Origin of the sequence: Paraburkholderia sp. HD33-4 (assembly GCF_021390635.1) — a bacterium.
Taxonomy (GTDB): domain Bacteria; phylum Pseudomonadota; class Gammaproteobacteria; order Burkholderiales; family Burkholderiaceae; genus Paraburkholderia.
The window spans coordinates 1,036,570-1,151,912 of the sequence record NZ_JAJEJS010000003.1 but is presented as its reverse complement, the minus strand read 5'-3'; the positions used below and the strand labels follow the sequence as shown (position 1 = coordinate 1,151,912).

102 protein-coding genes and 1 pseudogene (1 of these 103 running past the window's edge) are annotated in these 115,343 nt (G+C 63.5%); 50 read left to right on the top strand and 53 right to left on the bottom strand.

Features of this window, described 5'->3' with window-relative positions:
• From madL to mdcH, 3 genes are all read left to right on the top strand, one after another.
• Nucleotides 1–138 carry the 3' end of a malonate transporter subunit MadL gene (gene madL, locus L0U84_RS39765; protein ID WP_129958490.1) on the top strand. Its footprint begins 258 nt before the window's first position, so only the last 138 of its 396 coding nucleotides appear in the window; the start codon falls outside the window, past its left edge; the stop codon is at nt 136–138.
• Between the two features lie 14 nt (nt 139–152).
• Nucleotides 153–920: a malonate transporter subunit MadM gene (madM, locus tag L0U84_RS39760; protein WP_233859132.1), complete on the top strand. Its 768-nt coding sequence runs from the start codon at nt 153–155 to the stop codon at nt 918–920.
• Between the two features lie 103 nt (nt 921–1,023).
• Nucleotides 1,024–1,956 carry a malonate decarboxylase subunit epsilon gene (gene mdcH / locus L0U84_RS39755; RefSeq protein ID WP_233859131.1) on the top strand — a complete coding sequence of 311 codons (933 nt, stop codon included), beginning with the start codon at nt 1,024–1,026 and terminating at the stop codon, nt 1,954–1,956.
• A 21-nt stretch (nt 1,957–1,977) separates the two neighbouring features.
• On the opposite strand, the gene L0U84_RS39750 is transcribed toward mdcH, so the two are convergent.
• From L0U84_RS39750 to L0U84_RS39740, 3 genes are all read right to left on the bottom strand, one after another.
• Complete coding sequence (locus L0U84_RS39750; protein ID WP_233859130.1) at nt 1,978–2,892, bottom strand: LysR family transcriptional regulator; 915 nt, start codon at nt 2,890–2,892, stop codon at nt 1,978–1,980.
• 515 nt (nt 2,893–3,407) lie between these two features.
• Nucleotides 3,408–4,181 (bottom strand): SDR family oxidoreductase, encoded by a 774-nt coding sequence (locus L0U84_RS39745; RefSeq protein ID WP_233859129.1) that lies wholly within the window; start codon nt 4,179–4,181, stop codon nt 3,408–3,410.
• A 37-nt stretch (nt 4,182–4,218) separates the two neighbouring features.
• A complete protein-coding gene (locus L0U84_RS39740; protein WP_233859126.1) occupies nt 4,219–4,632 on the bottom strand; it encodes an acyl-CoA thioesterase in 414 nt (137 codons plus the stop codon).
• Between the two features lie 113 nt (nt 4,633–4,745).
• Here L0U84_RS39740 and L0U84_RS39735 point away from each other — a divergent pair, with 113 nt between their 5' ends.
• The 14 genes and pseudogenes from L0U84_RS39735 to aroE all read left to right on the top strand — a co-directional run bounded on the left by L0U84_RS39735 (nt 4,746) and on the right by aroE (nt 21,035).
• Nucleotides 4,746–5,450 (top strand): Crp/Fnr family transcriptional regulator, encoded by a 705-nt coding sequence (locus L0U84_RS39735; protein ID WP_233859124.1) that lies wholly within the window; start codon nt 4,746–4,748, stop codon nt 5,448–5,450.
• A 142-nt stretch (nt 5,451–5,592) separates the two neighbouring features.
• Entirely contained in the window at nt 5,593–6,960 is a 1,368-nt protein-coding gene (locus L0U84_RS39730; protein WP_233859122.1) for an MFS transporter, read from the top strand.
• Nucleotides 6,961–7,019: 59 nt separating this feature from the next.
• Complete coding sequence (locus L0U84_RS39725) at nt 7,020–7,940, top strand: 3-keto-5-aminohexanoate cleavage protein (protein ID WP_233859120.1); 921 nt, start codon at nt 7,020–7,022, stop codon at nt 7,938–7,940.
• A 3-nt stretch (nt 7,941–7,943) separates the two neighbouring features.
• Nucleotides 7,944–8,885 carry a 3-hydroxyacyl-CoA dehydrogenase NAD-binding domain-containing protein gene (locus tag L0U84_RS39720; protein ID WP_233859119.1) on the top strand — a complete coding sequence of 314 codons (942 nt, stop codon included), beginning with the start codon at nt 7,944–7,946 and terminating at the stop codon, nt 8,883–8,885.
• Between the two features lie 517 nt (nt 8,886–9,402).
• Nucleotides 9,403–9,591, top strand: a complete 189-nt coding sequence (locus tag L0U84_RS39715; RefSeq protein ID WP_233859118.1) for a hypothetical protein — start codon at nt 9,403–9,405, stop codon at nt 9,589–9,591.
• A 19-nt stretch (nt 9,592–9,610) separates the two neighbouring features.
• Nucleotides 9,611–10,549 (top strand): carbohydrate kinase family protein, encoded by a 939-nt coding sequence (locus L0U84_RS39710; RefSeq protein ID WP_233859117.1) that lies wholly within the window; start codon nt 9,611–9,613, stop codon nt 10,547–10,549.
• Between the two features lie 5 nt (nt 10,550–10,554).
• Entirely contained in the window at nt 10,555–12,036 is a 1,482-nt protein-coding gene (gene zwf, locus L0U84_RS39705) for a glucose-6-phosphate dehydrogenase (RefSeq protein WP_233859116.1), read from the top strand.
• Between the two features lie 49 nt (nt 12,037–12,085).
• On the top strand, nt 12,086–13,114 hold the full coding sequence (locus L0U84_RS39700) for a hypothetical protein (protein WP_233859115.1): 1,029 nt from the start codon (nt 12,086–12,088) through the stop codon (nt 13,112–13,114).
• Between the two features lie 305 nt (nt 13,115–13,419).
• Nucleotides 13,420–14,670: an ROK family transcriptional regulator gene (locus L0U84_RS39695; protein WP_233859113.1), complete on the top strand. Its 1,251-nt coding sequence runs from the start codon at nt 13,420–13,422 to the stop codon at nt 14,668–14,670.
• Nucleotides 14,657–16,210, top strand: a complete 1,554-nt coding sequence (locus tag L0U84_RS39690) for a sugar ABC transporter ATP-binding protein (protein WP_233859112.1) — start codon at nt 14,657–14,659, stop codon at nt 16,208–16,210. The genes L0U84_RS39695 and L0U84_RS39690 overlap by 14 nt, the downstream gene beginning before the upstream one ends.
• Before the next feature lie 129 nt (nt 16,211–16,339).
• Nucleotides 16,340–17,299 (top strand): annotated as a pseudogene (locus L0U84_RS39685) (ABC transporter permease subunit); the annotation flags it as partial.
• 116 nt (nt 17,300–17,415) lie between these two features.
• On the top strand, nt 17,416–18,369 hold the full coding sequence (locus L0U84_RS39680; RefSeq protein WP_233859109.1) for an ABC transporter substrate-binding protein: 954 nt from the start codon (nt 17,416–17,418) through the stop codon (nt 18,367–18,369).
• 137 nt (nt 18,370–18,506) lie between these two features.
• Nucleotides 18,507–20,144 (top strand): NADP-dependent glyceraldehyde-3-phosphate dehydrogenase, encoded by a 1,638-nt coding sequence (locus L0U84_RS39675; RefSeq protein WP_233859108.1) that lies wholly within the window; start codon nt 18,507–18,509, stop codon nt 20,142–20,144.
• Nucleotides 20,145–20,186: 42 nt separating this feature from the next.
• Entirely contained in the window at nt 20,187–21,035 is an 849-nt protein-coding gene (aroE, locus tag L0U84_RS39670; protein WP_233859106.1) for a shikimate dehydrogenase, read from the top strand.
• Nucleotides 21,036–21,110: 75 nt separating this feature from the next.
• Here the strand turns inward: aroE and L0U84_RS39665 are convergent, their stop codons facing one another.
• The 3 genes from L0U84_RS39665 to L0U84_RS39655 form a co-directional block, all read right to left on the bottom strand.
• Entirely contained in the window at nt 21,111–22,472 is a 1,362-nt protein-coding gene (locus L0U84_RS39665; protein ID WP_233859104.1) for a sigma-54-dependent transcriptional regulator, read from the bottom strand.
• Nucleotides 22,462–24,345 carry a sensor histidine kinase gene (locus tag L0U84_RS39660; RefSeq protein ID WP_233859098.1) on the bottom strand — a complete coding sequence of 628 codons (1,884 nt, stop codon included), beginning with the start codon at nt 24,343–24,345 and terminating at the stop codon, nt 22,462–22,464. Before L0U84_RS39660 ends, L0U84_RS39665 begins: the two co-directional genes overlap by 11 nt.
• 101 nt (nt 24,346–24,446) lie before the next feature.
• Nucleotides 24,447–25,820, bottom strand: a complete 1,374-nt coding sequence (locus L0U84_RS39655) for a 2-hydroxycarboxylate transporter family protein (RefSeq protein ID WP_442794110.1) — start codon at nt 25,818–25,820, stop codon at nt 24,447–24,449.
• Between the two features lie 371 nt (nt 25,821–26,191).
• On the opposite strand from L0U84_RS39655, the gene L0U84_RS39650 reads away from it, so the two are divergent.
• Nucleotides 26,192–26,491, top strand: coding sequence for a hypothetical protein (locus L0U84_RS39650; protein WP_233859092.1), 300 nt, complete (start codon nt 26,192–26,194; stop codon nt 26,489–26,491).
• Nucleotides 26,492–26,602: 111 nt separating this feature from the next.
• Here L0U84_RS39650 and L0U84_RS39645 read toward each other — a convergent pair whose 3' ends face one another.
• Complete coding sequence (locus tag L0U84_RS39645) at nt 26,603–26,944, bottom strand: type II toxin-antitoxin system RelE/ParE family toxin (protein ID WP_233859090.1); 342 nt, start codon at nt 26,942–26,944, stop codon at nt 26,603–26,605.
• Entirely contained in the window at nt 26,944–27,228 is a 285-nt protein-coding gene (locus tag L0U84_RS39640; protein WP_233859088.1) for a type II toxin-antitoxin system Phd/YefM family antitoxin, read from the bottom strand. The genes L0U84_RS39645 and L0U84_RS39640 overlap by 1 nt, the downstream gene beginning before the upstream one ends.
• 214 nt (nt 27,229–27,442) lie before the next feature.
• Here L0U84_RS39640 and L0U84_RS39635 point away from each other — a divergent pair, with 214 nt between their 5' ends.
• Nucleotides 27,443–29,224 (top strand): Rieske (2Fe-2S) protein, encoded by a 1,782-nt coding sequence (locus tag L0U84_RS39635; RefSeq protein ID WP_233859083.1) that lies wholly within the window; start codon nt 27,443–27,445, stop codon nt 29,222–29,224.
• A gap of 122 nt (nt 29,225–29,346) precedes the next feature.
• On the opposite strand, the gene hydA is transcribed toward L0U84_RS39635, so the two are convergent.
• The 5 genes from hydA to L0U84_RS39610 all read right to left on the bottom strand — a co-directional run bounded on the left by hydA (nt 29,347) and on the right by L0U84_RS39610 (nt 36,508).
• On the bottom strand, nt 29,347–30,804 hold the full coding sequence (hydA, locus tag L0U84_RS39630) for a dihydropyrimidinase (protein WP_233859082.1): 1,458 nt from the start codon (nt 30,802–30,804) through the stop codon (nt 29,347–29,349).
• Nucleotides 30,805–30,846: 42 nt separating this feature from the next.
• A complete protein-coding gene (locus L0U84_RS39625) occupies nt 30,847–32,349 on the bottom strand; it encodes an NCS1 family nucleobase:cation symporter-1 (protein WP_233859081.1) in 1,503 nt (500 codons plus the stop codon).
• Between the two features lie 54 nt (nt 32,350–32,403).
• Nucleotides 32,404–33,684 carry an NAD-dependent dihydropyrimidine dehydrogenase subunit PreA gene (preA, locus tag L0U84_RS39620; RefSeq protein WP_129958508.1) on the bottom strand — a complete coding sequence of 427 codons (1,281 nt, stop codon included), beginning with the start codon at nt 33,682–33,684 and terminating at the stop codon, nt 32,404–32,406.
• A gap of 46 nt (nt 33,685–33,730) precedes the next feature.
• Nucleotides 33,731–35,116, bottom strand: coding sequence for an NAD(P)-dependent oxidoreductase (locus tag L0U84_RS39615; RefSeq protein WP_233859080.1), 1,386 nt, complete (start codon nt 35,114–35,116; stop codon nt 33,731–33,733).
• 126 nt (nt 35,117–35,242) lie between these two features.
• Nucleotides 35,243–36,508: a Zn-dependent hydrolase gene (locus L0U84_RS39610; RefSeq protein WP_233859079.1), complete on the bottom strand. Its 1,266-nt coding sequence runs from the start codon at nt 36,506–36,508 to the stop codon at nt 35,243–35,245.
• Nucleotides 36,509–36,856: 348 nt separating this feature from the next.
• Here L0U84_RS39610 and L0U84_RS39605 point away from each other — a divergent pair, with 348 nt between their 5' ends.
• The gene (locus tag L0U84_RS39605) at nt 36,857–37,576 is read left to right on the top strand and encodes a TetR/AcrR family transcriptional regulator (RefSeq protein WP_233859077.1); all 720 of its coding nucleotides are present in this window, start codon (nt 36,857–36,859) and stop codon (nt 37,574–37,576) included.
• A gap of 69 nt (nt 37,577–37,645) precedes the next feature.
• Here L0U84_RS39605 and L0U84_RS39600 read toward each other — a convergent pair whose 3' ends face one another.
• Nucleotides 37,646–39,412 (bottom strand): MOSC and FAD-binding oxidoreductase domain-containing protein, encoded by a 1,767-nt coding sequence (locus tag L0U84_RS39600; protein WP_233859068.1) that lies wholly within the window; start codon nt 39,410–39,412, stop codon nt 37,646–37,648.
• 360 nt (nt 39,413–39,772) lie between these two features.
• Between L0U84_RS39600 and L0U84_RS39595 the strand changes: the two genes are divergently transcribed.
• Nucleotides 39,773–41,104: an MFS transporter gene (locus tag L0U84_RS39595; RefSeq protein ID WP_233859067.1), complete on the top strand. Its 1,332-nt coding sequence runs from the start codon at nt 39,773–39,775 to the stop codon at nt 41,102–41,104.
• A 964-nt stretch (nt 41,105–42,068) separates the two neighbouring features.
• Entirely contained in the window at nt 42,069–43,232 is a 1,164-nt protein-coding gene (locus L0U84_RS39590; protein ID WP_233859064.1) for a hypothetical protein, read from the top strand.
• Between the two features lie 730 nt (nt 43,233–43,962).
• Here L0U84_RS39590 and L0U84_RS39585 read toward each other — a convergent pair.
• The 3 genes from L0U84_RS39585 to L0U84_RS39575 all read right to left on the bottom strand — a co-directional run bounded on the left by L0U84_RS39585 (nt 43,963) and on the right by L0U84_RS39575 (nt 46,970).
• On the bottom strand, nt 43,963–44,838 hold the full coding sequence (locus L0U84_RS39585) for an amidohydrolase family protein (protein ID WP_233859063.1): 876 nt from the start codon (nt 44,836–44,838) through the stop codon (nt 43,963–43,965).
• A 51-nt stretch (nt 44,839–44,889) separates the two neighbouring features.
• Entirely contained in the window at nt 44,890–46,185 is a 1,296-nt protein-coding gene (locus tag L0U84_RS39580) for an MFS transporter (protein ID WP_233859062.1), read from the bottom strand.
• Between the two features lie 62 nt (nt 46,186–46,247).
• Nucleotides 46,248–46,970, bottom strand: a complete 723-nt coding sequence (locus L0U84_RS39575) for a GntR family transcriptional regulator (RefSeq protein WP_233859061.1) — start codon at nt 46,968–46,970, stop codon at nt 46,248–46,250.
• Nucleotides 46,971–47,192: 222 nt separating this feature from the next.
• Between L0U84_RS39575 and L0U84_RS39570 the strand changes: the two genes are divergently transcribed.
• The 4 genes from L0U84_RS39570 (at nt 47,193) to L0U84_RS39555 (ending at nt 51,432) form a co-directional block, all read left to right on the top strand.
• Complete coding sequence (locus L0U84_RS39570; RefSeq protein ID WP_267940201.1) at nt 47,193–48,440, top strand: MFS transporter; 1,248 nt, start codon at nt 47,193–47,195, stop codon at nt 48,438–48,440.
• A gap of 403 nt (nt 48,441–48,843) precedes the next feature.
• On the top strand, nt 48,844–49,452 hold the full coding sequence (locus L0U84_RS39565; RefSeq protein ID WP_233859059.1) for a TetR/AcrR family transcriptional regulator: 609 nt from the start codon (nt 48,844–48,846) through the stop codon (nt 49,450–49,452).
• 119 nt (nt 49,453–49,571) lie between these two features.
• Nucleotides 49,572–50,381, top strand: a complete 810-nt coding sequence (locus L0U84_RS39560; RefSeq protein ID WP_233859051.1) for an oxidoreductase — start codon at nt 49,572–49,574, stop codon at nt 50,379–50,381.
• A gap of 49 nt (nt 50,382–50,430) precedes the next feature.
• Nucleotides 50,431–51,432: an NADP-dependent oxidoreductase gene (locus tag L0U84_RS39555; protein WP_233859874.1), complete on the top strand. Its 1,002-nt coding sequence runs from the start codon at nt 50,431–50,433 to the stop codon at nt 51,430–51,432.
• Nucleotides 51,433–51,751: 319 nt separating this feature from the next.
• Here the strand turns inward: L0U84_RS39555 and L0U84_RS39550 are convergent, their stop codons facing one another.
• The 3 genes from L0U84_RS39550 to L0U84_RS39540 all read right to left on the bottom strand — a co-directional run bounded on the left by L0U84_RS39550 (nt 51,752) and on the right by L0U84_RS39540 (nt 54,575).
• Complete coding sequence (locus L0U84_RS39550) at nt 51,752–52,324, bottom strand: OsmC family protein (RefSeq protein WP_233859049.1); 573 nt, start codon at nt 52,322–52,324, stop codon at nt 51,752–51,754.
• Nucleotides 52,325–52,370: 46 nt separating this feature from the next.
• A complete protein-coding gene (locus L0U84_RS39545) occupies nt 52,371–53,303 on the bottom strand; it encodes a hypothetical protein (protein ID WP_233859047.1) in 933 nt (310 codons plus the stop codon).
• A gap of 228 nt (nt 53,304–53,531) precedes the next feature.
• A complete protein-coding gene (locus L0U84_RS39540) occupies nt 53,532–54,575 on the bottom strand; it encodes an AraC family transcriptional regulator (protein WP_233859046.1) in 1,044 nt (347 codons plus the stop codon).
• Nucleotides 54,576–54,983: 408 nt separating this feature from the next.
• Between L0U84_RS39540 and L0U84_RS39535 the strand changes: the two genes are divergently transcribed.
• The 6 genes from L0U84_RS39535 to L0U84_RS39510 all read left to right on the top strand — a co-directional run bounded on the left by L0U84_RS39535 (nt 54,984) and on the right by L0U84_RS39510 (nt 61,569).
• A complete protein-coding gene (locus L0U84_RS39535) occupies nt 54,984–55,148 on the top strand; it encodes a hypothetical protein (protein ID WP_233859045.1) in 165 nt (54 codons plus the stop codon).
• A gap of 237 nt (nt 55,149–55,385) precedes the next feature.
• Nucleotides 55,386–56,102, top strand: coding sequence for a transposase (locus L0U84_RS39530; protein ID WP_233859044.1), 717 nt, complete (start codon nt 55,386–55,388; stop codon nt 56,100–56,102).
• 244 nt (nt 56,103–56,346) lie between these two features.
• The gene (locus L0U84_RS39525; protein WP_233859873.1) at nt 56,347–57,294 is read left to right on the top strand and encodes a pseudouridine-5'-phosphate glycosidase; all 948 of its coding nucleotides are present in this window, start codon (nt 56,347–56,349) and stop codon (nt 57,292–57,294) included.
• A 205-nt stretch (nt 57,295–57,499) separates the two neighbouring features.
• Nucleotides 57,500–59,248 carry an ABC transporter ATP-binding protein/permease gene (locus L0U84_RS39520; RefSeq protein WP_233859043.1) on the top strand — a complete coding sequence of 583 codons (1,749 nt, stop codon included), beginning with the start codon at nt 57,500–57,502 and terminating at the stop codon, nt 59,246–59,248.
• 684 nt (nt 59,249–59,932) lie between these two features.
• Complete coding sequence (locus L0U84_RS39515) at nt 59,933–60,481, top strand: hypothetical protein (RefSeq protein ID WP_233859872.1); 549 nt, start codon at nt 59,933–59,935, stop codon at nt 60,479–60,481.
• A 74-nt stretch (nt 60,482–60,555) separates the two neighbouring features.
• Entirely contained in the window at nt 60,556–61,569 is a 1,014-nt protein-coding gene (locus L0U84_RS39510) for a hypothetical protein (RefSeq protein WP_233859042.1), read from the top strand.
• Nucleotides 61,570–61,604: 35 nt separating this feature from the next.
• Here the strand turns inward: L0U84_RS39510 and L0U84_RS39505 are convergent, their stop codons facing one another.
• Nucleotides 61,605–62,114, bottom strand: a complete 510-nt coding sequence (locus L0U84_RS39505) for a DUF1269 domain-containing protein (protein WP_233859040.1) — start codon at nt 62,112–62,114, stop codon at nt 61,605–61,607.
• On the bottom strand, nt 62,111–63,124 hold the full coding sequence (locus L0U84_RS39500) for a LysR family transcriptional regulator (RefSeq protein WP_233859038.1): 1,014 nt from the start codon (nt 63,122–63,124) through the stop codon (nt 62,111–62,113). The genes L0U84_RS39505 and L0U84_RS39500 overlap by 4 nt, the downstream gene beginning before the upstream one ends.
• Before the next feature lie 120 nt (nt 63,125–63,244).
• Between L0U84_RS39500 and L0U84_RS39495 the strand changes: the two genes are divergently transcribed.
• Both L0U84_RS39495 and L0U84_RS39490 read left to right on the top strand, forming a co-directional pair.
• Nucleotides 63,245–64,102, top strand: a complete 858-nt coding sequence (locus L0U84_RS39495; protein ID WP_233859036.1) for an oxidoreductase — start codon at nt 63,245–63,247, stop codon at nt 64,100–64,102.
• A 382-nt stretch (nt 64,103–64,484) separates the two neighbouring features.
• Nucleotides 64,485–65,810, top strand: a complete 1,326-nt coding sequence (locus L0U84_RS39490) for an epoxide hydrolase family protein (protein WP_233859035.1) — start codon at nt 64,485–64,487, stop codon at nt 65,808–65,810.
• A gap of 101 nt (nt 65,811–65,911) precedes the next feature.
• On the opposite strand, the gene L0U84_RS39485 is transcribed toward L0U84_RS39490, so the two are convergent.
• Both L0U84_RS39485 and L0U84_RS39480 read right to left on the bottom strand, forming a co-directional pair.
• The gene (locus tag L0U84_RS39485) at nt 65,912–66,511 is read right to left on the bottom strand and encodes an NADPH-dependent F420 reductase (RefSeq protein WP_233859034.1); all 600 of its coding nucleotides are present in this window, start codon (nt 66,509–66,511) and stop codon (nt 65,912–65,914) included.
• A 72-nt stretch (nt 66,512–66,583) separates the two neighbouring features.
• Nucleotides 66,584–67,318: an SDR family NAD(P)-dependent oxidoreductase gene (locus tag L0U84_RS39480; protein WP_233859033.1), complete on the bottom strand. Its 735-nt coding sequence runs from the start codon at nt 67,316–67,318 to the stop codon at nt 66,584–66,586.
• 107 nt (nt 67,319–67,425) lie between these two features.
• Here L0U84_RS39480 and L0U84_RS39475 point away from each other — a divergent pair, with 107 nt between their 5' ends.
• Entirely contained in the window at nt 67,426–68,391 is a 966-nt protein-coding gene (locus L0U84_RS39475) for a LysR family transcriptional regulator (RefSeq protein ID WP_233859032.1), read from the top strand.
• A gap of 301 nt (nt 68,392–68,692) precedes the next feature.
• On the opposite strand, the gene L0U84_RS39470 is transcribed toward L0U84_RS39475, so the two are convergent.
• Both L0U84_RS39470 and L0U84_RS39465 read right to left on the bottom strand, forming a co-directional pair.
• Nucleotides 68,693–69,154, bottom strand: coding sequence for a hypothetical protein (locus tag L0U84_RS39470; RefSeq protein ID WP_233859030.1), 462 nt, complete (start codon nt 69,152–69,154; stop codon nt 68,693–68,695).
• A 465-nt stretch (nt 69,155–69,619) separates the two neighbouring features.
• A complete protein-coding gene (locus L0U84_RS39465; RefSeq protein WP_233859027.1) occupies nt 69,620–70,420 on the bottom strand; it encodes a helix-turn-helix transcriptional regulator in 801 nt (266 codons plus the stop codon).
• A 158-nt stretch (nt 70,421–70,578) separates the two neighbouring features.
• On the opposite strand from L0U84_RS39465, the gene L0U84_RS43925 reads away from it, so the two are divergent.
• Nucleotides 70,579–70,710, top strand: coding sequence for a hypothetical protein (locus tag L0U84_RS43925; protein ID WP_267940138.1), 132 nt, complete (start codon nt 70,579–70,581; stop codon nt 70,708–70,710).
• A gap of 353 nt (nt 70,711–71,063) precedes the next feature.
• Here L0U84_RS43925 and L0U84_RS39460 read toward each other — a convergent pair whose 3' ends face one another.
• Nucleotides 71,064–71,978, bottom strand: a complete 915-nt coding sequence (locus L0U84_RS39460; protein ID WP_233859025.1) for an AraC family transcriptional regulator — start codon at nt 71,976–71,978, stop codon at nt 71,064–71,066.
• A gap of 99 nt (nt 71,979–72,077) precedes the next feature.
• Between L0U84_RS39460 and L0U84_RS39455 the strand changes: the two genes are divergently transcribed.
• The 3 genes from L0U84_RS39455 (at nt 72,078) to L0U84_RS39445 (ending at nt 75,999) form a co-directional block, all read left to right on the top strand.
• Nucleotides 72,078–72,827, top strand: a complete 750-nt coding sequence (locus L0U84_RS39455; RefSeq protein WP_233859023.1) for an SDR family oxidoreductase — start codon at nt 72,078–72,080, stop codon at nt 72,825–72,827.
• Nucleotides 72,828–73,155: 328 nt separating this feature from the next.
• Complete coding sequence (locus L0U84_RS39450) at nt 73,156–73,743, top strand: BPSL1445 family SYLF domain-containing lipoprotein (protein ID WP_267940137.1); 588 nt, start codon at nt 73,156–73,158, stop codon at nt 73,741–73,743.
• 159 nt (nt 73,744–73,902) lie between these two features.
• Entirely contained in the window at nt 73,903–75,999 is a 2,097-nt protein-coding gene (locus tag L0U84_RS39445) for a 2Fe-2S iron-sulfur cluster-binding protein (protein WP_233859021.1), read from the top strand.
• 102 nt (nt 76,000–76,101) lie between these two features.
• Here the strand turns inward: L0U84_RS39445 and L0U84_RS39440 are convergent, their stop codons facing one another.
• From L0U84_RS39440 to L0U84_RS39410, 7 genes are all read right to left on the bottom strand, one after another.
• Nucleotides 76,102–76,299 carry a hypothetical protein gene (locus tag L0U84_RS39440; RefSeq protein ID WP_233859014.1) on the bottom strand — a complete coding sequence of 66 codons (198 nt, stop codon included), beginning with the start codon at nt 76,297–76,299 and terminating at the stop codon, nt 76,102–76,104.
• Between the two features lie 110 nt (nt 76,300–76,409).
• Nucleotides 76,410–76,952 (bottom strand): phasin family protein, encoded by a 543-nt coding sequence (locus L0U84_RS39435; RefSeq protein ID WP_233859013.1) that lies wholly within the window; start codon nt 76,950–76,952, stop codon nt 76,410–76,412.
• 249 nt (nt 76,953–77,201) lie between these two features.
• Nucleotides 77,202–77,582: a helix-turn-helix domain-containing protein gene (locus tag L0U84_RS39430; RefSeq protein WP_233859012.1), complete on the bottom strand. Its 381-nt coding sequence runs from the start codon at nt 77,580–77,582 to the stop codon at nt 77,202–77,204.
• 66 nt (nt 77,583–77,648) lie between these two features.
• Nucleotides 77,649–79,607 (bottom strand): ABC transporter ATP-binding protein, encoded by a 1,959-nt coding sequence (locus L0U84_RS39425; protein ID WP_233859011.1) that lies wholly within the window; start codon nt 79,605–79,607, stop codon nt 77,649–77,651.
• The gene (locus L0U84_RS39420; protein ID WP_233859010.1) at nt 79,607–80,599 is read right to left on the bottom strand and encodes an ABC transporter permease; all 993 of its coding nucleotides are present in this window, start codon (nt 80,597–80,599) and stop codon (nt 79,607–79,609) included. Before L0U84_RS39420 ends, L0U84_RS39425 begins: the two co-directional genes overlap by 1 nt.
• Nucleotides 80,596–81,549, bottom strand: coding sequence for an ABC transporter permease (locus L0U84_RS39415; RefSeq protein WP_233859009.1), 954 nt, complete (start codon nt 81,547–81,549; stop codon nt 80,596–80,598). The genes L0U84_RS39420 and L0U84_RS39415 overlap by 4 nt, the downstream gene beginning before the upstream one ends.
• Nucleotides 81,550–81,695: 146 nt before the next feature.
• Nucleotides 81,696–83,276: an ABC transporter substrate-binding protein gene (locus tag L0U84_RS39410; RefSeq protein WP_233859007.1), complete on the bottom strand. Its 1,581-nt coding sequence runs from the start codon at nt 83,274–83,276 to the stop codon at nt 81,696–81,698.
• A 495-nt stretch (nt 83,277–83,771) separates the two neighbouring features.
• On the opposite strand from L0U84_RS39410, the gene L0U84_RS39405 reads away from it, so the two are divergent.
• The 3 genes from L0U84_RS39405 to L0U84_RS39395 all read left to right on the top strand — a co-directional run bounded on the left by L0U84_RS39405 (nt 83,772) and on the right by L0U84_RS39395 (nt 86,891).
• Entirely contained in the window at nt 83,772–84,662 is an 891-nt protein-coding gene (locus tag L0U84_RS39405; RefSeq protein ID WP_233859005.1) for a GNAT family N-acetyltransferase, read from the top strand.
• 236 nt (nt 84,663–84,898) lie between these two features.
• Nucleotides 84,899–86,299, top strand: coding sequence for an aspartate aminotransferase family protein (locus L0U84_RS39400; protein WP_233859000.1), 1,401 nt, complete (start codon nt 84,899–84,901; stop codon nt 86,297–86,299).
• Between the two features lie 88 nt (nt 86,300–86,387).
• Nucleotides 86,388–86,891, top strand: a complete 504-nt coding sequence (locus L0U84_RS39395; RefSeq protein WP_090811115.1) for an Lrp/AsnC family transcriptional regulator — start codon at nt 86,388–86,390, stop codon at nt 86,889–86,891.
• A 35-nt stretch (nt 86,892–86,926) separates the two neighbouring features.
• Here L0U84_RS39395 and L0U84_RS39390 read toward each other — a convergent pair whose 3' ends face one another.
• From L0U84_RS39390 to L0U84_RS39340, 11 genes are all read right to left on the bottom strand, one after another.
• Entirely contained in the window at nt 86,927–87,328 is a 402-nt protein-coding gene (locus tag L0U84_RS39390; RefSeq protein WP_233858999.1) for a helix-turn-helix domain-containing protein, read from the bottom strand.
• Between the two features lie 11 nt (nt 87,329–87,339).
• On the bottom strand, nt 87,340–88,512 hold the full coding sequence (locus tag L0U84_RS39385) for an NAD(P)/FAD-dependent oxidoreductase (protein WP_233858998.1): 1,173 nt from the start codon (nt 88,510–88,512) through the stop codon (nt 87,340–87,342).
• Nucleotides 88,509–89,885, bottom strand: coding sequence for an FAD/NAD(P)-dependent oxidoreductase (locus L0U84_RS39380; protein ID WP_233858997.1), 1,377 nt, complete (start codon nt 89,883–89,885; stop codon nt 88,509–88,511). Before L0U84_RS39380 ends, L0U84_RS39385 begins: the two co-directional genes overlap by 4 nt.
• Nucleotides 89,864–90,175 (bottom strand): (2Fe-2S)-binding protein, encoded by a 312-nt coding sequence (locus tag L0U84_RS39375; protein ID WP_233858995.1) that lies wholly within the window; start codon nt 90,173–90,175, stop codon nt 89,864–89,866. Before L0U84_RS39375 ends, L0U84_RS39380 begins: the two co-directional genes overlap by 22 nt.
• Nucleotides 90,172–90,948 carry an amino acid ABC transporter ATP-binding protein gene (locus tag L0U84_RS39370; RefSeq protein WP_233858993.1) on the bottom strand — a complete coding sequence of 259 codons (777 nt, stop codon included), beginning with the start codon at nt 90,946–90,948 and terminating at the stop codon, nt 90,172–90,174. The genes L0U84_RS39375 and L0U84_RS39370 overlap by 4 nt, the downstream gene beginning before the upstream one ends.
• 18 nt (nt 90,949–90,966) lie before the next feature.
• A complete protein-coding gene (locus L0U84_RS39365) occupies nt 90,967–91,623 on the bottom strand; it encodes an amino acid ABC transporter permease (RefSeq protein WP_129958560.1) in 657 nt (218 codons plus the stop codon).
• Between the two features lie 114 nt (nt 91,624–91,737).
• On the bottom strand, nt 91,738–92,550 hold the full coding sequence (locus L0U84_RS39360; RefSeq protein WP_233858991.1) for an ABC transporter substrate-binding protein: 813 nt from the start codon (nt 92,548–92,550) through the stop codon (nt 91,738–91,740).
• A 77-nt stretch (nt 92,551–92,627) separates the two neighbouring features.
• Nucleotides 92,628–93,905 carry an NAD(P)/FAD-dependent oxidoreductase gene (locus tag L0U84_RS39355; protein ID WP_233858990.1) on the bottom strand — a complete coding sequence of 426 codons (1,278 nt, stop codon included), beginning with the start codon at nt 93,903–93,905 and terminating at the stop codon, nt 92,628–92,630.
• Between the two features lie 81 nt (nt 93,906–93,986).
• Nucleotides 93,987–94,655 carry a haloacid dehalogenase type II gene (locus L0U84_RS39350; protein WP_233858989.1) on the bottom strand — a complete coding sequence of 223 codons (669 nt, stop codon included), beginning with the start codon at nt 94,653–94,655 and terminating at the stop codon, nt 93,987–93,989.
• A gap of 106 nt (nt 94,656–94,761) precedes the next feature.
• Nucleotides 94,762–96,255 (bottom strand): aldehyde dehydrogenase family protein, encoded by a 1,494-nt coding sequence (locus L0U84_RS39345; protein ID WP_233858985.1) that lies wholly within the window; start codon nt 96,253–96,255, stop codon nt 94,762–94,764.
• Between the two features lie 461 nt (nt 96,256–96,716).
• Entirely contained in the window at nt 96,717–97,331 is a 615-nt protein-coding gene (locus L0U84_RS39340) for a helix-turn-helix domain-containing protein (protein WP_233858983.1), read from the bottom strand.
• A gap of 291 nt (nt 97,332–97,622) precedes the next feature.
• Here L0U84_RS39340 and L0U84_RS39335 point away from each other — a divergent pair, with 291 nt between their 5' ends.
• The 7 genes from L0U84_RS39335 (at nt 97,623) to L0U84_RS39305 (ending at nt 104,913) form a co-directional block, all read left to right on the top strand.
• Complete coding sequence (locus tag L0U84_RS39335) at nt 97,623–98,507, top strand: GNAT family N-acetyltransferase (protein ID WP_233858981.1); 885 nt, start codon at nt 97,623–97,625, stop codon at nt 98,505–98,507.
• A 6-nt stretch (nt 98,508–98,513) separates the two neighbouring features.
• Nucleotides 98,514–99,437, top strand: coding sequence for a 2-hydroxyacid dehydrogenase (locus tag L0U84_RS39330; protein WP_233858979.1), 924 nt, complete (start codon nt 98,514–98,516; stop codon nt 99,435–99,437).
• A 94-nt stretch (nt 99,438–99,531) separates the two neighbouring features.
• Nucleotides 99,532–100,626, top strand: coding sequence for a tartrate dehydrogenase (locus L0U84_RS39325; protein ID WP_233858977.1), 1,095 nt, complete (start codon nt 99,532–99,534; stop codon nt 100,624–100,626).
• Nucleotides 100,627–100,715: 89 nt separating this feature from the next.
• Nucleotides 100,716–102,194: an NAD-dependent succinate-semialdehyde dehydrogenase gene (locus tag L0U84_RS39320; protein WP_233858975.1), complete on the top strand. Its 1,479-nt coding sequence runs from the start codon at nt 100,716–100,718 to the stop codon at nt 102,192–102,194.
• A 2-nt stretch (nt 102,195–102,196) separates the two neighbouring features.
• Complete coding sequence (locus tag L0U84_RS39315) at nt 102,197–103,189, top strand: M14 family metallopeptidase (protein WP_233858973.1); 993 nt, start codon at nt 102,197–102,199, stop codon at nt 103,187–103,189.
• The gene (locus L0U84_RS39310) at nt 103,186–103,530 is read left to right on the top strand and encodes a cupin domain-containing protein (RefSeq protein WP_233858971.1); all 345 of its coding nucleotides are present in this window, start codon (nt 103,186–103,188) and stop codon (nt 103,528–103,530) included. The genes L0U84_RS39315 and L0U84_RS39310 overlap by 4 nt, the downstream gene beginning before the upstream one ends.
• Nucleotides 103,531–103,584: 54 nt before the next feature.
• On the top strand, nt 103,585–104,913 hold the full coding sequence (locus tag L0U84_RS39305) for an NAD(P)/FAD-dependent oxidoreductase (RefSeq protein WP_233858968.1): 1,329 nt from the start codon (nt 103,585–103,587) through the stop codon (nt 104,911–104,913).
• A 48-nt stretch (nt 104,914–104,961) separates the two neighbouring features.
• On the opposite strand, the gene L0U84_RS39300 is transcribed toward L0U84_RS39305, so the two are convergent.
• The 6 genes from L0U84_RS39300 to L0U84_RS39275 all read right to left on the bottom strand — a co-directional run bounded on the left by L0U84_RS39300 (nt 104,962) and on the right by L0U84_RS39275 (nt 112,108).
• Nucleotides 104,962–106,383: an MFS transporter gene (locus L0U84_RS39300; RefSeq protein ID WP_233858966.1), complete on the bottom strand. Its 1,422-nt coding sequence runs from the start codon at nt 106,381–106,383 to the stop codon at nt 104,962–104,964.
• Nucleotides 106,368–107,210, bottom strand: coding sequence for an aldo/keto reductase (locus L0U84_RS39295; protein WP_233858964.1), 843 nt, complete (start codon nt 107,208–107,210; stop codon nt 106,368–106,370). The genes L0U84_RS39300 and L0U84_RS39295 overlap by 16 nt, the downstream gene beginning before the upstream one ends.
• 81 nt (nt 107,211–107,291) lie before the next feature.
• Nucleotides 107,292–108,671, bottom strand: a complete 1,380-nt coding sequence (locus tag L0U84_RS39290; RefSeq protein WP_233858962.1) for an aminotransferase — start codon at nt 108,669–108,671, stop codon at nt 107,292–107,294.
• Nucleotides 108,672–108,784: 113 nt separating this feature from the next.
• A complete protein-coding gene (locus tag L0U84_RS39285; protein WP_233858960.1) occupies nt 108,785–110,116 on the bottom strand; it encodes an NAD(P)/FAD-dependent oxidoreductase in 1,332 nt (443 codons plus the stop codon).
• Nucleotides 110,117–110,168: 52 nt separating this feature from the next.
• A complete protein-coding gene (locus L0U84_RS39280; RefSeq protein ID WP_233858958.1) occupies nt 110,169–111,443 on the bottom strand; it encodes an NAD(P)/FAD-dependent oxidoreductase in 1,275 nt (424 codons plus the stop codon).
• Nucleotides 111,440–112,108: a haloacid dehalogenase type II gene (locus L0U84_RS39275; protein WP_233858956.1), complete on the bottom strand. Its 669-nt coding sequence runs from the start codon at nt 112,106–112,108 to the stop codon at nt 111,440–111,442. Before L0U84_RS39275 ends, L0U84_RS39280 begins: the two co-directional genes overlap by 4 nt.
• Before the next feature lie 152 nt (nt 112,109–112,260).
• On the opposite strand from L0U84_RS39275, the gene L0U84_RS39270 reads away from it, so the two are divergent.
• Entirely contained in the window at nt 112,261–113,145 is an 885-nt protein-coding gene (locus L0U84_RS39270; RefSeq protein ID WP_233859868.1) for a LysR substrate-binding domain-containing protein, read from the top strand.
• Here L0U84_RS39270 and L0U84_RS39265 read toward each other — a convergent pair.
• Together L0U84_RS39265 and L0U84_RS39260 are read right to left on the bottom strand one after the other, a co-directional pair.
• Nucleotides 113,142–113,543: a DUF934 domain-containing protein gene (locus L0U84_RS39265; RefSeq protein WP_233858953.1), complete on the bottom strand. Its 402-nt coding sequence runs from the start codon at nt 113,541–113,543 to the stop codon at nt 113,142–113,144. The genes L0U84_RS39270 and L0U84_RS39265 overlap by 4 nt on opposite strands.
• Nucleotides 113,540–115,330 carry a nitrite/sulfite reductase gene (locus tag L0U84_RS39260; RefSeq protein ID WP_233858951.1) on the bottom strand — a complete coding sequence of 597 codons (1,791 nt, stop codon included), beginning with the start codon at nt 115,328–115,330 and terminating at the stop codon, nt 113,540–113,542. Before L0U84_RS39260 ends, L0U84_RS39265 begins: the two co-directional genes overlap by 4 nt.
• Nucleotides 115,331–115,343: the final 13 nt, after the last annotated feature.

Here is a 115,343-nt window from a genome sequence, read left to right as displayed (position 1 = left end):
GCGATCAAGGGAGGTCCCGTTGCGCTGCTTTCGGCACTCGGCGCCGCGGCGGTCTGCGCGTGCTGCATCGCCGTCCTTTCACGCACCGGTCGCGACAGCACTTCGCTCGTGAACGCGCCGCAGCTCGAAGAAATCTGAAGCCGGAGGTCATCATGTTGCATATGCTCGAAAAAGTGTTCGTTCAGAACGGCCTGGTTACGTCGTTCGCGCTGGTGGGGCTGATCATGTGGGTGTCGTCGGCGATCTCGCGCACGCTGACGCGCGGACGCGTGCACGGCTCGGCAATCGCGATCGTGATCGGTCTTGCGCTCGCGTATGTCGGCGGCGTATTCACGGGCGGACAGAAAGGTCTCGCCGATTTGCCGCTCTTCACGGGTGTCGGCCTGATGGGCGGCGCGATGCTGCGCGATTTCGCGATCGTCGCCACCGCCTTCGAAGTGCAGGCCAACGAGGCGCGCAAGGCCGGGCTCATCGGCGCGGTGTCGCTGCTGCTCGGCACGCTGTTGCCGTTCATCGTCGGCGCGAGCATCGCGCATGCGTTCGGCTACACCGACGCGGTCAGCATGACGACCATCGGTGCGGGCGCCGTCACTTACATCGTCGGGCCGGTGACGGGCGCGGCGATTGGCGCCAGCTCCGACGTAATCGCCCTCAGCATCGCCACCGGCCTGATCAAGGCGATCATCGTGATGATCGGCACGCCGATCGCGGCCAACTTCATGGGACTGAAGACGCCCCGCTCCGCGATGATCTTCGGCGGCCTCGCGGGCACCGTCAGCGGCGTCAGCGCGGGACTCGCCGCCACCGACCGGCGGCTCGTGCCGTATGGCGCATTGATCGCGACGTTTCATACGGGTGTGGGGTGCCTGCTCGGACCGTCGGTGCTGTTCTTCGCGACGAGAGCGCTGGTGGGCGCGTGAGCAATAGGCTCGATGCGCCCCATGCCCTTCGATCGGCATCGACGATGCCCGCGTGGGCTACGCGCGAATGGCTCACTCTCGCCCCGTCCTTATCGCAAACATCATGAGCACGGTTTTCACCTTCCCCGGCCAGGGCTCGCAAAAGAGCGGCATGCTGGCTACGCTGCCCGATCATGTCGAAGCGTGCCGCGCACTCGAGGAGGCGAGCGACACGCTCGGCTACGACGTCCGCTCGCTCGATGACGCCGCCTCGCTGCGCTCGACCATCGCCGTTCAGCTATGCCTGTTGATCGCGGGCGTCGCACAGGCGCGCGTGCTCAGTGCGTGCGGCTGCGAACCCGACATCGTCGCCGGTCTGTCGATCGGCGCCTATCCGGCCGCGGTGACGGCCGGCGCGCTGCGCTATGCGGATGCCGTCAGGCTCGTTGCACTGCGCGGCCACTTGATGGAACGCGCGTACCCGAGCGGTTATGGGATGACAGCGATCGTCGGCCTCAGACAGCGGCCGCTCGAAGCTCTGATCGCGCGGGTCAACCGCGCGGCCACGCCTGTCTTCCTGGCTAACCTGAATGCCGAAACACAGATGGTGATTGCCGGCAGCGACACCGCCATGCAAGAGCTGGTTGCGCTTGCGCTCGAGCAGGGCGCGCAACGCTGCGAGCGGCTCGACGTCGCGGTGCCATCCCATTGCGCGTTGCTCGACGAGCCAGCGGCCGCGCTCGCCGAAGCATTCGCGCAGGTCACCGTGCATGCGCCTCGCACGGTGTATCTGAGTAGCAGTGCGGCGCGGCCGCTCTTCGATGGTCGACGCATCTCGGCCGATCTTGCCGGCAACATGGCGCGGCAGGTGCGCTGGTACGACACGATGCGGCTCGCGTGGGAGCGCGGCGCCCGTCTCGCGATCGAGATGCCTTGCGGCAACGTATTGACCCGCATGACCCGCACGACCTTCGATGATGGCATCGCGGCGAGCAGCAGCGAGACCGCGTTGCCGGACCTTTGCATGCTGATCGAGCGCGAACGCGCTCACGCGTGACGGCTGAACGACGCCAGGACTTCAGTCGGCGTTGCGGGTCCGCAGGCGGCAAACCGCCATCAGCGCAAGCAGATTCGGATCGCGCTCACGCGCGCGCAGATAGCTGACGCCGATGGTCTGGCGCATCAGGTATTGCGGTTTGAGCGGAATGAATTGCACCTTGTCGCCGAACACGCCGCGCACGCGGCCCGGCAACAGCGTGTAGCCAACCCCACCGCTCACCAGATTCATCAGCGAGAAGATATCGCCGACCTTCATCGTCACGTTCGGCGTGAAATCCGCCACACGAAACGCGTCCAGAAAGCCGTGATACGTGACGAAACCCTCGCCGAGCGACACGAATGTCTCGTCGCGGCAATCCCTCAGATCGATCGCTTGCTGATTCGCAAAGCGCGAGTTCGCTGGCGCTCCGAAAAAGATGTCGTCTTCGAAGAGCGGCAACGAATCGACTTCGGGCTCGCCCTCGGGCACGGCCATGAGCGCCGCGTCGACTGCGCCCTGTTTCAGCTTGTCGAGCAGCTCGGCATTCGAGCCGAGCGCGAGTTCGACCTGAAGGGCCGGCCGCCGCACCTTCAGATCGACGATGATGCCGGGCACGGTCTTGATGGTCAGCGAATACAGCGAGCCGATCTTCAGCCGGTCCGATGAATAGCCCGCGGCCTCTCGCGTTGCACGGATACCATCGGACATCAGCGTCAGCACTTCCTGTGCGACGTCGGCGAGCATTTGCGCCGCTTCCGTCGACTTCAGATTGCGGCCCTCATGCCGGAACAGCGCGCAGCGCACGCCCTGTTCGAGCGAGTGCAGCGCCCGATGCACGCTGACCGTGCTCACGTTCAAGGCCTCGGCCGCCTTCGACAGGTTCCCTGTCTCCATGAACGCGAGCAGGACTTCCAGCTTGCGGAACGTGATCTCGTCGTCGATTCGGTCGGGCATCTCGGGCTCTGGATTGGTCGGAATAACGCTCAGCGAAGCCCCATTCACCCGACCGGGCGCGGGCGCGCCGGGCTACGCGGCGACTGACGCTCCGCAGGCGTTTCGGCGAAGACTGTCAGGGACTTTCGCCTTGCGCCCGGACCCCGGCTGCAGTCGTCGTGTGCTATTGCCACTTCGCGTTCTTGTGACGAAGGCGGCCCACTACGTCCCACTGTTTTCTCGCTTCCTTTTGCGCGGACTTCCCGTGATCATCGTGGGGCTCTCCGCCGGCTGGCTGATCGACCTTGGCGCCCCGCCTCGAGCGCCTGAACATTTCGGCGAATCTCATCTCGACCTCCTTCTGCGGTAACGACGCCGCAAAAAACAGTGTACTCCGGCCGGCATGACGAAGGTCGCGATCCCGGATTCGGTTCGCCAGTTCTACCGCGGGCAAGCCAGCTTGCGCGCCGTGGGCCGACGCAAAAAATCTATCTGCTGCAGAACGCCTGCGGTATTCATGAATGATTGCCCCAATCTCAGGACGCGCTTTGCGAATCCCCGTCGACCGGGATCATTTGCCCGGAAATGGAACGTCCGGCATCGGATGCCAGAAAGACAGCGAGCGCCCCGATCTCCGCGGGATCCACGAAGTGCTTGATGGACTGATTGGCGAGCGCAGCCGCCTCCTCCTGCGCGACCGAGCGGCCGCTGGCCGATGCGCGGCCCGCCAGCACCTGCTGAATACGGGGTCCTTCCACCGCGCCTGGCAAAATCGCATTGACGCGTATGCCAAATTCGCCCAATTCGCGCGACAAGGTCTTGGTGAAACCAATGAGGCCCCACTTGGTCGTCGCATAGGGGCTGCGGTTCGGATAACCGAAGCGGCCGGCGAGCGACGACATGATCAGAATCACGCCCGCGCCCGATTGCTTCAGATGAGGGATTGCCTGTTGCGTGACGATGAACGTGCCGGTGAGGTTCAGCCGAAGCACGGCTTCCCACGCGTCCGGATCCATCTCCGCGACACTCGCGGTCGGTCCGGCGATGCCCGCGTTGTTGATCAGGACGTCCAGACCGCCGAGAGCGGCCGCGGCGTCCGCGACCATGCGCGAAGCCGCCGCGCGATCGGCGATGTCGCACACGGAAGTTTTCACTCCGGGCAAATGCGCTTGCATCTGTTCAAGCGCCGCTTCATCGATATCGCAGACAAACACGCTCGCGCCCGCAGCTACGAATGCTTCCGTGATGGCGCGCCCGATACCGCCTGCACCAGCGGTCACCAGCACGCGCAGGCCTTTTGATGTGGTCATGACACCCTCCCTTCTGACTGGCTCACGCGCTCGCCGCTCATTCGCACGCCGCACGGATGAATTCAGGCACACCGACGGCCTTCAGCCGTCCATCCTCCTGTTTGACGCACAGCGCGCGAGTCGCGCGGCCTTCGCAAATCAGCGTATCGTTGCGCATGATGCGATGGCTTTGAATAAACACTTTGCCTCGCCATTCCTCAGTGCGGGTATGCAACTCGAGACTTTCGCCGTAGGTCGCCGAGGTGTGAAAACGAGTGTGGATTTCCAACAGCGGCGCGCCGATGCAATTGGGCAGCCCTTGCATCTCCCGCCATGGCGGCAGACCGCACTGTATAAAATAATCATGCGAAGCGGCGTCCATCCAGCGCGAAAAGTTCGGGAAAAAGACGATTCCCGCCGGGTCGCAATCGCCGAATTGCACGTCGATACGATAGACAGTTTCTTTACTCACGGGTATATGCTCCACGTTCCAGTTCAGCCATTGTGCGTGCATTGCCCGCGCGACACTGTCAGTGCGGCGACATTTCGCAACGGCCTCCGTGCGAGCCGCCCGGAGGCACGGCGATGACGAGGCAAAAGCGGATGGTCACCGTGTCGCTTACGCTCGACGAACTGCTCGCTCAGTCGCCGTGGTTCGTTGGGCTGGACGAACCTGCGAAGTCGCGCGTGCGCGCCGATGCGTCGGAGCGCGCCGTCGCAGCCGGTCAGGCTCTGGGGCACCACGGCGAACGGCAACACGCCTGGTTCGGCGTTCTCGAAGGCCTCATCAAGTGGTCGATCACCGCCCGCGATGGACACACGGTGACTTTAGGCGGACAGTCGGTCGGCAGCTGGTTCGGGGAAGGCACGCTGATTCGCAACGCGCCGCGCGAGTCCGATCTCATCGCGTTGCGTGACAGCCGAGTCGCGCAGGTACCACGCGCAACGTTCAATTGGCTTCGCGAGCATCAGCCGTCGTTCAACGAATTTTTGCTGCTGCAGGTCAACGAACGTCTGCACTGGTTCATGGGCGCCGTCGCCGCGCACGGACTGCTCGACACCGACAGTCTCGTCGCGAGGGCGCTGGTGGGGATGGTGCAGCCGCTGTCCAATCCGGGCGGCGCGGGGCATCTGCTGCTGTCCCAGGAAGAGCTCGCCAACCTCGCCGCCGTGTCGCGTCAGACGTGCAATAAGGCAATGACCCGCTTCAAGAACGCAGGCCTCGTGCGCACCGAGTACGGTGGCATCGTCGTGCTGGATTTGCCCGGGCTTGACGCTTTGGCCCGATAGCGACGTATCTCGCGCTTCGCCATCGAGGCACCCGCGCTCCGGATGGTTTGGTGTTTACGCTGACCGTAACTGTCGCGCGATCGACAGTCGCGGGAGCGCTCGCCCGAAATAATGCGTGTCATACAAGATCAGGAGACACGCAATGAATCGCGCCCGTTCGCTGAACCCCGCAGCCGCGTTCGACGAGAACCCGGCCAACCAGACAGCGGAAGACGCCGTCTTCCGAAAGATCAGTTGGCGCGTGATGCCGCTGATTCTGATCGCCTATATCTGTGCGTTCCTCGACCGCATCAATATCGGCTACGCGCAGTTGCAGATGAAGCAGGACCTGGCTTTCTCCGATGCTGTCTATGGACTCGGCGCGGGTGTTTTCTTCGTCACCTATCTGCTGTTCGAAGTACCCAGCAATCTGCTGCTCGAAAAGATCGGCGCGCGACTCACCTTCCTGAGGATCATGGTGCTGTGGGGCCTGACGTCCGCGGCCACCGCGTTTGTCAGGGAGCCGTGGCAATTCTATGGAATCAGGCTGATGCTCGGTCTGTTCGAAGCAGGCTTCTTCCCCGGCATCATTCTTTATCTGACGTACTGGTACCCGAGCCAGCGACGCGGACGTGTGACCGGTCTGTTCCTGTTTGGCATGCCGATCACGGGCGTGCTGGGCAGCCCGCTGTCGGGAACGATCATGAGCGGTATGGAGGGGCTTGGCGGTATGCACGGCTGGCAATGGCTGTTCGTCGTCGAAGGCCTGCCGACCGTCCTGCTGGGGTTCCTGCTGTATTGCATGCTGCCGGACAAACCGGGCCGGGCGCCCTGGCTGAACGACGCCGAGAAAGTACTGGTGCAGTCGGTCCTGGATGCCGACCACCGAGGCGACGCAAAGGCCGGACATCATGGCAGGCTCACCGCGGCGCTGGCGGACCCGAAGACCTACGTGCTGGCCTTCGTCTACTTCTGCTGCGCCTGTGCCGTCTACACGCTTACGTTCTGGTTGCCGACCATGATCAAAGGACTCGGGATCGCCCCGATCGCCACGATCGGCTGGTACACGGCGGTGCCCTATATCTTCGGTGCGCTTGGCGTTCTCTTCATCAGCCGCAGTTCGGACCGTTTCAAGGAGCGTCGCTGGCATGTCGGAGGAACTTTGGTCCTGGGCGCGGTGGTCCTGGCCTCGACTTCCTTTGCCGGCACCGCTGTCGTCCCGGTGATGGTCCTGCTGTGCGTTGCGTCGTTCTTCATCTTTGGCGGCGGCTCGCTGTTCTGGTCGATTCCCCCCACCTATCTTGGCCGGGACGCGGCCGCAGCCGGCATCGCGGTAATCAGCTCGCTGGGCATCCTCGGCGGCTTCGTCAGCCCCACGTTGATCGGCTGGATCAAGAGCGCGACCGGAAGTATCCAGATGGGTCTGCTGGCCTTGACCGCGGTCGTCATCGGCGGCGGTCTGACGATCCTGCTGGGCTTGCCGAAGAGCGCAGTCCGGGTGGGCCCAAGCGATGGCGCGAACGCGCACTGATCGGCTCGTCGATGTCGACCCTATCCGTTAGACCCATTTCAACTCTGGAGTAGACCAGCATGAGCAAGCCCAAAGTCATCGTGACCGTCGCCCCGACCGGCGGCATGGCCACCAAGAAAATGAACCCGAACCTGCCGACACAGCCGCAGGAGATCGCCGATGACACCTACCGCTGCTACAACGCGGGTGCCAGTGTCGTCGCAGTGCATGCACGACGTCCCGACGACGAGGCCACCTGCGATCCTGCGATCTATAGCCACATCAACCGGCTGATTCGCGACAAATGCGACATCATCCTGAACAACTCCACCGGCGGCGGCATCAACGGCGACATGGTTCGCGAACTCGACAACGGTCTGTGGGAGATCCAGTGGGAGGAACGCCTGAAGGGTATGCAGGGTGACGGCGTCGAGATGTGCACGCTAGATGCACAGACCGTGATTGCAAGTTTTGGCGGTAAGGAGATTCTGGTGGCGACGCCGCCCTCGCGAATCCGGCAAATAGCGGAGATGATGAAACAACGAGGCATCAAGCCCGAATGGGAGGTGTTCGGCCTGGCCGACATCGTCCAGGATGTTCAGCGCGCCATCAACGAGGGACTCGACGAAGCGCCGCACTTCATCAATATCGTGATCGGCGCCAATGCGTTCCAGGGCGCGTTGCCCTATACGCCCCGGCTGTTGCAGACGATGGTCGACCACCTGCCCCGCAACACCGTCTTCAACGTCAGCGCCATTGGCGCGGCGCAGTTACCCGCAGCGATGAACTCGCTGTTGCTGGGAGGGCACGTGCGCGTCGGGCTCGAAGACAACCTCTACTACCGGCAAGGTCAGTTGGCCACCAATGTGCAACTGGTCGAGCGGCTTGTTCGCCTGGTCCGCGAGATGGGTTACGAGCCGGCGACGCCGGCTGAAGCACGGGAGATCATCGGACTGCGGCCGCTGCGCGAAACGATCGGCGCTGCGTGCCAGGAGGGTTAGGCAATGACGACGCGAGCGGTCAACGTCGCCGTCGTCGGCACGGGCGTCATTGGCGCAGGTTGGGCGACGCACTTTCTGGCTCATGGGTTCGAGGTGACGGCGACCGATCCCGGCCAGGGAGCCGAGTCGCGCCTGCGCAACTGGATCGACGATAGCTGGCCTGTAGTCGAGAGGCTCGGTCTGGCCGACGGCGCCTCGCGGGACAAGTTGACATTCACCACTGACGTGGGCGCGGCGGTGCGCAATGCCGATTTCATTCAGGAAAGCGGCCCCGAACGTCTGGATGTCAAACACGCGCTGATCCTGAGCATCGAATCGGCGGCAAGGTCGGACGCGATCATCGCGTCGTCGTCGTCGGGGCTGACGATCAGCGACATTCAGGCAGGCGCGAAGCACCCGGAACGAATCGTCCTCGGGCATCCATTCAATCCGTCGCACATCATGCCGTTGGTGGAGGTCGGTGGCGGCAGACTGACATCGCCCGAAAACATCGCGAAGACCATGGCGTTCTATTCTTCGACGGGCAAGAAGGTCATTCGGGTCGGTAAAGAAGTCAAAGGTCATATCGCCAACCGTCTGCAAGTGGCGATCTGGCAGGAAGCCATCAGTCTGGTACAGCGCGGCGTTGTCTCCGTGGAGGACGTCGATGCGGCGATCTCTTACGGCCCGGGACTGCGCTGGGCATTGCTCGGTCCGTTCCTCAACCTTCACGCTTCCGGAGGAGCCGGCGGTATCACGCATGTGCTGCAGCATCTTGGCGCGGCCCAGCGCGAGTGGGCCAGAGATCTGGGCAGGTATCCCGAGACAGACGACTACATCGAGTCGATTGCGAGCGGCGTCGATACGGAACTGCAGTCGTACGACTTTCCAGAAATGCTCCGCCAGCGGGATCAATTGCTGATTGAACTGCTGGAGGCTAAGCGAAATCTTTCTCAGATCCCGTAGGTGAACGGTATCTGCAGGTGAGCGGAGTTTGGATGCAGGTGTCGGGCTGAAGCGGCACCTGCTGAATCCGCGATTTGCAAGAGCTTCGCGCACGGAGAAACTGCAACCAGCAGGGATCCAGTCATGCGCAGCGCAGGTCCAACGTACGTCACCTTGACGCGGCCGAACCGGTCCACCACTCCCTCCGCCACTACGATGAGCGCGCCCGCAACGCTGTCAAGCTTGCGGCGATGTCGCTCATGCCATTGCCGATCCTCAGATTTGTCCTCATCGATGGCGACGCATTCGACGTCGTCCGGGTGCGGGATTTCCCTGGGCTGACACGCGTTCGATAGCAGGTTTAAATAAATCAAATGGATTTATTTAGTCGCTGCGATGGTTCGCGCGTTGGAAGCGGCCATTGCGTGCGCGGCACAAGCGGCAACGCGGGCAACCTCTGCGGGTTGCTGGCCTCGCCTGACCGTCTGGCGTCGGTAGCGAATCGATTTTCTTCACGACATTCAGGAAACCGTAAGACATGTCGACGCTTACCCAGTCACCTGCATGGCGCGCGCTCCCCGCGCATCACGCAAGCTTTGCGCACGGGTCGATCAGCGATCTGTTCGCCAACCGTCGTGATCGCGTTGCGCGCTTCTCGCTGGAAGCGGCCGGCCTGATCGACCGTTTCAGGCCGAAGCGCAAGCCGCAGCCTGCATCGCCAGATTGAAACGACGCACGGAGTGAGAATGACGATGAACCTCCCCAAACTGGTCGTGTTCGGTGAAGCACTGACCGACTTTATCCACGAAGATAACCAGCGCTGGCGTAGCGCGCCCGGCGGATCGTGCTGGAACGTCGCACGCGTGGGCGCGCGCCTGGGCGTACCCACCGGTTTCGCCGGCACCGTGAGCCGCGATGCCTTCGGCGATGAGCTGATACAGCACAGCCGGCAGGCGGGGCTCGACATGCGCTTCACCCGCCAGGTCGAGCGCGCGCCGTTTCTCGCCATGGTCGTCTCCAGGCATCCGCCGCAATATTTTTTTGTCGGCGAGAACAGCGCCGACCTTGCTTTTGACGTCGATGCGTTGCCCGCCGGCTGGATGGACGCGGCCCAGATCGTTCACTTCGGCTCGCTCAGTCTGGTCCGGCAGCCGTTGGCAGCCCACCTTCTGGAGATCGCGGAAGCCGCCCACGCGGCCGGCAAGCGGATCTCGTTCGATCCGAACTACCGCGATCTGATGGCTGGTCCCGCTTACCGAAGCACACTGCGCCGCATGGCCGAACTCGCCAGCTATATCAAGGTGTCGGACGAGGATCTTCGGGGCCTGTTCCCGGAACTGGACGAAGCCACCGCACTCGCTCAACTACGCGCGTGGGCTCCAACCGCGTCAATCCTGCTCACGCGCGGCGCTGAAGGCATGCGACTGTTCACGGCGCGGGAGGTGCTGTTCCAGCCGGCATTCGCGACACAGGTGATCGACACAGTCGGCTGCGGCGACGCCTGCTTCGGCGGATGGCTGGCGAGTCTGCTCGCGCGGCCAGACGCTTCGTTTGCCTCTCATCTGGAGTTCTCCGCCGCGTGTGCCGCGGTAACGTGCGCGCGGCAAGGAGCCTATGCCCCACTAATGGACGACGTTGCAGCGCTGGCTGGCGCTGAAAGTCCTTGCATCGACTTCCACCACTGAATGCCATGACGAAACGCTCTACTGCCGGGTCCGACCACTCCCCATTCGCCTTCGTCCTGTTCGGCGGCACAGGCGACCTTGCGATGCGCAAGATCTTGCCCGCCCTCTTCGCGGCGCACCGCGACGGCCTGCTCGCAGCCGATGGCCGGATTGTCGGCGTCGCGCAGACGGCGCTCGATACCAGCGGCTACCTGCAATGGGTTCGAGAGCACGTGAAACCCCACATCGCGGGAGCCTCGATCGACGATGCAACGTGGCGGAGCTTTCTTGAGCGCATCGCCTACGTCCAGCTCGACGCCAGTCAGCCGGAAACGTACTCCGCGCTGCGCGACGCGCTCGGTACGGCAAGCGGCCGGCGCATTTTCTATCTGGCGACGGGACCTGCGCTGTTCGTGCCGATCTGCGGCGCGCTGGCATCGGCCGGGCTCAGCGAAGGCTCCCGCATCGTGCTGGAAAAGCCGCTCGGATACGACCTGGAATCGTCCAATGCGATCAACGACGCGGTCGGCCAGATCTTCAACGAAGACCAGATCTACCGGATCGACCACTATCTCGGCAAGGAAGCGGTTCAGAACCTGCTCGCGCTGCGCTTTGGTAATTCGTTGTTCGAACCATTATGGCGCCGCGAGTGGGTCGAAAGCATTCAGATCACGGTGGCCGAAGAACTGGGCGTCGAAGGCCGCGGAAATTTCTACGATCAAACGGGTGCGTTGCGCGATATGGTGCAGAACCACCTGCTGCAGTTGCTTTCGATCATCGCGATGGAGCCACCGGGATCGATGGATGCCGACGCGGTGCGTGACGAAAAGCTGCGCGTGCTGCGCGCGCTCAAACCGCTGCCTGCCGATGAAATCCGCCGTAGCGTGGTGCGCGGTCAATATCACCCAGGCGCCATCAAGAACACGCCCGTATGCGCCTATCACGCGGAGGCTGGCGTGAGGCCAGGCAGTACGACTGAGACATTCGTTGCGTTGAAAGTCGAGGTGGAAAACTGGCGCTGGGCAGGTGTGCCGTTTTTTCTACGCACGGGCAAGCGACTCGCGGGGCGCGTGGCTGAAATCGTCGTCAATTTCCGGCCGGTGCCGCACTCCGCCTTGGGGCCGAGCGCCCTGCGCCCGGGTTCGAACCGGCTGACGATCCGTTTGCAGCCGAACGAGTCGATTCGCCTCAGCGCTCTGGCCAAGCAGCCTGGCATGGGCATGACCCTGCAAGGCGTACACCTGGATCTCGCCTTCGATGAATTCTTCCAGCAGGACCGTATGGAAGCTTACGAGCGCTTGCTGCTCGATGTGATAGGTGGGCGGCTTGCCCTCTTCGTGCGGCGCGACGAACAGGAGGCGGCATGGCGCTGGGTCGCGCCGATCATCGAAGACTGGGGCACCCAGGCAAGCCTGCCGAAACCCTACGCGTCCGGCACATGGGGCCCGGCGGCGTCCAGCGCCTTGCTCGCACGACACAACACCTGCTGGCCAGAAGAAGAAAACTAATCGCGCCGGCCGGTTACGACGCTCCCCTTTTCCTGTCACGACGACAAGCATGGACAAAATCTGGCACCTCGAATGGCCTCACGGCTCCTTTAACGTTCACGCCAAAGGCGGAATGCTCGGTCGTGTTTCGCTACGCAACGGCAACCAGCGCGTGGAGCCGTTTTACGAGGCCCCGTGGCTCGACGATGGCACACCTGAGCAGGCAGGACTGCTCGGCCAGCTCAGAAGCGAATTTCCATGTGTTCCGTTTGGGGTGCCATGGTCCCCCGAGAGCGTCACGACAAGCTGGCAGACAAGCCTTGCCGCGTCGGTCGACGAACACGATGCCCCGCTGGATTCGAGTGACGACCTGCTGCATGGCTACGTCTGCGTGGGTGAATGGACCCTCGTGCGACAAACGGACCTGTCGATCGAGATCGCGCTCGAGTATCCGGCCTCGTCGTCGATCGCCCGTGTCGTTCGCGTGATCCGCGCGGACCCCGATGCCCCGGCAATCGACTTCTCCGTGAGGGTCGAGGCTCGCCGCAAGACGCGACGGCCGCTTGGACTGCATCCGAATCTGGCGCTGCCATCGAACCCCGGCGCGCTGCGGATCCATCCGGGCAGGTTTCGTTTTGGCGTGGTGCATCCGGGCGCCCCTGAACCAGGCGTGTCTCATGCCGCTCCGGGCGCGGTTTTCGAGCAACTCGACAACGTCCCGCTGCGCACTGGAGGAACGGCGGCCTTCGACCGCCTGCCCTTCGCTCACGATACGGAAGAGATCATTCAGCTTTGCGGAGTCGATGGGGCGCTCACTCTGACGAACGAAGAGTCCCGCGTTGCGTATCGGCTAACGTGGGACGCTTCCATACTCCCATCGCTGCTGTTGTGGATCAGCAATCGCGGCCGCACTCACAGTCCCTGGAACGGCCGCAACCTGTGCCTGGGTGTCGAGCCAGTGGCAAGCGCGTTCGAGCTTGGCTGCCGTGCGGCGCTGGCGGCAAACCCGATCAATGCCAGAGGAATTTCGACCGCAGTCCCGCTCGAGCCGGGTCGGCCGGTTGAGATCGCTTATCGATTCGAGGTCGTGACGCCATGAAGGCAGGCGACGCCTGAGCAACGATTTCGCTTGTCCAGTTCGCGTGGGCCTTTCCGCTCGATTGCGGCCGAAAACGCGCAGAGCCTTTCCGCCAGACCCGCCATTTCATCGAACACCGATGAGCGCCCCGCACGCAGCGGCATGTAATGAAGTGCCTACTCCTGTGCAAATTGGTGCGTGCCCGCCCAATAACCGGGATTTCCCCAGGCTGACACAGGTCATTTTCCAGCATTAAATAAATCATCTTGATTTAATTAATGCGCCAGCGAGCCGACCCGGGCTGCCGGCATAACCGGAGGAGACACGTGAGAAGTCCGCATGTGGGCCAGGGCAGCAACTCGGCCAATGTCCGCCGCTTCAACGAGCGCCTGCTGCTGCAGGCGCTGCGGCGCGCCGGCGAGGCGTCGAAGGCCGATCTCGCCCGCCTTGCCAATCTCACCAGCACGGCCGTGGGCAGCATCATCACGTCGCTGACGGAAAGTGGCCTGATCGAGATGACCGGGCGGCGTCTGGAAGGCGGACGCGGACAGCCCGCCTCGCTGCTGCGTCTTTCGCCGCGTGGCGCGTTCGCGATTGGCGTGCGCCTCGACCGGACCAATATCGAAACCGTGCTGGTGGACTTCGCGGGCCACATGATCGAGCGCCGCTCGCACGACATGCTGCTGCCGCAGCCTGCCGTGGCGCAGGAAATCGTCCAGCAGGATATTCGCGAACTTTCTGGATTGCTGAGCAAAACCGAGCGCAGCCGTCTCGCGGGTATCGGCGTCGCACAACCGTACAACCTCGACAGCTGGCTAAGCGAGCTGGGCCTGCCGGCCGACACGTTTCGCGCGTGGAGCGACGTCGATTTCGGCGACGAACTGAGCCGCGCGCTCGGACTGCCCGTGTTCAGCGAGAACGACGGCAACGCCGCCGCAATCGCCGAAATTTTCTATGGCTGCGGGCGCCAGCGCGACGACTTCCTTTATCTCTTTCTCGGCGCGGCGATCGGCGGCGGCATCGCCATCGACGGCGACTGCGTGCGCGGCCTCACCGGCAACGCGGCCGACTTCGCGATGATGCCGGTACCGCCGAGCGTGCTGGCCTCGGCGCACAAGCCGTCGGCCAGGTGGGACATCCTGCTTTCGCGCGCCTCGCTGATCGCGCTGCGCCGACATCTTCAGTACCACGGCGAGAAGGCCGATAACCGCGCGGACATCGAAGCGTGCATCGCGCGCCGCCATCCGGCGGTCGACGAATGGCTCGACGACTGTATCGACGCGCTCGCGCCCGCGCTGCGCTCCTCGCTGTGCGTGCTCGACGTACCGGCCGTGGTGCTCGACGCCGACGTGGACGCGGGCCTCATCGGCACGCTCATGCAGCGCCTGCACGTGGCCGTTGCGGCCACCGCACCCGAGGCACGCGGCACCCCCACCCTCGTGCGCGGCACCTTCGGGCCCGATGCGGGCGCGCTTGGCGCCGCCACGCTTCCCATGTTTTTCAACTTTTCGCCACGTGCAGGCATCCTGGTGGGCGCCGGCGCACAAACGCAGGAGGTGAGCCATGTCGCGCTCTGAGTCGACGCCCCCGTTGCTGGAAATGCGGGGCATCAGCAAGACGTTCCCCGGTGTACGCGCACTCGACAAGGTGCGCCTGTCGGTCTGGCCCGGCGAGGTGCACTCGCTGATGGGCGAGAACGGCGCGGGCAAATCCACGCTCATGAAGATTCTGTCGGGCGCCTATCAGGCCGATCCCGGCGGTGAGATTCTCATCGACGGCAAGACGGTCGTGATCGACGGGCCGCTCGCCGCGCGCGAGCTAGGCGTGGCCGTCATCTACCAGGAGCTGAGCCTCGCGCCGAATCTATCGGTCGCCGAAAACATTCACGCGGGGCGCGAACTGCGCAAGGGCGGCGGCCGCTTCGGCATGGTCGACCGCGCCGCCATGGAGCGCGGCTGCGAAGACGTGCTCAAGCGTCTGGGCGCCAGCTTCGGGCCGACGACGCTGGTGGGCTCGCTGTCGATCGCCGAGCGCCAACTGGTAGAGATCGCACGCGCCGTGCACAGCGACGCACGCATCATCGTGATGGACGAACCCACCACGCCGCTCTCCTCGCGCGAGACCGAGCGCCTCTTCAAGCTGATCCGCCAGCTGCGCGAGGAAGGGCTCGCGATCATCTACATCAGCCACCGCATGGCCGAGATCTACGAGCTCTCCGACCGCGTTTCGGTACTGCGCGACGGCACCTACGTGGGTACGCTGATGCGCGACGAGCTCAGCGCCGAAAGCCTCGTGAGCATGATGGTGGGCCGCGATATTTCGGGCTTCTACAAGAAGCAGCACGCGCCCTACGACCCGGGCAAGGTGGTGCTCACCGTGCGCGACGTGGCCGACGGCAACCGCGTGCGCGGCTGCAGCCTCGACCTGCATTCGGGCGAAGTGCTCGGCATCGCGGGCCTGGTGGGCGCGGGCCGCACCGAACTCGCGCGCCTCATCTTCGGCGCCGAGCAGCGCGCGCGCGGCGAGATCGCCATCGACGGCCGCACGCTGCACGTACACGGACCGCGCGATGCCATCGACGCCGGCCTCGTCTATCTGACCGAAGACCGCAAACATCAGGGTCTGTTTCTCGACATGAGCGTGCGCGACAACATCAACGTCGCGGTGGCAGGACGCGACGCGCGCTTTGGTGTGCTCGACCTCGCACGCGGCTCGTCGCGCGCGAAGGACTCGATCAGCTCGCTGTCGATTCGTGTGCCGAGCCCCCGCGTGAACGTGGGCGCGCTGTCGGGCGGCAATCAGCAGAAGGTGTTGCTCTCACGTCTGCTGGAGACGAAGCCGCGCGTGCTGATTCTCGACGAACCGACCCGCGGCGTGGACATCGGCGCGAAGTCGGAGATCTACCGCATCATCAACGACCTCGCCAAAACCGGCGTGGGCATCATCGTGATTTCGAGCGAACTGCCCGAGGTCATTGGCGTGGCCGACCGCGTGCTCGTCATGCGCGAAGGCCTTTTCGCCGGAGAACTGGGCGGCTACACCGGCAAGCCCATCACCCAGGAAGCCATCATCGAACTCGCCACCGGCTCGCAAGCCGCGCTGGACGAGGCCGCCTGATTCTGTCGCATCCGTCGAAGAGATATTGAGGAGCACTACATCATGAAGAGCATTCTTCCCCGCCATGGCGCCGCGCCGTCGTCCGTCAATCCCGCACAACCCGTCCAGGCCACGCGTCCCAGCACGGCCGTCGACGGTCATCGCGCCCGCATGAAGTCCCTGATGCGCACGGCGGGCATGCTGCCCGTGCTGGTACTGCTGTGCATCGGCTTCGGATTGCTCAACGGCGGCTTCTTCACGCTCGAGAACCTGTCGATCGTCACGCAGCAGGCGTCCATCAACATCGTGCTCGCCGCCGGCATGACCTTCGTGATTCTGACGGGCGGCATCGACCTTTCGGTCGGCTCGATCCTCGCCGCATCGGCGGTCGTGGCCATGCTCTGCTCGACGATCCCCGGCTGGGGCTGGCTGGGTATTCCCGCCGCGCTCGCCGTGGGCATCGGCTTCGGCGTCGTCAACGGTGCGCTGATCTCGCTGCTGCGCCTGCCGCCCTTCATCGTCACGCTCGGCTCGCTCACGGCGGTGCGCGGCATCGCTCGCCTGATCGGCCACGACACCACCATCTTCAATCCGCAACTGTCGTTCGCCTTCATCGGTAACGGCACGGTGTTCGGTGTGCCCTGGCTCGTGATCATCGCGCTCGTGGTGGTGGGCGTCTCGTGGTTTGTGCTGCGTCGCACGGTGCTCGGCCTGCACATCTACTCCGTGGGCGGCAACCCCGAAGCGGCACGCCTGTCGGGCATCAAGGTCTGGGGCATCGAGATGTTCGTCTACGCGGTCTCGGGCCTGCTCGCCGGCCTCGGCGCGGTGATGTCGGCCGCCCGTCTGTACGCCGCGAACGGCCTGCAACTCGGCCAGTCGTACGAACTCGACGCGATCGCCGCGGTGATCCTGGGCGGCACGAGTTTCGTGGGCGGCGTCGGCTCGATCGTCGGCACGCTGATCGGCGCGCTGATCATCGCGGTGCTGTCGAACGGTCTGGTTCTGTTGGGCGTCTCCGACATCTGGCAATACATCATCAAGGGCCTCGTGATCGTGGGCGCCGTGGCGCTCGACCGCTATCGCCAGCGCGGCTCGGCGCGTACCTGAAGCGCCCTGCCGGCTAACGTTCCAAACCTCGAACTTCATACCCGAAAAGCGCGCACAGGCGGTCCTCCTGCACCCGCGCATTACACACATCAACTGGACCTTCTGGAGACATAGTCATGTTCAAGCAAACGACCGCCATCGCTATTCGCGCCGCTGCCGCCCTGGCACTCGGCTTTGCGCTGCAAGGCGCGCACGCCGCCGACAAGCAACTGAAGTCGATCGGCGTCACCGTAGGCTCGCTGGGCAATCCCTACTTCGTGACCATCGTTCAGGGCGCGGAAGCGAAGGCGAAGCAGATCAACCCGAATGCGAAAGTGACCGCCGTGTCCGCCGACTACGACCTGAACAAGCAGTTCACGCAGATCGACAACTTCATCTCGGCCCACGTCGACATGATCCTGCTCAATGCCTCGGATCCGAAGGCGATCGAGCCCGCCGTGCGCAAGGCCCGCGCGGCCGGCATCGTGGTGGTGGCGGTGGACGTGGCCGCGGCGGGCGCCAACGCCACCGTGCAGACCGACAACGTGAAGGCCGGCGAGATCTCGTGCGAGTATCTGGTGAAAAAGATAAATGGCAAGGGTAACGTGATCATCGAGAACGGACCGCAGGTCTCGGCCGTGATCGACCGCGTGACCGGCTGCAAGCAGGTGCTCGCGAAATCGCCGGGCGTCAAGGTCCTCTCCGACGACCAGGACGGCAAAGGTTCGCGCGAAGGCGGCATGAACACGATGCAGGGCTATCTGACGCGCTTCCCGCAACTCGCCGGCGTGTTCACCATCAACGATCCGCAGGCCGTGGGCAGCGATCTCGCCGCCAAGCAGCTGCATCGCAACAACATCGTGATCACGTCGGTGGACGGTGCACCCGATATCGAAGCGGCGCTGAAGACCGATACGCTGGTGCAGGCTTCCGCGAGCCAGGATCCGTGGAAGATGGCGCAAACTGCCGTGCAGACGGGCTACGACATCATGAACGGCAAGAATCCCGCCAATCCGATGATCCAGATGACGCCCCAGCTCATCACGCGCGATAACGTCAGCGGCTACAAGGGCTGGTCGTCGCAGCACTGAGCGGCTTTGAATGGCGTTGGACGGATGGATGCGCTGCACGCGCACCCATCTGTCCATTCGCGCGGTTTGTTCGACATTTTCTTCACCCCATTTGCACCCGAGCCTCAATGAACGTTCCCACCGCCTTCGGAGCTCTGATGACGACCGATCACAATGCGCGACTCGCTCAGCATTTCCCCACGCTCGACGAAATTCCGTCGGAACAACGGCTTGCCGCCCCCGTCCATCAGCGCGGCTTCCTGATTGGCGGGCAGATACTGACATGGGACGGCCCGTGCAAAACCGTGCTGTCACCGGTCTGCACACGCGACCCCGCCACCGGCGCAGTCGCCCAGGTCGAGATCGGCAGTTACCCGTTGATGGGCGAGGCGCAAAGCGATGCCGCGCTGGATGCCGCGGTCGCGGCCTACGACAACGGCCGCGGCCAATGGCCGACGATGACGGTCGCTGCCCGTATCGCCTGCATGCAGGCGTTCGTGAAAGGCATGGTCGAGCGCCGCCAGACGGTCGTCAACATGCTCATGTGGGAAATCGGCAAGAGCCTCGCCGACTCGCGCAAGGAGTTCGATCGCACCATCGAGTACATTCAGGCCACCATCGAGGCCCTGAAGGACGTGGAAAACGATCATTCGCGATTCATGGTCGTCGAGGGGACCATCGGCCAGGTCCGCCGCACGCCGCTAGGCGTGGTGCTGTGCATGGGGCCGTACAACTACCCGCTCAACGAGACGTTCTGCACGCTGATCCCGGCGTTGCTGATGGGCAATACGGTGGTCTTGAAGCCGCCTCAATACGGCACCCTTCTGTTCGAGCCGCTGCTCGAAGTCTTTCGCGATGCGTTTCCAGCCGGCGTGGTCAACACCATCTACGCACCGGGTCAGTTGGTCGTGCCACGCATGCTGGCCTCGGGCAAGATCAACGTGCTGGCATTGATTGGCTCGAGCCGCGTGGCGGACCACCTGAAAAAGCAGCACCCCAAATCGCACCGACTGCGCGCAGTGCTGGGCCTCGACGCGAAGAACGCGGCCATCGTGCTGCCCGACGCCGACCTGGATCTCGCAGTCAGGGAATGCCTGCTCGGCGCACTGTCATTCAACGGACAGCGCTGCACCGCCCTCAAGATGCTGATCGTGCACAGCAGTGTCGTCGATGCGTTTCTCGAACGCTTCACCGCTGAATTGGCGCGCCTCAAGATGGGCATGCCATGGGAAGCCGGCGTGCACATCACGCCCTTGCCAGGGCCGCACCGGACTGCCTACATGACAGAGGCGATCGAAGACGCCGTGGCAAAGGGCGCGCGCGTCGTCAACGAAGGGGGCGGCGCGTTTTGCAGCACGCTGTTCAACCCGGCAGTCGTCTATCCCGTGCGCGAAGGTATGAAGCTGTACCGGGAGGAGCAGTTCGGTCCGGTCGTCCCGGTGACGAACTTCGATTCGGTCGAGGAGGCGCTCGACTACGTGATCACGTCGGACCACGGTCAACAGGTGAGCATTTTCGGGACCGACACCGCGCAGATCGGTGCGCTGGTGGATCCGCTGGTCAACCAGGTCTGCCGCGTGAATATCAACTGCCAGTGTCAGCGCGGGCCGGATGTGTTCCCCTTCGCAGGGCGCAAGGATTCGGCGGAAGGCACGCTCTCCGTCAGCGACGCGCTGCGCGCGTTCTCGATTCGCTCGATGATCGCGGCCAAACTGACCGAGCCGAACAAGGTGCTGCTCAATACGATCGTGCGTGAGCATCAATCGAAGTTCATCAACACCGACTTCATCTTTTGAGCGGTGCAAGCATCTTTCATGGTTCACGCGAGGCTAACCACGATGACTCACGACTTCCTTCATCCGTTGACCGGCTCGTTCGCGATGCCGGCCGCGGAAAACCCCACCGTCGTCATGATCGAGGCGGCATATCGTCAGTTGGGTCTGAACTGGCGCTATCTGAACTGCGAGGTTCACCCGGATCGTCTGGGTGACGCCGTTCGAGGTGCACGCGCAATGGGTTGGCGCGGCTTCAATTGCTCGATCCCGCATAAGGTCGCGGTCATCGATCACCTCGACGAACTGGGCGAGTCGGCCCGGATCATCGGAGCCGTCAACACCGTGGTGTGCCGCGGCGACACGCTGATCGGCGAAAACACCGACGGCAAGGGATTCGTGACGGCACTGAACCAGGTCATCGACCCTGCCGGCAAGTCGGTTCTGATCTTCGGAGCGGGCGGCGCGGCACGTGCGGTCGCCGTCGAGTTGGCTCTCGCCGGCGTTTCTCGAATCCGCATCGTCAATCGTGGACGCGAGCGCGGCGAAGCGCTCGCCGGGATCCTGCAGCGCCAGACCCAGGCCGATGCAGCCTACGTACCGTGGCCCGAAAAGTTTCGAATTCCGGCCGACACCGACATCGTGATCAATGCGACGTCAGTGGGCCTGTATCCGAACGTCGATCAAACACTCGACATCGATCCCGATTCGCTGCGAGCCGACATGGTGGTCGCGGACGGGATCCACAATCCGCCTCTCACGCATCTTCTACGGTCGGCCAAGGCCCGCGGCTGCCGCGTCGTGGACGGGCAAGGCATGCTCGTCAACCAGGGCGTGATCGGAATCCGGTATTGGACCGGACTCGACGCGGATCCGCAGGTCATGCGCCAGGCACTCCTCGATCTCGAGCTCTGAATCATCTGCCCGGTCATTCGCTAGCGGACATCCTGATGGCCTCGGCTAAAGCGCGTCAAACCGCCGGTGGCGCGCTCACGCGTCCTTATCCTCGCCTTGTGAATCCCTGTCCGCGATCTTCAATTGACGCAGCTTGTGATAAAGCGTCTTCCTCGGCATCCCGAGTTCGCCGCTGGCGTCAGCCACGTTGCCGTGATGGCGCCGCAGCGCCTCTTCGATCAACAGCCGCTCGAAGTAGGCAAGCTGCTCTGCAAGCGTCCCGGCTCCCGTTACGCCGGTGCCCTCGGACAGCAGACTATCGCCGGTCAACCCGAGCACGAAGCGGTCCGCGACGTTCTGCAGCTCGCGCACATTGCCGGGCCACGAGTGCGTCATCAGATCGGACATCTGCGCAGCGGTGACATAGGGAGCCGGTGTGCCGAAGCGGCGCGCGGCCGCGAGCACGAAGTGCTCGAACAGCAGCGGCACGTCCTCACGCCGCTCGCGCAGCGGCGGCAGTTCGATCTGCGCGACGTTCAGCCGGTACAGCAGGTCCGAGCGAAATTGGCCGCCAGCCGCGAGCTCGGTCAGATCAGCCTTCGACGCGGCGACGATCCGGCAATCGACCGGTATCAGCTCGTTCGCGCCCAGCCGTTCGAGCACGCGCTCCTGCAGCACGCGCAGCATCTTGATCTGCAACGGCATCGACATCGTCTCGATCTCATCGAGGAAGAGCGTGCCGCCGTTCGCCCATTCGATCTTGCCCACGCGCTTCTTGATCGCGCCCGTGAAGGCACCCGCCTCGTGGCCGAACAGCTCGCTCTCGAACACCTGCTCCGGCAGGCCACCACAGTTCAGCGCGACGAAATGGGCGTCGCGGCGGGCGCTGAAATCGTGCAGGCTGCGCGCGATCAGTTCCTTGCCCGTGCCGGTTTCGCCGCTGATGAGCACCGACACCGACGTATCGGCGAGACGCAGAATCTTCCTGCGGACTTCCGCCATCGCCGGCGACTTGCCGAGCACCAGCGCCTCGATCCCCTGCCAGTTGCGCAGCGACGCGCGCAGCCCTTCGACCTCGAGCGTGAGCCGGCGTTTTTCGACCGCGCGGGCCACGCGGCCCGCGATCACGTCCGACGAGAACGGCTTCTCGATGAAATCGTATGCGCCGACATGCATCGCGCCGACCGCGGTCGAGATGTCCGCATGTCCGCTGATCAGCAGAACGGGAATCTGCGCGTCGATCGCCATCACGCGGTCGAGCAACTGCAACCCGTCGATGCCGGGCATCCGCACGTCCGACACGATCACGATCGGCGCGCCGGGGGCGACCTCGACGAGCGCGTCGGCCGCCGACGCGTACGCGCTCACCGCAAAGCCGGCAAGCGCAACGGCCTGCTCGACGCCGAGCCGGACGTTTTCATCGTCCTCGACGACCAACACCCGGATTTCACCTTCCATGCTCTGCCCTTTGCGGCTCGGCCGCCATGAATTCGATCGTGAAGCGCGCCCCGCCGTCGTCGCAATTCGCCGCGCTGATCCTGGCCCCGAACCCTTCGACGATGCGCGACGTGATCGCGAGCCCGAGCCCGAGGCCTTGCCCGCGCGGCTTCGTCGTGACGAACGGCTCGAACAGATGCGTGAGCACCTCAGGTGCAATGCCCGGGCCGCTATCGGTCATCGAGAAGCGCACGCGGCCGTGGGGATCGGGCCCGGCCGCCTCCATCGTAACGACCCGCGTGCTCGCGTCGCGAACGGCGTCGAGCGCGTTGCCAAGCAGATTGACGATTACCTGCTGCAGCTGGCTCGATTCCGCGTAGACGGTGGTGGCGGAGGGAATGCGCACATCGAGCCGAACCGCATTGTCGCGGATGCGCGACTCGTAGATGAGCCGCGCGTGCGCAACCGCCTCGACAAGCGACACCGCGACCCGCTCCACCTCCGGCTTGCGCGCGAACGCTTTCAGCTCGCCGGTCAACACCGCCATGCTGTCGACGAGACGGCCCACGCGTTCGAGATTGGAGACCGCCTGCGCGCTCTGATCGCGCTCGAGGAACGTGCGGGCGTTATCGCAAAGCGTACGGATCGCGACGAGCGGTTGATTCAGCTCGTGCGTGAGGCCAGCCGCCATCTGCCCGATCACCGCGAGCTTGCCGGCATGCACGACTTCCTGCTGCGTTGCGCGCAGGCGCTGCTCGGTGCGCTCGCGCTCGGCGATCTCCCGCTGCATCCGTTCGTTCGCCTCCGTCAGCGCCGCGGTCCGTTGCACGACGGTCGTTTCAAGCTGGTCGTTGGCGCGGCGCAGCGCCTGCTGCGCGTTGAGCTTCTCCGCGATCGTCCTGCGGCGCTGCAGCGCGTATAACGCATAGAGCACGGCGATCAGGAAGCCTCCCGTGACGAACGCGAACGCGATACGCTGCTGCCGCCGCGCGCCGACGGTGTCGAGCAGCACCATGATCGTGTCATGTCCCTGCGGGGCCGGACGCGCCATCACGAGATAGCGGGCGGTGCGGCCCGCACGACGCAAGTCCGGGAAGGTGCCGAACCACGCGGTCTCATTCCATTCGCCTACGCGCCGAAAAGGCAATGCCTCGACGACACGGCCCGCGTATTGCCGCGACGCCTGGATGTCGCGCTGCTGCCCGGCGGTCATCGCGCGCATGGCGGTGAATTTCCATGCGGGCTCGGTCGAGATCACGATCACCCCGTTGCCGTCGACGACGATCGCCGCTTCGCCCGGCGCGCGCCATGCGGACTCGAGCGCGTCGACGCTGACCTTGACGGCCGCGACGCCGATCACCTTGTCGCCTGCCGTGTCGCCCTGATGCACCGCGTTCGCGAAATACAGCCCAGGAACGCCGGTGTTCGTACCGATCCCGAAGAAGCGGCCCCGGCCCTGCGCGAGCGCGTCCTGGAAGTACGGGCGGTACGACACGTTGGTGCCGACAAAACTAACCGGCTGGTTCCAGTTGCTTGCGGCTATCACGGAGCCGTCAGCGTTGATCACGTCGACAGCGCCGCTGCCGACGTCCCGATTGACCGCTTCGAGATACGCGTTGACCGCGTGCGTCAAACGAGCCGCCCCTTCAGGCGATGCACCCAGCAATGCGCGCACGCTGTCCTGCCTCGCTACCAGCGCGGGCACCGTCTCGAAACGTCCCAGTTCGCTCTTCAGACTCGCAGAGTAGAGATCGAGCCGATGTGTGCCGACCTCGGCGAGCGCATCGATCGCGCGGTCCCACGCGAACTCGACGGCCACGACGGCCGCCGCGACGTACAGCCCGGCGGCCGCCGCCCATCCCCACCATGCGATTCCCTTATAGCGCTTTTGCACGATTTCTCTCGTCGATGGGCCGCCGTCGAGCGGCGGTATGCGCTCATGCTCCGCGCCGGATCCGCCGGCGCCGCCCTCGCGAGAATCTGCGTAAGCGCGCCTCACCCGCCGAAATGCGCAACCAGGATCAGGGTCACGGTGACGACGATCGCGCCGCCGATGCGTGTGGCGATTTGCGCGAACGGCATCAGCTGCATACGGTTCGCCGCGGTGAGGATCGCGACGTCGCCGGTGCCTCCCTGGCCGCTGTGGCACGCGTTCACGATTGCGGTGTCGATAGGGTACATCTTCATCAGGCGGCCGACCAGGAAGCCGGTGCCCATCAGCGTCATGACGGTTGCCGCGATCGTCACGACATTGACGAGCGTGAACGCGGCCATCAACTTGTCCCACGGCGTCATCGCGACGCCGATGGCGAACAGCAGCGGATAGGTGACCGCAGTCGAGAAGAACTTGTAGACGACGAACGCGCCTTCCTGCAGCGGCGGCGAAACGGCGCGCGCGAGCTTCACGAGCACGGCGAGGAACAACATCGCGACGGGAGCCGGCAGGCCGATCAGCTTGTTCGCCATCAGACCGATCAGGTACAGCGTGATCGCGGTGATGCCGGCTGCGGCGATGTGGCTGACGTCGACATTGCCGCGAATTTCCTCGTTCGACGCGCTCAACTCCCCGGCCTCACCGACTTGCAAGCGGCCATTGCCGGTGAGATGCGGGTAACGCTTGCCCAGCATGTCGAGCGCGCCCGAGAGAATGATCGCGATCAGGCTGCCGAGCATCACGGGCGGCAACACCTGCGCAAACAGGTCGCCCTGCGCGACGTGCATGATTTCTGAATAGCCGACAGACAGCGGGATCGCACCTTCGCCGACACCACCGGCCATGATCGGCACGACGATGTAAAGCAGCGTGTGCTTTGCGCCGAGGCCGAGCGCCGTACCCACCGCCGTGCCGACGATGGTCGCGGCGACGGTGCCAGCCGCGAGCGGAATGAAGATCTTCAGGAAGCCCTGGATCAGCACGCGCCGGTCCATGCTCAGAATGCTGCCGACGATGATCGACGCGATGAACAGGTAGAGGAAGTTCGTCTGTTTCGTGAACTCGACCGTCAGGTGCAGCACCGGTTTGGGCAGCACGTGGTAGTACGTGAGCGCCGACGGCACGAAGGTCGCGAGAATCGCGGCCGCGCCGATGTTGCGCAACAGCGGCAAGCGCTTGCCGAGCTCGGCGCACGTGAAGCCGAAAAACGCGAGTACGGCGATCGCCATCGAGATTTCGCCGGGCACCTTGCCCGTCACGGCAAAGCCCGTGATCAGCGCGAACAGGATGACGTAGATCGGCAGCGGAATGATGCCGATGCGGATTTCCATCAGCTTCCACCAGCCTTCCGGCCAGAAGCGGGTTCGGGTTGCGGACTGTTGCTCGGGGATCGCCTCGGACGATGCGGATGCGGATGCGGATGCGCTGTGCTGCACGGGATGTCTCCTTCGTTTTTGCGGCCGGATTGCGTTGAGTCGCCGGTGCTGTTTCTAAAAATGAGGCGACAGACTCGCGGCCGCCGGGCGTCTATAAAGCATCACCCGTGCCAACGAGGCTCCACGGCAAGGAGTCTACTCAATTCATTGATTTAAAAGCACTTTCTGGCTGGCGGCTTGGGTAAACCCAGTTCGTCGCTCTGAGAATTCAGAATCGGCGCCTCCGGCAGGCTGAAATCTCGGCCTGTGGATTGCCAGGCGGCCGAGACCGCCTTCGTGCTCGAGCGACGAGCAAAAGATTTTTTCGAGTTTTCGCTGGCACGACACTCTTCGTTGGTCGAAGATGAATTGCCTCACTCGAGGAGAGAGCCATGAAAATCGAGCAGCTGGGATCCGCGCTAGGTTGCGCCGCCGCACTGTGGAGCACGTGTAGTCTGGCCGCGTTGCCAGATTCTGCCTACGAAACCCGGGTCCAATTATCGAGCGGAAAGAACCTGCTATGCAGCGTGAACCAACCTCCGCCGGCCGGTGAAAAGGCGGTGCTCACGCGTCGCGAACAGGTCGAAGCGGATGTTCTTGCCACGCAGCGCTTGCGGCTGGTGAGCGGTCCGTTCTCACCGTACCCGTCTGATTACACTGCGCCGAGCGTTGCATGCGTCAGCGTGGAGTGAAGGAGTGAGGCCCCGAACGAAGGGCCGCATAGGGTGGTGAATTTCGGGCCGTTGTAGCTGGGTGCGAACTGAAGGCAACGACAAGCGGGCGGTCGTTCTGCAGTCCAGCCTCTACCGGCTTGAACGCAGTAGCCGTTGCTGTAGAAGCGTTCGAAGATCGCGCCGCGAATCGGTGACGACGTGAATGTAAATCGCGCCGTCGCGCATCTCGTAGATAACGCGGTTCTGCCCACTTAACGCTTCCCGGAAGCTGAGGCCGCCGAAGTCTGCAAGCTCCGCCGGAACGCTACCGCTCTGCGGGAACTGCCTGATATTTTCAAACGTGACGACCAGTTGTGCGGCCGTTTGCTTCCATGTTTCGGCACCGAACCTTCTGAGGATGTAGCGACGCAGATCCTTCGTATCTTCTTGTGCCTCGTCGAGAATTAGCAGCTTTAACTTGGTCTGCGCCATCAGCCGATTTGCTCGCGCCGGTCAAGATCGTCGAGTTCGGAGAGAAACTCTTCGGCACCCTTGAACTTTCCCTGCTCGATGTCCTGATGGCCCAAAGCAAGAATTTTGAGCAGCGCTAGCGTCTGCTGCGTATCTTCAAAGCTTTGCACGTCCTGAACCACGAGTTTTGCTTCGCCATTCTGGGTGATGAGCAGCGGTTCGCCAGAAGCCGTTAGATCTTTGACGATCTGTGCTGCGTCGCTTTTCAGGTAGCTGATTGGTTTTACGTGGTCTGCAAGCCTCATGTTCGATCCTTTTCACGTCACTGATCAGACCAAATATAGACCAAATTCAGGCCGACGAACAGCCCTCAAATCGGAACAGAGCGCGCCTTACTGTTACCGGCGAACGCGAGCCGCCACCCGCGCCGTGGGCGTTTGGTCCGCGGAGTATGCTTGTGTCTTGAGGGAAGCGGCCGTATCTGAAACGGCCCGCAGGACCGATGGGGGAGGCTCGCATATGGATGCGCCGGACGACGGATTCGTGCTCGCTGGAAACCTCGAAGAGCTGCGGGCGAAGAGACGCTCTGTCGTCCAGGGTGGCCATGGCCCGATCCTCGTCATCTGCGACCGCGAGCGGGTCTTCGCCCTCGATAACCGTTGCCCCCACATGGGATTCCCACTCGAGCGGGGCGCTGTCGAAGACGGCATCCTCACCTGTCACTGGCACCATGCCCGCTTCGATCTGGAAAGTGGCTGCACCTTCGACCTTTGGGCAGATGATGTTCCGGGCTACGAAGTCCAGGTGCGTAATGGCGACGTCTGGGTCGCGACCATGTCGCGTCATCCCGATGCTGCCGCTCACTGGCGTCGACGGCTTGCGGATGGCCTCGCACACGATCTTGGACTCGTCATCGCCAAGGCCGTGCATGGTCAGCTCGCCGCCGACGTATCCCACGCCGATATCGTGCGGCAGATCGCGCTGTTCGGAGCGCAGAACCGTGACGGCTGGGGCGTTGGTCTCACGATACTCACATCGCTTGGTAGCCTGTTGTCCATGCTGCTGGAAGACGACGTCTATCTCGCCCTCTTCCACGGCGCGCGCCGTGTGGCGGCCGACTGTGACGGCGAGGCGCCGCGGCGGGAACGTGCGCCGCTGGCGAGCCGGCCGGAGGCAGCCACACTCTGCCGCTGGCTGCGCCTTTGGACCAACGTGCGTCATCGCGAGGCGGCCGAGCGCACGCTGTTGACGGCGATTGCCTGCGGTCTTGCGCCCGCGGTGCTCGCGGATGCCCTGCTGTCGGCCGGGACCGAGCGGGCCTTCGCGGACTCCGGTCATTTGCTCGACTTCATCAACAAGGCGTTCGAGTGCCTCGATCTGATTGGCTGGGAGCACGGGTCAGCTGTGCTTCCCACTGTGGTCGCCCAGATGGTGAGCGCCCGCGGCGCCGAGGAATCGACCGCCTGGCGCCAGCCCGTTGACCTTATCGCGCTGTGCGACGAAGCAGCCAGCCAGATGTCGGACCTTTGCGCCGCTGGGCGCAGCGTGCAAGGCTGGTCGGATCACGCGGCGCTTGCCCGGGAACTGCTTGCAGACGATCCGGCGAAAATCATCGACTCGCTAAAGGCGGCGCTTCACGCGGGCGCTGCGCCTGCTGACCTGGGGCAGTCCCTCGCTTACGGAGCGGCGTTGCGCGTGGCTCGCTTCGGCAACGCCAACGAGTACGCAGACTGGGACACCGCGCATCATGTGTTTACCCACGCAAATGCGCTCCACCAGATGCTCAGGCGCGTTGGGGCCGCGAGCTTCGACAGCCGCCTCGCGGCCGTTCGCGGCATCTTGCATGGAGCTATGGCGCTCTACCTTGCACGGTATCTGAACGTTCCACCGGCCCGCATCCCGGGTGACGACAACGATCGTCTCGACGACCTTCCTGCCGATGAGGAATCGATCCGCACGGCCTTGCTCGACGCCTTCGATCGGCAGCGCCAGGTTGATCTTGCGGCGAAACTCGTGGCGCGCCATCTCACGCTCGGTCATCCGCCGAAGGCGCTGATCGCCACGCTTACGTATGCCGTGCTGCGTGAAGATGCCGGCTTTCACGCCTATCAGATGCTGGAGGCTGGCGTCCGGCAGTTTGCCGCATGGGGTGATACTGCTGAGGGAAGGCACGTTCTCATTGCGGTCGTCCGCTATCTCGCGGCTCATTCACCGACGGAACGCGGAATGCTGCAAACGGCCGCCATCGCGCGGCGCCTGATGCTGGGCGGCGAATTGCATCAGGTAGCTGGAGCCGCATAGCGCGTGGCGTTAGTCGTTTAGAAAGCGCTGCCCGGCTCGCGTACGAACTACCGGCACGCGACGCCAATCCTGCCGCGTCGAGCGCCGGTAGTCTCCCGCTGTGCCGCGAGGCGTTGCCGCGTTCACTGTGGCGCGTCACCTTCACGATGCACCGGCTGCGTCTGCTTCAGGCTCTTCGCGAGGCGCGACGCCTGCAGATAGCCCGGATTCGCGGGCCGCTTCAGGTAGCGCCCGGCGCCGCGCCGCGCGCGCAGGTCGCCGTCCGCCCACACGAGTTCGCCTTGCGAGACAGTGTGAGTCGGCACCCCGCGAACCGTCATCCCTTCGAACACGTTGAAATCCACGTTCTGATGATGCGTGTTGACCGAGATCGTGCGCGTGGCCTCGGGATCCCAGACGACGAGATCGGCGTCGGCGCCCACGGCCACCGTGCCCTTGCGCGGGTACAGGTTGAAGATCTGTGCGGCATTGGTGGAGGTGACGCGCACGAATTCGTTCACCGTGAGCCGGCCGGTGTTCACACCCTGATCCCACAACACCGCCATGCGATCCTCCACGCCGCCGCAACCGTTCGGAATTCGCGTGAAATCATGACGGCCCATCGCCTTCTGCGACGCGCAGAACACGCAGTGGTCGGTGGCGGTGGTGTGCAGCAGGCCGCCCTGAAGTCCTCGCCACAGCGCGTCGCGATGCTCCTGCGACCGGAACGGCGGACTCATCACGTGGGCGGCGGCACGCGTCCAGTCCGGGTCGCGATAGACGGCCTCATCGATCACCAGATGCCCCGCGAGCACTTCGCCGAAGACGCGCTGCCCTTCGCTGCGTGCGCGCGCGATCGCCTCGAGCGCGTCTTTCGCCGACACATGCACGATGTACACAGGCACACCCAAAACCTGTGCGATGCGGATCGCGCGATTCGCCGCCTCGCCTTCGACCTCCGGTGGCCGTGACAGCGGGTGCGCCTCGGGACCCGTGAAGCCGCGCGCCAGCAACTGACGTTGCAACTGAAATACGAGCTCGCCGTTTTCCGCGTGCACGGTGGGCAGCGCGCCCAGTTCGAGCGAGCGCGCAAAGCTGTTCACGAGAATCTCGTCGTCCGCCATGATGGCGTTCTTGTAGGCCATGAAGTGCTTGAAGCTCGACACGCCATGCTCGTTCACGAGCAGCCCCATGTCGCGATGCACGCTTTCATCCCACCACGTCACCGCCACGTGAAAGCCATAGTCGGCAGCGGCTTTTTCGGCCCAGCCGCGCCACTCGCGAAAGGCGTCCATCAGCGCCTGCTTCGGATTGGGGATCACGAAGTCGATGATCGATGTCGTGCCGCCCGCCAGCCCCGCCGCCGTGCCCGTATAGAAGTCGTCGCTGGCGGTCGTGCCCATGAAGGGCAGTTCCATATGCGTGTGCGGATCGATGCCGCCAGGCATCACATATTGGCCACCGGCGTCGACCACGGTCGCGCCCGCAGGCGCGTCGAGGTTCTCGCCAACGTTCTGGATCACGCCGTTTTCGCAGAGCACGTCCGCACGCCAGCTCTTGTCTGCATTGACGACGGTGCCGCCTCGAATCAGGATCGCCATGATGCCAAGTCTCCTTCAGTTGAACATTCACGCTTGAAACGCTCACGCGCTCGCAACACTCGGGCGCCGGCTCTTGCCGACCTTCATCATCACGCCGTAGACGAGCGCCGCAATGGCGAGCCCCACGAACCACGCATAGGTGTAAATGCTTTTGAACGCGTCGGGCACCGAGGCAAACACCGTCGGGAACGCGACGTTGAGAAAGCCCGGCAGGTTCGGCAGCACACCGGCGATCAGCGCGATCACGGCCGCCGGATTCCAGCCGTTCGAGTACGCGTATTCGCCGTTTTCGTCGAAAAGCTGGGCCGTGTCGAGACGCGTGCTGCGAACCAGAAAGTAGTCGACCATCAGGATGCCGGCCACCGGCCCGAGCAGCGCCGAATACCCAACGAGCCACGTGAAGATATAGCCCTGCGTGGTGGCGAGGATCTTCCACGGCATCATCAGGATGGCGATGGCCGCGGTGATGAGACCGCCCGCCTTGTACGAAATGCCCTTGGGCCAGAGGCTCGAAAAATCGTAGGCCGGGCCGACGAGATTCGCGGCGAGATTGCAGCACATCGTGTCCAGGGTGAGGATGACGAGCGCGATGCCCACGCCGACACCCTCCATGCGGCTCGTGAGGTCGATCGGATCCCAGATCGCCTTTCCGTAAATCACCACCGTCGCCGAGGTCACGACTACGGAGACCACCGACAGCAACGCCATCGGAATGGGCAGGCCGATGGCCTGGCCCACGAACTGGTCTTTTTGCGTTTTTGCGAAACGCGTGAAGTCGGGAATGTTGAGCGCAAGCGTCGCCCAGAAACCCACCATGGCCGTGAGGCTCGGCCAGAACGTCGCCCAGAACAGGCCCGCCTTCGGGCCGCCGGCGGCGAACTGCGACGGCTGCGACAGCATCGAGCCCACGCCGCCTGCCCTCGAACAGGCCCACCACACGAGCACCGCGCACATCACCACCTTGATGGGCGCAGACCAGCTTTCGAGCCAGCGGATCGAATCGGTGCCGTGCAGGATGAAGTACAGCTGAAACACCCAGAAGATGAAAAAACAGCTAGCCTGCCCGATCGAAATGCCGAGAAACGGCAGCGCGTCGCCCACCAGCGCGTTGTGCGTGAGGATGTTGACGAGCGTATAGATGGCGCTGCCGCCCAGCCATGATTGAATGCCGTACCAGCCGCATGCCACGACGGCGCGCAGCATCGCGGGCAGCTTCGCGCCCTGGGTGCCGAACGACGCTCGCACCAGCACCGCATAGGGAATGCCGTACTTGGTACCCGCATGACCGATCAGCAGCATTGGCACGAGCACGATCAGATTGCCGAGCAGCACGGTGAGCACCGCTTGCCACGGCGACATGCCCTGCTCGGTGAGGCCGGCGGCGAGCATGTAGGAGGCGATGTTCATCACCATGCCGACCCATAGCGCCGCGAAGTGATACCAGCGCCAGGTACGCTGCGCGGCGCCGGTGGGCGCGAGATCATCGTTGTATAGCTCGCTTTCGGCGCGGCGCGCGTTGGCGTCGACTGCTAGGGGCTGGCTCATCAGGTGGGTTCTCCGTCGCTTGTCGTGGGTCCGGCTCAGTCCTGCTTCAAGGTGTCAGGCGGCTTTCGGGTCGGCGACGCGCGCCGGGTTGTTCGGGTGCGTGGTCCAGTTCTCGTAGCGCTCGCCCGAATCGACACGCTCCATCGTGATGCATTGGTCCACCGGGCAAACATGCATGCATAGATTGCACCCGACGCAGTTCGCATCGACCACCTCGAAGTGGCGCTTGCCGTCGCGCGTGGCGGTGATTGCCTGATGCGAGGTGTCTTCGCACGCGATGTGACAGAGCCCGCACTGGATGCAGCGGTCCTGATCGATACGGGCCTTGATGTCGTAGTTGAGGTTCAGGTATTGCCAGTCGGTGACGTTCGGCACGGCGCGGCCGCGAATGGCATCGAGGCTGGCGTACCCTTTGTCGTCCATCCAGTTGGAAAGACCGTCGATCATGTCGCCGACGATCCGGAAGCCGTAGTGCATCGCGGCGGTGCAGACCTGCACGCTGCCCGCTCCCAGCACGATGAATTCCGCGGCATCGCGCCAGTCGGAAATGCCGCCGATGCCGGAGATGGGCAGGCCATGCGTTTGCGGGTCGCGCGCAATCTCCGCGACCATGTGCAGCGCAATGGGTTTCGCGGCGGGACCGCAATAGCCGCCATGCGTGCCCTTGCCGTCCACGGTGGGCAGCGGCGCCATCACGTCGAGATCGACACCGACGATCGAGTTGATCGTGTTGATCAGCGAGACGCCATCCGCACCACCCTTCATCGCCGCGCGCGCGCCGTGACGAATGTCGGTGACGTTCGGCGTGAGTTTTACGAGGCACGGCAGGCGCGTGCCTTCCTTCACCCAGCGGGTGACCATTTCGATGTACTCGGGCACCTGTCCCACCGCCGCGCCCATGCCGCGCTCGCTCATGCCGTGCGGACAGCCGAAGTTGAGCTCGACGGCGTCCGCGCCGGTATCTTCCACCTGCGGCAGGATCCACTTCCAGTCGTCCTCGTTGCAAGGCACCATCAGCGAGACGATGAGGGCCCGGTCGGGCCAGTCCCGCTTCACCTGCGCGATTTCCTTGAGATTCACGTCGAGCGGCCGGTCGGTGATCAGCTCGATGTTGTTCAGGCCCGCGATGCGCTGGCCGCGCCACGTGGTGGCACCGTAGCGCGAGCTCACGTTCACCACGTGCGGGTCGAGCCCGAGCGTCTTCCAGACCACGCCGCCCCAACCCGCCTCGAAGGCGCGGTTGACGTTGTAGGCCTTGTCGGTGGGCGGCGCGGAAGCGAGCCAGAACGGGTTGGGCGATTGAATGCCGGCAATCGTGCAGCGCAGGTCGGCCATGATGCGACTCCTTCGTTTGATCTGGATTCGGTGTAGCTTTCGCGGCTCAGGCGGCCCTCGCGGACTGATTCGCAAGGAAGCGGTCGATCGCGTGCGCGGCGAGCTTGCCGTCCTGCACGGCCTGGACGGTCAGATCGACCGCGCCGTGGCCGGCACAATCGCCACCGGCGAAAACGCCCTCAAGCGAGGTCGCGCCGTTCGCATCCACGGCGATGCGCCCGCCTGCCTCGGTCAGTTGCAGCCCGTCGAGGCCTGCGGATAAGAGCTTCTGGCCAATGGCCTTCAGCACCATATCGGCCTCGACGCGCACGATCTCCCCCGTGCCGAGCAGCGCGCCGGTCGTATCGAGCGCCGTGCGCTCGAATTCCACCGCCCGCACCTGCGTGTCGCCGACGATTCGCAGCGGCTTCATCCACTCGGCCAACGTGACGCCCTGGCTGCGCGCGAATTCCAGCTCGGCCCAGGTGGCGCTCATCTGTGCCGCGCCGCGCCGATAGGCGAGCGTCACCTGCTGCGCACCCAGCTTGCGGCTTTGCACGGCGGCGTCGATCGCGGTATTGCCGCCTCCGAGCACCACCACCTTGCGGCCCACGGGCACACTGGACAGGTCATCGGCCGCGCGCAAGCGCGCGATGAAATCCACCGCATCGAGCACGCCGTCGAGCAGTTCGCCTTCGACGGACAGCGCATGCGTGCCGCCGAGTCCCACGCCGATGAACACCGCGTCGTACGCGCTGCGTAGCTCCGCCAGCGTCACGTGATGCCCCAGCCGTTGACCCTGACGCAGTTCGATCCCGCCGATGGAAAGCAGCCACCGCACTTCGCGCTGCGCGTAGTCGTCGACGGTCTTGTACGCCGCGATGCCGTACTCGTTCAGGCCACCCGGCTGTTCGCGCGAGTCGAGTACGCTCACGCGATGCCCGGCAAGCGCGAGCGTGTGCGCACAGGCGAGACCAGCGGGACCCGCGCCGACCACGGCAACATGACGACCTGTGTCGCTCGCGCGCTTGAAGAGCGCAGGCGCACCGGCGGCTTCGCGCGCCATCTGGAAGTCGGTGGCATGACGTTGCAGCGCGCCGATCTGAACGGGCTCGCCATCCTGATGATTTCTCACGCAGGCGCCTTCGCAGAGAATTTCGGTGGGGCACACGCGCGCGCACATACCGCCCAACGGGTTCGCGCTCAGAATGTCGCGCGCCGCGCCCTTCAGATTGCCGTTGCCGATCTTGCGGATGAAGGCGGGAATGTCGATGCCCGTGGGGCATGCGTTCACGCAGGGTGCGTCGTAACAGTAGTGACAGCGGTCGGCCGCGATCACGGCCGCGCCCGCGGAAAGCGGCGGCGCGACGTCGGCAAAATTGCAGCCGAGTTGCTCGGCGCTGAGACGGCCTGGGGCGATGCCGTCGGCGGCATTCGAGGTGGTCTGGGACATCCGGATGCTCCTTGCGAGGCAAAACACGGGTCCGCCGGCCGTGCGCGTGATGCGCGCGGCCGGTACAGGGGGAATCGTTGGAAAGACAGCGCGGCTCTGAGACCGCTTTCGTTCAATCGTCGTGCGTCAGCCAGGCTCGCTCGCGCGTTCGAGCATCGCGTGCAGCAGTACATTCGCGCCGGCTTCGATCCATTCGATCGTCGCGTCCTCGACTTCGTTGTGGCTGATGCCGTCGATGCACGGCACGAACACCATCGAGGTCGGCGCGACCGTCGCGAGATAGCACGCGTCGTGACCCGCGCCCGAAACGATGTCGCGGTTCGAATAGCCGAAGCGCTCGGCCGCCGCGCGCACGGACTTCACGCACGCCTCGTCGAACGGCACGGGCGCGTAGTAGAAAATCTGCTCGACGTCGGCTTCGAGCTTGCCCTGCTCCGCGATCTTCGCGATGCCTTCGCGTAGCTCGGCGTTCATCTGCGCCAGCACCTCGTCCTGCGGATGGCGAAAGTCGATGGTGAAGAACACGCGGCCGGGGATCACGTTGCGCGAGTTCGGATGCACCTGCATCATGCCCACCGTCGCGCAGGCGAGCGGCGCGTGGCGCAGGCCGATTTCGTTGACGAGCTGCACGACACGCGAGGCGCCCAGTAGCGCGTCGCGGCGGCGCGGCATCGGCGTAGGCCCCGCGTGCGCCTCCTGCCCCGTCAACACGACTTCGTACCAGCGCTGGCCTTGCGCGTCGGTGACCACGCCGATCGTCCTGTTTTCGGCCTCGAGTATCGGCCCTTGTTCGATGTGCAGTTCGAACGCCGCGTGAATCTTGCGGCCGCCGCACGGCAACGCGCCCGCGTAGCCGATGCGCTGCAATTCCTCGCCGATGGTCTTGCCGTCGACGTCCTTGCGCGAAAGCCCGTATTCAAGCGTGAATACGCCCGCAAAGACGCCGGAGGCGACCATCGCCGGCGCGAAGCGCGAGCCTTCTTCGTTGGTCCAGATCACCGTTTCGATCGGGCGCTCGGTTTCGATGCCGTAATCGTTGAGCGAGCGAATCACCTCCAGCCCGCCGAGCACACCATAGATACCGTCGAAGCGCCCGCCGGTGGGCTGCGAGTCGGCGTGCGAGCCGGTCATCACAGGAGGCAAGTCGTTGTTGCGCCCCGCGCGGCGCATGAACACGTTGCCCATCTGGTCGACACTCACCGTGCACTGCGCCTCTTTCGCCCATCGCACGATCAGATCGCGGCCCTGCCTGTCGAGGTCGGTTAGCGCGAGACGGCACACGCCGCCTTTGGGTGTGGCGCCGATCTGCGCCATCTCCATCAGGCTGTCCCACAATCGCTGGCCGTTCACGTGGATCGCGGTCGTCAGCGCGGCTTCGCTTACTGCGTTCATACGTGTCCTCCTGTCGGTGTTCGTCAAACGTGCGTGCATGCCACCGTATGGGGCGCGAAGAGCGATGACGGTGCACGCCTCGATGGCACTATGCGGCTGCTGAAATCCCGCCCTTCGAATCCTGTCCGATTGGACAGGTTTTAGACGATAAACTTCGCGAATTCAATGCGGAATTACGAGCGAGAAGCGTGCCATCGATGCTGCAGTGCGCGAAAAGCACGCGAGCGTGCGCCTTGCGCGTTTGTCCCGATGCGCGTGAATACGCGACGCGCTTGCATCGTGGCTACAATGAAGCCGACATGCACGCGGCCGACGCGCTTCTCATCTCTCCTGAACGGACCGAACACCATGCGCAACGACGAACCCACCACGCGAGCCACGCCCCTCGGGACGCGCGGCACCGCGCTGGCGCAGCCAGCCGCTGACGCAACGCACGAGCCGCGTCGGCGCAAAGCCTCGATTCGCGCGTCGAATGAGTCCCATCTGCTCGCCTGTGCCGAAGCCGTGTTCGCCGAACGCGGTTTCGAAGGCGCGAGCACGGCGCTGATTGCAGAGCGCGCAGGCTTGCCGAAAGCAAATCTGCACTACTACTTCCCGACCAAACAGGCGCTGTACTGGCGCGTACTCGACGATGTATTCGAGGAATGGAACGCGGCCGCCAACCTGTTCGATGCAAGCGACGATCCGGTCGAGGCGATAGGCGGCTATGTGCGCGCCAAGATGGCGCTGTCCCGGCGCCGCCCGCTCGGCTCGAAAGTGTGGGCCAACGAAATCATCAGCGGCGCGGCGCATATGCAGGAGATCCTGCTCGAGCGCGTGAAGCCGTGGATGGACACACGTGTGAAGCTGATCGAGCGATGGATAGCCAAAGGCCTGCTCGCGCCCGTCGACCCGCGGACGCTACTCTTCATGATCTGGGCAACCACGCAGCACTATGCCGATTTCGAGGCTCAGATCTACGCGCTGTCGGGCAAGCGCGCGCTATCAACGAAGCGCTTCGAGGCAACCACGGAAGAAGTGGTGAGCATGATCCTGCGAGCGAGTGGAGCGCGATCGCCGGGTCGGTGAGCGCGAGCTCGCCGCACCCCGCAGTGATTGCAGCGCTGACGCTCCCGTCGATGAACCGCCGCCTGGCATTTACAGATCGACTACGACGTCGCTGGTCGGCTGCGAACAGCATGTCAGCAGGTTGCCGACGGCAGGCTGGTCGAGAGGCTCCGGCGAGTATGCGACCGATCCGGACACGAGGCCGCTCTCGCAGTTGTGGCAGACGCCCGTGCGGCATGACCATCGGACCGGAACATCGCAGGCTTCGGCGAGTTCGAGCAAATTGCCATACGCTGCCGGATTCCAGCGCACGGAAAGCTGACTGCGCGCGAAGGACACCAGGGGTCCGTCGGTGAGCGTGGATGCGGCGGGCAAATGCGGCGCTGGTCGGGCTGCGTCGACGACGCCGGGAGTGCGCGCTTCGACTCCGCCGAAGCGCTCCATATGCACGCGTCGCGCCGATACGCCGATGGCGCCGAGCGCCAGCTTCATGTCGTTCATGAAACGCGTCGGTCCGCAAAGATAAACGTCTGCATCGAGCGGAATGCCGATCTCTTCGAGCACGGCGCGCGACAGATGACCTGCCGTCTCGAAGTCGCAACCGATGCGGTCCGCGGCCGAAGGCGCGCTGTAGCAGACGTGCCCGCGTCCGTTCGGAAGCGAGCGCAGCAAGCGGCGCGTCTCTACTGCGAACGGATGGTGCGCGCAGTCGTGCGCCGCGTGCAGCCACAAAACCTGCCTCGGCGATTGCGCATCCGACAGCGCGAACAGCATCGACAGAACGGGCGTCGCTCCGATGCCCGCACTGAGTAACACCACGGGCCCGTTTCCTTCCTCCAGAAAGAAGTCGCCGCGCGGCGCACTGACATCGATCACGTCTGCCACGCGCACATGATCACTCAAATGCGCTCCTGCCAAACCATGCGGCTCGATCTTCACACTGATGCGGTATCGCTCCGACGACGGCAGGCCCGACAACGAATAGCTGCGAAACAATGGCGGCGCGCCGTCCGCCTGCAACAGGCGCAGCACCACATACTGACCTGGACGAGCGCGCGCCAGCGGCTCGCCGTCCGTCGCCTCCAATACGTATGAGCGCACGTCGGCGGACTCCCGCGCGATGCTCGCCACGCTGAGTTTCCGAAAACCCGGCGCCGCGGCACTCGATGCCGCCGCTGCTGCAAGTCCGGCGTTGCCGCTCGTCGCGCCCGCGTCGATGCTGCCGAGCAGCGCCTTGAACGATCCTTGCCACCCGGGCGACAGCGCATCGATCCGCAGCGCGCGCTCCAGTTGATCACGAGGATGAGCGGACGAATACAGCAGCGCATTGACTTCCTCGATGCTCATCCGCTCATTCGCCTCGCGCAGTTTGACGATCTCGTCGCCCGCTCCGATGTCGCCTTCCTGCAGCACGCGCAAATAGAAGCCGGGCCGCCCGCTGGAAGTGAGCAAGGCGGCCATCGCCGGCTCGTTCATTCTGATGCCGATGCGATAGCAGGTCACACGGGGCTGACTGACTTCGAACACAGCGGTCCCGATTCTGAACACATCGCCGATGCAAACGGTACGATCCGGCAATCCGTCGATCGTCAGGTTCTCGCTGAACTGTCCGAACACAAAGACGCTGCGCCTTAATTGCCGTTCCCAATGCCGGTAGGATTCGATCTGATAGACGAGCACCGCGCGCTGTTCGCCGCCATGTCCGGCGAGATCGCCTTGTCCGTCGCCGTCGAGCCCCAGGCGTCGCGCGACGCAGCGTCCCCGCACCGGAGTTTTCCAGCTTCCGGTATGCACGACGCGCCCTCTCCATTCGATGTCGCGCGGCAGCCCGACATTCACCGATAACAATCGAGCCATGTCTGTCGACCCTCAAGGGTGTCGCGGGATGAAAGCGGGACTGCGTGTCTTGACGACTTCATTGAATTTGAGCCGCGCCTGAATCCGGCCTCCAAGGTAGCCATCTATGCGCGATGCAAGCAGCGAACCGTCCTCCGGTAGGTGCTTAGCGAAAACCGGCCTCCTTTCAACCGCTTCAGTATTGGTCACGGCCAGGTGAAAATCAAACGACGTCGCCCATCGGAGAGGTTTTGCGCGGCAAAACATGCTGCCAGATCGGTGTTCTAATTGTTCCCGGCGGTCTCGCCAGCAAGGCCACGACTTTCCTGCGCCATGTGGCGTTGTGCCTGGCTACCTGCTCGACGCTCATGGACCTCCGACATGCCCCTACCCAGTCCAGCCCGAAACGTGTTGACCGAACCGACCGCCCCTCGCCTGTCGACGCTGAGCCAAATACAGATCGCGTCGCTGTGGTTTGCGCTCTTTACCCAATGGATGACGGTCGTCCCGGTGCTCGTGCCGGCACAGGTCGCCGAAATGCTCGGAAGCGATGCCGCGTTGAAGGAAGGCGTGGCCGGCTCCGTCATTGCGTCCGGCGCATTCATTGCAATGGTCATGGCGCCGCTGGCCGGCGCGCTTTCGGATCGCTGCTCCGCAAAACGTGGACGCCGGCGACCGTTTCTCATCACGGGCGTGTTCGGCACCTCGGTTGCACTGGTGTGGCTTGGTTCATTCAACGGCGCGGGGAGCGTATGGCTGTACACGCTCGCGTTCCTGCATCTGCAATTCTGGTGGAACTGGGCGGCGGGTCCGTACGCCGGGCTGGTGCCCGATGTCGTGCCAAAACACGAAGCCAACCGCGCGAGCGCCTGGCTCAACGTGATGAGCGTGCTCGGCACGATCACCGGCAACGTGGTGCTCGTTGCACTCTATTCTCCGCGTCACCTGTTTCCGACGATTGCCGTGTTCATCGCGATCATGTTGCTCTGCCTTTGGCTGACGATTCGCGGAGCGCAGGAGCCGACGCCTGCCGCATCTCGCGAACGGTTCGAGCTCTGCGCGTTCGTCCGCTCGTTCTATCTCGATCCGCGGCTCCATCGAAACTTCTATTGGGTACTAGTGACCCGTCTGTTCAGCAACATGGGAATCTGGTCGATCTTCACCTTCATGTTGTACTACCTGCAGGACGTGATCGGCATCCGGCACCCGACCAGTCTGCTCAATGGAATGCTGGGTGCCGGCGTGGTGCTGGCGATCCCGGCGAGCCTGCTGGGCGCACGGCTCGCCGACCACCTCGGCGTCGTACAGGTCGTCCGCCTGACCAGCTGGATCCTGGCCGGGGCGGCAATCGGCTTCGTGCTGCTGGCGTTGCATCCGAACCTGATGCTGGTGATGGCGGTCGGGCTGATTTTCTGCGCCGCTTACGGGACCTATCAAGCCGTCGACTGGGCACTCGCGCTGCAGGTGTTGCCCGACGATGCGTCCAGCGGCAAGGACATGGGCATCTGGCAAGTGTCGATGGTGCTACCGCAGATCCTCGGCCCTGCCGCGACCGGGTGGATGCTGTCATGGGTCAAGGCGTTTGCCGGTGCCGGACCCGCCTACGTCGTAGCGTTTGTCGTTGCGGCGGGGTGGTTCGTGCTGGCGGCGTTGCTCGTCTCGCGCATCAGGATTGGTTCGCGGCAACGCGTATCCACGGAACTCGCGGGATGATCGTGAACGGCGCACGCGTAGGCTGCGAAGGTTATTGCACCGTTGCACGCTGAAATTCAAGGAGATAAGTGCAGTTGTGCCATAGGCGCGCGGGGCGGGTGCGTCAGAGTTAATGCGCCTGGTCTTTATTCGCGCCAAGGTTGTAGCATTTCGTCGCACGCGATCGGCCGTGGCCGACCCTCAACTGCCAGTCACGCTGCACGCTCTCACTGGCAGAAAACTGACCGCCCTCGGAAAAATGTTCACGCTCACAACAACCCATCGAATTGAGGCTGAACGGTCGGTATCGGAGCAGCACAGATAAAGTCACCGGAGGCGAATCTAAAAAGGCCCGTCGTTGGAGGGGCCTTCAACTACGAAATCACTGCGTTTCTGTTAGTAGGTCGCAGAAGTCCCACTGCCAGCGAAACTGTGCTGGGTAGGAGAGTCGCTGCCTAGTCGGAAGCGGCCTGGATGATGTTCATGATCTGCGGCGGCAACCTGCCGCCGCTGACGGCGGTCATTGCAGCACGATCCATCTCAACGGCTACGGGAAGGTCTTGATTACCAGCATGTTCATTTCGATTCTCCAAGGGTAAATTAGTCAGTCAGGCGTGTCAGAGCTCGTATTGAGGTGTCGCCACTCCCAGACGAGGATCGAGGCAAAGTGCGTGCCAAACGGTGGCGCCGCGATAAGCCATCACGCAACCCGTTGAACATTTTGGATTTCTAATGGCGGCCCGTGTGAATTGGTAGACAGACGTGCGCGCAACGGCCGATGGGTCGGACCCATCTCTCCGTCTGGCGCTGTCGGTTGGATCGCGACACATGCGCTCGCCTACGTATCCCGTGTTTGTAGATGTTCGCGAGGCTGGGAACCCGATCGAAGCCTCCAACGCGAACAGGATTGCCCGTTCGCTTACGCATGCGATGAGCGTTCGGTTTGCATGCAACACGCACTCTCTCTATCGGAGGTACGACGGCCATGATCACTTACCACGAGTTGGGCGGCGGCAAACGGCTCTGCGACATCGTCTTCGCTGGCAGCCACGACGCGGGCATCACGAGCGGCGACGCCAACGTCCAGACCCAGGACCTCGACATCTTCAAGCAGGCACAGGCCGGCGTGCGCCTATTCGACCTGCGGATCGCGGCAACCAAGAGTTCGACCAAGTCCGCCTCGCCGGTGTTGCTGAAGGCCGTCCATGCCGACCCGAGGGTGATGCAGCAGAAGGAAAAGACGGGCAAGCCCGTCTTCGACCTGGGCGGCAGGAAGGCGAACGTCACCACCACCAAGCTGCCGGTGGAAGGCGGGTTCGGCATGCGGCTCGTGGACATGCTGCAACAGGCGAAGCTGTTCATCAAATACCACCCCAGCGAATTCCTGCTTCTGAAGTTCGACAAGTGCACGAACTGGACCATCATCGCGGAGATCTGCGCGCGGGAACTCGGCACCGCTCTCTTCGCAGGCACCGGCAGCCTCAACGAGAAAACGCTCGACCAGCTGAAGCAGCACGTCGTCGTGCTCTTCACGCAGAATGGCGTCGACGAAGTCGCCAACCAGGGCTACATTTCGACGACCGGGATCTGGGGTTGCAAGCGCCTCGATGACGGCACCGGCTACAACAGCGGCTACGACGGCCTGCAATACGTCGGCAAGGGCGGCACGGACCCGTTCGACGGCAACAGCGACATGCACAAGATCGCGTCCAACATCGAGACACAGGGTGGGCTGATGCGGATCGGCGCCCGCAACTCCGACCCCGAGGTGATGGGGATGATGTACTGGACGACCACCGGCCTGAAGCGGAGCATCCGGGAGCGCAACTCGACCATGTGGGGGCCGGACAACCGTCCGACGCTGCTCACCGATCTATGGATGGCCGGCTTCGGCGCGGCGATCGAATCGCGGCTGCCGACCTACGTCGTGTCGACCGACTACGCGAACGGTGTCGCGCTGAAGGTCTTCATGCCCAACATCGTCATGATCGATTTCGCCGATATCGACAAGGGCAAGTTCATCTTCGAATTGAACACGAAGGCGAGCACCGAGCTCACTCAGACCGCAATCAAGATCGACCAGGCGCACCAGCTGACGCAGCAGGGCCAAGGCGGCGTCCGGCGCAAGCAGCGGCCCCCTCTGCTCTGAGTTCCTCCAGCAGATTTGGGCTCGAACCAGCACACCTCTTTGCCGCTTCCAGAGATGTCACGAGACGCTAGGCGCAAGAACTGTTTCTGCTACCGTACCGCTGTCGACAGCGGAAAGATGGTGATCGAAGATAGGCGCTCGTGTTCCGAAGGCCAATGGGCGCTTGCGGCTGCAGAGCCGACGTCTGAACGTCCGTTCAACAGTGGGGGCGAATGACACTTCCTGGGCCGCCTAGAGTCGGACCCGGTCGGCCCTGCTCGACCCGTTGCCGACATTCGGATCGCTTCGAGAGCAATGTCCGATCGCCAATGCGGATTCAACCGGTCGATGCAACACACTAGAGTCTGCTGAGGAAAGCTGTGAGTTCAGACATTTCATGAGATTTCTTCGTTTCATTTTTCCGTTGCGGCCTTCAACCTCGACGTTCGCACAAGAATGTCAGCAATCTAACCTTGCCGATCGGACCGTCTGCGGCACGGAGTCACTTCGAAAGGCGGATGCAATGGTCGCGCACAACGTTGACGCACTGCTCGCTGTTTACAGCGATTCGCAACTTCACAGCTTGGTGTTGGGCCAGTTGAACTGGCTAACCTACAGAGACGAAGCCTGGATAATCGATGGTCGATAGATTCACGGTTACTATTCACGCAGTAGTAACGGAACGCATCGGCGGCAACACGGCAAGCGAGGGTGCTTAGCCAATCCTTGCCCTTTCAATGCGCCAGGTGAATCACACAACGTCGAACATATAGAGTGTTGCAGGTGTGTCCGCCAAGACCACCTTGCGCTCGTCTTCAACCGGAAGCAGCGCGCGCAGGAGTTCGATCGCGTGAGCGAAATCCTCGTCCGCTTCAAACTGTGTATGCGGCCAGTCGCTGCCCCACATAAGACGATGCACGCCAAAGGCCGATTTCAGAAGATGAAAAGCCGCATGCACACCCTTGTCATGCGAGCGAGGCCGCCGCCGGTTTCGGTACGCCGCCGACACCTTCACCCACACACGCTGCGTGTCAGCCAGTTCAAGAAGCCGGCGAAAGCCCGCGTCACGTATACCGAGATTTGGATCGGGCCGGCCGAAATGATCGACGACGACATTCATGCCAGCTTCCAGAAGCGGCTCGACGATGCCCTGCAGCCGCGCAGCTTCCGCATGCACTTCGACATGCCATTTCAGGTCGCGAACATGGGCGAGCGTTTGCGCACTCACCCATCTGTCGAGCGGCTGATCGGCATGCCCGATCAAGTTCAGCCGAATCCCTGCAATGCCGGCATTCGCCATCTCCGTCAGCGTGTCGATCTGACAATCACGCTCGATGACCGCGACACCGCGTAGCCGCTGTGGCGCGCGGCGCAACGCATCAAGCATATAGCTGCAATCGGTGCCGAGAAAGCTGGGCTGCACAAGCACGCCGTGCGATACGCCGTGCGCATCGAGTTGTGCAAGGTATGCGTCGAGCGTGGCGTCGTAGTCGGGCGCATAGCGGCGCTGCTGGGCGAGCGGCAGGCCGCGCTCGAACACATGAGCATGGGTATCGACAGATGCAATGTGGGCAGGACGATGCACAGCCTGCCGCTGGCTCGTGTCTATTCCCGACTTCTCCATCATGGACGTTCCTTCATCACCAGTCTTGCGCGGTTACGGCGAGTACCCCGCGCGTTAGTGCCTTTGCGCGTGCGAAAGCGCACCTGTGTGCTCAGTATCAAGCGTGGCTTCGCCTAGTGCGCGCCCGCGTGTCTCCGGCAACATCAGCACGGACAGCACGACGATCGTGTAGGCGAGTCCTGCATCAATGCCGATCGCCGTTCCCAGCGACATATTCGCGGACATATGCCCGACGAGCACCGGAAATCCCGCGGATACGACGCGACCGAAGTTGTAGCAAAACCCGACGCCCGTACCGCGCATTCCGCGCGGATACAGTTCGTTGAACAGCGCGCCCATGCTTGCCGGAATGCCTGCTGCAAAAAAGCCTAGCGGAAATCCGAAGAACAGCATTGCGGTATTGCCGAGCGGAAGAAACAGATAGGCGATCACCGTTATCACGCAGCAAATTGCAAACGTGAGAATGGTTTTGCGGCGTCCGATGCGATCCAGCAGTTGCGCACTCACGAGGCACCCGCAAAAAAACGCGACGATCACGACAGCGAGGTAGCCGCCCGTACTTAACACCGACAGATGGCGCTCGCTCTTCAGAAACGTCGGCAGCCAGGTCATCAGCGCGTAGTAGCCGCCATGCGCGCCGACGCCGAGCAGTGCACCGATCAGCGTCATGCGCAACACTTGCGGGGAAAAGATGCCGACAACCAGGTCAGGCGCCGGCTCGTCCTTACGCACTCGCGCACCGCGCACCGGGTAGGACGGCGCGGCGGGCTCCTGCACGCCGCGTCGAACGTACAGAATGAGCAGCGCGGGGACGATGCCAACCCCGAACATCACACGCCACGCGGTGTCTCCAGGCAGCAGCGAGAACATCAGGGCATAGAGCAGCACTGCAGCGCCCCAGCCGACGGCCCATGCGCTCTGCACGCTGCCCATCGCCTTGCCGCGATGCTCGTTGCGGATCGTCTCGGCCATTAGCACGGCGCCTGCCGCCCATTCTCCGCCGAAGCCAAACCCCTGCAGCGTCTTCAGCACGAGAAACTGCGGATAGTTCTGCGCGAACGCGCACAGGAATGTAAACACGGAAAAAAGCGCGACCGTCCATTGCAGCGTCTTCACACGCCCCAGCCGGTCTGACATCATTCCCGCGATCCAGCCACCGAGCGCCGACGCCACCAGCGTGACGCCGCTGACGATCCCCGCCTCCGTGCGGCTGATCGACCATTCGGCGATGATCGCCGGAATCACCAGGCTGAACATCTGCACATCGAGCGAATCAAGCGCCCATCCGCCGAAGCACGCCCAGAACGTGCGGCGTTCATTGCCTGAAATTTCGCTGAACCACTTGAACATTGCTGTCTCCTGGGTCGTCGTTCCTGCCTGGGAACAACGTATTTCTGAGGGGCGCCCGATCACTAGCGGATCTCGGCCTGGTAGATGAATTCGCTGGCGGGCCCGCGTGAGCGGCGCCATTCGAGCGGCTGCCTGTCGTAGCCGTACGCAAGACGCTCGATCACGACAGCAGGCGTACCCGGTTCGATGTGTAACAACCGTGCATGCAACGGTCCAATGGCTTCGACGGTCAGTGTTTCCGTGGCGGACGCCACGACCTGATTGCACTGCGCCTCGTACACCGGGTACAGCAGGTCACCGATTTCGCTCAGGTCCATCTGCGCAAACGCTGCAAAACGCACGTAGGGCAGCCAGATTTCTTCGGCGAGCATCGGTACGCCGTCGATCAACCGCAGGCGCGACATCTGGATCACGCGCGCGCTACCTGAAATCTGCAAGGTCGCGGCGACAGCCGAAGGTGCGTCGACGACCTCGCGGCGCAAGATGCGGCTCTCCGGAATGCGTCGTTCGCCTTGCCGCGTCTGGAAGCGGAAGAAGCGAAACAGCGAACTGTCGAAGCTCGCGCGGCGCACGAACGTCCCTCTGCCCTGGAAGCGCTCCAGCAGGCCTTCCGCGACGAGCAGATCGACGGCCTTGCGAACCGTCCCGACAGCCACGTCGTAGCTTTTGGCGAGCGCCTGCTCGGTGGGAATCGCTTCACCCGGCCTCCAATGGCGGGCCGCGATCAGGGCAACCATTTCGTCGCGCAAACGCTGGTAACGGGGCAACCGGTCATCGGCATGCATTTTAGTCTCCATCAAATTCATATATATGATTCCATGACCTAGGCCGACGATGGATCAGGAATAACCCGCAAACGTCCAATTTTACGGTGGTAACGGGTTTTCACCCATTGTCGCCAAAACGTATTCAACCAAACATATATATGAATATTTGCATGGAGACTCACTGTGAGCCAAACCCTGATTGCCGAACAGACTGTCGTGAAGAAGGTCGCCTGGCGGCTCATGCCGCTTTTGATCGTGATGTTCCTGATTGCCTTTATCGACCGGCAGAACGTCGGTTTTGCCAAGCTGCAGATGGTGCATGCGCTGGGGATGTCGGAAGCGTCTTATGGTCTGGGCGCGTCGCTCTTCTTTATCGGCTACCTGCTGTTCGAGGTACCGAGCACGCTTGCGCTGCATCGCTTTGGCGCGCGCCTCTGGCTCGCGCGCATCATGGCGACGTGGGGCGCCATTACCGTGGCGATGGCCTTCACGCATTCAACAGGACTCTTCTATGTGTTCCGGTTCGCACTCGGTGTCGCCGAAGCCGGCTTCTATCCGGGCGTGATCTTCTATCTGACGCTCTGGTTTCCTCAGAGTCATCGCACACGCATGCTCGGCTTCTTTACGCTCGGCAGTGCGCTCGCCAACATGCTCGGCTCACTCGCGGGTGGCTTGCTGTTGTCGCTGGACGGCAATCTTGGTCTCGCTGGCTGGCAATGGGTGTTCGTGGCAACGGGGATGCCCGCGGTCCTCATCGCACTTGTCGCGTTGCGCTTTCTGCCTGAGTCCGTCGAACGCGCGCCGTTCCTGTCGAACGAAGAGAAAGCCCTGATGATCGCGGCGCTGCGGCGCGAAGCGCCGGCGGAAGCGGCCGCCGGGCATCCGTGGCGAGCGCTCGTCGACAAACGCGTGCTGATGTTCGCGTGCGGCTATATGCTGATGTCGACCTCGCTCTACGGCGTGACCTACTGGTTGCCGACGCTGCTGAAAAGCGGCGGCGTCTCGCATTCATCGCTCAACGGCCTGCTCAACATGATTCCGTGGTTGCTCTCCGCACTGCTTCTGCTATGGCTACCCGCGAAGCTGAAACGCGAGGGCGTGGTACTCAAGGCGATGGCGATGGTGGCGGGCGTCGGTGTGATCGGCTTCGGGCTCAGTCTCGTGCTGCCGGGTCTGCCGCTGCAATTTGCCGCGCTCGTGCTGGGCGGGGCGTGCATTCCGTTGCTCTATCCGTGCTTCTGGTCGCTGCCCCCGCGATACTTCACGGGCGCTCGCGCTGCAGCGAGCATCGCGGCGATCAATTCGATTGGCAATCTCGGAGGCTTCTTCGCGCAGAACCTGATGCCTTACATCGGGAAGGTCGCAGGCAACGCGAGCGCCCCGATGCTGGTGCCCGTCGTCTGCCTGACGTTGCTTGGCCTCGGTATGTCGATCGCGTCGGCGCGAAGCGGCGTAGGCGAGCGCGTGCGGGTCGCGGCGCGGCAGTAAGCATCCGGATGAGGACCGCAGGCCGGCGTCAAAGCGGAGGAGATGTTGGAGCGACCGATCTTCCGGTCACTGCCTCATGCAAACGGCACGGACTGCCCGGGTGTCACACGGTCGCGATTGGCCGCAACCCCGATCAACCGTTCGATGCCGCGTAGCCTACACGTCGGCTTCCGCCAGGCAAAGCGGCCATGCTAGCGAAAGCCCAACGAGGAGTCGTCAGTTCTGTGTCCTCGTGAGAGTCAGCCGGAAGGCGGGCGGCAGCCATACCCGCCAGAAACACCGACATGATGCCGGGTTCGGACTCAGTGTCTTGAAGAGCGTTATGCGCGGCTAGCGTTGCGTTGGCAGAAGCCTTGATCCCCATCGAGATTGCTCCGCGCAGCGAATTGAGCCGAATTGGTATATGATGGTCATCATGCAAAAGTCATCGATCACCCGGAAAACCGTCGGCCGTAAGGAAATCACACACGAGCGCATCGTGGAGGTTGCCGCGCGCGCGATTCGGCGCAGCGGCTATGACGGGACGGGAGTGGCCGACATCATGAAAGAGGCTGGCCTGACACATGGCGGCTTCTATGCGCACTTTCCATCGCGGGAGGTGCTGCTAGCTGAAGCGGCTGATCGCGCGGGCGCAGAGTCGGTGGCCCTGTCGGAGCAAATCGCCGCCTCGGTGCCGCCGGAGCAGGCACTACCATCGATGGTGCGCGCCTATCTGTCGAAGGAGCACCGTGATGGCATTGAGACCGGCTGCCCGATTTCCGCTCTCGGCTCAGAGATGCCGCGCCAGGCACCTGTCGTGCGACGCGCCGCAACCCGCCGCATCAAGGAGATGGTCGATGTCGTTGCGCGCCAATTGCCAGATTGGGGCCAACCAGGAGCGCATGAACAGGCACTGATGCTCGTTGCCACAATGGTCGGCACCATGGTGATGGCGCGCGCCGTCGACGACCCGAAGCTGTCGGACAGTTTTCTTGACGCCGCATTGAAGAAATTCGCACCAGCAGACGAATAAACCCGCTCGTTCGACGGGTGGTTTTGCCGGACCAAAATATGATGATCATCATATTATAAGCAAAACAAACGCCCAACTCATCGCGCAAAGACATTGCTCACTATCGGAAGGAAAGACACATGAACAGCGGAGTAGCGCTCGTTACGGGCGCCTCGTCAGGGATCGGCGAGGCCACTGCAAACCGCCTGGCCAAAGCCGGGTACAAGGTCTACGGCACCAGCCGGCGCGGTGCCCAAGCCGGCCAGCGGACGTTCGAGATCCTGCCCCTGGATGTGACTCGCGAAGCATCGGTCGAAGCAGCTATCACGGAGGTAATGCACTTGCACAACCGCATCGACCTGCTGGTGAACAACGCTGGCTTCGGCGTGGCCCCTGCCGCTGCCGAAGAAAGTTCGCTTGAGCAGGCCCGTGCGATCTTCGATACGAACTTCTTCGGCATTGTCCGCATGACGCGTGCAGTTCTACCTCATATGCGGCGACAAGGAAGCGGCCGCATCATCAATATCGGCTCTGTGCTGGGTTTCCTACCCATGCCCTATATGGCACTGTATTCCGCCACCAAGCACGCCGTCGCAGGCTATTCGGAGTCGCTCGACCATGAGTTGCGCACGATGGGCATCCGGGTGTCGGTGATTGAGCCCGCCTATATCAAGACACCTTTTGACGCGAACTTCATGGCGCCCGACGCCCCCCTCGACGATTACCGCGAGGTGCGCGCGGCCGTAAATAAGCGCGTCAAAGAGGTGGTCGAGGGCGCCGACGGTCCGGAGGTTGTGGCCGAGACCGTGCTGCAGGCCGCTCTCGCGGCCAATCCGAAGCTCCGCTATGCGGCAGGGGGACTCGCCGGCCGCCTGCGATTGCTACGTCGATTCGCGCCCGCAGGTTTGGTGGACGCCGGCATTCGCAAAGATCTGCGACTGACAACATAGACGATATTGCTTCACGCGACGAGAAACTGACAAGGAACAACGAACCATGATGAAGGCATTCGTCGTCGATCGATATGGACGCAAGAATGACGTACGAGCCGGCAATATGCCGGTCCCTGAGCTGCGTGAGCACGACGTGCTGGTCCAGATTTACGCTGCTGGCGTGAACCCGCTCGATTCAAAGATCAGGGATGGAGAGTTCAAGCTGATTTTGCCCTATCGATTGCCTCTGATTTTAGGCAACGACCTGGCTGGGGTCGTTGTCCGCGTTGGATCGCGCGTGCAGGGATTCAGGCCAGGCGATGAAGTGTATGCAAGGCCGCCCAAAGATCGGATCGGCACTTTCGCGGAATTTATCGCGATCAAGGAAGAGGCCGTGGCGCTCAAGCCCAAGACGCTCAGCATGGAAGAAGCGGCTTCAATTCCGTTGGTGGCCTTAACAGCGTGGCAGGCACTGGTCGAAAAAGGGCAACTCAAGAAAGGGCAAAAGGTACTGATACACGCCGGCTCCGGTGGCGTCGGCACGTTTGCCATTCAACTGGCCAAACATCTGGGCGCGACCGTCGCGACGACAGCGAGCGCCGCAAATGCCGGATTGATGAAGCAACTTGGCGCGGATATCGTCATCGACTACAAGAAAGACGACTTTACCGTGGTGCTGAAGGACTGCGATGTGGTGCTGGATACGCAGGGCGGAAATACGCTCGAACGATCGCTGCGAGTTCTCAAAACGGGGGGCAAACTCATCGGGATCGCCGGGCCGCCCGATCCTGATTTTGCTAAACAGATGGGAGCCTCCTTGTTCCTAAACACGGTGATGCGCTTTCTAAGCTATCGCATTCGAAGAGCGGCGAAACGTCGTGAGGTCACTTATTCATTCCTGTTTATGCGTGCAGATGGCGATCAATTGGGCCAGATCGCTACGCTCATTGACGCAGGTGCGATCAGGCCCGTGATCGATCGAATCTTTCCGTTCGAGTCAGCACGAGAGGCTTTGGCTTACGTCGAAACGGGACGGGCAAAGGGTAAAGTCGTCATCAAGATCCGATAGAAAGAGGGACCACTATTTGATTCCGCACAGCCGCAACGGACCTTGCTCGACGTGATTTTCCTGGAACGCGGAATGTCGTCGTCCGTTGTGAGAGAGCGAACTGACGTTCGAACGTCCGCAGAAAAATCAGGAAGAATGGCAGTTCATGGCCCGCACCCGGACGGATAATGGGGATGGGTAGGCCAGTCGCACAAGCTCCGTCGCCCCGTCGCAAAACTCTGGCGCCAGTCGCACTTACTCTCGCGCCCTACGCCACGCCCAGCAAAGACGGCGCGACGAACACCACCCTGTCATCGCCGCGCGCGTCACGCATTGCCTTTCACTCGACCACGAGCGTCGCCTTCAAATCGACCGCATTCGCCAGGTTGTGGACGTTCGGCGACGTCGCCATCACCGCGTCATGCACCTGCGCGAATTGCTCCCTGGTGCCGTTGCCCTTGATACGAACGGTGTAACGCAAACTCTCGTAGCCGTTCGCGATTTGCGGGTCGAGCCCGAGAAAGCCCCTCAGGTCGATGTCGCCCTCGGTTTCAATCTCGAGCGATTGCAGTGTGATCCCGCGAACCGCGCATTGCGCGACGTAGCCCACCGTCATGCACGCGTTCAACGCCGCAATCAGATGTTCCTGAGGATTCGCAAACCGGTTCGACCCTCCGAGTTCGCAGGGCTCGTCGATATCTATCGTGAACCGGCGCGGCACCTGCTGAGCGCCAATCGAGAACCCTTCGACCTGCGCGCGACTGCGCGTCTGGCCCTGCCACGTAGTCGCGACACGCCAACTGGTCGCGGCTTTCGACACATCGCTCCTGACGTCGTCGATCAGCGCGAGCAGGTCATCGACGTTCAGTCCGTTGACGATGTGCGCTTCAGTCGATTGTGCATCGGCATTCATATTTCTCTCTCCTTTAGCTGGATGATTCGTGCAGGTTCGGCCTTGCTCAATGCAGCGTGGCGAGTGCAGCCCGGATACGCGTCCCCTGCTCTTCGGAGACGAGCCCGTCGAGCACTTCCGCGAAATGGGGATGATGCATACCGGAATGGAGGTACTGCCACCGGTAAGCGTGATGGAAATTCGCTTCGATCAACGTGGCTTCGCCGGCGTCGACGGCGCGCCCGCAGTTCGCGATGAAATACCGCGAGTCCGCTGCCGCCTGCACGCGCAAAATGCCGTCGAACGCGGTCACCAGTTCGATGAACTCATTGACCGCGTTGTCGCGCGCCGCATCCGTCAGCGTCGCGTCGTGCCGCTTCCATTCGAGTTCGTCGAGAATCGCGTGCTGACTCTCTTCCTTCCAGTGGTAAAGAAACACATCCTTGAACAGTTCGGAAAGCTGATCGTCCGGATGAATGCTCTGGCGATAGTGAATTTGCGAGAAGAGTTCGATATGCAGCGTCATGGCCAGCACCGCCCACGTGCTCTTGCCGAGGACCACGGCGGCGAGCGCATCGGGATCGACATCGAAGCGATAACCGTCGGGCAGCGTTTCGCCGATCATTTTTTCGATGCGGCGAAACAGCGCCTGGTGTTTGAGCTCTTCGTCGCTGAAGCGCACGAGCGCTTCGAGCGCCACCTGATCGCCGAGCCAGTAGTCCCGGCTCACTTCCAGCACCTTGGCATTGATGAAGCGCTCGACCAGTCCGAACACGTTCGCGTACGTGCGCCCCTGAATCTGACTGACGAACCGCTTTTCATCTTCCGAGAGCATGATGAAATCCGGCGCGAGCGACAGTCCGTCCGGCAAATACTTCTGGGACATGTCGAAGGTGCGGCCTCCAATCACGTCGCGCTCGATGTCCCAATTGACCATCTTCGAAGCGCGAATGCATCGGGCGTAGCGATCGCGATCGGAAAGACGCAATACTGCATTCATAAAAGTTCTCCCAATAAGGACCGCCGTGCGGTCTGGCGTTGAGCGTGGATTCACCGGGCAGAGCCAGTCGAATGATCTGGCGTTCCGGCACGCTCAATTTACGATTGGGAGTCTTGATGATCTATGATCGAGTCGCCGCGCGATATGACTGAAACGCCGTTTCTTCTCGTGAGTCGCACAGACCGACAATTGACGGTGTCGAGACGGCACCGCGTCTCACGGCATGCATCACGGGTTCGGCAGTTCGGCAACGCCGCTCGTATCTTGCGAGTGCTGCACTGATGCGCTCGCGCCGTTCGTCTGCCCTTTGCTCTTGCGCCAGCCGGCAGGCGGCATGCCGAATTCGCGTCTGAATGCGCGACTGAACGCGGCTTCCGACTCATAACCGATCTGTTCGGCAACGACGGTGAGCGGCTTGCTACCGATCAGAAGTTCGTGCGCCGCAATCTGCATGCGCCATCTCGCGAGGTATTGCATGGGCGGCTGCCCCAGCAGATCGGCGAAGCGTTGCGCCAACGCGGAACGCGACAGGCCCACTTTGCGCGCAAGCTCCTCGACGGTCCACGCATGCGCCGTCTGCGCATGAAGCAGCGACAGCGCGCGTCCAACGTAGCGGTCGCGCACACCGGCAAGCCACCCGGTCTGGTTCTCAGGCAGCGCTTCAATACAGCTACGGATCGCTTCGACGAACAGCAGTTCCGATAGCCTGGCAAGCACGATCGTGCCGCCCGCGCGCGAGTCGGCCGCTTCCGCGGCAGCAAGTTTGAGAGACGATTCGAGCCATGCCGCACGCGGATCCTGGCGCATGTCGATCTTGAAGAGTCGCGGCAGCGATGAGAGCAGCGGATTGTTCAACGTATCGTCGCTGGCCAGAAAGCCGCACACGATGCGCGTCTGCGCGCCCCCGCCGCCAAAGGACAGCGTCATCACTTCACCGGGTGCGGCCGCCATCTGCCCGGACAGCAGCGAGTCGGTCGGCACGGGGGAAAGATCGATCGCGCTGCCGATGACGTGCGTTTCGCCCTGAGGCACCACGATCAGTTCGCCGGCATGGACATGAATAGCTGAACCCGCATCGTCGGCCAGCTTCGCCCAGCAACTTCCCTCGATGATCAGATGATAGGAAACGACGCGCTCGGAAGGCGGCAAATAAGCGCCGCACAGCGATGCATCGGTGCGACCGATCAGACACCACGGTGCGGTGAACGTCCCATTCAGAAACACGGCGCCGCTCAGGCGAACGGCACGCAGAACATCAGAAACGGCATCCATGGATAGCTCGCGTGAAATGCGATTTCCCGGGCGAGAAACCTGGCCGCTGCTCATTCGTCAGGATGGCCAAGCGCTACATGTTATACCCGCAAGCTCTGTCGATGACAATTCGCTTACTGATGTTTTTCGCGAGGCTTATGAAGCAGTTTGCGAGTCGGCTAAATAGGCCACGCAAAGCATCGGCAAGAAGTGGACGATCGGTCAAGAAAGATCGACGCACGGGCAGGACGGCAACGGCTTGCCGCAGGCAGAGTTCATGACAGGAAGGAACATCGCGACTCACCGTGATCCATGCTTCGCGATCGAGCCTTCCCCGGATTCTGAAAACCTGGCGCGTCACCCAACTTGCGCGAATCAGTACGCGCAGTGACTTCCCGTTTCGCGCCGATACAGTAGCGTGAGACACCGATGAAACGCCTGATAAACCGTGCGATATACCACCCGATCATTGCGTTGTCCGTTATCTATGTGGCCGACGTTATGCATCACGTCGACTACAGCGTCGCTGGCGCGTCGCTGGTTCTGGCCGCGAAAGCGATGTCGCGTGTTTTAAGTCTTTTCAACAAGGTATAGAGCGGGGGTACGAAGCGTTCACTGAAGACCTTCCGAGTGCGGCGCTGCTATTCAGCGGCGGCATAACAGACGCCGGCCGCGATCGGCAAATCATCGAAAAGAGGCCAGAAAAAAGGCTTATTCGCGATGCAAGCGCACGCACATGATCGATAGAATTTCCTACAGCACGGTACACACCGTCACCCGTCCGATCTCGGTCGGAGCGCTTTCTCACATCGGATTTCCGGTTAAATCAGCATGACACGGCTTGCACGGCACTACGTCCCAGAACAACCGCAACACGTTATCTTGCAGGGACTCACGGGGCCCGCATTCCTGGACGAAGGAGACTATCTGTACTTCCTCGCCTGCCTGGCAGACGCCGCGCGCGTCGCCGATCTGGCGGTCCATGCGTGGGTACTGATGCCTGAGGCGGTACAGTTCCTCGTCACCCCTTCATACGAGTCGAGCGTGGCCATGGCGATGCAGGCGGTCAGCCGTCGCTATGTCGAGACCTTCAACCGCCGCCATGGACGACGCGGTGCGGTGTGGCGTGGCGGGTACCGGGCAACCGTGATCGAGCCTGACCGGTATTTCCTGCTCGCGAGCCAGGTCATCGATCACGCGCCGCTGCGCAACCGCCTCGTGGCCGAGCCCGGAAACTATCCGTGGTCGAGCTACGCGCACCACATCGGGCTGCGGGTCGACAGCTTCATCAAGGACCATCCGCTGTACCGGGCGCTCGGCAATACGCCGTTCGAATGCCACCGGGCTTACCGCGATCTCGGCGGACAGCCTGTTGACGAATGCGAGGTCAGCAACCTGATGCAGTCGACGCTCGAGGGCTGGGTGCTCGGCAGCGCCGCGTATTGCGCGTGGGCGGCACAGACAGCCAATCGGCGCTTGATGCCCCTGCTGCTGCGCGACCGGCCGTCCAAGGTTCGCTCGACGAACGCGCTCGAGCACGAGGGCTAGTCAAGGGATAACCAGGCAAAGAAAACCTGCTTTCTCACCTCCGTCGCCGGCCGCGCATTCACGTGGCCTCTGCGCTCCCGCGGCGGCCATTCGATTGCCGGAGACGAGGCTTCTATTGGCCTGTGCGATCGCTGACGGCCCCCCGCCATGGAGGTTCACGAACGATCGCTTCGCTTGGCGCAGCGAACCGCGGCCTGGTCTTGTGCCGCATACTTCAGTGAATCACACCACTGAAGGCATCGACATGGCTGCTGACCTTGCACGCTCGTGGTTGACCTGCAGCGCGCCTGTCGCTGCCGCACAGGCCTCCGGTCGCCCGCTCGTGGCGCTGGAATCGACCATCATTGCCCACGGCATGCCCTACCCGGAGAACGTCCGCACTGCGCGCGAAGTAGAGGCCTTGATCCGCGACGTGGGCGCCGAGCCCGCGACGATCGCGGTGATCGGTGGACGAATCCGCATCGGCCTTTCTGACGACGAACTGGAACTGATAGGTCGCTCGGGCCAGGTACACAAGGTTAGCCGCCGCGACCTGCCGGCCGTGCTGGCCGGCGGTGGCCTCGGTGCCACGACGGTGGCTGGCACGATGATCTGTGCCGCGCTGGCCGGCATCGAGGTGTTCGTCACCGGCGGCATTGGCGGCGTGCACCGGGGCGCGCAGGAAACTTTCGACATCTCGGCCGACCTGCAGGAATTGGCGAAGACCTCAGTGGCGGTGGTTTGTGCCGGTGCGAAGTCCATCCTGGACATCGGGCTCACATTGGAGTACCTCGAAACGCACGGCGTGCCGGTGCTCAGTTGCGAGCAGGACAATTTCGCCGCGTTCTACACGCGCGACAGCGGCTTTCGTGCGGACTTCAGGGTGGACGATGCGGCGGAGCAGGCGCGGTTCATTCGCACCAAGTGGGACCTGGGCCTCGAGGGCGGGGTGGTGTTGAGCACGCCAGTGCCGGAAGCGTCAGCGATGACGGTCGACGAGATCGACGCGCTGACTCAGCAGGCACTCGACGAGGCCGCCGCGCAAGGAATCAGCGGCAAGGCGGTGACCCCGTTCCTGCTGGCGCGCATCAAGGCGTTGACCGGCGGCCGCAGCCTGGCGACGAACATCGCGCTCATCAAACACAATGCCGAGGTCGGAGCAAGGCTGGCGCTAGCGTTGGCACCCGGAAAACGCGGGACGGACGCGGCGTAGCCGCCAGCACGTCCGTTTGCGACCAGACTTCGCGGAAGCCTCCCACTCGCGAGCACGCTCGCCTGCGGCGAGCCGCTTTCGGATCGTGCACGCGGATAGCCAACCTTTAATTGCAGAGCCGATAACGCATCCCACACTCGCCTGACGCAAGCATCAGACGAATACTTCGAAAATGCGCATCGATGGCGCATACGAGGGAGGCTTCATGTCGAACCAGTCTTCCGGGTTCACACCCGCACAGCCCGATCACATCTCGACCTGGAGCCTCATCAAACCCTACTGGGTCTCCGAGCAGCGACGAATGGCGTGGTGCCTGCTGGTCGCAATCATCCTGATGGACCTTTTGATGGTCGGCATCGACGCACGGCTGAACATCTGGAACCGCGACTTCTACAACGCGCTCGAAAGCCGGGACGTGCATGCATTCCCGAGGCTGATGCTGGTGTTCGCGGCGCTTGCATTTGGCTACGTCATCATCGCCGTCTACAACCGCAATCTGCGCCAGATGCTCGGCTTTCGCTGGCGCCAGTGGCTGACCGCGCACTACCTGCACGAATGGCTCGACGACCACACCTTCTATCGCATCGGGCGCGACCGGCTCGCCGACAACCCGGACCAGCGGATCGCCGCCGACCTCGAAGCGTTCGCCAACACGACGCTTTCCCTCACGCTCGACCTGCTCTCGACGATGGTGACGCTGATCTGGTTCTCCATCGTCCTGTGGACCACGGCCGGTGCGCTGACTTTCCTGTTGCGCGGCACACCGGTCGACATCCCTGGCTACATGTTCTGGGCCGCCCTCGCCTATGCGATTACGGGTTCGCTTGTCACCAACAAGGTCGGGCACCCGCTCGTGTCGATCAATTACCAGTTGCAGCGCGTCGAGGCGGACTTCCGCTTCGGGCTGATCCGCATACGCGAGAACGCCGAGGCGATTGCGTTTCAGGACGGCATGGGCGCCGAAGAAGCGAACGCCAATAACCTCTTCGAGCGGATCCGGAACAACTGGTGGCGTTTCATGAAGTACACACGGCGCTACAGCTTCGTGGTCAACGTCTATGGACAGGTTGCAGACATCTTTCCGCTGGTCGTCGCATCGCCGCGCTTTTTTACCGGCGCGATCAGTTTCGGCACGCTGATGCAGATCGCGGACGCGTTCGGCTCGGTCAGCGAGTCACTGTCCTGGTTCATCAACAGTTACGACACCCTCGCGAGATGGCGTGCGACCGTCAACCGGCTGCGGGAGTTCAGGCGCGTGATGAGGCGCCCGCATATGAAAGAGGCGCTGGCCCCGGCCACCGAGCACGGCGGCATCAACCTTCACTACGTCGACGAGAACCAGCTTGCCGTACAGAACCTGACACTAGCGCTACCCGACGGGGAGATTCTCGCGAACGTGCGCGACATCGTCATCCTGCCCGGCTCACGCTGGCTCGTGCGGGGGCCCTCCGGTTCGGGCAAGACCACTCTATTGCGCGCAATCGCCGGCCTCTGGCCGTTCGGCACGGGATCGATCGACGCGCCCATCGACGCGCGCTTGATGTTCGTTCCGCAGCAAGCCTATTTGCCGAATGACACGCTGAAGGCCGCGCTCACCTATCCCGCGCCAGCCGACACTTTCAGCGATGGAGATTGCCGCGAGGCGCTAGGTGCATGTCGGCTGGAACGCTACCTCGACCGATTGCACGAATCCTGCCCCTGGTCGCAGAATCTGTCGCCTGGCGAGCAGCAGCGGATTTCGGCGGCTCGCCTGCTGTTGCACCAACCCGACTATGTGTTTCTCGATGAAGCGACGAGTGCGCTCGACGCTGCAAACGAGGCACATCTGTATCGGCTCCTGTGCGAACGACTGCCGAAAGCGGCGATCGTCAGCGTGGCGCATCGCGAAGCGCTTTTGTCGATCAATCAGGAGACGCTCGATATCGGAAGTCCGCTTGGGCGAGCCGTAGCGTGAATCAGCCGGCGACGGCTTAGCCCAACGATGGGGGCAGTTCGCAAACCGGCGGTCCTATCTCGACCCTGCACCGCCGCCGGGAGTACGCGCCAGATCCACCGCAGCCTTCGGGGAAGCCGATATTCCACGAGCGCGGGCCCGAGCGCCGCTTTCGGTGAGTGCATCGCCTACCATATAACCATGGTCGCAACCTAGAAGGGAGGCTGCCATGACTCAGTCAATGATCAGCTTTGTAGTGGGGTTGGCGGCCCTGCTGGTTATCGCATTCGTGTTTGCGCGGCGTTACAGGCAGGACCATCCGGAAGAGACTATGGGCCAGTGGCTCGATGCGCATCACATGAGTTGGATGCACCACAGGCACTGACTTCGTAGTTTGGTGGGGGACGGTCTGTTCGGCATCGGCGTCCAGATTCTGTTCGCCCACTGCGCCGTCGCGTGGCCCGTCGCCGGAATACCGGGCGACGATCATGCGAAGGCGCACGGCCTACTCGCATCGTTGCAAATCCGCCGCTGCCGACGCTGCGGCCGACGTAGCGCTTGCTTCGAAGGACTTCCCGGATCCACACGTGAAGTTCGTGAAATTTTGTCGCCAGGTGATCCGTTATTGCGTCAGGAGTCGGCGCAAATTTTTTGCCCCGCGCCCTGTGCCAAAACCTCAAGTTGATCCTGTTCGAGGAGTCCAACATGTCATCCCGGCGATCGAACCCATCCCGACCAGCATTGGGTCGAACACGTGCCACACGCGCCGCGCTGGTCTGCGCGGCGGCATTCGCGCTCGCGGCCTGCGCGCAGCCGTGGGAGCAGTTCCATGCAGGCGACCAGGAATCCGCCGTCGTCGCCAGGCTGGGGCAGCCACGCGAGATCTATGACCTGCCCGACGGTTCCAGGCGGCTGATGTGGCCGACGCAGCCGATGGGAGAAATCACCACCGCCGCCGACGTCGACTCGACCGGCAAGGTGATTCGCGTTCGTCAAGTGCTGCAGCAGAACGAGTTTTACCGCGCGGAGCCAGGCAAGTGGACGAAGAATGACGTTCTGGTGAACTTCGGCCAGCCGGTGGACAAGACTTACTTTCCAATGATGAAGCGCGAGGTGTGGAGCTATCGCTATCTGGAAGACAACGTGTGGTACCTGATGTTCAATTTCTATTTCGACGACACCGGCGTGCTGCGCTCGACCCAGAAGAGCCCGGACCCGCTCCACTTACAGGGCGGCGACAACAAGCCGATGTGATGGCAGCCGGCTCGACGACATAACGTCTGGCGACTTCACTTTCGGTCATGCCGCGCTCTCCTAAGAGGTGAATCATGGGATTGCTTGCCAGCCTGTTGCGTCCGATGCGGGCACGAAGTGCGCATGACGAAAACGCGCGCATGGTCGAGATGATCGATCGAGTCATTGCGATGAACCCCCGCCTGCGGCTGGCGCGACATTACAGGCAACGTCTCGGGAAAGCCGTTTCCGTGTCTCTGACCTACATCGACAACCTGACAGGCTCACTGCCCGCACCCAACGAGGCCAATGCGAGCGCCTGGTCGACCGATCCGCTGATTCGGGTTTTTTTCGCCACACCCGATGATCTCGTGAAGGCGTTCAGTCGCTCCGAAGAACTGCGCACCTATTTCGCCGACAATTCTTCCTCGACGGAAGCCTACGCAACGCTTGGGATGACGATGTTCGAACGCCATGTGCTCGGCGTCGCGGTCGAGGGCAGCGAGGTGCGGCACGACGTATCCCAGACCACGCTTTGTTTCAGCGACCATCGCGTGCGCGTCTGCGGCAGATCGGACGCCGAGCTCCGCGAGGAGATTGCGCGCCGGCTGGTGGATCAACTGGCGCTGGAGGGGCTCGCCAGACTGGCCGCTGACCGCCGTAATCTCGTAGCGAAAGGGCGAGAGCTGCTGGCGGCGCGCGTGGCGTTACTGGAACGCCGGGGCGTGGGTATGCGCTCGGTGGTTGGGGACAGTCCAGACGCTGGTTCAGACGAGCTGGCGCGGCTGGACATCCAGATTGCCGAGAACACTCGCAACCTGGCTGCCCTTCGCGTCCCGACCGAAATCGTCGATCTTCAACTGGAGCGGGTCTGCGAGGTATTTTCCACGCCTGCCGACCATATCTATGTCGAGAAGCGCCGGCTGCGCCTGGATTTGATGAATGTCATCCGCAACGACGATAGCCAGGCCAGCCGCGAAATCGAGTTGCACCTTGCGCGCATTCCGGGCGATCCACCCCGCATGCGCGCTTTCAGACTCGTACGTTTCCCCCGTGACGAATTATTGCCAGCGGGATTGCATGTCGACGCGGCAACGCGCGCGATATGACACCGCAATCGGCACGGCTTCGTCTCGACTGCTCGTCAGGGGAAAATCGGTGTCGTGGGCTCCGCGCCTTCGAGATCGGCCTTCGGAACATGCTGCGCAACCATCTGCTCGATCTCCTGTTCTCGCGATCCAGGCACATCGGCCATGATCAGCAGCTGGCCGTTACGTATCGCGTCACGAAACCGCTCGAGTCGTGCATTCGGTTCGCCGACGCCGATCATCGCGGCCGTCCAGGCCCCGAAGCCGGCACCCGCCAACGTCAACGCGACCACGGCTCCGCCCGCAATGACGAGCTCCGCGGGAGGAAACAGCAGCGCCACGAGGCCGAGAAGCGCTCCGGTGGCACCGCCGAGCGCCACGCCCCGTTCGAGCGAGTGCACGACGTCGCTGCTTTGCAGCAAGGTTGCCTCGGGCAACTGTTCGAGTGCGACACTGTGATTCGCGAGAACATGGATATGTCGCCATGTGATCCGTGCCCGGAGCAAGTCGTCTACGATCGCCTTCGCCGTCGTCGTGTCGGGTGCAAGGAAATAAAGACGTCTCATCTCGACTCTCCATCAGTCAGACCGTCCCCCAACGGGACGATGCTCTTTATCGTACGCCTGCGGCGCTCCCGCTGCGGCCGACTCGTGCGAAGCTCCGCCTGATCGAGGAAGAAGCTCCGGTTGCCGGCCATGCGCTCGACCATGAAGTCGATGAACGTCTTCACGCGCAGCGACTGTTCGGTTCGGTGCCCATAGTAGATATAGATCATGCCATGCTCAGTGACGTGCTGCGTCAGCAACGGGACGAGCCGGCCGCTTCTGATATGAGTCGCCGCGTTGAAGCTTCCCAATTGCCCGATGCCGAGGCCCGACAGCACCGCCTGCGTTTCCATTTCGGTGTCGTTGACGCAGAGGGCAGCGGGGACGTCCCGATAGACGATCTCGTCGCCGATCTGGAATTGCCACTGAGCCAGCTTCCCCGTGTTTGCGCGCCGGTAGCCGGTGCAGCGATGCTGAGCCAGTTCTTCAATGGTGCGCGGCGCGCCGTTGTGCTCGATATATTCCGGCGATGCGCACACGATCAGCTGGATCGGCACCAGTCGGCGCGCGATCGAGCCGCCCGACGGCGGCGGTCCACCGCGAAATCCCACGTCGAACCGGTCGGTCACGAGATCCGTGAACTGATCGTCGAATTGCACTTCGAGCTGCACGCTCTGATGGCGCTTCTGGAACTCCTCGAAGTACGGCCACAGGACCGGAAGCCCGAGCGCGCGCGGCGCGCTCACGCGCAGCCGGCCACCCACCTCTTCCTTCGAGCGCCGGGCGTCGCCGAGTGCCGACGACAGAATCGCGAGCGCCGGCTGCACGCTGTCGCAAAGCCGTTGGCCTTCCTCGGTCAGGCTCAGCTTGCGGGTGGTCCGATGAAACAGCCGCACGCCCAGCTCCTTCTCCAGCTGCATCACCGCGTGACTGGCGGCCTGCGGCGAGATGCCCTGATCGACCGCCGCGCCGCGCAGGCTGCCGAGCGTCGCGGCGCGTACAAAAATGGTGATCGCACGAATTCCGTTCATCCCCGGCGCCCCTCGATTAGCAAATAAAAGTTGATTATGACTCCAGTCTGAGACGGCTAGTTTGTGTCAATCGCCGAGCCTACGATGGCATCACTTCATCACACACGTAGGAGAGACATCATGGCTGACGTCCAACAAGGTGGTTTCAAGCGGGTATGGTTCATCACGGGCGCATCGCGAGGCATCGGCGCATTGATCGCCGAAGCCGCGCTCGCGGACGGCAATGCGGTGGTGGCCGCCGGACGCAAAGTCGCGGCGATCGTCGAGCGTCTTGGCGAGTCGGCCGCATTGCTGCCGGTGGAGCTGGACGTGACCAACGAGGCCCAGGCGAAGGCGGCGGTGCAGGCCGCGGTTGAAAAATTCGGCCGCGTCGACGTGCTGGTCAACAACGCCGGCTTCGGTCTGCTTGGCGCGGTGGAAGAATCCGCCGACAAGGACGTGCGTCGCATGTACGACACGAACGTCTTCGGCTTGCTCAACGTCACGCGTGCCGTGTTGCCGACGATGCGCGCGAACCGCTCGGGCCACGTGATCAATATTTCTTCGATTGGCGGCTATCGTGCCGCCGCGGGCTTTGGCGTGTACTCGTCGACGAAGTTCGCCGTCGAAGGCATCACGGAAGCGTTGCATGCCGAGCTGAAGCCGCTAGGCATTCACGCGACCGTGGTCGAGCCGGGGTATTTTCGTACCGACTTTCTCGATGCATCCTCGCTGGTCGTGGCGCCGGAGGTGATCGACGATTACGACGAAACCGCTGGTGCGGTTCGCCGCAAGGCCATGCAGATGAATCACAACCAGCCCGGCGACCCGACGAAACTTGCGGCCGCGATGGTCGCACTGGTCGACGCGGCGAACCCGCCGGTGCGACTCCCGCTCGGGACGGACACACTGGCTGCCATCGCCGCGAAAAACGCTTATGTGACGCAGGAAATGGAAGCCTGGAAACAACTGTCGTCATCCACCGACTTTGCTGCCTGAGTGAGGAAAGTGAGGAAAGCGGCGTGTCGACATCGGCTGAGCCGCTTTCTGACTGGATGCCCGTCGTAGCCTGGAAGTCGCCGTGTGATCAGGCCGCCCGCCGCTTCCCGCGGAACACAACGCGACGGATTTGTTCCTGACGGACACAAGTGTTCTTCTGTTTGGGGCGTTTACCCAAATGGCTCGCTTCCACACAATCGCTTCAACTACCGCGAACTACGGTTTTCGGTCGGTCAAGGCGGTAACGATGTGAAGCTGGCCAACTGCCGGCCTGCATAGGCGGCTCAATCGGGCAATTGTGAAAGCGTTTGCCCCTGGATATTGCTTTGCTGCTGCATTCATCGCTCCCCGCTACCCGTATCTATTGCAATTTGGAGCTTGTATGCAAAACGATATCCTTCCCCAACTTTCGTCGCGCCGTCGTTTTCTTGGTGTAGCGGCGGCGGCCGCTGTTGCGGGCTCATTGAGTCAGTTTGCTTTCGCGGAAACGAATCGAACCATCACTGAAGTCGCAGAATCGCCGGGCGGTGACAAGACCGCTATTCGTCCCCTTCGTGTGCACGCGCCGGAATCTCAACTCAGCGATTTGAGAAGGCGTATCAAGGCGACCCGGTGGCCTGAGCGGGAAACGGTTACCGACGCGTCGCAAGGCGTGCAGCTTTCGACGATGCAGAACCTCGCGCGTTATTGGGCGACCGATTACGACTGGCGCAAAGTCGAAGCGAGGCTGAATGCGCTGCCGCAGTTTGTCACCGAGATCGATGGGCTCGACATTCATTTCATTCACGTTCGATCGAAACATCAAAACGCGTTGCCGATCATCATCACGCACGGGTGGCCCGGCTCGATCATCGAACAGTTGAAGATCGTCGATCCGCTGACCAATCCGACGGCCCATGGTGGGAGCGCATCGGACGCCTTCGACGTAGTGATTCCGTCGCTCCCAGGCTATGGGTTCTCAGGCAAGCCGACCACGACTGGCTGGGATCCTGTTCGCGTCGCACGGGCCTGGGTCGAACTGATGAAACGTCTCGGATATACGCGATATGTCGCGCAAGGCGGCGATTGGGGGAATGCAGTCACGGAGCAGATGGCCCTGCTGGCGCCGCCGGAACTGCTGGGCATTCACACCAACATGCCGGCTACCGTACCGGCTGGCATCGCGGATGCACTCAAGGCGGGCGAGCCCGCGCCAGCAGGCCTCTCAGCCGACGAGAAGCACGCGTACGATCAACTCGACTATTTCTACAAGCACGGCCTTGGCTACGCGCTGGAGATGGCGAATCGCCCACAAACGTTGTATGCGATCGAAGATTCGCCAATCGGTCTGGCGGCGTGGATGCTCGACCACGATGCCAGCAGCCAGGCACTCATCGCACGCGTGTTTCACGGTCAGTCCGAGGGGCTTACGCGAGACGACATCCTCGACAACGTCACGTTCTATTGGCTCACGAACACGGGCGTTTCCTCGGCTCGTCTGTATTGGGAAAACAAGCTCAACTTCTTTGCCCCGAAGCACGTTGCCATCCCGGTTGCCGTGAGCGTCTTTCCGGATGAGATCTACGCCGCCCCGCGAAGCTGGACCGAGCAAGCGTATCCCAGGCTGATTCACTATAACCGCCTCCCCAAAGGCGGACACTTTGCGGCCTGGGAGCAGCCGCAAGTTTTCTCGGATGAGGTTCGCGCGAGTTTCCGTTCGCTGCGTTGAACGCAAAGGTGCGGCGACGCCGTCGAGGGCGACCGGATTACTGCCTGCGTCGCCCTCGCTTCAAACAGTGTGGCTGCCCCTTGTCCACGAGGCACGATGCATCAGTCGAACTTGACCAGGTCCTTAAAGATCAGTTGACCCCAGCTATTTCCGCGCGAGTGGACGAGCAGCCCACCTTCGGAAAGCGCGCCAAGTTTGATCGGGGAGAAGCCGAGCTTTTCCGCAAGCGCACCAATCTCCGCGGCGGCGCCGTCGTCGTCGCTCGCCAAAAACACGACTCTCCTGCCACCATGCACGGCCGGATCCTGTTCAAGGATGGCAGCGACCAAATGGTTGAAGCCCTTGACCAGTCTTGCACCTGAGAAGGCCTGCGCAACGAACCCGGAAGAAGGCAAACCTCCCAGTTCCTCAGGGGGCACGCCGTAGGTATTGGTCACATCGACGATGGTCTTCCCCTGCCAGCTGGGCAGCGCCTTCGCGACATCCGGGTGCGACTCGAATCGGACAGCCAAAAAGATGACGTCCGCCTTGAGGGCTTCCGCCAGTGTTTTGGGAATGATCTCGGGCCCGATCGCGGCCGCATCGGATGCAAAGCTCTGCGGGTCCCGCGTGGTTGCAACGGATACTTCGATGCCGCTTCGCGCAAACGCCTTAGCGAGGGCCTGGCCGATCTTGCCGAAGCCAATAATTGCGTAGCTCATAGGTCTTCCTTCGGTTTGCCACGCCCTACTGCGCTCCGAATCATCGAATGGAGCGCCGACGGGCGTAGCGGGTCAGAGTTGCGCAAGGCCGCCGTCAACGGCGACCTCGCTGGCGGTCATGAAGCTGCTGTCCGGGGATGCGAGAAAGGCAGCCGCCGCCCCGATCTCCGCCGGATCAGCCATGCGCTGGAGCGGAGTCATCGAGGCAAAGACCTTCTGGCCTTCCTCGCCTAGTGCTTCCTTCGCGAGTTCGGTCGCCGTCGCCCCGGGCGACAGCACGTTGACACGAATACCTGTGCCCTTCAGATCCTCCGCCCAGCTCCGCGCGAGGTTGCGCACCGCCGCCTTGCTCGCGCTGTAAGCGCTCATTGCCGGGGCGCCCGTGGTGCCGGCGCTCGATCCGGTCAGGATGATCGAACCGCCCTCGCCCATCAGCGGCAGCGCCTTCTGGACCGTGAAGATCGTACCCTTCACATTGGTGTCGAAGGTTTCGTCAATGTGCTCGGCGGTGATCTCGCCGAGCTGAAGCGGGCTTCCCGCCCCTGCATTGGCAAAGACGATGTCGAGGCTTCCGCGCTCGGCCTTCACCGCCGCGTAGAGTCGGTCGAGGTCGGCCAGGTCGGAGACCGAGCCCTTCACCCCGCGGGCATTGGGCCCAAGGTCGGCCACAGCGGCGTCGAGCGCTTCCTGCCGTCGACCGAAAATGAAGACGAAGGCGCCCTCCTCGATGAAGCGCTTTGCTGCGGCGCGGCCGATGCCGGTGGCCCCACCTGTGATCACGGCGGTCTTTCCACTCAGTCTGTTCATGTCTTGCATCCTTCGAAACAAAAAACGACAAACCAGATTCTGGAGCACTTGATTCATCAAGCCAATTGACTAAATATCTATAAGTGCCATCTACTTTTTGGATATGTATGCTCGACAACGTCACCATCAATCAACTCCGGGCCTTCGTCGCCGTGTGTGACCAAGGAAGCTTTTCCGGGGCTGCCCGGGAGCTGAAGCGTGCACAGTCGGCGATCAGTCACGCGATCAACGCGCTCGAGAGTGCCTTCGATGTGGTGCTGTTCGAGCGCAACACTCGCAAAGCGACGCTTACGGCCGCGGGCCGCAGCCTCCTGCCTGATGCTCGTGGGGTGATCTCACGCACCGAGGAAATGAAGATGCGCGCGGTTTCGATTGCTGAAGCCGGGGTCCCACAGGTCTCGATTGCCGTGGATACCTATTTTCCACGTGCGCACCTGATTGAATGCCTACGTACCCTACAGGCGGACTTTCCAACGGTTGCAATCAATCTGCGTATGACGACCATGCAGGGCGGCGAGCGTCTGGTTCTCGAAGGCACGTGCGCATTGGCGGTGACGATCACGGACGTGCCGGAGCTGAGCCCAGGTGCCGTAGAAAGGCAGCATTTGCGTGAAACGCAGATGGTGACCGTCTGTGCGCCATCGCATCCGCTGGCCGCAATCGCGGGGCCGATCCCGCGGGAGGAATTTGGCCGACACATCCAGCTCGTCGTAACCGACAATCAACCCGATGCGGAAAAGACCCAACAGGGGGTCGCCAGTGAACGCCAGTGGTGGGTGAATGATCTCGGCGCGAAGCACGATCTGCTGAAGGGAGGCTTGTGCTGGGGGCACATGCCGCATCATATGGTTGCGCAAGACCTCGCGAATGGAACACTTGTCGAACTACAACGGCGCGCATGGCACATGCGCCCCCTCACCTTCATGATCTCGCAGCGGCGCGGGTACTCGTTTTCCGAATGCGAGACACGGCTGGTCGAGCTCCTTGGCGATCCTCGCCGCTTGCCGAACGATGCCAGCCAGCGCTCCGTCTCACGCAAAGGCAAAAAGAGCCCGAAGGCCAGCCGCGCGTGAGCAACATTAACTACGGCCTGCGCTTGACAGCTCTCGTTTTCGAAGCCGGTCGTCCCTCGCTCATAATCCCTCGATATCCACCCGTACTCTTCGGCGTTGACCGTGGCGTGCATGACAGGACCGGATGATGCAGCCTGCACGAACGCGGAAGTTGCGCAGGACCATGAGCGCACTGGCGCTAAGTCGGGAGGCGCGATACATGACAGGATTCCTTATCGATGAATTGTCGTTTACTTCTTCTCTGCGGGTAGACGTACCGCAGGTCCAGAGAGCAGTCGTAGATCGCGTCACCCTCAGCGCTTCACGTGGGTCGATCGTCAATGACGAACCACCGGAGCGTGCGAGCCGCTTGGTCGGGCACGGCAATATGCGTGGGCAGGTTGCCGATCACGCTCTTCACCTGGGCGACAAAGTCGTCACCCTTCATTGACGCACGGGAGACGGTTTTCAGGCCGCACTGTGCCGCCGTGTTCAGGCGCGAGTGAACGATGGTGAGCCACCAATCCGTCATCGTATAGCCCGTGTCGTGGGCTTCGATGCACGTCCGATAGTTCGAAGCGACAAACTTTCCCGCGTCGCCCGAGGCCGCAACCACCGCCCACGCGTTCTCGTAACTCCCGTCAGCCCGTCGCGCAGCGTCCCCCTCCATCGGCCGCGTTTGCAGCCCATAGGCCACAGCGACGCCTGCAATCGCAACGAGTCCAGCAAGATGCACGGCATGACGCTTCGCTTCCTGACGACCCGTTTTCGGTACAGAAATCATGACGTGATCCCCTTCGTTCGACGACAAGGTCTGGTCCCCGTACCTGTGGTTGTTATGGTCACCCTACAATACGATTGCGGCCTGGATCTTGTACGGAATCGTAGATTGTTTGCTGACGCCCGAACATCACCTGAATAGGTGATCGCGTAAGCCCAGCCGATACCGACGGCGCCTCTGCGGTCCACTTCGGACAGACAGCCTCACGACGCGATATTCGTGCTCTGGGATGAGTTCGTGGACTTCGCGGTCGTTGACGGCGAAGCCGCCGTTGGGCACCTGCTGTCGCGGGATTAATCGGCGTAGTGCCTGGCGCGCGCAGTTCAGGGCGCGCCGTTCTCAGACGGGTGATATGGGTCTGGAATTCTCTGAATCCCGGCTTTGGATATCGTTGCCCCATGTCGTCAGGGCGAGGTTCTCACGCAATCCTTGCAACGCCGCTTGCAACGTCCCAGCGCCAGCAGTTCGCTATCGCAGCTTGCCGAGCCACAGCGCGGTGAGCGTTGCGCGATTCCGGACGTTGAATTTGGCGTAGATCGACTTGATATGGACATGCGTCGTGTTCGGACTTTGGTCAAGCCTCTGCGCGATCTGCTTTTCCGTGAGTCCGTCGAGCAGCCCCAGCAGCACCCTTCGCTCGGCCGACGTCAGCGGAGCGTCGGCGATGAGCAGGCCGTGGCTGAGCAGTTGCTGCCGCTTGAACCATCTCAGCCCATGCATCACGAAGCGCAGACGCTCGAGATCCAGCGCAGAGAAACGGGGTGCCCGCACATCGCGAAACACGAAGAGATGAATCCGCACGTCGTCATTGAGCGAGCAACGCACCTGGATGCTGTCGCCGTGGCCGACTTCGAGGTAGTGGCGCCGATAGTGCTCACCTTCGAACCATTCGGCGGGCATCGCCTCGAACAGCAGGTTGGCGCAGAACGGCTCGTTCCCTGACGCGGCCACGACATGTGACGAGTCGACGTGGCCAGACCAGAGCGTGTCGTACTGCTCCTGCACGGAAGCGACCATCGCCGGTACCGGATGCAGGAGCCGAACCAGTCGTGGACGCCAGCCGAACAAAGGATCCTTTGGCGCGAGCGAAGGAAATCGCACGACAACGGCCCACAGCGCATTGTGTGCGTTGACCATGGCGCAGATCGTGGTTAGCAGATGGGACAGCGCGACATCTCCATCACCTGCCGAGAACTCGGCTAGCCGATCCCAGAGTGCATAGACGTCATCGTGGTCCGATGGATTGGTGGAATCCGCGAATCGAAGCATGTCGCCCCCAGGAAAAAAATGCGGATCACCGATCTTCGGTGGGCATGAGGGTATCACCTTTTCAGGTAATACCCACGCGCATCACGGCGCTCGACACTGATGTACCCCCTCCGCGAGATTTCGATCACCTGCCACTGCCTCGACAGCGAGGTGTCACCATGAAACAAGCTATTGGCTTTGCCATCGCCTGCTGGCTGTCTGCTGCAATCCTGCTTCTCGGCGATTCTACGACCGCAATAGCGCTGAGTATCACGCTGGTCCTGGCGGGGATGGATCTATTCGCGCCTTAACAAGCCGCCGCGATCCCTGGTGCAATCATCGCTTCAATTCTTGCGCACGCCGTTTGTGTGGCCCGTGTCATGAGGCGTCGATGCAGTGCGTCAGCGTGGACCACGATATCTATGCTGGTCAGGTGCTTCGTGTTGTCGAGTTCATGACGGACGTCGACGCGTTCCACTCTTGTCATTACCATTCATTGCACGCGCATCAATGATTTGAGACGTCTGGTTCCTGGCAATACGGCGCGTGTCCCTCGAACGGCTCCTCCCGAATGGGCGGGTTGCGGAAATCGTATTGTGATTGCTTAGCATACTGCGAAGAAAGACCGTCGAATTTTGACAGTCCGGATCAAATAATTGTGGCCTCACCGAGCGCCGACGTTCGCCGCGTCTCGCGCATATTGCGTGGGCGGCACTCCGACATGACGCGTGAACGCGACGCTGAATGCGCTCGCCGAACTGTAGCCGACACGCTCCGCGATCGCCGCGATGCTGACTTCGTTCCGGCGCAGCAGGTTCCTGGCGATAGCCATGCGCCACGACAACAGATACTCCATCGGTGCGATGCCGACTGCGCGGCTGAATCGATCGAAGAAAGATGACCGTGAAAGCGCTGCGGCTTTTGCGAGTTGCGCGATCGTCCAGGGCTTGTTCGGGCTTTCGTGCATATGGCGGATGGCGAGCACGAGACGGGCATCGGCGAGTCCGCGAACGAGTCCGGGCGACGCCCCCGTTCCCGTGGCTCGCAACGCTTCAATGAACAGCACCTCGAGCAGTCGCGCCAGCACGACCTCGCGCGCGGGCCGTTGCGCGCGCGATTCTTCTCTCACGAGCTTGACGAGCGTCGCCAGCCTGGGTTCACCACGCACGTGCACGAGCTTCGGCAAAAGCGAGACCAGCAACGCCGCGTCCGGCGAACCGAACGCGCAGAGGCCAGCGAGCCATTGGGCCTCTGGAGCGACCGATGCATCGCCGAAACGAAAACTGCCGTCGGGCAGCGCCGCGGGCGCGATCTCGGAGACCTCGTCATGGTCGGGCGGATCGATGCTCGTCATCGTGAAGCTGAACACTTCAGGCACGAGCACGAAGTCGTCGGCCTGAAGGATCAGCGGCTCGCAGCCATTGACGGACAACCGCAGCGATCCTTCGAGCACCACGCAATAGAACGGCTGTCCGACTTCCGTGCGGCTCGCTCGCCAGCGCCCGGCGCCGCTGAGCACTTTCGAGAACGTCGGTGTCGGCTGGAGCAAGGTGACGATTTCGGCGAGCGGGTCGATCATGATCGGACGCTTTCGAATGAAACTTGGACGCTCGATTGTAGCGAGTCCGGGCGGTCAACACTTATTGTGTTGGGACTGTCACCAACCACAGGATTCGACATGAAGACCGTCTTGATTACCGGTTGCTCGTCCGGCTTTGGCCTCGAGATCGCGCGTTATTTTCTCGATCGGGACTGGCGCGTCATCGCCACGATGCGCACGCCGCGCGAAGACATATTGCCGCGCTCCGAGCGCCTTTCGATTCTCGCCCTCGACGTGAAGGACCCGCACAGCATTCGCGCCGTCATCGATGCAGCCGGGCCGCTCGACGTGCTCGTCAACAATGCGGGTATCGGCTTTCTGAACGCGCTCGAAGGAACGCCGATGGACACCGTGCGCGATATCTTCGAGACCAATACGCTCGGCACCATCGCGATGGCGCAGGCCGTGTTGCCGCAGTTCCGCGAGCGCCGCGAAGGCGTGATCATCAATGTGACGTCGACCGTTACGTGCAGACCGCTGCATCTGCTGTCGGTCTATACCGCGAGCAAGTCCGCGGTCAACGCGTTCAGCGAATCGCTCGCGCTCGAACTGGAGCAGTTCAATGTGCGCGTGCGTGTCGTGCTGCCGGGACGCGCGCCTTCCACGCGCTTCGGCGAGAACGCGCAGGCACGCATGAAAAACGGCTTTCCCGAGCCGTACGGCGCGCTCGTGCAGCAAATCTTCGAGAAGTGGGAGAAAGAAACGGCCGTCACGCACGCATCGGATGTCGCCGAAGCGGTTTGGCTCGCCGCGACCGATCCGTCGAGCCCGTTCAACCTTCCCGCCGGTGAAGACGCGGTCGACTGGTACAACGCGGCCGCTCAATAGCACGCCGAGCAAGGCGGGGTGCTCGCCCGGGAGGCGCGCTTTGATCGCCAGGCGGATCTCGTCTGATGACCTCCTGGCCGACTTCCCTTCAGATTCTGCGTACTGACTTGATCAACGACAAAATCCCTACTGGCCCTTACATACAAAAGTGAAGCCGTCTCCTACGATCAGGTGGTGGGTCAGCACGCTTTCGCCTGTGAATCCGGATGTGCCGACGCCATCAGCAATGTCCTTTCCATGACGTCGTCGTGGCCAACAATGCAACCAGGTGGTGCACGACAGAGCAAGTGTCGGTGGAGTAGCTCTCTTCAACCTGATGGAGGCAACCATGCGCAGAAGAAACTTCCTGGGAACAGGTGCCGTAGTGCTAGCGGTCACGGGTCTGACGATGACCGGGTCTCTGGTGACGATTAGCGACGCTTTTGCCGCCGAGTCCAGCGCAGCGAAGCGACAAGAAATCGATGCCAAGGTCAACGCGACCCTGGCGCGGCTGTTCGAGACGGTCAAGGGCTCAAAAGAACTCGTGTCCAAGGCAAACGGCGTACTCGTGTTCCCGTCCGTGCTCAAGGTCGGCTTCATCGCAGGCGGCGAATACGGTGAAGGTGCTTTGCGGGTGGGCGGGAAATCGGTTGGCTACTTCAAGACGATATCGGGCTCATTCGGCTTGCAGGCAGGTGCGCAGTCGAAGGCCGTGATCTTCCTGTTCATGACGCACGAGGCGCTCGACAGCTTCCGCAAATCCAGCGGCTGGTCGGTCGGTGGAGAAGGATCGGTCGCGCTCGTGAAGGTCGGAGCTAACGGAACGATCGATACGACAACGGCCACTGAACCCGTCCAGGCGATCGTGCTGACAAATGCAGGTCTGATGGGTGACGTGTCGCTTGCCGGCACCAAGGTCTCCCGACTGAAAATCTGACGACAGTGTTGGTAGCATCAGGCGGCGACAGGTGCCTGTCACCGCCTGGTTCCCGCTGTGCCTACTCAGACATGGATGCTTTGTGAGCTCGCTCCGGCAGCGCGCGACTTCACCGAGGATACCGAGTACAGTAAGTACATCGTCGATTCAGGCCCAATCGTGAACGAGCCCCCCAAGGCGCCGATACCCGCGCCGGACCCCACCGGTTCGCCCTGGCATGCCGGTGAGCTGTCATTGCAGCGACGCGTGGGCGTCGTGAAGCAAATGGACGAACAGGGACGTCGCGTCGTTCGCGATGTTCTGACCGACCAGCATCGCGACTTCTATCCGTTGATTCCGTTTGTCGCGCTCGGCGCCGTCGATGCGGCGGGCGACGTGTGGGCCTCGTTGCTCGCCGGCGAACCGGGGTTCATGCAGGCACCCACCCCTTACGCGCTGCGTGTGAACGCGATGCGCGATCCGCACGATCCGGCCAGCGCGGGAATCTACGATGGCGCGTCGGTGGCGCTCATCGGCGTCGAGCTGCATACGCGGCGGCGCAATCGCCTGAACGGCGTCGTGCAGAACTGCGACGCGCTCTCGTTCGAGGTCGGTGTCAGGCAGTCGTTCGGCAATTGCAACCGGTACATACAGGCGCGCCACTTCGAGTTCGTGCGGCCACCCGAGGAGGTGGCGACGCAGTCGCCCCAGCACCTGCCGCGTCTCGATGCGCGCGCCGTAGCGTTGATCACCGCGGCGGATACGCTATTCGTCGCTTCATACGTCGATCGTCACGACGCCAACCGCGAAGTCGACGTCTCTCATCGCGGCGGCAAGCGCGGTTTCGTCCGCGTCGATGAAAACGGCGTACTGACGGTGCCCGACTTCTCCGGCAACCTCTTCTTCAATACGCTCGGCAATTTTCTGTCGAATCCGAAAGCGGGACTCGTGTTCGTCGACTTCGCCACGGGCGATCTGCTGCAGTTGACCGGCGAAGCCGAGGTCGAGCTCGATTCGCCCGAGATCGCGACCTTCCGCGGCGCCGAACGGATGTGGCGCTTTACGCCGCGACGGATCGTTCATCGGGCTGCCGCGATGCCCTTGCGATGGACTTTGACCGAGGACGGCTTCTCGCCCTTCTCCACCATGACGGGGAGTTGGGAAGAGAGCGCCGAACGAATGGGAGCGATCCAGCACGCGCAGGCCTGGCGGCCGTTCCGGATCAGGAAGATCGTCGATGAGAGTCTGGTGATCCGGTCGTTTCATCTGGAACCGGCCGATGGGCTCGGAACGATCCCGCATCTGGCCGGGCAACACTTGCCCATTCGCGTGACGCGCGCCACTGGGGAAGCACCGTTGATCCGCACGTATACGTTGTCTGTCGCGCCGTCCGACAGCTTCTACCGGATCAGCGTCAAGCGCGACGGCGCCGTCTCGCGGCATCTGCACGACGCGCTGCGCGAAGGCGATCTGATCGAAGCGCGTGCGCCTGCCGGAAACTTCACGATCGATGCGCTGGAGCGCCGGCCCGCGGTACTGCTGGCCGGAGGCATCGGCGTCACGCCGATGCTTGCGATGTTGCGCCACCTCGTCTACGAAGGCGTTCGTAGGAGGCGTGTTCGTCCGACCTGGTTCTACTATTCGGCGCGCTCGGTTGCGGAGCGGGCTTTCGATACCGAGATCGCGCAGCTCGTCGAGAAGGCGCGAGGGGCCGTCAAGGTCACCCGGCTGTTGACCGATGTCGAAGGCGCGGTCGAACGGCAGGACTACGATGTGGTCGGCCGACTCGATGTCGATGTGCTGCGCGCGACGCTGCCGTTCGATGACTTCGACTTCTACCTGTGCGGGCCCAGTGGCTTTACGCAAGGGCTCTATGACGGGTTGCGGGCTCTGTCGATCTCGGACAAGCGCGTTCATGCGGAATCGTTCGGGCCGGCTGGGCTCAAGCGGAGCCTGGACCGGTGTACCGAGGTCGAGAATGCGCATGCGCCCGCTCAGGGGGAGGTTCCAGTCATGTTCGTGGCTTCCGGCAAGGAAGCACGCTGGACACCCGATGACGGTTCGTTGCTCGAGCTTGCCGAGGCGCGAGGGCTGACGCCCGAATATGGCTGTCGCGCTGGGGTCTGCGGCGCGTGCCGGGCGCGCGTCATCGAAGGCGCGGTCGCCTATAGGGAGCCGCCGTCGCTGGATGTCGCCGAGAACGAAGCGTTGATCTGTTGCGCCGTGCCTGCGGCTAGCGATGGAACGGGGACGGGGCGGTTGATGCTGGATCTATGATTCACAGGCGACCGACGCTTCGTGTCCGGTCGTGGTTGGAGACCCTGCCCGACCTGCCGCCCAGGAAGCTCGCCGCTCGCCAATACGATGTCCAGGCACGGGTCACCGAGCTCGTGCGAACGCTCGCAGCACGGCGTCGCCACGCGGCGTCACGCGAGGAAACGGGAAGCCCGACCCAGTTGGCTCACTCGCAATCAACTGAAGCTCGCGCAGCGCGCCAAGCTCTGCCCGGTCTGAATCAATCCGTTCAGGCGCATCCTTCAACAGCAACAACGTGGCCAGTTCGTGCGGGCTCAACATGTCGTCGGTTACCTCTCGGTTGGAACGGAGAACGGGCAATCAAAGCCGGCCATGGCGGCATCGGCCGCACATGAAAACCGGACCCGGAAGATTTTGTGAAAGGCCGTCGCCTAGCGCGTCGACGAGCGACGTGCGCGGGGCGGACTTCGGCGTTCCGCCGTGTCAGGTGTCGGCTTTGCGACGCGCTCGAGAATGGCACGGGCCATCTCCCCTGCGTGCGCCTCGGCGACGGACTCGCCGTCCGGCTGCACCTCCAGCGGCGCGGCCTCAGACGTCATCGCGTCGACGCCCGTTGCGCAGGCCGGCAGGCCAGCGGACATGGCGCTCTCCTGGTGCTCATGCCCGTCGTCGTGATTGCTGCCGGCGTGGCGCGGTCTGCTTGCTTCCAACGCGATGTCCATCCAGCCGCGGGCATATCCGGCGAACTGCTGGGCAAGCCAAGGCATCACATCAGCCTGACGTCTGATGAACTGTTCAGGTGTCTGGGCGAGCAATACGCTTTCCCAGTGCAGTGCGGCACCTGTGACCGCGGACCTGCACGTATCCATGTTCAGCCGGATCAGCGCGGAGAAGCCGGCGAGGAACTGGTCGGGCAGTGGCGACAGGTTGGGTGAAACGGATAGGGCAAATGGCATCTGTTTAGGGCTGCTCACGGGATATCTCTCAGGTTCTCGTGGACACGGCGAGCGCTGCCGCTGCGGTTCGTGAAGCTCGTTCCCAAACCGGGCCGTTGGCCGGGCAGACGGTCTCACGCCGTCTTAGAGTAGCCATTCTAACTTTGTTAAGTTGGACGACAATTTCTATGAGCCAGGGATTTTCCCCAATATGTGGGAAATCGTCGCTTATGGTGAATGGGCGACACACGCGCGGCGTCCGGTGCCGCTGGTGTCTGGATCATCGCTTCATCGGCATGCGCTGGCCGCGTCCGGCGAAGCGACGAAATGCCCCGGCGTTACGCCGACCGCCCGCCGGAAATGTCGGCCGAGGTGACTCTGATCGAAAAACCCGACCTCGGCAGCAACCTCACACGGCGGGACGCCGTCGCGCAATAGCCGCTTCGCGTGCTGGATCCGCACCAGACAAACATAGCGATGCGGCGAGATGCCCACCTCTTTGCGGAACAGCGTCGCGAAACGCGACACACTCAACCCCGCCGTCGCCGCGAGCGTCGCGAGACTGACCGGCTGCGCGAACGAGCTTTCGATAAAGGCCACGGCCCGTCTGATCGCACGCGACATCACCACGGTCGTATCGCTGGCGGCGTAGTCGAAGATTCCAGTCATGTCGTATCCCTTCGGGCCACAATGTCAGGCGCTCCACGGCGGACATCGCGCAGCGCGAGTTCGCCATCAGGCTCGCAGCGTGACGGACTGCGCGAGCCCGCCAGCCGCCGCGGCGCCGTCCGGCGGTCCGCTCTGGTATTGCTCCAGCTCCGCTTCGCTGCGATGGCACAGCACCTGCGCGCCGCTCGCGAGCGTACGCGCGGCCGGCGGCGTGCGATTGCAGACTCCATCGATGCGCATCGGACACCGCGCGAGAAACGTGCACAGTTGCGGCTCGTTGTCCGGCTCGCCGATCGGCGGCAGCGTCTGATGGCAACGCTCGCCCGCTTCTTCGAGCCAGCCGGCGCGAAGTTCCGGCGCGGACGACACCAGCAGATGCGAATACGGGTGGTACGGCGGCGCCGACAACGCGTCGCGGTTGCCCGCCTCGACGCGGTGTCCCGCGTACAGCACGACGATGTCGTCGCTGATCGCACGCACCTTGGCGATGTCGTGCGTGATGAACAGATACGACACGCCGAGCTTTTTCTGCAGATCGCGCAGCAGTTCGAGAATGGCTGCGCCGACCACCGTATCGAGCGCGGAAGTGACTTCGTCGCACAGGATCAGCTTGGGTTCGGCGGCCAGCGCCCGCGCGAGATTCACGCGCTGCTTCTGCCCGCCCGACAGCTCCCCGGTGCGCCGCTGCGCAAGTTCCGCAGGCAGGCGCACGAGGCCAAGCAGTTCGGCGACGCGGCGGCGCGCGGCTTCGCCCTTCATGCCGTGATAGAACTTCAACGGGCGCGCCAACGTGCGCTCGACCGTATGCGTCGGATTGAGCGCTGTGTCGGCGTTCTGGAACACGATCTGGATACAGCGAAACTGTTCGCGGCTGCGACGGCTCAGGTTGGCGGCCAGTGGCTCACCGTCGAGCAGCAGCTTGCCGCGTGCCATCGGCACGAGCCCCGCGATCACCTTCGCGAGCGTCGTCTTGCCCGAGCCCGATTCGCCGATCACGCCCACCGTCTGGCCACGGCCGATCGCGAGGTCGACGTCGCGCAGAATCACCTTGTGCGGCCAGCCCTGTGAGTCGGTGCCGCCGTAGCCGGCCGTCAGACCGCGCAGTTCGAGCAACGGCGCGGCGTTGCGCTGCGCCGCGCCCGGCGCGGCCGCGCTCGATGCAGCGGGAGCAACGGGCGTCACCGCGGCGATCAGGCTTTGCGTATACGGATGGGCCGGGGCATGCAGAATCTGCTCGGTGCGGCCCGTTTCGCGAATTTCACCGTTGCTCAGCACGACGATGCGATCCGCCATCTGCGCCACCACGGCCAGATCGTGGGACACATAGACGGCGGTCATGCCGCATTGCCGGATCACCCCGCGAAACGCTTGCAGCACGTCGATCTGCGTCGTGACGTCGAGCGCCGTGGTCGGTTCGTCGAGAATCACGAGGGCGGGGTCGGTGATCAGCGCCATCGCCGCCATCAGCCGCTGCAACTGCCCGCCCGATACCTGGTGCGGATAGCGCAGGCCGATCTTCTGCGGGTCCGGCAGCGCGAGCGCGCGGAACAGTTCGACCGCTTTGGCCTGCGCGGCACGCTTGCTGAGCGTGCCGTGAATCAGCGCGCTTTCGATCACCTGATCCATGATCGTGCGCGCCGGATTGAACGCGGCCGCCGCGCTTTGCGCGATATAGGCGACCTTGCGGCCACGCAATCCCTCGAGCGCTTTCGGCGAGAGCCCCAGCACGTCGGTGTCGCCGACCCGGATCGAGCCGCCCGCGATGCGGCAGCCGCTGCGTGCATGGCCCATCAGCGACAGCGCGATCGTGGTCTTGCCCGAGCCCGATTCGCCGATCAGGGCGAGCACCTCGCCACGCGCGATCTCGAAGTCGATGTCATGCACGATCGTCGTGTCCGGCTCGCCGGGCCGGCTTCCCACCACGCGCAGGCCGCGCACTTCGACCAGATTGGACGACCCTGAAGCCGCGGTCTCCTGGACGGCCGCAAAGGCCCTATCAGCACGTCTGAACAGGTGTGCCATCATCAATGACCTCCATCGGCTTCGGGCATGCTCTTGCGGCGTCCACGATGCGGCAGTCCGTCGATCAGCAGGTTCACGCCGACCGTCAGCACCGCGATCGCGATCGCGGGCAGGATCACGACGGGCACGCCTTCACCGAGGCCGGCAATGTTCTCGCGCACCAGCGAGCCGAGATCGGCAAACGGCGGCTGCACGCCGAGACCGAGAAAGCTCAGGCTGCTCAGCAGCAGCACGACGAACGTGAAACGCAGCCCGGTGTCGGCGAGCATCGGGTGAAGCATGTTCGGCAGCATCTCGAAGCACGCGATGTAGAGCGCGCTTTCGCCGCGCGCCCGGGCGACCTGCACATATTCGAGCGTGCCGATATTGACCGCGAGCGAGCGGGCGATCCGGTACGAGCCCGGCATGTAGCTGATGGCCGCTGTCGCGATCAGCAACGGCAGCGACGAGCCGAACGCGGCGACGATCATCAGCGCGAACATCTTCGACGGAATCGACGTGATCGCATCGAGCAGCCGGCTCATGGTTTCGTCGATACGGCGGCCGGCCACGGCGGCCAGCAGCCCCAGCATCGTCCCCGTGAGCGCCGCGAGCAGCGCCGCGGCGAGTGCCAGCACGACCGTCAGCCGCATGCCGTAGATGATGCGGGTCAGCATGTCGCGGCCCAGGTAGTCGGAGCCGAGCGGCAGCTTCGCGCTGAAGCCGGCGAAGACGTCGGGCGTGATGATCGCGCCGACCGAGTGCGGCGCGATCCACGGCGCGAACGCCGCGACGAACAGCGCGCAGCTCACCATCGTCAGACCGATCCAGCCGCCGGTCGACAGATTCATACGTTGCGCGACGCTGCGACGGCGCACCGGCCGAGGTGCCGGACTGCCGCCGCCCTGCCAGGACCGTGGCGGCTCCGCGCCCTCCGGCAACGTGCTGCTGCGCTGCACCGGTTCGAGCGCGCCGAGTGGGTGACGCGAATCGGAAGAAGGTCGAAGAGTCGTCATGTCCGCAGCCTCGGGTTCGAGATGATGGCGCACAGGTCGGCTAGCAGCACGAGTATCAGATAGCCGAGACAGAACAGCAGCGTGCAGGCCTGTACGAGCGGGAAGTCGCGGTTGCTCACCGCGTCGACCATCAGGCTGGCGAGGCCCGGGTAATTGAAGATGGTCTCGACGACGATCACGCCGCCAAGCAGATAAGACAGGCTCAGCGCGATCGCGTTGGCGATCGGGCCGATCGCATTCGGCAGTGCGTGGCGCAGAACCACGCGCGCGGGGCTCGCACCCTTGAGCATCGCCATTTCCACATACGACGAACTGAGTTGCTCGATCACCGCGGCGCGCGTCATCCGGGCCATCTGCGCGATCACGACTGCGCACAGTGTGACGACCGGCATCGCATACGCGCGCAGAAAGTCATGCAGGCTCTCGATGTCGCCGCTGTACGACAGCGCGGACAGCCAGTGCAGCTTGACGGCCAGCACCAGCACTGCGAGCGTCGCGATCAGGAACTCGGGTGTGGCGACCAGCGACAGCGTACCGAGGCTCACGATGCGGTCGACCAGCGACTCGCGCTTGACCGCCGCCAGGATGCCCGCCGACACCGCGATCGGCACCGACACCGCGGTGGTGATCGCCGCGAGGGTCAGCGACTTCGGCAAGCGGCCTTCGATCAGTTCGGAGACCGGAAGATTATTCGACAGCGACACGCCGAAGTTCGCGTGCAGCAGACCGACGAGCCAATGGAAGTAGCGCAGGTAAGCCGGCTGGTCGAGACCGAACTGCTGGCGCAGCGCCGCGACCGTTTCGGCCGTTGCCGACTGGCCGAGTGCGGCCTGCGCCGCATCGCCGGGCAACAGATTGGTAATCACGAAGATGATGATGGAGACGATCACCAGCGTCAGCGCAGTGACGGCGATGCGCCGGCCGATCAACTGGGCGATATTCCCGTTCATTGGCATGACCTCCTCGGTTGAGGCTTTGGGGCACGGCGCGTGGTTGGGCGCGTCGTGCCGCTCATCGCCGTTGCGGCTGCCTGCAGCGAGCGGCGCGGCGGGGTCGCCCCCGCGCGTGCGCGCGCGCTTCGGTGCGCTTCAGTACGTTACGCGTTCCACCACACGTACTCGGCGAAGTTGAAGCCCATCATCGCGCCGGTAGGTATGGGTTGAAGCCCTTGCAGGCGCTTGTCGTTCGCGTCGAGCAGGCTCAGGAAGGTCGGAATGCCGATGCCGCCCTGCTCCGATACCAGCACCTGCATGTCGCCGTACATCTGCTTGCGCTTCGCATCGTCGGTTTCCGAGCGCGCGGCGCTCAGCAACTGGTCGAACTTCGGGTTGTTCCAGCCCGACTCGTTCCACGGCGCGTCCGATTTGAAGAACTGCGTGAACAGCACATCGGCGCTCGAGCGCGGATTGACGCTGCCGAACCCGAGCGGATGCTTCATCCAGTGGTTCGACCAGTAACCGTCCGCCGGCACGCGGTTGATGTTCAGGTTCACGCCGATCTTCGCCGCGGACTGCTGCAGCAACTCACCCATTTCGATCGAGCCGTTCGCGTCGGTCGTCGCGTAGATCGGCGGCAGCGTGGTCCCGATCGCACCGGCTTTCTGGAAGAAGAACTTCGCCTTGTCCGGATCGTGCGGCCGCTGCGGCAGCGACGCATTGAAGTAACGGTGTCCGGGCGGAATCGGCTGATCGTTGCCGATCACCGCATAGCCGCGAAACACCGCGCTGCGGATCTGGTCGCGGTCGAACAGATACTTCATCGCCTGCACGAAATCGGCGTTGCCGGTCAGCGGGTTGTCGCGGCGCATGATGAGATCGGTATAGAGACCGGACTTGGTCTCGCGCACCTCATACCCCGGCGTCGCGGCGATGCGCTGCGTCGAGCGCGGATCGACGGCGCTGATCAGTTGGACATCGCCGGACAGCAGCGCATTGATACGCGCCGCGTCGTCGCCGATACCGATCAACTCGATCTGGTCGAGGTAAGGGCCGCCGCCCGTCTTCCAGAAGTTGTCGTTGCGCACGCCCACGGTCGAGACCCCGGGCTTGAACGTCTTCACCTTGTACGGGCCAGTGCCGACGGCCGTCGTGAAGTCCGTGGTGCCGTCCTTGATGATCACGAATTGCGGCGTGGCGAGAATCACCGGCAAGTCCGCGTTGGGCGACGCGAGCGTCAGCGTGACTTCGTTGGGGCCGGTCTGCTTCGCCTCCACGAACTGATCGGCCAGCGTCTTCACCTTCGAAGCGGTTGCCGGATTCTTATGACGCATCAGCGAATAGACGACATCGGCGGGTGCGAGCGCCTTGCCGTCGTGGAAGGTCGCGCCCTTGCGCAGCTTGATCACCCACACCTTCGCATCGCTCGTATCTACCGCTTCGGCTAGATTCATCCGCGGCGTCAGCGAACTGTCGAGTTGCGTCAGGCCGCTGTAAAACATGAAGAAGCGAATGTAGTCAGCGCCTGCCGATCCCTTGGCCGGGTCGAGCGTATCCGCGGTCGACGATGAGTCGTAGGCGACCCGGATCTTGCCGCCTTTCTTCGGCGTGGCTGCCGCAAGCGCGGGGCGAGCGCCCGCCAGCAGGCCTCCCGCGCCGGTGGCGAGCATGCCCCCGGCAGCCAGCAAACGCATCATGTCGCGGCGGCTGAAACCGCCCGTTTTGATCTCGTCGTCGTACATGCGAACTGCTCCTCACTGGTGGTTGAACGCGGGATATCCAGCATTGGTGTTCGACGGCGCCCCGCGTGCTGGTCGCGGCGCGGCGGCACTGCATGAATCGATTTAAGCACTGCAAAAAATGGCGTTGATCGCGTATCGCTGGATTCGACCATTCGAAAACATGGTTTTGAGTGGTCCAAACAGCATGATTTGCCGCCCCTGGCGTTGACCCTGATGCGCGAGCCCGGCGCCGGGCGCGATGTTCGGCGCGAGGCGTCGGTGTATGCATATCATCGTAGCGGCGAGCGCACCGCAGATTGCACCGACAAAATTGGCCGTTTCAGCACGCCGCACGCAATCTTGACGACTGAACCACGCATTTCGCCTGGCATGTACGGCACTGGCGCAGCGGCACTTCTGCGCGCCCGGCGCACCCCATGATGAGAAGTTCGTACTAGTCAAGGCGCGAGCAACGTGCAACAGTCGCGGCACGGCTGACTAATCACGGAGCGACCCGTGCCCGATTCAACCACGCACGCACCTTTCACCTACCGACGCCTGACAGCCGACGACCTTCCCGCCGCGCAACGCCTGTCCGCCGCGATCGGCTGGCCGCATCGCCGGGAAGACTGGGGGTTCTCCGCGCACACAGGAATCGGCTTCGTCGCCGAGACCGCGGGCGCCCTGATCGGCACCGTGGTGTGCTGGAAGTTCGGCGCGGATCAGGCGACGCTCGGCATGCTGATCGTCGCGCCGGAGCATCGCGGCGTGGGCATCGGCCGCACGCTGCTCGCGCACGCGCTCGAAGAACTTGGCAAGCGCGACATCACGCTCTATGCGACCGAGGCTGCCCGGTCAATGTGCGAAGCGCTCGGCTTCGAGTCCTGCGGCGCACTCGACCAGATGCAGGGCGCGGCGTTCCGTCCGCCGCTCGTCGCGCTGGCCGCCAACGAGCGGCTGCGCCCGCTCGGCGCGAGCGATGCCGCGCAACTCGTCGCGCTGGCGTCGCGCGCGAGCGGTCTCGACCGCAGCCACGTGCTGCCGCCGCTGCTCGATCTCGCCGACGGTATCGCGCTCGATCGCGACGGCGAACTACTCGGCTTCTCGATGTTCCGCCGCTTCGGACGCGGCTTCCTGATCGGCCCCGTGGTCGCCGGCGCGAGCCCGGACAGCGCGCACGCCAAGGCGTTGATCCGCCATTGGCTCGCGCTGAACGAAGGCGCGCTGGTCCGCATCGACGTGCCGCACGGGCACGGCCTGCGAACGTGGCTCACGGGCCTCGGCCTCGCACGCTCGGACACGGTCGTCAGAATGCAGCGGCACGCCTGCCCGCAACCGCGTGCCGAGACCGGGCAGGCCGACGGCCCGCTGCTTCAGTACGCGGTGATCACGCAGTCGCTGACCTGATGCGCGCACACGCGCGCTGCAACCCATTGCTTCGACTCTCACGCGGCCGCGAGCGCACGGTCGAATTCCCGTTCGCGCCGCTATTAAGCACGCGCGGCAGAAAATGCTGTCTGCGGGGTAGAAAACGCTGCGCCTGCGCTCTTTGAGCATTTTTTTGGCGGAACGGCTCGCATGCGGCTCTCGCTACTATCAGGGGGTGACTCTCACCTGATCGCAACCTGCGGGGAAATACCATCATGTCAAAAACATCGCTCATCGACGCCGACCGCAAACATCTGATTCACCCGGTCATCAACTACCGCGCGCACGAAGCGCGGGGTACCACCGTACTCGAATCCGGACACGGCGCGTATCTGCGCGACATCGACGGCAACGAGTTGCTCGACGCGTTTGCCGGCCTGTGGTGCGTGAACGTGGGTTACGGCCAGCAGAGCATCGTCGAAGCGGCGGCGCGGCAGATGACGAAGCTGCCCTACGCGACCACCTACTTCCACTTCTCGTCGGAGCCGGCTATCGATCTGGCCGAAAAACTGGTCGCGCTCTCCCCCGCTTCGCTGCAGCACGTCTATTTCACGCTGGGCGGCTCCGATGCGATCGACTCGGCGGTCCGCTTCATCACGCATTACTTCAACGCGACCGGGCGCCCGGAGAAAAAGCAGATGATCGCGCTCGAGCGCGGCTATCACGGATCGTCGACTGTCGGCGCGGGGCTCACCGCGCTGCCCGCGTTCCACCGCAACTTCGACCTGCCGCTGCCGCACCAGCACCACCTGCCGTCGCCCTACGCGTATCGTCAGCCGCAGGGCGAAAACGCGCAGGCGCTGATCGCCGCGTCGGTCGCGGCGCTCGAAGCGAAAGTGGCCTCGCTCGGCGCGGAGAACGTCGCCGCGTTCTTCTGCGAACCGATCCAGGGATCGGGCGGCGTGATCGTGCCGCCGGTCGGCTGGCTCAAGGCGATGCGCGACGCGTGCCGCCGTCTCGACATCCTGTTCGTCGCCGATGAAGTCATCACCGGCTTCGGTCGTACCGGTCCGCTGTTCGCATGCGAGGCGGAACAGGTCGAGCCGGATCTGATGACGGTGGCGAAGGGACTCACCTCGGGCTATGCGCCGATGGGCGCGGTGCTGATGTCCGACGAAATCTACCAGGGCATCGCGGGCGACGCGCGCGATACCGCGGTCGTCGGTCACGGCCAGACCTACTCCGCGCATCCGGTGAGCGCCGCGATCGGGCTCGAAGTACTGCGCCTCTATCAGGAGGGCGGTCTGCTCGCGAACGGTATCGCGCAGGCGCCGCGTTTTGCCGCCGGGCTCGACGCGCTGCTCGATCATCCGCTGGTCGGCGACTCGCGCCATCGCGGCCTGCTCGGCGCGCTCGAACTCGTCGCCGACAAGGATTCGCGCGCACGCTTCGATGCGTCGCTGAAGCTGCCGGACCGGATCGCCGAAGCGGCCTATCGCAACCGCCTCGTGTTCCGCGCATTCGGCGACAGCATCCTCGGATTCGCGCCCGCGCTTTGCTTCGGCGAGGCGGAGTTCGAACAACTGTTCAGCCGTTTGCGGCGCACGCTCGACGAAGTGCTCGACCATGCGGAGGTGCGCGCCGCGTTGCGCGGCGCGAGCCGCGCAGCCGCCTGAGCGCGTGATAACATCGGCCTGCGCGGCGCTCGGCTCATGCGAAGTGCGCTGAAGCGAAAAGCAGAACCTTCGACGGGCAGACCGATACATGACGACAAGCGGCGACACGAAGCTGGACCGGATCGACCTTCGTATTCTTTCGCAACTGCAGAAAAAAGGCCGTATCACGAACGTCGAGCTGGCTGACGCCGTGGGGCTCTCGCCGAGCCCCTGTCTGATTCGCGTGAAAAGGCTTGAAAAGGCCGGCTATATCGTCGGCTACGGCGCACACATCCAGCTGCAGAAACTCGGCGACGTGCAGATCGTGTTCACCGAGGTCACCCTTGCCGATCATCGCCGCGAGGACTTCGCCAAGTTCGAGGCGGCGATCCGTCCGGTGGACGAGATCATCGAATGTCATCTGGCGAGCGGCGGTTATGATTACCTGCTGAAGTTCGTCACGCGCAGCGTCAATCACTATCAGAGCGTGATCGAAGGACTGCTGGAGCGCGACATCGGCATCGAGAAGTATTTCAGCTACGTCATCATCAAGACGCCGTTCGTGAAATCCGAATACCCGCTGGAAACGCTGTTCTCGCAACAGCATCAATGAAGCGCTCGTGACTCCGGTGAGCTTTCAGGTTGCAATCAACCGTTAGCGCTCAGCCACTCACGCGGCGTTCTGCCAAGCACGCGTTTGAAGTGCCGGCACAGATGGCTTTGATCGAAGAAGCCCACCTCGGCGGCGACGATTGAAGGAGGCATGCCTCGGCGCAGCAGGCGCTGCGCATGCCGTACGCGCACCAGCCTCACGTATTGCTGCGGCGACACGCCAATCTCCGCGCTGAAGCGCACCGCAAACCTCGAAATGCTCAGCTCCGCGACAGCCGCCAGTTCGGACAGGCTGATCGGCTCGGCGAAACACGCATCGATGAAGTTGACCGCGCGCTGCACGGCGCGGCTCACTCGATCCGGCACGCGTGTCGTATGACGGTTCGCGCCCGCGACATCGGGCGCGGATGACGACGAGGTTGGGCTCAGGCTCAGCATCGACGCTCCGCTCACGCAACACGCGATGTGGACGCAGCAGCCGGCGCCGCATCCCGACTAGCCGCGAAGCGGCGAATGTCGAACGGCTCGAGCGGCGTGCTGGTCGCGCCTGTGTCGATCAGTTCGGCCATCGTGTCGCCAACGCCCGGGCCGAGCTGGAACCCATGGCCGCAAAAACCGAACGCATAGAACAGGCCGCTGGTCGTGCCGCTCGCGCCCATGATCGGCCTGTCGTCGGGCAAATAACCTTCGACGCCGCTCCATACCCGGATGATGTTCAGCGTGCGCAGCATCGGCGCGACGCGCTGCAGTTGCCTGAACTGCAGCAACGTGCTCTGCGGCAGCACCTTCGCGCGGCGTTCGTCGAGATACGCGGGCGCACGCGCGCAGCCGCCGATCACGATATTGCCGCGCGCGACCTGGCGGAAATACACGACCTCCTCGATCTGCGGCGACGACACGCCGACCACGGGCTGGATCGCATACGGCACGGGTTCGGTAACGGCCATTTGCGGACCGTTGACGGCGATCGGCACCGCTTCGCCGAACTGCTCCGCCAGCAGATTGCCCCACGCCCCCGCGGTGATCAGCAGCACGGGCGCATGGAAGGTACGGCCGTCGGCGCTCGTCGCGCGAAACTCGGCGCCCTCTTTTTCCACTGTCACGACATCGCAGTTTTCGACGATCTGCGCCCCGAGCCGCGCCGCCGCGCGGGCAAACGCGGGTGCCGCGAGCCGCGGATTCGCATGCCCGTCCATTTGCGAGTACGAGCCCGCCAGCACCTCGGCACCGAGAAACGGAAACCGTGCGCGCAGCGCGTCGCCACGCAGCAGGTCGAGCTTCAGACCGTAATGCGCGGCCTCCTTCGCGTAGGTTTCGAACTGGTCGGCCTGCTCTTCGCGATAACAGACCCGCACATGGCCGGACATCAGAAACTCGGCGTCGTGCTGGATCAGTTCCGGCAGACGTCCCCAGATTTCGCGCGAACGATTCGCGAGCGGCAACTGCGGTAGAAAGCGCCCCTGCCGGCGCACGTTGCCGAAGTTGGTACCGCTCGCTTGCTGGCCGACCAGCTGGCGCTCGAGCAGGATCACCGAGCGGCCCCGTTGCCTCAGAAAAAATGCGGCGGAGGCACCCATGAACCCGCCGCCCACGATCAGCACATCGGCTTGTGCGCGGTTCATTCGGTATCCTCCACAGTTGCGATGGCCAGCGGCTTCACCGGAGCCTGCCCGCGAAGCCTGCCAACCTGCTCGAGCGGCACCTGCGCGGCCGCCGCGATCACCTCCGCGCCCGCATGGCCGCAGTAGCGTCCCTGGCAGCGTCCCATGCCGACGCGGCTAAAGGCTTTGGCACGGTTCGCTTCCTGCGCGCCTTCGTCGCGCACCACGCGGCGCAGTTCGCCCGCGGTGATGCCTTCGCAGCGGCAAACGATCGTATCGTCCGACAGACGGGCCGCCTGCTGGGCAGGCCACGCAAACGCCTCGGCGAGACCGAGCCGGAAGCGATCCATTTTGCGCTGTTCGCGCAGCAATGTGTCGAGCGTCGCGGCCGGAACCGCGCGCCCGAGATCGCTCAACGCAGCGTACGCCGCGAGCCGTCCGGCGATCTCCGCGCCGTCCGCCCCGAGCACGCGCGCGCCATCACCGGCGATATAAACGCCCGGTTCGGTAGCGCGACCGAGTTCATCGATTTGCGGCACCCATTGCCGCGTCAGCGCATCGAAACGAAACGCGCAGCGCGCCAGATCGGCAAGCTGGGTTTCCGGGCGCAGGTGATAGCCGAGACCCACGGCGTCGCAATCGATCTGCTCGACGTTGCCGCGTGCATCGCGAAAGCGTACGCCAAGCACGCCGTCGTCCGGCGTGCCGAGAATTTCGAGCGGCTCGATGCCGTTTTCGATCCGCACGCCCGAGCGCTTCAACGCTGCCACGAGTGCGCGGCCCTTGCGCAATACGTCGACGCGCGCGAGTAACTTGGGCAGCGCGCGCAGCCGCGCACCGGTCGTCGACGTGTCGAGTACCGCCGCGACCTTGGCGCCGGCCTGCACATACTGGTTCGCGACCAGATACAGCAATGGGCCGGTGCCGATGAACACCACCTGGCGGCCGATCGCGCAGGCCTGCGACTTCAGCGCGATCTGCGCGGCACCGAGGCTGTAGGTTCCGGCGAACTGCCAGCCTTTGACCGGCATCAGCCGGTCGGTCGCGCCGGGGCACAGGATCAGCGCGTCGTAGCGCAACGCGCTCGCGTGTCCTTCATGCACGACGTGCAGCTTGCCTTGCGCGACGTTCCACGCGAGCGTCTGTGGACGGTATTCGATCTGCGGGCGCAGTCGCTCGAAGCTGCGATGCAGGTCCTCCGCGCGCGCGGCTTCGGTGCCGTACAGCTTCGCGTACGGCCGCGTGAAGCCCTCGGGCTGGCGCCGGTAGATCTGACCGCCATCGCGCCGGCCTTCATCGACGACGATCGGGCGGATCCCGGCCGCCAGCAGTGTTTCCGCGCAGCGCACGCCCGCGGGCCCTGCGCCGACGATCACGATGCGAGGTTCGCCCATTGGCCCTCCGGTTGTGTCGTGACGACGCGCATGCCTGCTTCGATCACGGTGGTGCAGGCGCGCAGCCGCTCGCCGTCCGCGGTCCAGACCCAGCAATCCTGACACGCGCCCATCAGGCAGAAGCCGGCGCGCTTTTCAGCGCCGAATTCGGACTGCCGCACATGCCGCACCGAGCACAGCATCGCGGTGAGCAGCGTGTCGCCCGCCAGCGCCTCGACCGTGGCGCCGTCGATCGTCAGCTCGACTTTGGCGCGAGCCGTCTCGCCTACGCGTACGAATCTGCCGTTCATGCCGCGGCTCCCGCCATGCCGTCCGTGGACAAGTGAGCGTCGCTGCGATTGGTCAGCACGTGGCGCAGGAATTCGCGGGTACGCGCCTCGCGCGGCGAACCCAGCACCTGCTGCGCGGTGCCCTCCTCGATGATGAGTCCCGCGTGCAGAAAGCACACCCGGTCCGCCACTTCGCGCGCAAAGCCCATCTCGTGCGTGACGACCAGCATCGTCATGCCTTCGCGCGCCAGGGTGCGCATCACGCCGAGCACTTCGCCGACCAGTTCCGGATCGAGCGCCGAGGTCGGCTCGTCGAACAGGATCGCCTTCGGCTTCATCGCGAGCGAGCGGGCAATCGCCACCCGTTGCTGCTGCCCCCCGGAAAGCTGATGAGGATAGGCGTGCAGCTTGTGGCCAAGCCCGACCTTGTCGAGCAGCTCGGATGCTTCGCGCTGCGCGTCCGCGCGCGCGATGCGTTTGACGTGCACCGGCCCTTCCATCACGTTCTCGAGCGCCGTACGGTGCGGAAACAGATTGAAGCGCTGAAACACCATACCGACCTGGGTGCGCAACTGGTTGATGTTGCGCGCGCGCTGCTCGACGCGCTCGCCGAGCAGGCGGATTTCGCCTTCGTCGTAGAACTCCAGCGCGTTAATGCAACGCAGCAGCGTTGACTTTCCCGAGCCCGACGCACCGATCAGGCAGACCACTTCGCCCTGGTTCACGTTGAGCGAAATGCCCTTGAGAACAGGTACGGAGCCAAAACTCTTGTGCACATTCGTGATTTCGATCATCGCATCCTCACTTCGCACTTACCTGGCCCTGTGCCGACCGAAACGTCGTTCAAGATTGCGGGTCATGCTCATCAACGGCAGGCTCATCGCCAGGTAGCCGAGCGCGACGAGTGTGTACACCGTCAGATTCTGAAACGTAGACGACGCGATCAGTTGGCCTTCGCGCGTCATTTCGGCGACCGTGATCGTCGACGCGAGCGATGAGTCCTTCAGCATCATCACGAGCGTGTTGCTGTACGGCGGCAGCGCGACCTTGATCGCCTGCGGCAGGATCACTCGTACCATCGTCTTCACGCGCCCCATGCCGATCGACTGCGCGGCTTCGTACTGGCCCGGATCGACAGCCTCGATACCCGCGCGGAAGATTTCCGCGACGTAAGTCGAGTAACCGAAACCAAGCCCGATGATGCTCGCCTGCAGCGCCGACACCTGGATGTGGATATCCGGCAGCACGAAGTAGATGTAGAACAGCAGCACGATCATCGGCAGACCGCGCACGACGTTGATCATCGCGCTCACACCGCGTACGACGTGCGGATAGCGCGACATCTTCAACAGCGCCCAGGTCAGGCCGAGCACGGTGCTCAACAGCAGACAACCCAGCGTGATGATGATGCTCATCATCGCGCCTTGCAGCAGAATCGGTACAAAGTCGGCTATATCTTGCCAGCGCATGTCGTGCCTTCCATTGCTCTTTGCATTCGTTCAGTCCGCCGCGCCGCTGGGCGGCGGACCTCGCAGGGCTAGTCCCGCCTTGCGGCGGGCACGCCTCTTGTCACGAGAAGCCGATCAGCTTACGAGGTGCCACTTCTTCAGGATCGCGTCGAGCGTGCCGTCGGCTTTCATCTTGGTCAGCGCGTCGTTGATCTTCACCATCAGCGCGCTGTTGCCCTTCTTCACCGCGATCGCGATGTCGAACTTTTCCATCGGCACATAGGCGTCGTCGACCCGCGTTCCCGCCATCGCGCCCGCTGCCTCCTGGGCCTTCAGGATCGGATAGTCGTTGAAGCCCGCGACGATGCGGCCCAGCGCGACGTCACGCGTCATGTCGGCGGGGCTGTCGTACATCTTCACTTCGGTGAAGATGCCGAGCTTCTTCAACTGATCGCCGTAGTCGGTACCGGTCGGCGCACCGACCGTCATGCCCTTCAGGTCCTGCACCGAGTGATAGACGGCCTTGTTCGTGTCCTTCACGATGATGCCCTCGCCGAACGCCGTAACCGGCTGCGAGAAATCGACCACTTCGGCGCGCTTCGGCGTCGGTGTCATGCCGGCAACGATGATGTCGATCTTGCCGGATACCACCGACTGGATCAGCGCCGAGAACGGCACCGCGTCGTACGACACGTTGAAGCCCTCGCGCTTGCCGATCTCCTTGACGACATCCGGCATCAGGCCTTCGATCTGCTGCGTCTTCACGTTCATGAACGTGGTCGGCGCGCTCGACGGCGGCGAGCCTGCGGTGAGCGTTGCCGCTTCGGCGGCGTGGGCGGCGTGAGCGGCGCCCAGCATCATCGTCATCGCGAGACCCGCGCCAGCGGCAAAGCGCTGCACAGTGTTGAAGCGGACGGCGGAAGCAGGCTGGAACATGAAACGCAACATGGGGATTTCCTCTGGGAATAGTGATTTTCAATCTGCGCGCTGCGCTGCCATCTGACAGTAGCGGTCAGTCGATCCATTCAATGCAGTACATCCTGCAACCTGTAATACGCGCCAACGAGCGGCAGAAACCACGCGCGTCCGAAATGTCCTGGAATCGCGGGCCATTCGAGCGTTCGCCACGGATTGCGCGAGGCGGCGCCGAACATCACGTCGGCCATCAGTCGGCCCATGTGCACGGACATCTGCACACCGTGGCCGCTGTAGCCCATTGAATAAAACAGTCCTTCATGCTGGCCCGCGCGCGGCAGGCGGTCGGCCGTCATGTCGACGAGACCGCCCCAGCAGTAATCGATACGCACGTCGGCCAGCTGCGGGAAATAACGGGCGAGCCCGTCGCGCAGAATCCGCCCGCTTTTCTCGTCCGAACGCGGGTTCGACATCGCAAAGCGCGCGCGGCCGCCGAACAGCAGACGCTCGTCAGGTGTGGCCCGAAAATAGTTGCCGATGTTCAGCGTCGTCACATACGAGCGGCGCGTCGGCAACAACGCGTCGAGGCGGTCCTTGCCGAGCGGCTCGGTCGCGACGATGAAGCTGCCGACCGGCGCGATGCGGCGCCGGAACCATTGCAGCGGACCGACCTGCGACGTGCCGGTGGCGATCAGCACGCGCTCGGCGCGGACCGTGCCGAGCGGACACTGCACCTCGAACGCGTTGCCGCCGAGCGGCTTCAGGTTCGTCACAGGCGCGTTCTCGTAGATCTGCGCGCCGCGGCGTGCCGCGGCCTCGCCCAGACCCACGCCGAATTTGCCCATGTGCATCTGCATGCCGTTACGCTGCACCAGACCGCCAAAAAAGCCGTCCGACGCGATCTCCTTGTGAATCTGCTCGGGCGGCACGAGTTCGACATCGGGATCGACTTCGCGCCGCAACACCTCGTACGTCTTCGCGAGCGACGCGAAATGCTGCGGCTTCGCCGCGAGTTTGATCTTGCCGGATTGGCGCAGATCGCAATCGATCTGCTCCTGCTCGATGATCGATTTCACCGTCTCGACGGCGCCCGCATACGCGCGGTAGAACTCCGCCGCGCGCTCGCTGCCGATGCGCGCGGACAACGCGGCATAGTCCTGCGCGACGCCCGTATTGCAATGGCCGCCGTTACGGCCCGATGCCTGCGCCGCGAGCCGGCCCGCCTCGAACACGATCACCGACCTGCCGCGTTTGGCCAGCTCCAACGCAGCCGACAGTCCGGTGAAGCCGCCGCCGACCACGACCACGTCCACCCGCTGCGGGAGCGGCCCCTGGGCGCCATTCGTAAAACGTGGCGCAGTGTCGAGCCAGTAGGAATCGAGCTTCATCGTGATGCGTTCCTGTCGGTTGGTTGCGCCGCTGTCAGCGGCGCGCGGAAAGCGATGTCGTGAGCCGGCCGATGGTGCCGATCAGAGGCCGAGCAGCGACGCCAGTTGCGGAATACCCGACACTTCGTTGACGCCGTAGTACGGGTTCAGCGGCTCGTGGCTGCGGTTGACGAACGCCTTGTGCTTGATGCCCATGTCGTACGCGGTCATCAGGTCATAGCGGAAGCTCGACGACACGTGCAGCACGTCTTCCGGATTGCAGTCGAGTTGCGAGAACATGTACTCGAAGGCTTTCTGCAGCGGCTTGTACGCCTGCGCCTGCTGTGCGGTGTAGACCTTGTGGAACGGTGCGCCGAGCTTGTCGACGTTGCTGTGGATCTGGTCGTTCGACGCGTTCGAAAGAATCACGAGCTTGTACTTCTTTGCCAGTCGCGACAGCCCTTCGGGCACGTCCGCGTGCGGGCCCCAGGTCGGCACGGCTTCGTAGATCTTCTGCGCAGTGGCTTCGTCGAACGGCACGCCGGTGCGTTCGCAGGTGCGGCGCACCGAGTTCACGACCACGTCGCGATACGGTTTCCATGCGCCCAGCACTTCGTCGAGGCGATAGCCACGGAAGAACTCGACGAACTCGTCCATCTTCGCCTTGTCCAGCTTGTCGCCGTACAGCTCGCGCGCGGTCTGGCCCATCTGGAAGTTGGTCAACGTGCCATAGCAGTCGAAAGTGATGTACTTCGGCTCGAAATCGATCATGGTCAACATCCTGTCGTCGTGGCGAACCTGTTCGCAGGCTCGGGGTTCAGTTTCGGATTGAATCAGTGCGATTACTGCTGGCGTAAAGCCGGTGTAAGGCGATTGTTCACAGCGCCTCGAAATCGATCAGCACACTCTTGTGCCGCATGCTGGCCACCATCGCCTCGCGGCCGAGGTCTTTGCCGATGCCGGATTGGCCGAAGCCGCCCGTCGGAATGATCATGTCGCCGCTGCGGCCGTAGCGGTTGATCCAGATCGTGCCCGCCGCGATGCGGCGCATCGCCCGCAGCGCCTGGCCGATGTCGCTGCTATGGACACCCGCCGCGAGACCGTAGATCGGATGCGCGGCGAGCGCGATGCCCTCTTCCTCGTCTTTGAATGTCTGGATCGTCAACACAGGGCCGAACAGTTCCTCGCGCACGGCGGGCGTTTCGGCCGTCACGTTGGCGAGCAGTGTGGGGCGATGGAAATAGCCCTCGCCGGTGCCTTCGAAAAAGCCGCCGCCGAAGATCACTTCCGCGCCGCTCTCGCGGCTCTGCTCGACCAGCGCTTCGATGCGCCGCGCCTGGGCGGCGCTGATGATCGGCGAATACGCGGTGCGGCTGTCCCACAGCGGACCGGGCTCGATCGGCTGCAGTTGCCGTCGAATCGCGTCGATCAGCGGCTCGGCAATGCGCTCGTGCACGATCAGCCGCGTACCGGCCACGCAGGCCTGGCCGCCGTTGGCCGTAAAGCCGCGGGCGACGCAGCGCGCCGTATGCTCGAGGTCCCGCACCTGCTCGAACACCAGTTGCGGGCTCTTGCCGCCGAGCTCCAGCGTGACGGGCTTGGTGCCGTGCATCGCTGCGTCGCTCATGATCGCGGCGCCCGTACGGGTCGACCCGGTGAAGCTCATCTTCGAGATGCCTGGGTGACGCGTCAGCGCGGCGCCCGCCGTCGCTCCACGGCCGTTCACCACGTTGAAGATGCCGGGCGGCATGCCTGCTTCGATCGCGAGCTCCGCGATCCGCAGCGTCGAGAACGGCGTCATTTCCGACGGCTTCATCACGACCGCGTTGCCTGCCGCGAGCGCGGGGCCGCACTTCCATGAACACATCGACAGCGGAAAATTCCATGGTGTGATCGCACCGATCACGCCGTACGGCTCCGATGCGATGAAACCGAGACTGTCGCGACGCGTGGCCGCGATATCGCCACCGAGCTTGTCGGCCAGCTCTGCGAAAAAGCGGATCGCCTCGGCGGTGAACGGCACATCGGATGTGTAGCTTTCCGTCACCGGGCGCGTCGAACTGACCGTTTCGAGTTGGGCGAGGCTCACAGCATCGCGATCGATCAGCTCGGCCCAGCGGCTCAGCACCTTCGCGCGTTCGCGCGGAGAACGCGTGCCCCAGCCGCTCGTCTTCCATGCAGCTAGCGCGTTGCTCACCGCGTAATCGACGGTAGCGTCCGACGCGTCCGGCACGTGGCCAAGCAGTGCGCCGTCCGACGGCCGGTGAACGGCGATCTGCGCTTCGCCCGCAGAATAATATGCACCGCCAATGAAATGCCCCTGCGGCAGCGCAACGACTGAAGGATCGAAATCGAGTGACGGAGTAGACATGCCAGGCCTGATCAGTGGGTTCAAGTGTGTGGTGCCGCGTGCGCTAGCGCACTAAAGACTCCCGGCACCACTCGGCACTGCGGTTCGCCATCGCGACCACCGAATGAACGAACATCGGATGAAGTTCATTTTAATGAACATCGACTGAAATACTAGTGGTCAAAAATAAACTTTGTGAAAACTTCGTTGTGCGCTGCGATACGTTGCGTGCCGTGCGAAAGGCGCTGCCACAGGCGCAAGGAACTCGCAAGCCCGCGCGCCCGTGGCGCGCGCAAGCAAGGCCACGCGAGACATTCACCTGCTCGTGCAACGCAAAATTGAAAAGGGCAACAAAGGGAGAAAGACATCGACGTCAGCCGCCATCCGGGTGAACCGGACACGGCACATCGAAACGAACGATGGGAAAGAGAGGAAAGACAGAGCCGCGCGCCACCCGACACGCGGCTCGAACTACAGACGAATCAAAGATGAATGACGGGCGGCTGCGTATTCATGATCCACAGCAAACGCGCGGTCTTCTTGCTTTCGTTATGCACGCTGTGCGGCACGGTGCTCTTGAACTGGAAGCTGTCGCCCGCGCGCAGTTCCGAGCGCCGGTCGCCGACGTTCAGTATGACAGTGCCTTCCAGCACCAGGCCCGCCTTCTCGCCGATGCCGACCAGCACTTCTTCCGAACCGGAACCGGCCGGCAGCATGATGATCATCATCTGCAAATCGTGATCGCCGTGCGGCGACAACAATTCCTTCTGCATGCCGTTCGAGCCGACTTCGAACAGCGGCCGCTCGGCGGCCTTGCGCACGAAATCGCCGGTGATCGGGTCCGACACCGCGTCGTCTTCTTCGAGCAGTGCGGTGAGCGGTACCTCCAGCGCCTGGCGCAGGCGCTCGAGAATGCGCACCGACGGATTGGCCTTGTTGCGCTCGACCTGGCTGACCGTGCCTACCGATACGCCCGCGCGCATCGCCAGCTCGTTGATCGACAGCCCCTGCGCGACGCGCAGCGCGCGCAGACGAGCGCCGACGTCGCCGTGACCCGGGTCGGCCGCGCGCTTCCTGCTGATCTGTGTTCGCTGCATGGGTTTCCTGTCGATGACGTTGCAGTGGTTGTGCCGGACACGCGCCGCGGCATGCGAAGAGGCTTCCGCCACTTCACCACACCGAACGGTCGTGCAATTTCCATCATTATATTGAATATAGCACCATCGGAGTGAACGACAAAAATACCTGCGCGGTTGAACTGCGCGTGGCTGATCGCAGTGAAGCAAGCCCAACGACGTATAGGCCCGAATAACAAAAAGATCGTCCTATGAAGTGGGCACTGGCAATGCGAAAGTCTAGGCTAACCACGCCGCCAGCAGGAGTTTGCAGTGTCCGAACCAATCGTGAAGAAATCACCCCGCTACCGCCGTTTCACATCCGCTGACATCGCCGCCGCGCACGGCCTCTCCGTTGCGGTGCGCTGGCCGCACCGCGCCGAGGACTGGAGCTTCATGTACGACGCCGGATGCGGCTTCGTCGCCGAAGACGACGGCACCGTGATCGGCACCGCGCTGTGCTGGAAATTCGGCGCGGACCGGGGCACGCTGGGCCTCGTGATCGTGTCGCCGGACGAACAGGGACGCGGCATTGGCCGCAAGCTGATGGAACTGGTGCTCGAAGAACTCGGCAACCGCGTGACCTTCCTGCATGCAACGGTCGCAGGCAAGCCGCTTTACGAAAAGCTGGGCTTCGTCGCCTGCGGCGGACTCACCCAGCATCAAGGAACGCTCGGTAGCATGAGCGCCGTCGCGCCGCCGCCCGGGGAACATCTGCGCGCGGCGACGCCCGCGGACACGCCCCGGCTGATCGAACTTGCATCGCGTGCGAGCGGCCTCGAGCGCAGCGCGACGATACCGTCGCTGCTCGAATTCTCGCAGGCGGTGGTGCTCGAGCGCGACGGCGAAGTGCTCGGCTTCTCGCTGTTCCGTCCGTTCGGACGCGGCTACTCGATCGGACCGGTCGTCGCGCAACGCTCGTCCGACGATCTGCGCGCCCGCGCACTGATCTCGTACTGGCTCGCGCAGCATGCCGGCGACTTCGTGCGGATCGACGTGCCGGGTGACGCCGGCATCCACGACTGGCTGAGCAGCCTCGGCATGACGCGGGTCGATTCGGTCGAAAAGATGGTCCGCAACGCTTCGGCCGACGCGCGCGAGGCGACCCCCGACGCGACCTGGCGCGCGTACGGCATCATCAATCAGGCGATGGCATAAACGGCGATGACCGTCCTCTACAAGGCCGATCCGGTGCGTGGCGCGCTGTGGGCCGAGCGCTTTGCGCAGCTCGCGCCCGAGATCCCTTTCCGGGTCTGGCCGGATCTCGGCGATAGCGCGGCCGTGCGCTACCTGGTTGCGTGGCAACCGGGCGACCTCGCGCTCACGCTGCCGAATCTCGAAGTCGTGTTCTCCGTCGGCGCTGGCGTCGATCAGCTGGATCTGTCGCAGATTCCGGCGCATCTGCCGGTGGTGCGCATGCTGGAGCCGGGCATCGTCGAAGGCATGATCGAGTACGTGAGCGAAGCGGTGCTGGCGATCCATCGCGATCTGTTCGATTACGCGTTGCAACAGCAGGCGCGCGCATGGCGCCCGCTGCCGTTACGCACGGCCGCGTCGCGCCGGATCGGCGTGCTCGGCCTCGGCATGCTGGGCACCGCGGTGCTGCAACGGTTACAGCTGTTCGGCTTTGACTGCGCGGGCTGGAGCCGCTCGCAGCACGACATCGAAGGTGTCGCCTGCTATGCGGGCGAGACCGGGCTCGAGGCGATGCTGGCCCGCACCGACGTGCTGATCTGCCTGCTGCCGCTCACGGACGCGACGCGCGGGCTGCTGTGCAGCCGGGTATTCGACACGCTGCCGCGAGGCGCGTCGCTGGTGCACGTCGGGCGCGGAGCGCAGCTCGTCAGCGGCGATCTGCTGGACGCACTGCAAAGCGGGCAGATTCATAGCGCGGTGCTCGACGTCACCGACCCCGAGCCGCTGCCCGCCGACCACCCGCTGTGGGTGCAGCCGCGCGTGCGCCTCACGCCGCATATCGCGAGCGCGACGCGGCCCGAATCGGCCGTCGATGCGGTGCTGGAAAACCTGCGCCTGCATCGCGCCGGCGAGCGCATGAACGGCCTGATCGACCGGACCCGCGGCTACTGATACCGATGCACGCCCCGACACCCGAACACACCCCCAATTGGCGATCCACGCGGTCTCGGCAGACCGCGCGCGATCAACGCAAGGAGAGATACGTATGACCCGCACCTACCGCATTGCCGTCATTCCCGGCGACGGCATCGGCACCGAAGTGATGCCCGAAGGCCTGCGCGTGCTGGACGCGGCCTGCCGGCGCTTCGACATCGGCATCGACTACCGCCATATCGAATGGGCGTCTTGCGACTACTACGCGCAACACGGCCAGATGATGCCCGACGACTGGAAGGAGCAGTTGCAGGACTGCGACGCGATTCTGTTCGGCGCGGTCGGCTGGCCCGACAAGGTGCCCGATCACATTTCGCTGTGGGGGTCGCTGCTGAAGTTCCGCCGCGAATTCGACCAGTACGTGAACCTGCGCCCCGCGCGCCTGTTCGAAGGCGTGCCCAGCCCGCTCGCCAATCGCAAACCCGGCGATATCGACTTCATGATCGTGCGCGAAAACACCGAAGGCGAGTATTCGTCGGTGGGCGGCACGATGTTCGAGGGAACCGAGCGCGAAGTCGTGATGCAGCAGTCGATCTTCACCCGCCACGGCACCGAGCGCGTGATGAAGTTCGCGTTCGATCTCGCACAACGACGCGCGAAGAAGATCACGGTTGCGACCAAGAGCAACGGTATCGCGATCAGCATGCCGTGGTGGGACAAGCGCGCCGATGAAATGGCCGCGCGCTACCCGGATGTGAAGATGGACCGTCAGCACATCGACATTCTGTGCGCGCGCTTCGTGCTGAACCCCGATCGCTTCGACGTGGTGGTCGCGTCGAACCTGTTCGGCGACATCCTCTCCGACCTCGGTCCCGCGTGCACGGGGACGATCGGCATCGCCCCGTCGGGCAACCTGAATCCCGACCGGCGCTTTCCGTCGCTGTTCGAGCCGGTCCACGGCTCGGCGCCCGACATCGCCGGCAAGGGCATCGCCAATCCGGTCGCGATGATCTGGTCGGCCGCGATGATGCTCGACTTCCTCGGCAACGGCAAGGGTGTCGAGCGCGACGCGCACGACGCGATCGTCGCCGCGATCACGCAGGTTCTGAAGGATGGCCCGCACACGGGCGACCTGGGCGGCAGCGCATCGACCACGGAAGTCGGCGCGGCGATCGCGGCGCAAGTCGCCAGCGAGGGTCGTCGATAGGCACTGATCTCTGACAGCGCAGACGGCATCACTGCCCGGCGCGTGTCGGGCGCTCTGCCCTCGCTCGCCAACCGCACTGGAGACCTCATATGAGCACGAATCTCGAACAGCAGGCCCGCGCGCTGATCCGCGCGGACAACTTCATCAACGGCGAGTGGGTCGCAGCGGCGAGCGGCAGGCGCTTCGCGGTCACCGATCCCGCCACCGGCAAGCTGATCGCGGAGGTGGCCGACAGCGGTCCCAGCGACGCGCGCGCCGCCACCGACGCCGCCGCCAAAGCGCTGCCCGCCTGGCGTGCGAGGCTCGCGAGCGAACGCGCGGCCGTGCTGCACCGCTGGCACGCGCTGATCGTCGCGAATCGCGACGCGCTGGGCGCGCTGATTTCGCTCGAACAAGGCAAGCCGCTCGCCGAAGGACGCGCCGAGGTCAGCTATGGCGCGTCGTACGTCGCGTGGTTCGCCGACGAAGCCACCCGCATCTACGGCGATCTGATTCCGCAGCAGCAGCGCGGCAAGCGGATGAGCACGATCAAGGAGCCGATCGGGGTCGTCGCCGCCATCACGCCGTGGAATTTTCCGCTCGCGATGATCGCGCGCAAGATCGCGCCGGCGCTCGCGGCAGGCTGCACGGTAGTCGCGAAACCGGCGGAAGACACGCCGCTCACCGCCATCGCGCTCGCGCTGCTCGCGCACGACGCCGGCGTGCCGCCCGGCGTGCTCAACCTGATTTCGGCTTCGCGCGCCGCGGCGGCGGAGACGGTCGGCGAATGGCTCTCCGACGGCCGCGTGCGCAAGATCACATTCACCGGCTCGACGCCCGTCGGCAAGCACCTCGCGCGCGAATCGGCGGGCACGCTGAAGAAGCTGTCGCTGGAACTCGGCGGCAATGCGCCCTTCATCGTGTTCGACGACGCCGACCTCGACGCCGCGGTCAATGGCCTGCTCGCCGCGAAATTTCGCAACGGCGGGCAGACCTGCGTGTGCCCGAACCGCGTCTACGTGCAGCGCGGCGTCTACGAGCATTTCTCCGCGCTGCTGTGCGCGAAAGTGGCCGAGTTGCGGGTCGGCCCCGCGAGCGATTCCGCTTCGCAGATCGGGCCGATGATCAACGAACGGGCGGTGGACAAGATCGCGCGTCATGTCGACGACGCGCTCGGCAACGGCGCGGTCGTGCTGACCGGCGGGCGGCGGCTCACCGAACTGGGACCGCACTACTTCGCGCCCACGGTGCTGGGCAACGCCACGGCGTCGATGGCGCTGTGCGGCGAGGAAACTTTCGGCCCGGTCGTGCCGCTGTTCCCGTTCGACAGCGAGCAGGAAGCGGTGCAGGCCGCCAACGACACGCCGTTCGGGCTCGCGGCGTATTTCTATAGCCAGAACCTGCGCCGTATCGAGCGCGTATCGCGCGCGCTGGAAGCGGGCATCGTCGGCATCAACGAAGGCGCGCTCGCTTCGGAGGCGGCGCCGTTCGGCGGCGTGAAGGAATCCGGCTACGGTCGCGAGGGATCGAAGTACGGGCTGGATGACTATCTGTCGATCAAGTATCTGTGTCAGGGAGGACTGGAGTAAACATGCAAGACTATCCGATCGAAGTCGAATTTCCGGACCTGTCGGCGCACGCCGACGGCAATACCGGTATTGCCTACGTGCATACGTTCGACTCCGGCCAACCCGGGCCGCACGTGATGATCAATGCGCTGACGCACGGCAACGAAGTGTGCGGCGCGATCACCGTCGACGCGTTGTTGCGCGGCGGCCTGCGGCCGCGCCGCGGCAAGCTCACGCTGTCGTTCGCGAACGTCGCCGCCTACGCGCGCTTCGATCCGTCCACGCCGGACAAAGCCCGTTTCGTCGATCAGGATTTCAACCGCGTCTGGACCGCCGCGAAGCTCGACGACGTCGCCACGCGCTCGTCCGAACTCGATCGTGCACGCGCGATGCGGCCGGTGATCGACACGGTGGACCTGCTGCTCGACCTGCATTCGATGCATGAAAAAAGCGCGCCGCTGATCGTTGCGGGCCCGCTGCGCAAAGGCGCCGAACTGGCCGAGCGGCTCGGCGCGCCCGCCACCGTGATCCAGGACGAAGGCCATCCCGAAGGTCGCCGGATGCGCGACTACGAGGGCTTCGGCGACGACGCGAGTCCAAAGAATGCGTTGTTGATCGAATGCGGCCAGCATTGGGAAGCCAACGCGGTGACGGTCGCGCGCGACTGCACCGCGCGCTTTCTGTTGCTGTCGGGCATCGTCGACGCAGCCGATCTGCCGACCGGCTGGATCAAGCCGCTGCCCGACGAAATGCGCATCGTGCGGGTGACCGAACCGGTCGTCGCCAGCAGCATGGATTTCCGCTTCGCGGGTCCCTACACCGGGCTCGAAACTTTCGAGCAGGCCGGCACGGTGATCGCGTGGTCCGACGGCCAGCCGGTCTCGACGCCGTACGACGACTGCATGCTGGTGATGCCCTCGCTTCGCCAGTTGCGGGCCGGCGTCACCGTGGTCCGGCTAGGCCGGATCGAACGACGTATCGATCAACGCTCACGCCAACAGGAACAAGCCACATGAAAGTTCAGCAGATCAGACAAGCGGCGGAAGTCACCGCCCTCGAGGATTGGGGAACCGCCGGCCTGCCCGGCACCGAGCCGTCGCGCGTATCGGGACGCCAGTACGTGATTCCGGGTCACGATGCAGTCGATACCGGCGTGTTCGAGTGTTCGCCCGGCAGTTACAGGCGTTCGGTCAAGCAGGCGGAGGTCATGCATTTCATCAAGGGCCGCGGCACCTTCACGCCCGACGGAGAAGACACGATCCGCTTCGCCGCCGGCGACACGCTGTTTTTCGAAGCCAACACCGAAGGGCTTTGGAACATCGACGAAACGCTGCGCAAGATCTACGTGATCTTCTGACGGCGCCGCACGCACCCGGTATTCGCTGGTCATGTCAATCATGGTTTCTCGAACATGCTAAGAATCGACGAAGTTTCGAATAGCGACGGCTTCCCCACTCGCTGCGACGTCGCAGTGATCGGCGGCGGCATCATCGGCGTCAGCACCGCTTACGAGTTGGCGCGGCGCGGCGTCTCGGTCGTGCTGCTCGAGAAAGGCATCATTGGCGCGGAACAATCGGGACGCAACTGGGGTTGGGTGCGTCAGCAGAACCGCGACCTGTACGAGTTGCCGCTCGCGATGCAGAGCCTCGCGCGCTGGGCCGAGTTGAGCGATGAGTTGGGCGAAGACATCGGCTTCCGGCGAGCCGGCATCCTGTACGGAAGCGAGCAGCCCGCGGACGTCGCGCAGTGGGAAACATGGCTCGGCAAGGCGCGTGCGCTAGGCTTCGACAGTCAGTTGCTGTCGGCTCGCGAACTGGCGGCGCGCGTTCCCAATGGTCAGGCGAAGTGGGCGGGCGGCGTGTGGTCGCATTCCGATGGACGCGCGGAGCCGTCGAAAGCCGCGCCCGCCATTGCCAGAGGCGCGCAGCGTCTTGGCGCACGCGTGCATCAGACCTGCGCGGTTCGCGGACTCGATATCAGCGCGGGCCGGGTCTCCGGTGTCTGGACCGAGCGCGGCCTGATCAGCGCGAGCAGCGTCGTGCTCGCAGGCGGCGCGTGGAGTGCTCTCTTCTGCCGGCGTCATGGCATCGATCTGCCGGCGGTCAACGTGATCGGCACCGCGCTGCGCACGGCCGAAGCGCCAGCCGTGATAGACGGGTGCTTCTCGGGCCCGAACTTCGCGATGAGGCGGCGACTCGACGGCGGCTACACGATCGCGGTGCCCGGCTACGGACGCATGGAAATCGCGCCGCAGAACCTCCGGCACGCGGTCAAGTTTCGCAAGATGTTCCGCAGCAAACTCAACAAGAAGCTCAAGTTCAGGATGGCGCAACCGTTCTTCGGCGGCGCCGAAGGCAGCGCGAACTGGCGCAACGACGAAATCTCTCCGTTCGAGGTGACGCGGGTTCTGAATCCCGTGCCCGATGCCGAGTGGCCGACCCGCGCTCTCGAAAACGTCGCGACGGTGTTTCCCGAACTGTCGGGATTGCGTGTCGCCCATGCATGGGCCGGCGCGATCGATACGACGCCAGATCTCGTGCCGGTGATGTCACGCGTGGACAGCACGCCCGGCCTCGTGATCGCGTCCGGGTTCAGCGGTCATGGCTTCGGGCTGGGACCGGGGGCCGGCATGCTGGTCAGCCGCATCGTGACGAACGACGCGACCGGGATCGATCTCCGGCCGTACCGGTTGACGCGCTTCACCGATGGAACCCGGCTGGCAAGTCCGGAAATGATGTGATGACCCCGCGTTGCGCGGCGGGTCATCGGTTCGAGTTCATCGAATTCATCAGTGAGGTACGGCCGCTGTCAGCGTAGGCCGCGCAATCTCATCCCCGGCGTCATGCGGAAGACGCCGCGTGATCGCAATCGAGCCAATCGAGCAAAGACCGGCGATGACGAATGCTGGCCAGAAGTCCGACGACATCACATGCGGATGGCCGCTCAGCAACCGGGTGATTTGCAGCGCATAGCCGCCAACGACCACCCCCAGACCGAGTGACATCTGCTGAACGACCGCGGCAAGACTGGTAGCGCGTCCGATGGCGCCGTTCTCGATGTCCGCATAGACGACGAGGTTCAGGCTCGTGAACTGCAAGCCGGGAAAGAAGCCACCGAGCAGCACGACGCCCCAGATGTACCACACCGGTACGCCCGGCACGAAAGTACCGAACAAGAAGAACATCACGCCCGAGAACGCCGCGTTATAAATGAGCACCGTGCGAAAGCCGAACTTGTGCAGCGTGAAGGAACTGAACACGCGCATGAACATACTGCCGAACGCGGAAGCGCAGGTAATGAGGCCCGATGCGAAGGCGTTCATGCCGAGCCCTTCCTGCAGAGCCAGCGGCAGCAGGAACGGTATCGCGCCGAAGCCGATCCGGAACATCGAGCCGCCTAACACGCTCGCGCGAAACGTGGGAATCTGAAGAAACTTCAGATCGAGGACCGGGCGCGCGGCACGCCGCGCGTACACCACATACAGGGCAAGCAGCAACGCGCCCACTATGCACATTTCGAATGCGCGGCTGTTTGGGACGAGGTCGCTGCCGATCAGCGAAAGTCCCAGCAGCCCGAGCGAACCGCCGAGCGCCGACAGGATGAAGCCCGTCCAGTCGAGCGGCCCGGGATGCGGCTCGTGCGTATTGGCGATGTGGCGCTTCGTCAGATAGATGCACGCAATACCGATCGGCACGTTGATGAAGAAGATCAGCCGCCAGTGCAGATACGTCGTGATGAACCCGCCGATCAACGGCGCCGAGACGGGCGCGAACAGTGCGGGGAAAGTGAGGTAGTTCATCGCCCGCACGAATTCGGTCTTCGGCAGCGAGCGGAAAATGATGATCCGTCCAACCGGCACCATCATCGCGCCACCGACGCCTTGCACGAAGCGCGCAAGCATGAAGACGTGCAACGACGGCGACGCCGCGCACATCAGCGAGCCGGCGACGAAAATCCCGATCGCCGTTAAAAACACCGACCGTGAGCCGAAGCGATCCGCAAGCCAGCCGCACACCGGGATGAAGACCCCGAGGCTCACCACATAGCTGGTAATCGCGATCTTCAGCGTAACGGCGTCGGCGCCGAAGTCGCGCGCCATCGAGGGCAACGCGGTCACGAGAATGTTCGCGTCGGCGCTCTCCATGAACAGCGAGCACGCGACGATCAGCGGACCGATCAGACCCGCCGTCAGCTTCAAGGGGTATCCCATTCGGGCGCCCATGCAGCCTTGCTTTTGCGACCGTCGGTTCTCGCGAGCCCGGCGATGCGGCGCAGATCTTCGTCGTCCAGCGAGAAATCGAATACGTCGATGTTCTCGGCTATCCGTTGCGGATTGGCGGACTTCGGCACCGCGGCGACACCGGGCTGTTGAACCAGCCAGCGCAACAGGATCTGGGAGGACGTTTTACCGTGTCGCGCGGCGATCTGCGCGATCAATGGATCGTCGAGCAGCCGTCCGCTGCCGAGGGGCGTGTGCGCGACAAAGCTCAGGCCGTGTTTTGCGCAGGCTGCCAGCACCTTGTTCTGATTCAGGTACGGATGGTATTCGCACTGATTCACCGCTAACGGTACCGGCGACAGCGCGACCGCCCGCTCGAGCCACGCAACCGGAAAGTTGGATACGCCGACGTTGCGCGCGAGGCCCTGCTGGTGTGCGTGCGCCATCGCACCGAGTGTCTCCTCCAGCGGAATGTCAGGATTCGGCCAGTGGATCAGGAGCAGATCGACATAGTCGAGCTTCAGCTCGGACAGACTGCGCTCGACCGAGCGCTGAAACGCGGGCGCATGCAGTTCGGTCCACCAGACCTTGGTGGTCACGAATAACGCTTCGCGCGCGATGCCGCTCTGGCGGATCCCCTCTCCCACCGCTCCCTCGTTCTGATAGCGCGCCGCCGTGTCGATGTGCCGGTAGCCCTTTTCGATTGCCGTGCGTACCGCGCGCACGCCATCGTCGTATTGCGATTGCCATGTTCCCAGCCCGATCGCGGGCAGATGCAGTTTCCGGGTTTTCGGCGACACCGTTGGTGTATCGATCATGCTGTCCTCAGCGAGTCCCGATCCGCAGACCGGGCGTTCCTGGCAGCGCAGCCAACCTGCGCGGCACGGCCTGCGCCGCGATCACTTCGCAGCCACGACGCGCGGCAGCACGTCTTCGAATGCCGCGGCGATGCGTGTGACGATCTCGTCCGCGTCCTGCCGGGTAGTAATCAGCGGCGGCGCGAAGCCGACGATGTCGGTGCCGAGCGCGCGCACCAGCAGGCCCTGCTCCCGCGCCGCGTCCACCACGTTCGCATTGATGCGGCGCTGCGCGGGGAACGGCGTGCGTGTCGCGGGATCCTGCATCAGCTGGATCGCCATCAGCATGCCGATGCCACGGATGTCGCCCACCGCCGGATGATCGCCGAAGCTCGCGCGCAGCCGCTCGAGCAGATAGCCGCCGACATGGTCCGCGTTCTCGACCAGCCGCTCGCGCTCCATGATGTCGAGGTTCGCCAGCGCGGCCACCGCGCCGAGCGGATGGCCCGAATAGGTCCAGCCGTGGCCCATCATCCCGTGCTCCCGCGAGCCGCTCATCAGCACGTCCCAGAAGCCTTCGCTGACTGCGACGGCCGACAGCGGCGCGTAGGCGCTCGTCAGCCCCTTGGCGAACGTAACGAGATCGGGCTCGATGCCAAAGCGTTCGCAGCCGGTACGCGCGCCGAGGCGGCCAAAGCCGCAGACGACCTCGTCGGCGATCAGCAGGATGTCGTGGCGGCGCAGCACCGCTTGCACCGCGGGCCAATAGCCGGCGGGCGGCGGCACGATCCCGCCGGTGCCGTTCATCGGCTCGGCGATGAACGCGGCGATGGTGTCCGGGCCTTCGCGCTGGATCAGTGCCTCCAGTTCGGCGACGCAATGCGCGGTGAAGTCCGACTCGCTGATGCCGGGTTCGGCATCGCGGTAATAGTCGGGGCACAGCGTGCGCAGCACGCGGTCGAACGGGCAATCGAAGTTCGCGTGGTAGACAGGCAGACCGGTCAGCGCACCCGTGACGATCCCCGAGCCGTGATACGCGCGCTCGCGCGCGATGATCTTCTTGCGGTTCTTGCGGCCAAGAATGTTGTTGTAATACCAGACCAGCTTGATCTGCGTTTCGTTCGCGTCGGAGCCGGACATGCCGTAGAACACCTTCGCCATGCCAGGCGGCGCCCACTGCTCGATCAAGCGTTGCGACAACTCGATCACCGGCTCGTTGCTGGTGCCGACGTACGTGTGGTAGTACGACAGGCGGCGGCACTGTTCGGCCATCCGCTCGGCGATCTCCTCGCGACCGTAGCCGACATTGACGCAATACAGACCGGAAAAGCCATCGATGTATTCACGTCCCTCGACGTCGGTCAGATGAATGCCGCGGCCCTCGCTGATGATCAGGCCTTTCAACGCGCCTGTTGCATGGTCGTACGCATGCGTACCCGGATGAAAGAAGTGACGACGATCCGACTGTTCCAGCGAAGTCATTTTCAATCCTGTTCTATTCGAATTGCCTATCGATCGTAGCGCGCCGGCAGCATGGTGTTCGACTGCATTTTCTATGTGGCGTGCGATTTTGTCGACCGCGAACACATCGATCATCAATAGATGATGTTCGGAGCCAACGCTTCACCCGTCATGAAGCGCTGGTGCGACATATGTTTCAACTCGTCCGAAATCGTGCCCGTCACGATTGCCTCGGCGAGCATGCGGCCCGCGCCGAGCGAACTGCTGAAGCCGTGGCCGCTGAAGCCGGTGCACAGGTATATGCCGGGATGCTGAATGCATTCGGAAACGACCGGAATTCCATCGGGCGTATTGTCGATCGCGCCGCCCCACGCGATGTCCACTTTCGACGGATCGAACTGCGGAAACACCTTGCCCGCGTCATCGTAAGCCGAGCGCACCAGCGACAGGTCCGGCGCCGGGTCGAGCACGCGATTGCGCACGAACGGCGAGCGACCGAGATGCAGATAGCTGAACTCGTTCCACAGCTGCCGGAAGAACTCGCCGCCGAATTGCACCTTGATGCTGTTGCGCCGGCTCGCATAAAGCCCTTTGAAACGCATCCCATAGCGCAGGCTGTTGGGCACCACGTGCACCGTGCCACGGCCGCTCTTCGCGAGCGTGTAGCCGCCATCGGCGCGCTCGCGCAGCGCAAACTCCGGTGTCTTCAACGGCCCATTGAACGCGAGACGGATATCGCCACCCGATTTCGACGCCGACGAATAAACGTTCAGCGTCGGCAACACGATCTTCTGCTTCAGGCAAAACAGCGACGACCATGCGCCCGCGGCGATCACCACCGCATCGGCGTGCACGCGTCCGCGCTCCGTCTCGATGCCGGCGATACGGCCAGCCTCGAAGATCAGATCGTTGACCGCGCAGTGCTGCAGGATCGCCACGCCTTGCGCGGCGGCCCGCTGCGCGAGCAGCGGAATCGCGCACGACGGGTCCGCATAGCCGTCGTCGAAGGTGCGCACGCCGCCGATCCACGGCGAGCCGCCAGCGGCGTAGACCTTGTTGGCTTCATCGCGCGACAGCATCTGCGCGGCGACGCCGCTGCGGCGCGCGAAATCGAACCACGCCTGCCAGCCCGCGAGTTCCTGTTCGCTGCGCGTGACGAAGGTGATACCGGTCTTGCGAAAACCGACGTCCGCGCCGATTTCGCCGGCGAGATCCGTCCAGCGCTGCACGCTCAGCTTCGCCATGCCGAGTTCGCGAAGATCGCGGCCGAGCGTTCGGCACCAGCCCCAGTTGCGGCTGCTCTGCTCGGCGGCGATACGACCTTTTTCGAACACCGCGACGCGCTTGCCGAGCCGGTTCAGTTCATAGGCCGTCGCCACGCCCGCCGCGCCGCCGCCGATCACCGCGACGTCGACATGCGTCGGCAGCGTCACGTCGGTGTCGATTTTCAATAACGGTTGTTTCACTTTTGAGCCAGGCCTTAGGGATAAAAGCGTGCGTTAGGAACGATGGCGACGTTCAGGAAACCGCGTCCTTGAACCTGAAATACGCGCCCACCAGCGGCAGGAACCACTCGCGCCCCGCGTAGCCGGGCAGCGCCTTCCACTCGGTGCGTGCCCACGGATTGCCGCGGCTCGCGCCCGTGACGATGTCGGCCATCACGTCCCCCATGTACGTCGCCATCTGCGTGCCGTGGCCGCTATACGCGAGCGAGTAGTACAGCCCATCGTGCTTGCCGGCCGACGGCAGACGATCGGCCGTCGCTTCGACGAGTCCGCCCCAGCAGTAATCGATCCGCACGTCGCGCAGGCCGGGCAGCAGCTGGTCCAGCGAGTCTTTCAGAATGCGCCCGCTCTTGCGATCCGATGCTGGATTGCTGCGCGCGAACTGCGCGCGGCCGCCCCACACGAGCCGGTCATCGTCGGTGGTCCTGAAGTAATTGCCAAAATTCAGGCTCGTCACGTAGTTGCGGCGATTCGGCAGTGCACGATCGAGCAGTTCCGGAATCGGCTCGGTGACGATCACGAAGCTGCCCACCGGCACGATCCGGCGCTGCCACCAACCGAATGGGCCGTGATTCGAGCAGCCGGTCGCGAGCAGAACGCGCCCCGCTTCGAGGTCGCCCTTCGTCGTGCTGACGCGATGCCGGTCGCCGCCGAGATTCGTCAGCTTCGTGACCGCCGCGTGCTCGTAGATGCGCGCGCCGTGACGCGCGGCGGCGCTCGCGAGCCCGGTGCCGAAGCGGCCCATGTGCATCTGGGCGCCGCGCCGGTCCAGCATGCCGCCGTGAAACGCATCCGACGCGATCTCGCGGCGCACATCGCTCGCCGACAGCAGTTCGACATCGGCGCTCAAATGCTTGCGCAGCGCTTCGTAATTGCGCGTGATACCGGCCATGTGCGTCGGCTTGCTGGCGAGCTTGAGCTTGCCGTGCCGCACGAAGCTGCAGTCGATGTTCTCCTGCTCGATCAGCCGCTCGACGTAATCGACGGCGTCGGTGTAGACCTGATAGCGCTGCTTCGCGACCTGCTCGCCGTACCGGCCGATCAGATCCGGCAGACTTTGCGCGGTGCCGGGGCTGCAATGTCCGCCGTTGCGCCCGGACGCTTCGCCGTGAATGCGCGACGCTTCCAGCAGCACGACGTCGACGCCTTTTTTCGCGAGCGACAGCGCCGCCGACAGCCCGGTGAACCCCCCGCCGACCACCACGACATCCGCGCGTGCCGGCAGCGCGCCTGTCGCGCCGACGCTGAATTCGGGCGCCGTCGCCAGCCAGAACGATTCGGGTTTCATAACCCCACGACCGCCGCGAGACCGCCGATGTCCTTGATTTCCGTATAGCCGTAGTACGGATTCAGCGGTTCATGACCGCGCGCGACATGCACCTTGTGCGTGATGCCGAGATCGTGAGCGGTCATCAGGTCGTAGCGGAAGCTCGACGACACGTGCAGGATGTCCTGCGGAGCGCAGTTCAGCTGATCGAGCATGTATTCGAACGCTTTCATCCGCGGTTTGTAGGCCTGCGCCTGCTCTGCGGTGTAGACCGCATGGAACGGCACGCCGAGACGCGCGATGTTATGCGGAATCTGCTCATTTGCCGCGTTGGTCAGCGCGACCAGCGGAAACTCCCTGGCCACCTTCGCGAGACCCGCGGTGACGTCCGGGTGCGGACCCCAGCCCGGCACCTGATCGTAGATCGCATGGCCGTCGCCTTCCCGATACGCGACGCTAAGACGCTTGCAGGTACGGCGGATCGCATTGTCGACCACCTGCGCGTATGGCTTCCATGCACCCAGCACCTCATCCAGCCGGTACGCGGCGAACGCATCGGTGAACGCGCGCATGCGCTCGGCCGGCACACGGTCCTCGTAAAGCGCACTGGCGGCGTTCGCCATTTCGAAGTAGATCAACGTGCCGTAGCAGTCGAACGTAATGAACTTGGGCTGGAACAACGACATGGTTCGTCCCCGGAAATGGGCGCTTCGCCCGACACTGGAAATCGCACGCGGCGACGCGTTTGATCAAGGTTTAAGCGAGTGTATGGACGACATTTCGCTTTGACAAATACGCATATAATCGTGGGCCATACCATTTTGATATGCCCTCGCCGATGCTGAATTTCCGCGAAGTGCAAGCGTTCCGCGCCGTGATGCTGTCGGGTTCGATGACGCAGGCGGCCAAGGATCTGCATACGTCGCAATCGAACATCAGTCGCGTGATTGGCCAGCTCGAGCGGCGCATCGGCATCAAGCTGTTCGAACGGCAGATCGGCAAGCTGATGCCGACGCTGGAAGGTCAGGTTTTCTTCCGCGACGTCGAGCACACGTTCGCCAGTCTGCGAGGACTCGAAGAGAAAGCTGAATCGATCCGCAAGCGCGGCAGCGGGAGCCTGCGCGTCGCCGCGGTGCCGTCGATGGCGATGGTGGCCGTACCGGATGCGATCCACGTATTCGCGCAGAAGTATCCGGACGTCGACGTGACGCTGCAGGTGGCCGATTCGCTGACGGTGTGCCAGTGGCTCGCAACCGGCTATGCGGACGTGGGCATCGCATCGGAGATCTTCAACGCGACGAGCGTCGCGTCCGAGGTCGCGCGCAGGAGTTACGGCGTGTGCATCACGCCGCTCGATCACCGGCTCGCCGGGCGCGAGCACGCCATCACCCCCGAGGATCTGATCGGCGAGCGTTTCCTGTCGCTGAGATCGAGCGACGTGATGCGTAAGCGGATCGACAACGCCTGCCTGATCAAAGGCGAAGAAAAACGCATCCTCGCGTATGAAACGCACTTCGCCGCGGCGATCTGCCGGATGGTCGCGCGCGGCCTGGGCGTCAGTGTGATGAATCAGCTGGTTGCGCGCGAGTACGTGGGGCAGCTCGCGATCCTGCCGTTTGCGAAGCGCATCGAGTTCGTCACGTACGTCGTGTTTCCGCAGAACATTCCGATGAACATGCTGGCGAAATCGTTCGCCGATGCGTTTCGCGACAGCAGCGGCTAGAAGCGCTCGCGGACCTCTTCGGGCCCACGTACGGCGTCGGCCTGATAGAAAGCCGCAAATCGTTCGAGTTGCCGACGTACTCCGTCAGTATCGACGGCTCCCATCAGTACCGCACTCGAAAAACCCATTCGCTCCATCTGCAGCAGTTGGTCGACGAGTATCTCACCCGTTGCCCGCAGATCCCCCTTGAAGCGGAGCCGGCGTCGCACGAGATACGCCTGGCTGTATGCGCGTCCGTCGGTGAACGACGGAAAATGCAGGTCGACCCGTGCGGCAGCCGCGATTTCGTCGGCATAAGCCAGTGGATCGGCATCATTGGGCAAAGCGAGTACGGGACTCGCCGCATCGGCGGCGTGCTCGTGCGGCTCGAGCACGCGAATCCGTACGATGGCGCTCATGCGAGATCCTCCGCCGTGGCGCGAACCGCATCGGCTGCAACCTTGAAGGGTTCGAGGCCGACACGGCGCACGGTTTCGATAAACGTTTCGCGTCGTTCGCCGCGATGCTCGCGCAGGGACAGATAGCAGCCAAGCACTGCATCGACCGCGTCAGTCACCTCATGCGCCGCGAATGATGGGCCGATCACTTTTCCGGGGCGTGCCTCGCCACTGCGGGCGGAACCGTCCGCACCGCCGAGCGTGATCTGGTACCACTCCGAACCGTCCTTGTCGACGCCGAGTATGCCGATATGCCCGCTGTGGTGATGACCACACGAGTTGATACAGCCGCTGATGTGCAAATCGATCTCGCCGATGTCGTTCAGTTCGTCGAGGTCCTGGTAGCGCTCCATGATGCCCTGCGCAATGGGCAGCGAGCGAGCGTTCGCGAGTGCGCAAAAGTCTCCGCCGGGGCAGGAGATCATGTCGGTGAGCAGATGGACGTTGGCGCTTGCGAGCTGCTCGGCCACAGCCGCTTGCCAGAGCGCAAGCAGGTCGTCGGCGTGAACCCACGGCAGCACGATGTTCTGCGTGTGGGTGACACGCGCTTCGCCTGCCGAAAAGCGGTCCACGAGATCCGCCACCCGTTCGAGCTGGCCCGCCGATGCATCGCCGGGCGCCTGCAACGGGCGCTTGAAGGAGAGCGTGACGATCCGCATCGACGCATGCTTATGCGGCGCAACGTTACGCTCCAGCCAGCGCTGGAAGCGCGGTGTGCTGCGGGCGGCTGCCGCGCGCGCCGCGCTGGCCGTCGGGTTGACGGGACGGTGCGCGTCCACTTGCGGCGGCACGACGAAATACGCGGCCATGCGCTCGAACTCGGCCAGAGGAATCGTGTGGGGACCGCCATCGCACTCGACGATCTGCCGGAATTCCTCGTCGACCTCATCGATGAAGCGCTGACCTTCGGCCTTCGCGAGTATCTTGATGCGCGCCTTGTACTTGTTGTCACGGCGCCCAAACTGGTTGTACACGCGCACGACGGCCTCGATGTAGTTCATGATGTGCCGCCACGGCAGGAACTCGCGCAGCACCACGCCAATGAGGGGCGTGCGCCCCATGCCGCCGCCCACTGCGACCCGAAAGCCCAGCTCACCGCTTGCGTCGTGGACGAGGCGCAGCCCGACGTCGTGCCAATCCGTCGCGGCACGATCTTCGGCGGCGCCCGTGATCGCGATCTTGAACTTGCGCGGCAGGAACGCGAACTCGGGATGCAGCGTCGTCCACTGGCGCATGATTTCGGCGAAAGGCCGTGGGTCCGCGATTTCGTCTGGTGCCACGCCGGCGCGCTCATCGCATGAAATGTTGCGGATACAGTTGCCGCTCGTCTGGATGCCGTGCATGTCGACCGTGGCGAGGAGGTCCATCACGTCGGCGGCTCTCGAAAGCGGTATCCAGTTGAACTGGACGTTGGTGCGCGTCGTAAAGTGCGCATGATGCGTGGGCAGGCGCACGGTGCCGAGCTTGCGCTGCGCCTCCAGCGCCTGGCGGTAGACCTCGGCTTCCGGCTCGTCGTATTCGCGGGCGACCCGCGCCAGCACACGAAGCTGCGCACTCGATAGCTCGCCATACGGAACGGCGACCCTCAGCATGGGGGCGTGCCGCTGCACATACCAGCCGTTTTGCAGCCGCAATGGCCGAAACGCGTCCTCGCCGAGCGTGCCATCCTGCCAGCGCTTGATCTGATCGCGAAACTGGGCCGCGCGGCTCGCGACGAAAGCCTTGTCGAATTCGTTGTAACGATACATGGTGACTGCCGAA

Coding starts and splice junctions, on each gene's coding strand:
- madM (WP_233859132.1), top strand. CDS start 153: ATGTTGCATATGCTCGAAAAAGTGTTCGTTCAGAACGGCCTGGTTACG.
- mdcH (WP_233859131.1), top strand. CDS start 1,024: ATGAGCACGGTTTTCACCTTCCCCGGCCAGGGCTCGCAAAAGAGCGGC.
- L0U84_RS39750 (WP_233859130.1), bottom strand. CDS start 2,892: ATGCCCGACCGAATCGACGACGAGATCACGTTCCGCAAGCTGGAAGTC.
- L0U84_RS39745 (WP_233859129.1), bottom strand. CDS start 4,181: ATGACCACATCAAAAGGCCTGCGCGTGCTGGTGACCGCTGGTGCAGGC.
- L0U84_RS39735 (WP_233859124.1), top strand. CDS start 4,746: ATGACGAGGCAAAAGCGGATGGTCACCGTGTCGCTTACGCTCGACGAA.
- L0U84_RS39730 (WP_233859122.1), top strand. CDS start 5,593: ATGAATCGCGCCCGTTCGCTGAACCCCGCAGCCGCGTTCGACGAGAAC.
- L0U84_RS39725 (WP_233859120.1), top strand. CDS start 7,020: ATGAGCAAGCCCAAAGTCATCGTGACCGTCGCCCCGACCGGCGGCATG.
- L0U84_RS39720 (WP_233859119.1), top strand. CDS start 7,944: ATGACGACGCGAGCGGTCAACGTCGCCGTCGTCGGCACGGGCGTCATT.
- L0U84_RS39715 (WP_233859118.1), top strand. CDS start 9,403: ATGTCGACGCTTACCCAGTCACCTGCATGGCGCGCGCTCCCCGCGCAT.
- L0U84_RS39710 (WP_233859117.1), top strand. CDS start 9,611: ATGACGATGAACCTCCCCAAACTGGTCGTGTTCGGTGAAGCACTGACC.
- zwf (WP_233859116.1), top strand. CDS start 10,555: ATGACGAAACGCTCTACTGCCGGGTCCGACCACTCCCCATTCGCCTTC.
- L0U84_RS39700 (WP_233859115.1), top strand. CDS start 12,086: ATGGACAAAATCTGGCACCTCGAATGGCCTCACGGCTCCTTTAACGTT.
- L0U84_RS39690 (WP_233859112.1), top strand. CDS start 14,657: ATGTCGCGCTCTGAGTCGACGCCCCCGTTGCTGGAAATGCGGGGCATC.
- L0U84_RS39680 (WP_233859109.1), top strand. CDS start 17,416: ATGTTCAAGCAAACGACCGCCATCGCTATTCGCGCCGCTGCCGCCCTG.
- L0U84_RS39675 (WP_233859108.1), top strand. CDS start 18,507: ATGACGACCGATCACAATGCGCGACTCGCTCAGCATTTCCCCACGCTC.
- aroE (WP_233859106.1), top strand. CDS start 20,187: ATGACTCACGACTTCCTTCATCCGTTGACCGGCTCGTTCGCGATGCCG.
- L0U84_RS39665 (WP_233859104.1), bottom strand. CDS start 22,472: ATGGAAGGTGAAATCCGGGTGTTGGTCGTCGAGGACGATGAAAACGTC.
- L0U84_RS39650 (WP_233859092.1), top strand. CDS start 26,192: ATGAAAATCGAGCAGCTGGGATCCGCGCTAGGTTGCGCCGCCGCACTG.
- L0U84_RS39645 (WP_233859090.1), bottom strand. CDS start 26,944: ATGGCGCAGACCAAGTTAAAGCTGCTAATTCTCGACGAGGCACAAGAA.
- L0U84_RS39640 (WP_233859088.1), bottom strand. CDS start 27,228: ATGAGGCTTGCAGACCACGTAAAACCAATCAGCTACCTGAAAAGCGAC.
- L0U84_RS39635 (WP_233859083.1), top strand. CDS start 27,443: ATGGATGCGCCGGACGACGGATTCGTGCTCGCTGGAAACCTCGAAGAG.
- hydA (WP_233859082.1), bottom strand. CDS start 30,804: ATGGCGATCCTGATTCGAGGCGGCACCGTCGTCAATGCAGACAAGAGC.
- L0U84_RS39625 (WP_233859081.1), bottom strand. CDS start 32,349: ATGAGCCAGCCCCTAGCAGTCGACGCCAACGCGCGCCGCGCCGAAAGC.
- preA (WP_129958508.1), bottom strand. CDS start 33,684: ATGGCCGACCTGCGCTGCACGATTGCCGGCATTCAATCGCCCAACCCG.
- L0U84_RS39615 (WP_233859080.1), bottom strand. CDS start 35,116: ATGTCCCAGACCACCTCGAATGCCGCCGACGGCATCGCCCCAGGCCGT.
- L0U84_RS39610 (WP_233859079.1), bottom strand. CDS start 36,508: ATGAACGCAGTAAGCGAAGCCGCGCTGACGACCGCGATCCACGTGAAC.
- L0U84_RS39605 (WP_233859077.1), top strand. CDS start 36,857: ATGCGCAACGACGAACCCACCACGCGAGCCACGCCCCTCGGGACGCGC.
- L0U84_RS39600 (WP_233859068.1), bottom strand. CDS start 39,412: ATGGCTCGATTGTTATCGGTGAATGTCGGGCTGCCGCGCGACATCGAA.
- L0U84_RS39595 (WP_233859067.1), top strand. CDS start 39,773: ATGCCCCTACCCAGTCCAGCCCGAAACGTGTTGACCGAACCGACCGCC.
- L0U84_RS39590 (WP_233859064.1), top strand. CDS start 42,069: ATGATCACTTACCACGAGTTGGGCGGCGGCAAACGGCTCTGCGACATC.
- L0U84_RS39585 (WP_233859063.1), bottom strand. CDS start 44,838: ATGATGGAGAAGTCGGGAATAGACACGAGCCAGCGGCAGGCTGTGCAT.
- L0U84_RS39580 (WP_233859062.1), bottom strand. CDS start 46,185: ATGTTCAAGTGGTTCAGCGAAATTTCAGGCAATGAACGCCGCACGTTC.
- L0U84_RS39575 (WP_233859061.1), bottom strand. CDS start 46,970: ATGCATGCCGATGACCGGTTGCCCCGTTACCAGCGTTTGCGCGACGAA.
- L0U84_RS39570 (WP_267940201.1), top strand. CDS start 47,193: ATGCCGCTTTTGATCGTGATGTTCCTGATTGCCTTTATCGACCGGCAG.
- L0U84_RS39565 (WP_233859059.1), top strand. CDS start 48,844: ATGATGGTCATCATGCAAAAGTCATCGATCACCCGGAAAACCGTCGGC.
- L0U84_RS39560 (WP_233859051.1), top strand. CDS start 49,572: ATGAACAGCGGAGTAGCGCTCGTTACGGGCGCCTCGTCAGGGATCGGC.
- L0U84_RS39555 (WP_233859874.1), top strand. CDS start 50,431: ATGAAGGCATTCGTCGTCGATCGATATGGACGCAAGAATGACGTACGA.
- L0U84_RS39550 (WP_233859049.1), bottom strand. CDS start 52,324: ATGAATGCCGATGCACAATCGACTGAAGCGCACATCGTCAACGGACTG.
- L0U84_RS39545 (WP_233859047.1), bottom strand. CDS start 53,303: ATGAATGCAGTATTGCGTCTTTCCGATCGCGATCGCTACGCCCGATGC.
- L0U84_RS39540 (WP_233859046.1), bottom strand. CDS start 54,575: ATGGATGCCGTTTCTGATGTTCTGCGTGCCGTTCGCCTGAGCGGCGCC.
- L0U84_RS39535 (WP_233859045.1), top strand. CDS start 54,984: ATGAAACGCCTGATAAACCGTGCGATATACCACCCGATCATTGCGTTG.
- L0U84_RS39530 (WP_233859044.1), top strand. CDS start 55,386: ATGACACGGCTTGCACGGCACTACGTCCCAGAACAACCGCAACACGTT.
- L0U84_RS39525 (WP_233859873.1), top strand. CDS start 56,347: ATGGCTGCTGACCTTGCACGCTCGTGGTTGACCTGCAGCGCGCCTGTC.
- L0U84_RS39520 (WP_233859043.1), top strand. CDS start 57,500: ATGTCGAACCAGTCTTCCGGGTTCACACCCGCACAGCCCGATCACATC.
- L0U84_RS39515 (WP_233859872.1), top strand. CDS start 59,933: ATGTCATCCCGGCGATCGAACCCATCCCGACCAGCATTGGGTCGAACA.
- L0U84_RS39510 (WP_233859042.1), top strand. CDS start 60,556: ATGGGATTGCTTGCCAGCCTGTTGCGTCCGATGCGGGCACGAAGTGCG.
- L0U84_RS39505 (WP_233859040.1), bottom strand. CDS start 62,114: ATGAGACGTCTTTATTTCCTTGCACCCGACACGACGACGGCGAAGGCG.
- L0U84_RS39500 (WP_233859038.1), bottom strand. CDS start 63,124: ATGAACGGAATTCGTGCGATCACCATTTTTGTACGCGCCGCGACGCTC.
- L0U84_RS39495 (WP_233859036.1), top strand. CDS start 63,245: ATGGCTGACGTCCAACAAGGTGGTTTCAAGCGGGTATGGTTCATCACG.
- L0U84_RS39490 (WP_233859035.1), top strand. CDS start 64,485: ATGCAAAACGATATCCTTCCCCAACTTTCGTCGCGCCGTCGTTTTCTT.
- L0U84_RS39485 (WP_233859034.1), bottom strand. CDS start 66,511: ATGAGCTACGCAATTATTGGCTTCGGCAAGATCGGCCAGGCCCTCGCT.
- L0U84_RS39480 (WP_233859033.1), bottom strand. CDS start 67,318: ATGAACAGACTGAGTGGAAAGACCGCCGTGATCACAGGTGGGGCCACC.
- L0U84_RS39475 (WP_233859032.1), top strand. CDS start 67,426: ATGCTCGACAACGTCACCATCAATCAACTCCGGGCCTTCGTCGCCGTG.
- L0U84_RS39470 (WP_233859030.1), bottom strand. CDS start 69,154: ATGATTTCTGTACCGAAAACGGGTCGTCAGGAAGCGAAGCGTCATGCC.
- L0U84_RS39465 (WP_233859027.1), bottom strand. CDS start 70,420: ATGCTTCGATTCGCGGATTCCACCAATCCATCGGACCACGATGACGTC.
- L0U84_RS43925 (WP_267940138.1), top strand. CDS start 70,579: ATGAAACAAGCTATTGGCTTTGCCATCGCCTGCTGGCTGTCTGCTGCA.
- L0U84_RS39460 (WP_233859025.1), bottom strand. CDS start 71,978: ATGATCGACCCGCTCGCCGAAATCGTCACCTTGCTCCAGCCGACACCG.
- L0U84_RS39455 (WP_233859023.1), top strand. CDS start 72,078: ATGAAGACCGTCTTGATTACCGGTTGCTCGTCCGGCTTTGGCCTCGAG.
- L0U84_RS39450 (WP_267940137.1), top strand. CDS start 73,156: ATGCGCAGAAGAAACTTCCTGGGAACAGGTGCCGTAGTGCTAGCGGTC.
- L0U84_RS39440 (WP_233859014.1), bottom strand. CDS start 76,299: ATGTTGAGCCCGCACGAACTGGCCACGTTGTTGCTGTTGAAGGATGCG.
- L0U84_RS39430 (WP_233859012.1), bottom strand. CDS start 77,582: ATGACTGGAATCTTCGACTACGCCGCCAGCGATACGACCGTGGTGATG.
- L0U84_RS39425 (WP_233859011.1), bottom strand. CDS start 79,607: ATGATGGCACACCTGTTCAGACGTGCTGATAGGGCCTTTGCGGCCGTC.
- L0U84_RS39420 (WP_233859010.1), bottom strand. CDS start 80,599: ATGACGACTCTTCGACCTTCTTCCGATTCGCGTCACCCACTCGGCGCG.
- L0U84_RS39415 (WP_233859009.1), bottom strand. CDS start 81,549: ATGAACGGGAATATCGCCCAGTTGATCGGCCGGCGCATCGCCGTCACT.
- L0U84_RS39410 (WP_233859007.1), bottom strand. CDS start 83,276: ATGTACGACGACGAGATCAAAACGGGCGGTTTCAGCCGCCGCGACATG.
- L0U84_RS39400 (WP_233859000.1), top strand. CDS start 84,899: ATGTCAAAAACATCGCTCATCGACGCCGACCGCAAACATCTGATTCAC.
- L0U84_RS39395 (WP_090811115.1), top strand. CDS start 86,388: ATGACGACAAGCGGCGACACGAAGCTGGACCGGATCGACCTTCGTATT.
- L0U84_RS39390 (WP_233858999.1), bottom strand. CDS start 87,328: ATGCTGAGCCTGAGCCCAACCTCGTCGTCATCCGCGCCCGATGTCGCG.
- L0U84_RS39385 (WP_233858998.1), bottom strand. CDS start 88,512: ATGAACCGCGCACAAGCCGATGTGCTGATCGTGGGCGGCGGGTTCATG.
- L0U84_RS39380 (WP_233858997.1), bottom strand. CDS start 89,885: ATGGGCGAACCTCGCATCGTGATCGTCGGCGCAGGGCCCGCGGGCGTG.
- L0U84_RS39375 (WP_233858995.1), bottom strand. CDS start 90,175: ATGAACGGCAGATTCGTACGCGTAGGCGAGACGGCTCGCGCCAAAGTC.
- L0U84_RS39370 (WP_233858993.1), bottom strand. CDS start 90,948: ATGATCGAAATCACGAATGTGCACAAGAGTTTTGGCTCCGTACCTGTT.
- L0U84_RS39365 (WP_129958560.1), bottom strand. CDS start 91,623: ATGCGCTGGCAAGATATAGCCGACTTTGTACCGATTCTGCTGCAAGGC.
- L0U84_RS39360 (WP_233858991.1), bottom strand. CDS start 92,550: ATGTTGCGTTTCATGTTCCAGCCTGCTTCCGCCGTCCGCTTCAACACT.
- L0U84_RS39355 (WP_233858990.1), bottom strand. CDS start 93,905: ATGAAGCTCGATTCCTACTGGCTCGACACTGCGCCACGTTTTACGAAT.
- L0U84_RS39350 (WP_233858989.1), bottom strand. CDS start 94,655: ATGATCGATTTCGAGCCGAAGTACATCACTTTCGACTGCTATGGCACG.
- L0U84_RS39345 (WP_233858985.1), bottom strand. CDS start 96,255: ATGTCTACTCCGTCACTCGATTTCGATCCTTCAGTCGTTGCGCTGCCG.
- L0U84_RS39340 (WP_233858983.1), bottom strand. CDS start 97,331: ATGCAGCGAACACAGATCAGCAGGAAGCGCGCGGCCGACCCGGGTCAC.
- L0U84_RS39330 (WP_233858979.1), top strand. CDS start 98,514: ATGACCGTCCTCTACAAGGCCGATCCGGTGCGTGGCGCGCTGTGGGCC.
- L0U84_RS39325 (WP_233858977.1), top strand. CDS start 99,532: ATGACCCGCACCTACCGCATTGCCGTCATTCCCGGCGACGGCATCGGC.
- L0U84_RS39320 (WP_233858975.1), top strand. CDS start 100,716: ATGAGCACGAATCTCGAACAGCAGGCCCGCGCGCTGATCCGCGCGGAC.
- L0U84_RS39315 (WP_233858973.1), top strand. CDS start 102,197: ATGCAAGACTATCCGATCGAAGTCGAATTTCCGGACCTGTCGGCGCAC.
- L0U84_RS39310 (WP_233858971.1), top strand. CDS start 103,186: ATGAAAGTTCAGCAGATCAGACAAGCGGCGGAAGTCACCGCCCTCGAG.
- L0U84_RS39305 (WP_233858968.1), top strand. CDS start 103,585: ATGCTAAGAATCGACGAAGTTTCGAATAGCGACGGCTTCCCCACTCGC.
- L0U84_RS39300 (WP_233858966.1), bottom strand. CDS start 106,383: ATGGGATACCCCTTGAAGCTGACGGCGGGTCTGATCGGTCCGCTGATC.
- L0U84_RS39295 (WP_233858964.1), bottom strand. CDS start 107,210: ATGATCGATACACCAACGGTGTCGCCGAAAACCCGGAAACTGCATCTG.
- L0U84_RS39290 (WP_233858962.1), bottom strand. CDS start 108,671: ATGACTTCGCTGGAACAGTCGGATCGTCGTCACTTCTTTCATCCGGGT.
- L0U84_RS39280 (WP_233858958.1), bottom strand. CDS start 111,443: ATGAAACCCGAATCGTTCTGGCTGGCGACGGCGCCCGAATTCAGCGTC.
- L0U84_RS39275 (WP_233858956.1), bottom strand. CDS start 112,108: ATGTCGTTGTTCCAGCCCAAGTTCATTACGTTCGACTGCTACGGCACG.
- L0U84_RS39270 (WP_233859868.1), top strand. CDS start 112,261: ATGCTGAATTTCCGCGAAGTGCAAGCGTTCCGCGCCGTGATGCTGTCG.
- L0U84_RS39265 (WP_233858953.1), bottom strand. CDS start 113,543: ATGAGCGCCATCGTACGGATTCGCGTGCTCGAGCCGCACGAGCACGCC.
- L0U84_RS39260 (WP_233858951.1), bottom strand. CDS start 115,330: ATGTATCGTTACAACGAATTCGACAAGGCTTTCGTCGCGAGCCGCGCG.